General features: G+C 62.7%; 96 protein-coding genes, 5 tRNA genes, 1 other RNA gene, 2 pseudogenes and 1 riboswitch (1 of these 105 cut by a window edge). Of the genes and pseudogenes, 54 read left to right on the forward strand and 50 right to left on the reverse strand.

Translation table 11 applies throughout. The features are described from left to right. The 5 genes from B5E66_RS02365 to B5E66_RS02385 all read left to right on the forward strand — a co-directional run. Positions 1 to 767, forward strand: the 3' portion of a protein-coding gene (locus B5E66_RS02365) for a TRAP transporter large permease (protein WP_087228379.1). It extends 556 nt beyond the left edge of the window; 767 of the gene's 1,323 nt are visible here — the last part of the coding sequence; the start codon falls outside the window, past its left edge; the stop codon is at positions 765 to 767. A 74-nt stretch (positions 768 to 841) separates the two neighbouring features. Next, complete coding sequence (locus B5E66_RS02370) at positions 842 to 1,186, forward strand: cupin domain-containing protein (RefSeq protein ID WP_087228380.1); 345 nt, start codon at positions 842 to 844, stop codon at positions 1,184 to 1,186. Positions 1,187 to 1,464: 278 nt separating this feature from the next. Beyond that, positions 1,465 to 2,490, forward strand: coding sequence for a TRAP transporter substrate-binding protein (locus B5E66_RS02375; RefSeq protein ID WP_087228381.1), 1,026 nt, complete (start codon positions 1,465 to 1,467; stop codon positions 2,488 to 2,490). A gap of 20 nt (positions 2,491 to 2,510) precedes the next feature. Next, positions 2,511 to 2,990, forward strand: coding sequence for a TRAP transporter small permease (locus B5E66_RS02380; RefSeq protein WP_087228382.1), 480 nt, complete (start codon positions 2,511 to 2,513; stop codon positions 2,988 to 2,990). Positions 2,991 to 2,993: 3 nt separating this feature from the next. After that, on the forward strand, positions 2,994 to 4,295 hold the full coding sequence (locus B5E66_RS02385) for a TRAP transporter large permease (protein WP_087228383.1): 1,302 nt from the start codon (positions 2,994 to 2,996) through the stop codon (positions 4,293 to 4,295). A gap of 64 nt (positions 4,296 to 4,359) precedes the next feature. Here the strand turns inward: B5E66_RS02385 and B5E66_RS02390 are convergent, their stop codons facing one another. Then, positions 4,360 to 4,941, reverse strand: a complete 582-nt coding sequence (locus tag B5E66_RS02390; RefSeq protein WP_087228384.1) for a uridine kinase family protein — start codon at positions 4,939 to 4,941, stop codon at positions 4,360 to 4,362. Positions 4,942 to 5,120: 179 nt separating this feature from the next. On the opposite strand from B5E66_RS02390, the pseudogene B5E66_RS02395 reads away from it, so the two are divergent. From B5E66_RS02395 to B5E66_RS02405, 3 genes and pseudogenes are all read left to right on the forward strand, one after another. Further along, positions 5,121 to 5,507, forward strand: a pseudogene (locus B5E66_RS02395) (helix-turn-helix domain-containing protein); the annotation flags it as partial. A gap of 106 nt (positions 5,508 to 5,613) precedes the next feature. Continuing rightward, a pseudogene (locus B5E66_RS02400) lies at positions 5,614 to 6,000 on the forward strand (zf-HC2 domain-containing protein); the annotation flags it as partial. 464 nt (positions 6,001 to 6,464) lie between these two features. Next, on the forward strand, positions 6,465 to 8,501 hold the full coding sequence (locus B5E66_RS02405) for an FAD-binding protein (RefSeq protein ID WP_087228386.1): 2,037 nt from the start codon (positions 6,465 to 6,467) through the stop codon (positions 8,499 to 8,501). A gap of 128 nt (positions 8,502 to 8,629) precedes the next feature. Here the strand turns inward: B5E66_RS02405 and B5E66_RS02410 are convergent, their stop codons facing one another. From B5E66_RS02410 to proC, 3 genes are read right to left on the reverse strand one after another with little or no spacing between them, the layout of a single operon-like run. Further along, positions 8,630 to 9,892, reverse strand: a complete 1,263-nt coding sequence (locus B5E66_RS02410; RefSeq protein ID WP_087228387.1) for a glutamate-5-semialdehyde dehydrogenase — start codon at positions 9,890 to 9,892, stop codon at positions 8,630 to 8,632. Between the two features lie 16 nt (positions 9,893 to 9,908). Next, positions 9,909 to 10,691: a glutamate 5-kinase gene (gene proB, locus B5E66_RS02415; protein WP_087228388.1), complete on the reverse strand. Its 783-nt coding sequence runs from the start codon at positions 10,689 to 10,691 to the stop codon at positions 9,909 to 9,911. A gap of 4 nt (positions 10,692 to 10,695) precedes the next feature. Then, positions 10,696 to 11,496 carry a pyrroline-5-carboxylate reductase gene (gene proC, locus B5E66_RS02420; protein WP_087228389.1) on the reverse strand — a complete coding sequence of 267 codons (801 nt, stop codon included), beginning with the start codon at positions 11,494 to 11,496 and terminating at the stop codon, positions 10,696 to 10,698. 213 nt (positions 11,497 to 11,709) lie between these two features. Between proC and B5E66_RS02425 the strand changes: the two genes are divergently transcribed. From B5E66_RS02425 to B5E66_RS02465, 9 genes are all read left to right on the forward strand, one after another. Beyond that, entirely contained in the window at positions 11,710 to 12,285 is a 576-nt protein-coding gene (locus tag B5E66_RS02425; protein WP_143406920.1) for a hypothetical protein, read from the forward strand. Positions 12,286 to 12,619: 334 nt separating this feature from the next. After that, on the forward strand, positions 12,620 to 13,288 hold the full coding sequence (locus B5E66_RS02430) for a hypothetical protein (RefSeq protein WP_087228391.1): 669 nt from the start codon (positions 12,620 to 12,622) through the stop codon (positions 13,286 to 13,288). Positions 13,289 to 13,862: 574 nt separating this feature from the next. Beyond that, a complete protein-coding gene (locus tag B5E66_RS02435; RefSeq protein ID WP_087228392.1) occupies positions 13,863 to 14,531 on the forward strand; it encodes a hypothetical protein in 669 nt (222 codons plus the stop codon). Positions 14,532 to 15,193: 662 nt separating this feature from the next. After that, positions 15,194 to 16,153, forward strand: a complete 960-nt coding sequence (locus B5E66_RS02440) for a phospho-N-acetylmuramoyl-pentapeptide-transferase (protein ID WP_087228393.1) — start codon at positions 15,194 to 15,196, stop codon at positions 16,151 to 16,153. Positions 16,154 to 16,277: 124 nt separating this feature from the next. Beyond that, on the forward strand, positions 16,278 to 16,604 hold the full coding sequence (locus tag B5E66_RS02445; RefSeq protein WP_087228394.1) for a DUF6442 family protein: 327 nt from the start codon (positions 16,278 to 16,280) through the stop codon (positions 16,602 to 16,604). A gap of 10 nt (positions 16,605 to 16,614) precedes the next feature. Continuing rightward, positions 16,615 to 16,827 (forward strand): helix-turn-helix transcriptional regulator, encoded by a 213-nt coding sequence (locus tag B5E66_RS02450; protein ID WP_087228395.1) that lies wholly within the window; start codon positions 16,615 to 16,617, stop codon positions 16,825 to 16,827. Next, on the forward strand, positions 16,817 to 17,395 hold the full coding sequence (locus B5E66_RS02455; RefSeq protein ID WP_087228396.1) for a 5-formyltetrahydrofolate cyclo-ligase: 579 nt from the start codon (positions 16,817 to 16,819) through the stop codon (positions 17,393 to 17,395). The genes B5E66_RS02450 and B5E66_RS02455 overlap by 11 nt, the downstream gene beginning before the upstream one ends. Continuing rightward, a complete protein-coding gene (locus tag B5E66_RS02460; RefSeq protein ID WP_087228397.1) occupies positions 17,386 to 18,009 on the forward strand; it encodes a cyclodeaminase/cyclohydrolase family protein in 624 nt (207 codons plus the stop codon). The genes B5E66_RS02455 and B5E66_RS02460 overlap by 10 nt, the downstream gene beginning before the upstream one ends. A gap of 2 nt (positions 18,010 to 18,011) precedes the next feature. Beyond that, positions 18,012 to 18,866 carry a bifunctional 5,10-methylenetetrahydrofolate dehydrogenase/5,10-methenyltetrahydrofolate cyclohydrolase gene (locus tag B5E66_RS02465; protein ID WP_087228398.1) on the forward strand — a complete coding sequence of 285 codons (855 nt, stop codon included), beginning with the start codon at positions 18,012 to 18,014 and terminating at the stop codon, positions 18,864 to 18,866. A 438-nt stretch (positions 18,867 to 19,304) separates the two neighbouring features. Here the strand turns inward: B5E66_RS02465 and B5E66_RS02470 are convergent, their stop codons facing one another. Next, on the reverse strand, positions 19,305 to 20,420 hold the full coding sequence (locus B5E66_RS02470) for an ABC transporter ATP-binding protein (RefSeq protein ID WP_087228399.1): 1,116 nt from the start codon (positions 20,418 to 20,420) through the stop codon (positions 19,305 to 19,307). 141 nt (positions 20,421 to 20,561) lie between these two features. Here B5E66_RS02470 and B5E66_RS02475 point away from each other — a divergent pair, with 141 nt between their 5' ends. Both B5E66_RS02475 and B5E66_RS02480 read left to right on the forward strand, forming a co-directional pair. Continuing rightward, on the forward strand, positions 20,562 to 21,395 hold the full coding sequence (locus tag B5E66_RS02475; RefSeq protein WP_087228400.1) for an AraC family transcriptional regulator: 834 nt from the start codon (positions 20,562 to 20,564) through the stop codon (positions 21,393 to 21,395). A 193-nt stretch (positions 21,396 to 21,588) separates the two neighbouring features. Continuing rightward, the gene (locus tag B5E66_RS02480) at positions 21,589 to 22,614 is read left to right on the forward strand and encodes a leucine-rich repeat domain-containing protein (protein ID WP_087228401.1); all 1,026 of its coding nucleotides are present in this window, start codon (positions 21,589 to 21,591) and stop codon (positions 22,612 to 22,614) included. Positions 22,615 to 22,673: 59 nt separating this feature from the next. Here B5E66_RS02480 and B5E66_RS02485 read toward each other — a convergent pair whose 3' ends face one another. From B5E66_RS02485 to B5E66_RS02530, 10 genes are all read right to left on the reverse strand, one after another. Next, a complete protein-coding gene (locus B5E66_RS02485) occupies positions 22,674 to 23,993 on the reverse strand; it encodes a thymidine phosphorylase (RefSeq protein WP_087228402.1) in 1,320 nt (439 codons plus the stop codon). 98 nt (positions 23,994 to 24,091) lie between these two features. Further along, positions 24,092 to 24,553 (reverse strand): GNAT family N-acetyltransferase, encoded by a 462-nt coding sequence (locus B5E66_RS02490; RefSeq protein WP_087228471.1) that lies wholly within the window; start codon positions 24,551 to 24,553, stop codon positions 24,092 to 24,094. 554 nt (positions 24,554 to 25,107) lie between these two features. Beyond that, positions 25,108 to 26,025 carry an ABC transporter permease gene (locus tag B5E66_RS02495; RefSeq protein WP_087228403.1) on the reverse strand — a complete coding sequence of 306 codons (918 nt, stop codon included), beginning with the start codon at positions 26,023 to 26,025 and terminating at the stop codon, positions 25,108 to 25,110. 3 nt (positions 26,026 to 26,028) lie between these two features. Continuing rightward, on the reverse strand, positions 26,029 to 27,180 hold the full coding sequence (locus B5E66_RS02500) for an ABC transporter permease (protein WP_087228472.1): 1,152 nt from the start codon (positions 27,178 to 27,180) through the stop codon (positions 26,029 to 26,031). Between the two features lie 8 nt (positions 27,181 to 27,188). Further along, a complete protein-coding gene (locus B5E66_RS02505; RefSeq protein WP_087228473.1) occupies positions 27,189 to 28,700 on the reverse strand; it encodes an ABC transporter ATP-binding protein in 1,512 nt (503 codons plus the stop codon). Between the two features lie 271 nt (positions 28,701 to 28,971). Next, positions 28,972 to 30,162 (reverse strand): BMP family lipoprotein, encoded by a 1,191-nt coding sequence (locus B5E66_RS02510; protein WP_242958060.1) that lies wholly within the window; start codon positions 30,160 to 30,162, stop codon positions 28,972 to 28,974. A 235-nt stretch (positions 30,163 to 30,397) separates the two neighbouring features. Continuing rightward, positions 30,398 to 30,826, reverse strand: coding sequence for a cytidine deaminase (locus tag B5E66_RS02515; RefSeq protein ID WP_087228405.1), 429 nt, complete (start codon positions 30,824 to 30,826; stop codon positions 30,398 to 30,400). A 12-nt stretch (positions 30,827 to 30,838) separates the two neighbouring features. After that, the gene (gene deoD, locus B5E66_RS02520; RefSeq protein WP_087228406.1) at positions 30,839 to 31,558 is read right to left on the reverse strand and encodes a purine-nucleoside phosphorylase; all 720 of its coding nucleotides are present in this window, start codon (positions 31,556 to 31,558) and stop codon (positions 30,839 to 30,841) included. Positions 31,559 to 31,612: 54 nt separating this feature from the next. Then, a complete protein-coding gene (locus tag B5E66_RS02525) occupies positions 31,613 to 33,475 on the reverse strand; it encodes a peptidoglycan DD-metalloendopeptidase family protein (RefSeq protein ID WP_087228407.1) in 1,863 nt (620 codons plus the stop codon). Positions 33,476 to 33,663: 188 nt separating this feature from the next. Then, complete coding sequence (locus B5E66_RS02530) at positions 33,664 to 34,572, reverse strand: RluA family pseudouridine synthase (RefSeq protein WP_087228408.1); 909 nt, start codon at positions 34,570 to 34,572, stop codon at positions 33,664 to 33,666. 103 nt (positions 34,573 to 34,675) lie between these two features. Here B5E66_RS02530 and rnpB point away from each other — a divergent pair. The 28 genes from rnpB (at position 34,676) to glmS (ending at position 64,653) form a co-directional block, all read left to right on the forward strand. Then, positions 34,676 to 35,017: RNase P RNA component class A (gene rnpB, locus B5E66_RS02535), an RNA gene on the forward strand. Between the two features lie 265 nt (positions 35,018 to 35,282). Then, entirely contained in the window at positions 35,283 to 37,205 is a 1,923-nt protein-coding gene (locus B5E66_RS02540; RefSeq protein WP_087228409.1) for an NAD(+) synthase, read from the forward strand. Further along, positions 37,198 to 37,572, forward strand: a complete 375-nt coding sequence (locus B5E66_RS02545; protein ID WP_087228410.1) for a NusG domain II-containing protein — start codon at positions 37,198 to 37,200, stop codon at positions 37,570 to 37,572. The genes B5E66_RS02540 and B5E66_RS02545 overlap by 8 nt, the downstream gene beginning before the upstream one ends. A gap of 16 nt (positions 37,573 to 37,588) precedes the next feature. After that, complete coding sequence (locus B5E66_RS02550; protein ID WP_087228411.1) at positions 37,589 to 38,962, forward strand: LCP family protein; 1,374 nt, start codon at positions 37,589 to 37,591, stop codon at positions 38,960 to 38,962. 206 nt (positions 38,963 to 39,168) lie between these two features. Further along, positions 39,169 to 40,851, forward strand: a complete 1,683-nt coding sequence (locus B5E66_RS02555) for a phospho-sugar mutase (protein WP_087228412.1) — start codon at positions 39,169 to 39,171, stop codon at positions 40,849 to 40,851. Between the two features lie 199 nt (positions 40,852 to 41,050). After that, positions 41,051 to 42,232 (forward strand): 2-C-methyl-D-erythritol 2,4-cyclodiphosphate synthase, encoded by a 1,182-nt coding sequence (gene ispF, locus B5E66_RS02560; protein WP_087228413.1) that lies wholly within the window; start codon positions 41,051 to 41,053, stop codon positions 42,230 to 42,232. Between the two features lie 6 nt (positions 42,233 to 42,238). Beyond that, entirely contained in the window at positions 42,239 to 43,132 is an 894-nt protein-coding gene (gene cdaA, locus B5E66_RS02565; protein ID WP_087228414.1) for a diadenylate cyclase CdaA, read from the forward strand. Beyond that, a complete protein-coding gene (locus B5E66_RS02570) occupies positions 43,129 to 44,433 on the forward strand; it encodes a CdaR family protein (RefSeq protein ID WP_087228415.1) in 1,305 nt (434 codons plus the stop codon). Before cdaA ends, B5E66_RS02570 begins: the two co-directional genes overlap by 4 nt. Before the next feature lie 41 nt (positions 44,434 to 44,474). After that, positions 44,475 to 46,070: an NAD(P)/FAD-dependent oxidoreductase gene (locus tag B5E66_RS02575; protein WP_087228416.1), complete on the forward strand. Its 1,596-nt coding sequence runs from the start codon at positions 44,475 to 44,477 to the stop codon at positions 46,068 to 46,070. A gap of 11 nt (positions 46,071 to 46,081) precedes the next feature. Beyond that, the gene (locus B5E66_RS02580) at positions 46,082 to 47,506 is read left to right on the forward strand and encodes a 5-bromo-4-chloroindolyl phosphate hydrolysis family protein (RefSeq protein WP_087228417.1); all 1,425 of its coding nucleotides are present in this window, start codon (positions 46,082 to 46,084) and stop codon (positions 47,504 to 47,506) included. Beyond that, positions 47,503 to 49,647: a single-stranded-DNA-specific exonuclease RecJ gene (gene recJ, locus B5E66_RS02585; RefSeq protein WP_087228418.1), complete on the forward strand. Its 2,145-nt coding sequence runs from the start codon at positions 47,503 to 47,505 to the stop codon at positions 49,645 to 49,647. The genes B5E66_RS02580 and recJ overlap by 4 nt, the downstream gene beginning before the upstream one ends. A 1-nt stretch (position 49,648) precedes the next feature. Then, positions 49,649 to 51,964, forward strand: coding sequence for a RelA/SpoT family protein (locus B5E66_RS02590; protein ID WP_087228419.1), 2,316 nt, complete (start codon positions 49,649 to 49,651; stop codon positions 51,962 to 51,964). A gap of 17 nt (positions 51,965 to 51,981) precedes the next feature. Next, positions 51,982 to 52,443 carry a D-aminoacyl-tRNA deacylase gene (gene dtd, locus B5E66_RS02595; protein ID WP_087228420.1) on the forward strand — a complete coding sequence of 154 codons (462 nt, stop codon included), beginning with the start codon at positions 51,982 to 51,984 and terminating at the stop codon, positions 52,441 to 52,443. 1 nt (position 52,444) lies between these two features. After that, positions 52,445 to 53,056 carry an MBL fold metallo-hydrolase gene (locus tag B5E66_RS02600; protein ID WP_087228421.1) on the forward strand — a complete coding sequence of 204 codons (612 nt, stop codon included), beginning with the start codon at positions 52,445 to 52,447 and terminating at the stop codon, positions 53,054 to 53,056. 4 nt (positions 53,057 to 53,060) lie between these two features. Beyond that, a complete protein-coding gene (gene hemZ / locus B5E66_RS02605; protein WP_087228422.1) occupies positions 53,061 to 54,503 on the forward strand; it encodes a coproporphyrinogen dehydrogenase HemZ in 1,443 nt (480 codons plus the stop codon). Beyond that, a complete protein-coding gene (locus B5E66_RS02610; RefSeq protein WP_087228423.1) occupies positions 54,481 to 55,434 on the forward strand; it encodes a uridine kinase family protein in 954 nt (317 codons plus the stop codon). The genes hemZ and B5E66_RS02610 overlap by 23 nt, the downstream gene beginning before the upstream one ends. A 148-nt stretch (positions 55,435 to 55,582) precedes the next feature. Then, a complete protein-coding gene (locus B5E66_RS02615) occupies positions 55,583 to 56,077 on the forward strand; it encodes a zinc ribbon domain-containing protein (protein WP_242958061.1) in 495 nt (164 codons plus the stop codon). Between the two features lie 174 nt (positions 56,078 to 56,251). Beyond that, entirely contained in the window at positions 56,252 to 56,980 is a 729-nt protein-coding gene (locus B5E66_RS02620; RefSeq protein WP_087228424.1) for a MazG family protein, read from the forward strand. A 19-nt stretch (positions 56,981 to 56,999) separates the two neighbouring features. Beyond that, positions 57,000 to 57,269 carry an HU family DNA-binding protein gene (locus B5E66_RS02625; RefSeq protein WP_087228425.1) on the forward strand — a complete coding sequence of 90 codons (270 nt, stop codon included), beginning with the start codon at positions 57,000 to 57,002 and terminating at the stop codon, positions 57,267 to 57,269. Between the two features lie 82 nt (positions 57,270 to 57,351). Continuing rightward, a complete protein-coding gene (locus B5E66_RS02630) occupies positions 57,352 to 57,603 on the forward strand; it encodes an RNA-binding S4 domain-containing protein (RefSeq protein ID WP_087228426.1) in 252 nt (83 codons plus the stop codon). 42 nt (positions 57,604 to 57,645) lie between these two features. Then, positions 57,646 to 57,936, forward strand: a complete 291-nt coding sequence (locus tag B5E66_RS02635) for a YabP/YqfC family sporulation protein (RefSeq protein WP_242955943.1) — start codon at positions 57,646 to 57,648, stop codon at positions 57,934 to 57,936. Continuing rightward, the gene (locus B5E66_RS02640) at positions 57,936 to 58,385 is read left to right on the forward strand and encodes a hypothetical protein (RefSeq protein ID WP_087228428.1); all 450 of its coding nucleotides are present in this window, start codon (positions 57,936 to 57,938) and stop codon (positions 58,383 to 58,385) included. Before B5E66_RS02635 ends, B5E66_RS02640 begins: the two co-directional genes overlap by 1 nt. 46 nt (positions 58,386 to 58,431) lie before the next feature. Then, positions 58,432 to 58,728: a septum formation initiator family protein gene (locus B5E66_RS02645; protein ID WP_087228429.1), complete on the forward strand. Its 297-nt coding sequence runs from the start codon at positions 58,432 to 58,434 to the stop codon at positions 58,726 to 58,728. Positions 58,729 to 58,807: 79 nt separating this feature from the next. Then, positions 58,808 to 59,314, forward strand: a complete 507-nt coding sequence (locus B5E66_RS02650; RefSeq protein WP_087228430.1) for a S1 RNA-binding domain-containing protein — start codon at positions 58,808 to 58,810, stop codon at positions 59,312 to 59,314. Positions 59,315 to 59,410: 96 nt separating this feature from the next. Further along, entirely contained in the window at positions 59,411 to 60,616 is a 1,206-nt protein-coding gene (locus B5E66_RS02655; RefSeq protein WP_087228431.1) for a THUMP domain-containing class I SAM-dependent RNA methyltransferase, read from the forward strand. Positions 60,617 to 61,087: 471 nt separating this feature from the next. Beyond that, on the forward strand, positions 61,088 to 61,966 hold the full coding sequence (locus B5E66_RS02660) for a DUF5685 family protein (RefSeq protein WP_242958062.1): 879 nt from the start codon (positions 61,088 to 61,090) through the stop codon (positions 61,964 to 61,966). Further along, positions 61,963 to 62,517, forward strand: a complete 555-nt coding sequence (locus B5E66_RS02665) for a hypothetical protein (RefSeq protein WP_087228432.1) — start codon at positions 61,963 to 61,965, stop codon at positions 62,515 to 62,517. Before B5E66_RS02660 ends, B5E66_RS02665 begins: the two co-directional genes overlap by 4 nt. Before the next feature lie 306 nt (positions 62,518 to 62,823). Continuing rightward, positions 62,824 to 64,653, forward strand: coding sequence for a glutamine--fructose-6-phosphate transaminase (isomerizing) (gene glmS / locus B5E66_RS02670; RefSeq protein ID WP_087228433.1), 1,830 nt, complete (start codon positions 62,824 to 62,826; stop codon positions 64,651 to 64,653). Between the two features lie 99 nt (positions 64,654 to 64,752). On the opposite strand, the gene B5E66_RS02675 is transcribed toward glmS, so the two are convergent. The 7 genes from B5E66_RS02675 to B5E66_RS02705 form a co-directional block, all read right to left on the reverse strand. Then, positions 64,753 to 66,225, reverse strand: coding sequence for an Ig-like domain-containing protein (locus tag B5E66_RS02675; RefSeq protein WP_087228434.1), 1,473 nt, complete (start codon positions 66,223 to 66,225; stop codon positions 64,753 to 64,755). A 106-nt stretch (positions 66,226 to 66,331) separates the two neighbouring features. Next, the gene (locus B5E66_RS02680) at positions 66,332 to 67,450 is read right to left on the reverse strand and encodes an HlyD family secretion protein (protein WP_087228435.1); all 1,119 of its coding nucleotides are present in this window, start codon (positions 67,448 to 67,450) and stop codon (positions 66,332 to 66,334) included. Positions 67,451 to 67,453: 3 nt separating this feature from the next. Next, complete coding sequence (locus B5E66_RS02685) at positions 67,454 to 67,909, reverse strand: hypothetical protein (RefSeq protein WP_087228436.1); 456 nt, start codon at positions 67,907 to 67,909, stop codon at positions 67,454 to 67,456. Between the two features lie 370 nt (positions 67,910 to 68,279). After that, positions 68,280 to 68,603, reverse strand: coding sequence for a hypothetical protein (locus tag B5E66_RS02690; protein ID WP_143406921.1), 324 nt, complete (start codon positions 68,601 to 68,603; stop codon positions 68,280 to 68,282). A gap of 110 nt (positions 68,604 to 68,713) precedes the next feature. Next, complete coding sequence (locus B5E66_RS02695) at positions 68,714 to 69,106, reverse strand: hypothetical protein (protein WP_087228438.1); 393 nt, start codon at positions 69,104 to 69,106, stop codon at positions 68,714 to 68,716. Positions 69,107 to 69,215: 109 nt separating this feature from the next. After that, the gene (locus B5E66_RS02700) at positions 69,216 to 71,549 is read right to left on the reverse strand and encodes a peptidase domain-containing ABC transporter (protein ID WP_087228439.1); all 2,334 of its coding nucleotides are present in this window, start codon (positions 71,547 to 71,549) and stop codon (positions 69,216 to 69,218) included. 494 nt (positions 71,550 to 72,043) lie between these two features. Beyond that, positions 72,044 to 72,120: transfer RNA gene (locus tag B5E66_RS02705), tRNA-Asn, on the reverse strand. A 157-nt stretch (positions 72,121 to 72,277) separates the two neighbouring features. Here B5E66_RS02705 and B5E66_RS02710 point away from each other — a divergent pair. The 3 genes from B5E66_RS02710 to sigG all read left to right on the forward strand — a co-directional run bounded on the left by B5E66_RS02710 (position 72,278) and on the right by sigG (position 74,729). Beyond that, the gene (locus tag B5E66_RS02710; RefSeq protein ID WP_242958063.1) at positions 72,278 to 73,135 is read left to right on the forward strand and encodes a sigma-E processing peptidase SpoIIGA; all 858 of its coding nucleotides are present in this window, start codon (positions 72,278 to 72,280) and stop codon (positions 73,133 to 73,135) included. Between the two features lie 24 nt (positions 73,136 to 73,159). Then, positions 73,160 to 73,873 (forward strand): sigma-70 family RNA polymerase sigma factor, encoded by a 714-nt coding sequence (locus B5E66_RS02715; protein ID WP_087228441.1) that lies wholly within the window; start codon positions 73,160 to 73,162, stop codon positions 73,871 to 73,873. 82 nt (positions 73,874 to 73,955) lie between these two features. Beyond that, positions 73,956 to 74,729 carry an RNA polymerase sporulation sigma factor SigG gene (gene sigG / locus B5E66_RS02720; RefSeq protein ID WP_087228442.1) on the forward strand — a complete coding sequence of 258 codons (774 nt, stop codon included), beginning with the start codon at positions 73,956 to 73,958 and terminating at the stop codon, positions 74,727 to 74,729. Between the two features lie 201 nt (positions 74,730 to 74,930). Here sigG and B5E66_RS02725 read toward each other — a convergent pair whose 3' ends face one another. Both B5E66_RS02725 and B5E66_RS02730 read right to left on the reverse strand, forming a co-directional pair. Then, positions 74,931 to 75,203 carry a sporulation transcriptional regulator SpoIIID gene (locus B5E66_RS02725; RefSeq protein ID WP_087228443.1) on the reverse strand — a complete coding sequence of 91 codons (273 nt, stop codon included), beginning with the start codon at positions 75,201 to 75,203 and terminating at the stop codon, positions 74,931 to 74,933. 198 nt (positions 75,204 to 75,401) lie between these two features. Further along, complete coding sequence (locus B5E66_RS02730) at positions 75,402 to 77,342, reverse strand: FAD-binding protein (protein WP_242958064.1); 1,941 nt, start codon at positions 77,340 to 77,342, stop codon at positions 75,402 to 75,404. A gap of 220 nt (positions 77,343 to 77,562) precedes the next feature. On the opposite strand from B5E66_RS02730, the gene B5E66_RS02735 reads away from it, so the two are divergent. Beyond that, positions 77,563 to 78,444, forward strand: a complete 882-nt coding sequence (locus tag B5E66_RS02735) for a LysR family transcriptional regulator (protein WP_158098311.1) — start codon at positions 77,563 to 77,565, stop codon at positions 78,442 to 78,444. A gap of 108 nt (positions 78,445 to 78,552) precedes the next feature. Here the strand turns inward: B5E66_RS02735 and B5E66_RS02740 are convergent, their stop codons facing one another. The 15 genes from B5E66_RS02740 to B5E66_RS02810 all read right to left on the reverse strand — a co-directional run bounded on the left by B5E66_RS02740 (position 78,553) and on the right by B5E66_RS02810 (position 97,663). Further along, positions 78,553 to 79,701, reverse strand: a complete 1,149-nt coding sequence (locus B5E66_RS02740) for an iron-containing alcohol dehydrogenase (RefSeq protein ID WP_087228446.1) — start codon at positions 79,699 to 79,701, stop codon at positions 78,553 to 78,555. A 12-nt stretch (positions 79,702 to 79,713) separates the two neighbouring features. Continuing rightward, the gene (hpfG, locus tag B5E66_RS02745; protein WP_087228447.1) at positions 79,714 to 82,233 is read right to left on the reverse strand and encodes a (2S)-3-sulfopropanediol dehydratase; all 2,520 of its coding nucleotides are present in this window, start codon (positions 82,231 to 82,233) and stop codon (positions 79,714 to 79,716) included. A gap of 24 nt (positions 82,234 to 82,257) precedes the next feature. After that, the gene (gene hpfH / locus B5E66_RS02750) at positions 82,258 to 83,211 is read right to left on the reverse strand and encodes a (2S)-3-sulfopropanediol dehydratase activating enzyme (RefSeq protein WP_087228448.1); all 954 of its coding nucleotides are present in this window, start codon (positions 83,209 to 83,211) and stop codon (positions 82,258 to 82,260) included. A gap of 3 nt (positions 83,212 to 83,214) precedes the next feature. Beyond that, on the reverse strand, positions 83,215 to 83,583 hold the full coding sequence (locus tag B5E66_RS02755) for a DUF1667 domain-containing protein (protein ID WP_087228449.1): 369 nt from the start codon (positions 83,581 to 83,583) through the stop codon (positions 83,215 to 83,217). 3 nt (positions 83,584 to 83,586) lie between these two features. Further along, the gene (locus tag B5E66_RS02760) at positions 83,587 to 84,849 is read right to left on the reverse strand and encodes an NAD(P)/FAD-dependent oxidoreductase (protein ID WP_087228450.1); all 1,263 of its coding nucleotides are present in this window, start codon (positions 84,847 to 84,849) and stop codon (positions 83,587 to 83,589) included. A 12-nt stretch (positions 84,850 to 84,861) separates the two neighbouring features. Further along, complete coding sequence (locus B5E66_RS02765) at positions 84,862 to 86,295, reverse strand: NAD(P)/FAD-dependent oxidoreductase (protein ID WP_087228451.1); 1,434 nt, start codon at positions 86,293 to 86,295, stop codon at positions 84,862 to 84,864. Positions 86,296 to 86,337: 42 nt separating this feature from the next. Next, positions 86,338 to 87,834 (reverse strand): glycerol kinase GlpK, encoded by a 1,497-nt coding sequence (gene glpK, locus B5E66_RS02770; RefSeq protein WP_087228452.1) that lies wholly within the window; start codon positions 87,832 to 87,834, stop codon positions 86,338 to 86,340. 133 nt (positions 87,835 to 87,967) lie between these two features. Continuing rightward, positions 87,968 to 89,173 (reverse strand): ROK family transcriptional regulator, encoded by a 1,206-nt coding sequence (locus B5E66_RS02775; protein WP_087228453.1) that lies wholly within the window; start codon positions 89,171 to 89,173, stop codon positions 87,968 to 87,970. Positions 89,174 to 89,341: 168 nt separating this feature from the next. Beyond that, positions 89,342 to 90,682 carry a fucose isomerase gene (locus B5E66_RS02780; protein ID WP_087228454.1) on the reverse strand — a complete coding sequence of 447 codons (1,341 nt, stop codon included), beginning with the start codon at positions 90,680 to 90,682 and terminating at the stop codon, positions 89,342 to 89,344. Between the two features lie 29 nt (positions 90,683 to 90,711). Then, positions 90,712 to 91,458 (reverse strand): sulfite exporter TauE/SafE family protein, encoded by a 747-nt coding sequence (locus B5E66_RS02785; RefSeq protein ID WP_087228455.1) that lies wholly within the window; start codon positions 91,456 to 91,458, stop codon positions 90,712 to 90,714. Between the two features lie 3 nt (positions 91,459 to 91,461). Then, positions 91,462 to 93,471, reverse strand: coding sequence for an alpha-glucosidase (locus B5E66_RS02790; RefSeq protein WP_255396622.1), 2,010 nt, complete (start codon positions 93,469 to 93,471; stop codon positions 91,462 to 91,464). Between the two features lie 43 nt (positions 93,472 to 93,514). Beyond that, a complete protein-coding gene (locus B5E66_RS02795; protein ID WP_087228457.1) occupies positions 93,515 to 94,183 on the reverse strand; it encodes a DUF4867 family protein in 669 nt (222 codons plus the stop codon). 12 nt (positions 94,184 to 94,195) lie between these two features. Then, on the reverse strand, positions 94,196 to 95,053 hold the full coding sequence (locus B5E66_RS02800; protein ID WP_087228458.1) for an NAD(P)-dependent oxidoreductase: 858 nt from the start codon (positions 95,051 to 95,053) through the stop codon (positions 94,196 to 94,198). Between the two features lie 36 nt (positions 95,054 to 95,089). Further along, entirely contained in the window at positions 95,090 to 95,776 is a 687-nt protein-coding gene (locus B5E66_RS02805) for a transaldolase family protein (RefSeq protein WP_087228459.1), read from the reverse strand. A 450-nt stretch (positions 95,777 to 96,226) separates the two neighbouring features. Next, positions 96,227 to 97,663, reverse strand: a complete 1,437-nt coding sequence (locus B5E66_RS02810) for an MFS transporter (protein WP_087228460.1) — start codon at positions 97,661 to 97,663, stop codon at positions 96,227 to 96,229. A 589-nt stretch (positions 97,664 to 98,252) separates the two neighbouring features. On the opposite strand from B5E66_RS02810, the gene B5E66_RS02815 reads away from it, so the two are divergent. Then, positions 98,253 to 98,651: a PepSY domain-containing protein gene (locus B5E66_RS02815; protein WP_087228461.1), complete on the forward strand. Its 399-nt coding sequence runs from the start codon at positions 98,253 to 98,255 to the stop codon at positions 98,649 to 98,651. 370 nt (positions 98,652 to 99,021) lie between these two features. On the opposite strand, the gene B5E66_RS02820 is transcribed toward B5E66_RS02815, so the two are convergent. The 5 genes from B5E66_RS02820 to B5E66_RS12735 all read right to left on the reverse strand — a co-directional run bounded on the left by B5E66_RS02820 (position 99,022) and on the right by B5E66_RS12735 (position 104,494). Then, positions 99,022 to 100,410, reverse strand: coding sequence for a Sapep family Mn(2+)-dependent dipeptidase (locus tag B5E66_RS02820; RefSeq protein WP_087228462.1), 1,389 nt, complete (start codon positions 100,408 to 100,410; stop codon positions 99,022 to 99,024). A gap of 125 nt (positions 100,411 to 100,535) precedes the next feature. Next, on the reverse strand, positions 100,536 to 101,951 hold the full coding sequence (locus tag B5E66_RS02825; protein WP_087228463.1) for an MATE family efflux transporter: 1,416 nt from the start codon (positions 101,949 to 101,951) through the stop codon (positions 100,536 to 100,538). A 23-nt stretch (positions 101,952 to 101,974) separates the two neighbouring features. Then, entirely contained in the window at positions 101,975 to 102,727 is a 753-nt protein-coding gene (locus B5E66_RS02830; protein ID WP_087228464.1) for an exodeoxyribonuclease III, read from the reverse strand. 25 nt (positions 102,728 to 102,752) lie between these two features. Beyond that, complete coding sequence (locus tag B5E66_RS02835) at positions 102,753 to 104,132, reverse strand: MATE family efflux transporter (protein ID WP_087228465.1); 1,380 nt, start codon at positions 104,130 to 104,132, stop codon at positions 102,753 to 102,755. 11 nt (positions 104,133 to 104,143) lie between these two features. Further along, positions 104,144 to 104,494: a hypothetical protein gene (locus B5E66_RS12735; RefSeq protein WP_143406922.1), complete on the reverse strand. Its 351-nt coding sequence runs from the start codon at positions 104,492 to 104,494 to the stop codon at positions 104,144 to 104,146. A 253-nt stretch (positions 104,495 to 104,747) separates the two neighbouring features. Continuing rightward, a riboswitch (THF riboswitch) is annotated at positions 104,748 to 104,848 on the forward strand. A 146-nt stretch (positions 104,849 to 104,994) separates the two neighbouring features. Here B5E66_RS12735 and B5E66_RS02840 point away from each other — a divergent pair. After that, positions 104,995 to 105,540 carry a folate family ECF transporter S component gene (locus B5E66_RS02840; RefSeq protein ID WP_242958065.1) on the forward strand — a complete coding sequence of 182 codons (546 nt, stop codon included), beginning with the start codon at positions 104,995 to 104,997 and terminating at the stop codon, positions 105,538 to 105,540. Next, a complete protein-coding gene (locus tag B5E66_RS02845) occupies positions 105,537 to 106,814 on the forward strand; it encodes a bifunctional folylpolyglutamate synthase/dihydrofolate synthase (RefSeq protein ID WP_087228466.1) in 1,278 nt (425 codons plus the stop codon). Before B5E66_RS02840 ends, B5E66_RS02845 begins: the two co-directional genes overlap by 4 nt. A 51-nt stretch (positions 106,815 to 106,865) precedes the next feature. Here the strand turns inward: B5E66_RS02845 and B5E66_RS02850 are convergent, their stop codons facing one another. The 6 genes from B5E66_RS02850 to B5E66_RS02875 form a co-directional block, all read right to left on the reverse strand. Further along, positions 106,866 to 107,594 carry an acyl-[acyl-carrier-protein] thioesterase gene (locus tag B5E66_RS02850; protein WP_087228467.1) on the reverse strand — a complete coding sequence of 243 codons (729 nt, stop codon included), beginning with the start codon at positions 107,592 to 107,594 and terminating at the stop codon, positions 106,866 to 106,868. A gap of 16 nt (positions 107,595 to 107,610) precedes the next feature. Continuing rightward, the gene (gene recG, locus B5E66_RS02855) at positions 107,611 to 109,674 is read right to left on the reverse strand and encodes an ATP-dependent DNA helicase RecG (protein ID WP_087228468.1); all 2,064 of its coding nucleotides are present in this window, start codon (positions 109,672 to 109,674) and stop codon (positions 107,611 to 107,613) included. A 172-nt stretch (positions 109,675 to 109,846) separates the two neighbouring features. Beyond that, positions 109,847 to 109,921, reverse strand: a tRNA-Cys gene (locus tag B5E66_RS02860). A 27-nt stretch (positions 109,922 to 109,948) separates the two neighbouring features. Continuing rightward, positions 109,949 to 110,024: transfer RNA gene (locus B5E66_RS02865), tRNA-Gly, on the reverse strand. A gap of 62 nt (positions 110,025 to 110,086) precedes the next feature. Further along, a tRNA-Asp gene (locus B5E66_RS02870) sits at positions 110,087 to 110,163 on the reverse strand. A 29-nt stretch (positions 110,164 to 110,192) separates the two neighbouring features. Continuing rightward, positions 110,193 to 110,268, reverse strand: a tRNA-Gly gene (locus B5E66_RS02875). Between the last annotated feature and the right edge of the window lie 43 nt (positions 110,269 to 110,311).

The raw sequence follows: 110,311 nt of genomic DNA on the forward strand, positions 1-110,311 counted from the left end.
TGGCGGTCAGCCTGATGGTGGGCGTGTACATCCTGTCCGTGAAAAACAACTATCCCCGCGGCGACAAGTTCAGCATCAAGAACCTGATCCGTCAGCTGGGCCAGTCCATCTGGGCCGCAGGCGCCATCATCATCGTGGTGGTGGGCGTGGCCGCCGGCTGGTTCACCGCGACCGAGTCGGCCGCCATCGCCGTCTTCTACTCCCTGTTCGTGGCACTGTTCGTCTACAAGGGCCTGGACCTGAAGGGCGTCTGGAAAGAGCTGGACAGCGCGGTCCACACCCTGTCCATCGTCCTGATCCTGATCGCCACCTCCAACGTGTTCGGCTACTGCATGACCGCCCTGCACGTGCCGGATCTGGCGGCCAACGCCATCACCAGCGTCACCGATAACCCCATCCTGCTGGCGCTGCTGATCAACCTGATCCTGCTGTTCCTGGGCTGCATCATGGATATGGCCCCCATCATCCTGATCGCCACCCCCATCCTGCTGCCCATCGCCACCTCCATCGGCATCGATCCCATCCAGTTCGGTATCATCGTCATGCTGAACTGCGGTATCGGCCTGCTGACCCCTCCGGTCGGCTCGGTGCTATTCATCGGCGCTGCCGTTGCCAAGCGTCCCATGGGTTCCGTGGTCAAGGCTACCATGCCGTTCTATCTGTGCATGGTGCTGGCCCTGCTGCTCATCACCTTCATCCCGGATATCAGCCTGTTCATCCCCAAGATGTTCGGCTATGTCCCCCAGGTCACACCGGCATGGTTCTGACGTCATAACCCGCAGTCACACGACGCGGACGGGCAGGTCCCGTCCGCGTTTTTTAGTTCAGGAGGCATGATACAATGAAACCGACCGAGAAAAAACAGCGCTGGGTCCCCCACCAGGAGGTCCAGCCCCAGAGCGGCGGCCCCGGCGTGACCCGGCGGGTGCTGGCCTACAACGACGGGCTGATGTGTGTGGAGAACACCTTTGAAAAGGGCGCGGTGGGCGCGCTGCACAGCCACCCCCATACCCAGATCACCTATGTGGTGTCGGGGGTGTTCCGCTTCACCATCGACGGCGAGACCCACACCGTCCGGGCAGGGGACACCATGCTCAAAGAAGACGGCGTGGTCCATGGATGCACCTGCCTGGAGGCCGGGGTGCTTCTGGATATCTTCACCCCCATGCGGGAGGATTTTGTGTAAAGTCCGGCCTGTTTAAAAGGTTTGCGCGGCGCGCCGAACGGCGTGCCGCGTTTTGCGTTCTTGGGCAGACGGTTGCAGAAGCGAAAAAACAACGCACGATTTGCACAAAGGAAGGGCCGAAATAACAAAAAATTCATCGGATGTACAAAAATTGTACATGATTTTGGTGAAGGTTTGCCTCTGGTTTTTGCGATATAAATGTGATATGTTACTTTTATAACATATGCGGCGGAAGGCAGGGCCGCCCGCATCCGGAAAATAAGGAGGAGAGAATGCTTATGAAGAAAATATCCCGCCGTTCGTTCCTGGCGGCAATGGCCGTGCTGGCAGCGGGCGGGCTGGCCGGCTGCGGCGCTGCGGACAACGGCTTGCAGATCATCCGCATCGGCCACAACCAGTCCACCAACCACCCCACCCACACCGGCCTGACGGCTTTTGAGACGTACATCGAGGAGCAGCTGGGGGACAAGTACGATGTCCAGATCTTCCCCAGCGAGCTGCTGGGCTCCCAGAATGAGATGGTGCAGCTGACCCAGACCGGCGCCATCACCTTCTGTGTGGCGTCCAACTCCCTGCTGGAGACGTTCTCTGAGAACTACACCCTGTTCAACCTGCCCTATCTGTTCTCCAGCGCCGAGGCCTACCATGCCTCGATGGACGACCCCGCCATCGTGGGCCCCATCTTTGAGTCCACCAAGCAGGCCGGTTTTGAGGCGGTCACCTGGCTGGACGCCGGCACCCGCAATTTCTATACGGTCAAGACCCCCATCAACACCCCCGCCGACCTGCGCGGCCTCAAGATCCGTGTGCAGCAGTCTCCCACCAATGTGCGGATGATGGAGCTGCTGGGCGGCTCGGCCACCCCCATGGGCTTCGGCGATGTGTATACCGCCCTCCAGGCCCAGATGCTGGACGGCGCCGAGAACAATGAGCTGGCCCTGACCGACAACGGCCACGGCGACGTGTGCAAATACTACTCCTATACCATGCACCAGATGATCCCCGATATCCTGATCGGCAATCTGGGCTTTATGGATGGGCTGAGCGAGGAAGAGCGGGCCATCTTTGACGAGGGCTTCCAGATCCTGAACCAGACCCAGCGGGAAGCCTGGGGCACGGCGGTGGAGGAGGCCAAGGACTATGCCCAGAACGTCCAGGGCGTCAACTTCATCTATCCCGATATCGCCCCCTTCCAGGAGGCAGTGGCCCCCATGCACGAGGAGATGCTGGAGGATTACCCCGACCTGGCCCCCATCTATGAGCTGATCCAGGCGCACAATGCCGAGTATGCAGCCCAAGCGTGAGAAAGGAAGTGTGCAACGTTATGCAGTCCATCCGTAAGGTGCTTAACCATATCATGAACGTGCTGGCCGGTGTCAGCCTGATCGCCATGACGGCGCTGACGGTGTGGCAGGTCTTTACCCGGTACGTCCTCAACAACCCCTCCACCTGGTCGGAGGAGCTGGTGGGCTATCTGTTTGCCTGGGCCAGCCTGTTCGGGGCCTCCCTCATCACCGGCGAGCGGGGGCACATGAACATCCCCGTGGTGGTGGAGATGATGCCCGCCGCCGCCCAGAAATTCTTTGCCATCTTTGGCGAGCTGATCGCCATGGCCTTCTCGGCCATCATCCTGGTGTATGGCGGCTATGAGATCACCCAGCTGGCCATGGGCCAGATGACCTCCTCCCTGGGGGTGGCCGTGGGCGTGTTCTATGTCACCATGCCTGTGTGCGGCATCATCAATATCCTGTACACCGCGTTGAATATCTACGATATCTGCAAAGAAAAGAAGGAGGCAGCGTAAGTTATGGCCATGCAATCTCTCGGGATGATCATTGTCATCCTTGCGGTCCTGCTGGTGGTGGGGGTGCCTATTTCCTATTCCATCGGCATTGCCTCACTGTTCACCATCCTGCAGACCGTTCCCCTGGACATCTCGGTGGTCACCGGCGCCCAGCGCATCTTCGTGGGCATGAGCAAGTTCAGCCTGACCGCCATACCGTTCTTCATCCTGGCAGGCAACCTGATGAACCAGGGCGGCATCGCCAAGCGCCTGGTCAACTTCGTCATGGCCATCCTGGGCAAGCTGCCCGGCGCCCTGCTGGTCACCAACGTGGGCGCCAACGCCCTGTTCGGCGCCATCTCCGGCTCGGCCTCCGCTGCGGCGGCCGCCGTCGGCTCGATGGTGCGGGAAGGCGAGGAGGAGCAGGGCTATGACGAGGCCCTGTGCGCTGCCACCAATGGCGCGTCGGCTCCCTCCGGCCTGCTGATCCCTCCCTCCAACGCATTGATCACCTACTCGCTGGCAGCGGGCGGCACCTCGGTGGCGGCCCTGTTTATGGCGGGTTACCTGCCCGGCATCATCTGGGCTGTCTGCTGCATGGCGGTGGCCATCCTCATCGCCAGGAAAAAGGGCTATAAGGGTACCCCGGGCAAGTTCAGCTGGGCCAATCTGGGCAAAGCCACCCTGCAGGCCCTTCCTTCCCTGTCCCTGATCATTGTGGTCATCGGCGGCATCATCGCCGGCGTGTTCAGCGCCACCGAGGGCTCGGCCATCGCTGTGGTCTATGCTCTGATATTGGGCATCTGCTACCGCAACATCACCTGGAAGAGCTTCTGGAACATCGTGGTGGACAGCGCAAAAATGAGCGGCATGGTGGTCTTTTTGATCGGCGTGTCCAACATCCTGGGCTGGGTCATGGCCTTTTTGCAGATCCCCCAGGCGGTGTCCGCTGTGCTGCTGGGCATCACCGACAACCCCGTCATCATCCTGCTGATCATGAACATCATCCTGCTGATCGCAGGCACCTTCATGGACGTCACCCCCGCGATCCTGATCTTCACCCCGCTGTTTTTGCCCATCGTCCAGACCTTTGGCATGGACCCCATCCACTTCGGTCTGGTGCTGGTGTATAATCTGTGCATCGGCAACATCACCCCGCCGGTGGGCAACACCCTGTTTGTGGCCATCAAGGTGGGCCGCACCACCCTGGCCAAGACCATGCCCTATATGCTGGCCTACTACGCAGCCATTCTGGTGGGCCTGCTGCTGGTCACTTACATCCCGGCCATCAGTATGATCCTGCCTCAGCTGGCTGGCCTGGCCTGACCTGTCCCGAACATAGAAAGAGCGGCGCGCCGTTTGGCGCGCCGCTTGCTTTTTGCAGATACGGTCAGGTGTGCACCACCACTTCGCACCGCTGCTGGATCGGAAAAGCCTCAAAATACCGTTCCTCCAGGGGGATCCAGCGGGTGCGGAAATTCTCAAGGTTGGCGCCGGTCCGCCGGGCCAGCCGTTCCAGCCGGGTGTCCAGGGAAGCGGTGACAAAAATATGCAGGCCGTACCGGTCCCACAGGTCGGGGTGGCAGCTGTACGAACCCTCCACCAGAACCACCGGCCGGCAGGGCGCAGTCACCGGCTGCCGCATCTGGAAGGTATGGCAGTCAAAGGGGCGGTAGACGGCATCCCGGCCGGCCAGCAGGGGGGAGAGGACCTCGGACAGAAACCGCTCCCGGTCCACATTGCCCCCGGGCTGGGCCAGACGCTGGGGGGTGCGCTGCTGGGGCTGCAAAAAGAAGTCGTCCATGTGCACAAGGGTGCAGGGCAGCCGCTGGGCCAGCTGTCCGGCCAGGGTGGTTTTGCCGCTGGCGCACCGGCCGTCGATGGCCAAAAAGGCCCTGCCGTCCCGTTCCAGCAGCGCCGAAGTCTGGCGGAGAATGGCCTCCAGGGCACAGTCCAGATCGTTATATTCCATATCTGATTTCCTTTCTGTGATAGGGCGAAATGACCCTCCTACCTTATTATATAGGGCGGTATCAAAACTGCAAGGGGATCGGTCGCTTTTGCAGCAGAAGATGGCGAAAAAGAAATTGATTTTCACCCCGCCATCGTGTATCTTTATAGCAGATACACCCTAAGGAAGGAGCGCATCCCATGAGCGCAACCATTATGAAGCAGTACAATCCCGGCTTGACCGACCCGCAGTTAAAACAGCTTGTCGCCGCCCATATTGACGATGACAGCTTTTGCCGCTATGTGATACAGCAGGACATAAACAAGATAGCCTTTGACCTGCGGGAAGCGCATAAGAACGATTTTTTCAGCGTTCCGGAGGACAACCCGCTGGAAGATTTCTTGCAGACCGCCGAGGAAACCGCCAGAGAGGACAGCGACCCGGAGCAAGCGGCTTTGGCGTTTATCTGTAAGCGGCTTAAACTGAATTACAAGAAGCTGTCCGAGGAAGAAAGGAAGGGGCTGAAAAAGATTGCACAGAAGTCGGACTTGCTGAAAAATCCAAAGCCCCAGCGGGGTAGAAAGTAAGGGAGCGACAAAATCCTACTTGACAAAGGAGTACGATGATATGAAAAAAGCGATAGGTTTGATAGCCTTGCTGATTTTAATAATGGGGCTGGTCGGCTGTAACGGAGAAACGGTTAATATTGACTTTCCCTTTGAGGTTGGAGATGTTGAGAATATTGAAATGTACCACTATGCGGGAGTACCTGTATCAGCGGAAAAGAAAGTAGTCGTTGCAGAAAGTGATATAACGGGCTTGTATGATATGTTTGAGGACTTATCGTTGAAAGACAAACAAGTTGAGGAAACCACAGGGGCAGATGTGACCAGCTTTCGATTTAACCTTTCAGATGGAACAAACTACGAACTGATTTATGTCAGTAATGGAGTCAAGAGCGGAAAGCTGAAATCCTCCACGGGCAATTTTGAATATTTTACAAGTTCAGATATTGGCTCTTATTGGTCTAATATTGACCTTGAAGCAGTTCCAGTTGAAGAAAGCGAATTGCCGAAGTAGCCCGACTAATTCCCATTTATCGGGAAGATGGCAAGGCCAGCCGAGCCAGTCAACGGTTAAGATGAACGGTGCATTTTATGCGCCGCCGTTGACAGTCCCGCCTGTCTTTGCTGATGGGCAATCAAGGCGGGAAAGCCCTAAAATGGCTTCCCGCCCATTTTAATTTTTACATCTTTAAACACTCCAAAATCAGAAAGAGAGCGGCCAAGCACTTTGAGGGATTGGCCGCCTTGTCCACCCATCCAGCGGGGCGGCAGGCTGTTGCAGCCGTGAAACGGTTCCCGCGGCGGGACCGATGGACAAACCGGGAGACATATGGTATTCTTATATACAAGAGGGCCCGGATCTTGGCAGGCTGCCGCAAGCCGGAGACGGGCTTTTTTCGAGCGCCCGGTCTTTGCGCATGGGGCGGGCGCTGCAAGAAGGAAATTGTTTGGCATTGAGAGAAAGGAAAAGGATCGAAAATGAAAAAGATTTCCCGCAAAGGTTTCCTGAAGATCGCCGCTGCGGCCGCCATGAGCGGCGTCACCGCCGGTGCGCTGGCTGCCTGTGAGTCGGCCAGCTCGGCTGTGTCGGGGGCGGCTTCGGGGGCAGGATCGGCGGCGTCGGGCGCTGCCTACATCCCCGGCACCTATGAGGGCACGGCCCAGGGCATCTCCTCCACCGTCAAGGTCACCATGACCTTCTCGGAGACCGCCGTCACCGATGTGGTGGTGGATACTTCGGGCGAGACGGCTTCCTACGGCGCAGCCGCTGCCGAGGAGCTGCAGAAGCAGCTGCTGGAGGCCGGCTCCGCCGAGATCGACGGGGTGTCCGGCTCCACCATCACCTCGGATGCGGTCATGAAGGCGGCCCAGAGCTGCTATGCCCAGGCCCGGGGCGAGGCTGTGGTCACCTCGGTGCAGCTGCCCACCGGCGACGAGAACGACTGGCTGGGCACCGAGCCCGACATCGACGAGGCCGCCATCACCGACACCTGGGATACCGATATCCTGATCGTGGGCGCGGGCAACGGCGGCATGATGGCTGCGGCCTACGCCGCCAAAAACGGCCTGAACTTCCGGGTCATCGAGCAGAACGCCGGCGTGCAGGACACCCGCCACTGGGTGGGCGCCGTGGACGGCTTCGGCGCGCAGGAAAACGGCGTGGTCACCGACAAGAAGAAGCTGCTGAGCGAGATCTCCCGCTATGCTTCGGGCAAGTGCGACCAGCGTGTGGTCAAGGTCTGGCTGGATGAGTCGGCCGAGGCCATCGGCTTCATCCGGGAGGTCATGGAGGACGAGTTCGGCGTCCCGATGGTCTACACCCACGGCGAGGAGGCCCGCTGGCCCGCCGAGAACGCCGAGGAGAACACCGATTACATCTACCCCGAGATCGAGTACACCTACGACCGCAGCACCGGCGCGGAGCGCAACAAGCTGTTCCAGGAGTACATCGAGAACCTGGGCTATTCCATCGACTTCAACACCGCCCTGGCCAAGCTGGAAAAGGACGATACCGGCCGCATCACCGGCGTCATCGCCCAGAGCAACGACGACGGCCACTTCATCCGGATCAATGCGGCCCAGGGCGTGCTGCTGGCCTGCGGCGGCTACCCCGGCAACCCCTACATGATGGAGCAGCTGGACCCCCTGGGCACCAGCGTCACCACCGCCTGCTCCTACTCTCCCGCAGACCGGGGCTATGGCATCCGCGCCGCCATCTGGGCGGGCGCCAACTTTGACAAGGAAGCCGCCCCCATGCTGTTTGACCGCGGCGTGGTGCCTCCGGGACAGGACGCCGGCTATGTGGACAGCCCCAGCGCCTTCGGCGGCAAGGCGTTCCCCGGCCCCATCCGCCAGTACAACCCCGGCACCCAGCCCTTCCTGAAGGTCAACCGCCACGGCCAGCGCTTTGCAAACGAGAGCTGCCCCTACAACGACATCGTCTATGCCGCTGCCCATCAGCCGGGTCGGGTCTACGCCCAGATCCACGATGACAACTGGTATGAGGACGTGCAGCGCTTCCACACCATCGGCTGCTCGGCCCAGACCCGTGCGGGCGGCCCCGACTATGTGCTGCCCAAGATGGAGGAGGCCGAGGCCGCAGGCTGCTTCTTCCGGGCGGATACCCTGGACGAGCTGGCCGACAAGCTGGGCTTCACCGGGACCGACAAGGAAAACTTCCTGGCCACGGTGGAGCGCTACAACGAGCTGTACGACGCCCAGGAGGATGTGGATTTCGGCAAGCCGGCCTACCGCCTGAGCGCCATCCGCCAGCCGCCCTTCTACGGCTGCTGGCTGGGCGCCTCCCTGCTGACCACCGAACAGGGCATCCCCATCAACGAAAAGGGCCAGGCTCTGGACACCAACAACGAGCCGATGCCCGGCCTGTATGTCACCGGCGATATGGCGGGCAGCTTCTTTGCCAACAACTATCCCTGCCTGATGGCCGGCGTGGCCATGGGCCGCACCGTCACCTTCGCCATGAAGGCCGTCAAGCAGATGGCCGGCCTGGAGTAAGGCGCGGCCGCCCCGGCACAGGGGCAGCCGGCCGCAGAAGATAAAACGTCCTGTCCGGCCGGCATACGCAGATGGACAGGACAGGGAAAAGAGCCGTGGAGCGCAAAGCCCCACGGCTCTTTTGTGCGTCAGCGGATCTGGCCGTCCCCGCGGACGATGTATTTGTAGGTGCACAGCTCGGCCAGGCCCATGGGGCCCCGGGCATGGAGCTTCTGGGTGGAGATGCCCATTTCGCAGCCCAGCCCGAACTCGCCCCCGTCGGTGAAGCGGGTGGAACAGTTGACGTACACCGCCGCGCTGTCCACCGCCGCACAGAACCGGTCGATGTGGGCCTGGGTCTGGCTGAGGATGGCGTCGCTGTGGCCGGTGGAATGCGCAGCGATGTGGGCGATGGCCTGCTGCACATCGTCCACCACCCCCACCGCCAGGATGTAATCCAGAAACTCGGTGTCAAAGTCCCGGGGCCCGGCGGGGGTGCCGGGGATGAGGGCGGCGGCCCGCTCGTCCAGACGCAGTTCCACCGGGTGCAGGCCGCGGGCGGCGCGGTCGGGGCCCAGGCACTGGGCCAGCCGGGGCAGGAAAGCCGCCGCAATGTCCTTGTGGACCAGGCAGACTTCCTCGGCGTTGCACACGCTGGGACGGCTGGCCTTGGCGTTCTCGATGATGCGCAGGGCCTTGTCCTGGTCGGCGGTGTCGTCCACATAGATGTGGCAGATGCCGGTACCGGTCTGGATGCAGGGGACCTTGGCGTTTTCCACGCAGGCCCGGATCAGGCCGGCGCCGCCCCGGGGGATCAGCAGGTCCACATAGCCCACGGCGGTCATCAGCTGGTTGGCCGAGGCGTGGGTGGTGTCCTCGATCAGGTTGACGGCGGTCACCGGCAGGCCGGCGCCGGCCACGCCCCGGCGCAGGGCCTCCACAATGGCCCGGCTGGAGCGCCAGGCTTCCTTGCCGCAGCGCAGAACGCAGACGTTGCCGCTTTTCAGGGCCAGGGCGGCGGCGTCGCTGGTGACGTTGGGGCGGCTCTCGTAGATGATGGCGATGACGCCCATGGGTACGGCGGTCTTTTCGATCACAAGGCCGTTGGGCCGCTCGATCCGGCGCAGCACTGCGCCCACCGGGTCGGGCAGGGCGGCCACCTCCCGGATGCCCTGGGCCATCCCTGCCAGCCGCGCCTCATTCAGGGCCAGACGGTCCAGCATCACGTCCGAGATATGCCCCCGGGCGGCCTCCAGGTCCTGGGCGTTGGCGGCCAGGATGACCTGCTGGCCGGCGGGGTCCTCCAGAGCGGCGGCCATGCCCAGCAGGGCGCTGTTGCGCTGGCTGGCGGTGGCCAGGGCCAGGGCGCCTTTGGCGTCCCGGGCGGCGGTAAGGATCTCCTGTGTGGTCATGGTGCAAGCCTCCTTTTCATCCGTGGCGCCGGGGCTTGGCCGCAAAGCGGGTGCCTGCGGGCTGGCCCTCGGCGATTTGATACAGCAGTTCGGGGTGGGCGCCGTTGGCGATCACCATTTCCACCCCGTCGGCGGTGACCATCTGGGCCGCCCGCAGTTTGGTCGCCATGCCGCCGGTGCCCAGAGCCGACCCCGCGCCGTCGGACAGGCGCAGGATATCGGGGGTGACGTCCTCCACCAGGGGGATCAGCCTGGCGTCGGGATGGGTGCGGGGGTTGGCGGTGTACAGCCCGTCGATGTCGCTGAGCAGCACCAGCAGGTCGGCCCGGGCACAGCAGGCCACGATAGCCGCCAGGGTGTCGTTGTCCCCGATAGAGGCGATCTCCATGGTGGAGACGGTGTCGTTTTCGTTGATGATGGGCAGGGCCCCCAGCTCCAGCAGACGGTACAGGGTGTTCTCAAAATTCTGGCGGCGCTCGGTGTGCTCTACGTCCACCCCGGTGAGCAGGATCTGCGCCACGGTGTGGTTGTAATCGGCAAAGAGGCGGTCGTAGGTGTACATCAGCTCGCACTGGCCCACGGCGGCGCAGGCCTGTTTGCCGGCCATATCGGCGGGGCGGGCGGACAGGGACAGCTTGCCCACCCCCATGCCGATGGCCCCCGAGGACACCAGCACCATCTCGTGGCCCGCGTTTTTCAGGTCGCTGAGCACCTTCACCAGTTCTTCGGCCCGGCGGATGTTCAGCCGCCCGGTGGGATAGGTGAGGGTGGAGGTGCCCACCTTGACAACGATGCGCATACCCTCAGCCCTCCCGGAGCTTGCAGGTCTTTTCGTAGGCGGCGATGACCGCGTCGGTCACAGCCCCCCGGAAGCCCCGCTCCTCCAACACGCGGACGCCCTGGATGGTGGTGCCTCCGGGGCTGCACACGGCGTCTTTCAGGGCGCCGGGATGCCGGCCGGTGTCCAGCAGCATCTTGGCGCTGCCCAGCAGCATCTGGGCCGCATACTCGGTGGCCTTGGCCCGGGGCAGCCCGCAGGCTACGCCGCCGTCGGCCAGGGCCTCGATGAACTGGTACGCCCAGGCGGGGCCGCAGCCCGACACGCAGCTGGCCGCGTCGATCAGGCTTTCGGGGATGCTGTCCACCCGGCCCGCGCCCGACAGGATGCGGACGCACTCGGCCTCCTCCTCGGGGGTGAGGCCGGCGGCGCAATAGGGGATCATCCCCTCGCCGGTGGAGGAGGGGATATTGGGGTTGATGCGGAACACCGGGTAATCCCCGCCGGCCATCTGGCGGATCTGGGCCATGCTCAGGCCCGCCGCCATGGTGCACAGGATAAAGCGGTCCTTCCGGGCGGCCAGCAGCGGCTGCAAGGGCGCCAGCATCGATGCCATCATCTGCGGCTTGACCGCCAGCATCACCAGATCGCAGAGGGCGGCGTTCTCATTCGAGCCGGTGCGGCAGCCCAGCTCGGCCGCCAGCGCCTCGGCCTTGGCAGGGGTGCGGTTGGCCAGCACCATATCCTGCGGGGACACCGTGCGGCACAGAGCCCGCGCCATGGCGCCGCCCATATTGCCGCAGCCAATAAATCCAACTGTTTTCATCCGGATTGCCTCCTTATTGATCCATAAACTCAGGATACCACCATATTACCCGGATTGGCCGGCAAAATCAAGCCCCAGAAGCCATCACAAGAGGGTGGGATGCAGGTTGACAAAACCTGCCTGGACGGTGTACAATAGACATGAAAATGGGTTCGTGCGCAGCATGGGCCTGGAAAGGGGGTATCATCAGTGCGCAAAAGAGGATATTGGCTTGTGATGCTTGCAGCAGGGCTGCTGCTTTTGCTTCTGAGCGGCTGCTCGCCGCAGCAGGTGCAGGCGAAGCAGCAGCAGGCCAGAACGCGGGAAATGTCCAGTACTGCTCAGCTGATCGCCTCGATTACCCCGGAGGTGGAAGTCAACACCGGAGACAGCGAGATCAGCAGCGGCACCGCAGCGGCGGCCAACAGTCTGATCTGGGGCAGCAAGCCAAACCTGGGACCCAACAGTGAGGACCTGGGCAAGCTGGCCGAGGAGCTGCGCCAGGTCTCGGACACCGAGCGTTACCGCCCCACCAGCGCACCCACCGTGCCGGGTGTCACCCGGATGGGCCGGCTGTACATCTACACCGGCGACTGTTCCGAGGACTTTGTGGCCCGGTGCGTGTCGGAACAGATCGCGCAGATGGATTCGGAGCTCAGCGCCAAGTCCCGCCAGGTGGTCATCGACAGCTACTACACCTATACATACACCTATTCGGTCAGCGTCCGCCAGGCATACAGCGGCGACGATATGGTGTGGCTGGTGGGCGTCGGGGTGGATCAGACCGCCAAGGAAGAGCACAAGACGTGACCGAAACAAAAATTTTACAAGTAAAATGCGCAGGATTTTGCGGTTTTTTCTGCAAAAAGGGACCAAATTTCGCACTCCGGCGGGCCTTTTACTTTGGAAACAAAAGTCAAAACCAAACAAAGCGCACCTGCCGAAAGGCAAGGGCGCTTGTTTTTATGAAATGTAAATTTTTTGAGAATATGGCCTGCCGAAAAATGGTGTGATTGACAAATCGCGGAAGTTGTACTATTATATCCATAGACGGGGTAGGGGACGTCCTTATCCCGCAAAGGTCCAAGACTCGAAACAGGTAACCCCAAGGCAAATTTACTTCTAAAGGAGGTAATAGGTCCAAATGAAACTCAAGCGTATCCTTGCGTTGGCACTGTCTGGAGTTATGGCGGTTGGTGTTCTGACTGCTTGTAACTTTGGCGGTGGCAGCAGTGGCGGGAACAAAGTCTCGGATAGCACAAATGCTGTCCGTTCGGCTTTGAATTCGCAGCTCGATACACTGGGACAGGACACTGTTGACTTTACAGGCAATGGTGGGCTGGCCAGTGCAACACGGACTGTGGCCCGCGGTGTGACGGAGAATGATTTTACCGGGCTCAATTTTAGCGGTACGACAAATGGTGCTGTTGTACCGGAGAATAGTGCTCTGGCCGACTTCATGAGCCGTTACATCAACTATGACCACTGGACTGGCGGCTTTACTTCCTACACTCCGACCGGTAATTTCACTGGTGACAAGACTTTTGTTACCTTGATGCTGTTCGATGGCGCGATGAGTGCCACGGGCGTCGGCCAGGCTGTAGCCAATAATGTTGCCGTTTGGAATCTGAAGAATGTTTCTTCGAAGGACTATACCTTTGAAGGACATGTCGCTGCATATCAGGTAACTATTCCTGCAACTACAGCGGGTAGCAGCTCCTCGTCTTCGGGTAGCGATACCTCTGTATGGGTTGTTGGTCTGATGCTTGAGCAGACTCAGGTCCAGAGTACCAGCTCTAGTACTGCACCGTAACCCTCATTGACCCTAGTTCCTTTTCGTGAGGAGAAAGCCCCTGACGGTGCGACGTTGGGGGCTTTTTGGTGTCAGGGATAGGGAGAAAAAGCGACTTGGTTTCATAGCCTAACAAAAACCCGCCGCACGGGGAAGCCTGTGCGGCGGGTTTTTGCTTTGGCCGCGCCGCACCCCCTCAGCGGCGCGCAAAGGGGTGCTGGTTTGCTTTTTGGCCGGACCGGGTAAACTTTTGCCCGCGGCCCGCGGAAGGCGATCTGGGCCGCTCTGCGGGCGCGTTTGGCGTTTTCCACACAAGACGCCCCGCCCGGTGGAAAGCCGGCAAGGTCCCGTCCGGTGCGCCCGCAAAGGGCATTCTAGACCTTATTACACAGAATCTTCACAAACGTCCAAAGTTTATCTGCGGTGGTACGTTTTATTTTTCTAAAATTTTTCTTTTTCCTCACGATTTGCCTGTTCTGCCTTGACAAAGGAAATGCTGTTGTGATAAACTATGCACAAGGAACGGGGATGGTGACCTGTTCCCCAAAAATGTTTTGGTGCGAGTTACAAACAACAACAAGGAGGAAATTTCCAAATGAAACTGAATAAGGTTATGGCTCTGGCTCTGTCCGGCCTGATGGCCGTCAGCATGCTGGCTGGCTGCGCTGGTGATCCCTCGAATGGTGACGGGGGCAACACTGAGGTTACGCCTCCTGCTAGCGATGCTGTTAGCATCATGAATGAGGCTCAGAGCCTGGTTAAGTTCGAGGCCAACACTGATTTTGATGCAGCTCTTGCAGCAGCAGCTAAGAAGGGCGCTCATAAAGAAGTTAAGGGGCTGAGCTTCAAAGTTAAAGCTGTTACCAATACTGATAAGGATCCCATTTATAGTGAATTGGATGACAAGCTCACTGTAAATGATCATTTGGATTCTAACGACTGGTTCTTCGAGGATACCACAAATTCGAAAGCAGGTATGTCCTATACCAAGACTGCTCTGTATAAAGTGAATGCTGATGGTTTGACTGAGAAGGCGGCTCTCGAGCAGATTGCTGCTATTATGAAGAAAGACGAGGCTAACTATCCTGAACTTGTCTGGATTGGTAATCCGACTCCTAATACAAACCATGAGGCTTCTTACACTGGCCGTGTAAGTGTTGTTACTGTCAACACTGCTGATAGTGGTGAGACTGCAACTGCTTACTACATTGCAATTTCTGTTACCCAGAGTGTTGCACGTGATGGCTTGAATGTTGCTGACTAATCTAGCTATCTAAGCTAAAATTTTTGTACGTAACCGTTTTATTCACAAATTTGATCGTATGATGTAGCACTGCGCGGGGCAGTGGGTGGCAGGCCATTCTTCATCATCTACTGTACATCCGCAAACCTGCGCATATACTAAGCGCTTAGTATAGCACCAAAGGTTTATTACAATTATTTGTAGTTTGCCGCACCAAAAAAGAACCAGCTGGGTGCAAACCCAGTTTCCGGGGCGGGCCGAAAGGCCCGTCCTTTTTTTCTGCGTGTCGCAAAAGCGACACGCTCCAGGGGGAACCCATTTCTGCCCGCAGTCGCGGGACAGAAATTCCTTCCCCCTGGTATCCCCCTGGGGACAAAATTCAGCGCTGAACCGCGCACTCGCCGCAAAGCGGCTCGCACACTCTCAGCGCTGAATTTCCCTGTATGTGTCCCGCCCATCCGCACATGTCGGCTGGGCGGGACTTTTTTGGCCGTGCGGCCCCTAAAATAGTTGCCCCGAACCCGCCGCCGGCGCGCCGCATAGAATGATTCAGATGCCCGGCCCCGCCAGCTTGCGATTGATTTTTTTGGCCGGAAATGGTACACTTCCTCTATGTACGAAAGGATTGGTAAAAGCAGGGGGGCGGCTTCCGGGCGCGTCTCCCCAGAAATGAGGAAGCAATCATGGTTTCAATTTTGTTGTCGATCATAGGCCAGCGCGGGGTGGATGCGCTGGCGTTCCTGCTGGCGTTCGTGCTTACGGGGCTGCTTACCGGCCTGTTCCGCAGCCGCCTGCCCCAAGACCATGGCCGGGCCTACGCGGTGGACGGCGCCCTGTCCAAGGGCAAAGCCCGGGGCGCGGGCCTGATCTTCGTGCTGTGCATCGTGCTGGTTTCCCTGGCCTTTGTGCCGTTCCATCTGGAATACTGCATCTATATGGTGCTGCTCATTGCGTCCATGCTGTCGGGCTACCTGGACGACGCCTCCGACACCGCCTGGAACGAATACAAAAAGGGCCTGATCGATTTCATCATCGCAGCGGTGGCCGGCGTCACCTATCTGAATTTCAACGGCTGCGGCGTGCAGCTGCTGGGCTGGTATTTCCAGATCCCGTACCCCTTGTACCTGCTGCTCATCATCATTCTGATCTGGGCCAGCATCAATGTGGTCAACTGCACCGACGGTGTGGACGGCCTGTCGGCCAGCGTGGCGGTGGTCAGCATGGGCACCTTTGCGCTGCTGTACGGCCAGTACATGGGAGCTTATGTCACCGCCACGGCGGTGTTTGTGGGCGCGCTGCTGGCTTATCTGTGGGGCAATGCCAAGCCCTCCAGCGTCCTGATGGGGGATGCGGGCAGCCGCGCCATGGGCTTTTTCCTGGCCCTGCTGGCGCTGAAATCGGGGCATCCCTTCGCGTTCCTGCTGGCTGCGCTGGTGTTCATCGCGGACGGCAGCCTGGGGATCCTGAAGATCAGCTTCAAGCGCTTTCTGCACATCAGCATCCTGAAAAACACCCTGACCCCCCTCCACGACCACGCCCGCAAGCGTCTGGGCTGGAGCGACGAGCAGGTGGTGATCCGCTGGGTGGTGATGCAATGCGTGGCATCGGCGATCCTGGCGGCTCTGGCCGGCTTTGGTGCCTGACCGGTACGGCTCCCGTCTCCTTTGGGGGACGGGGGCTTTTTTGCGCCTCTGTGTTGACAAGTATACTTGTCCATGCTATACTGAAACTGTAAATAAAACTTGTCAGCCCCGGGAGGTGCGCACCATGAAAAAAGAGGATATCCTGCAAAAAGCCCGCAGCGAGGGCAACGGCGAATATGAGGAGCGGGTCCAGGGCCGCATCATGACCCGCAGCGCCCTGGCGGTGGTGGCGCTGTGCGCCTTCTTCTGGCTGGCGAGGGTGTTCCAGGCCGACCGGCTGGGCCTGGCTGAGGTGGGCGCCTGGGAGCTGCCCGCCATCGCCACCGGTTACGCCGCGTTTGTCCACCTGTGGATGTATGCGCGGTTGAAGACCCGGGCCAATCTGGTGGGCGGCCTGTGCTGTCTGGTGGGATTTCTGGCTTTTACCGTGCGGTTTTTGGTCGGGTTGTGAGGAGGTTACCATGAAGGAAGAGCTTGTGCTCAAAAACCGCCTGAAAGAGACGCGCATGGCGGCGGGGCTGTCCCAGGCACAGCTTGCGGCGATGGTGGGCGTGTCCCGCAACACCATCAGCTCGATCGAGACGGGGCAGTTCAACCCCACCGCCAAGCTGGCCCTCATCCTCTGCATTGCGCTGGACAAAAAATTCGAGGAGCTGTTCTACTTTGACGACTGAAGAAAACCTCGCCTGCGCCAAGGCCGCCCAGCGGCGGCAGGGCATCGCGGCGCGGCGGGCGCTCTCGCCCGAAGCCCGGCAGGCGGCCGATGCGGCCATCTGCGCCCGGGCGGCAGCCCTGCCCCAGTGGCAGAAGGCGGGCCGGGTGCTGGCCTACGCTGCCTTTGGCGGGGAACCGGACCTGTCCGCCCTGCTGGCGGGCTGCGGCAAGCAGGTGGCCTACCCCATCTGCGGGGAGGAATGCTCCATGCGGGCGGCTTGTCCCGCCCCGGTGGACGGCTGGACGCGGGGCGCCTATGGCATCCGGACGCCGGTGGAGGCCCGGGCCCGGATCCTGCCGCCCGAGGCCCTGGACCTGGTGCTGGTGCCCTGCACTGCCTTTGACGCGGACTGCCGCCGCGTGGGGATGGGCAAAGGCTATTATGACCGGTATCTGCCGCGGTGTACCGGCGCGGCCTGGTTTGGCGTCGCCTATGAGGCGCAGAAGGTGGACGCCGCCGCGGCCGGGCCGCTGGACGTGCGGCTGGATGGTGTGATCACAGAAAGGGGGATCTATTTATGGAAATGATGCAGAAAAGCTGTGGGCTGTTTGTGGACGAGCTTGCCTCCAAGGCGGCGGTGCCGGGGGGCGGGGGCGCGTCGGCTCTGGTAGGGGCTGTCGGGATCGCCTTAGGCAATATGGTGGGCTGCCTGACCCTGGGCAAAGCCAAATATGCGGCGGTGGAGCCGGATATTTTGGCCCTGAACGAAAAAGCCAGCGCCCTGCGGGCCCGCCTGAAAAGCCTGGTGGAGGCGGACGCGGTGGCTTTTGCACCCCTGGCCAAGGCGTATTCCATCCCCAAAGATGACCCGGCCCGGGCCGCCGTCATGGAGAGCGCTCTGGACGCCGCGGCCGCCGTCCCGCTGGAGATCATGGCCTGCTGCTGCCGGGCCGTTGCCCTGCTGGAGGAGTATGCGGCCAAGGGCAGCGTGCTGGCGCTGTCGGACGCGGGCTGCGGGGCCCTGTTCTGCGCGGCCGCCTTGCAGGCCGCCGGCCTGAACGTGACCGTCAATACCCGTCTGATGGCCGACCGGGCCAAGGCCGCCCGCCTGGACGCCCAGGTGGAGGAGATGCTGCGGGAATACCCGGCCCGCGCCAACGCTGTGTATGAGCGGGTCAGGGCCCGCCTGGGAGGGAAATGAAAATGGCAATGCTGCTGAAAGGCGCGCAGGCTGCTGCCGCCATGAACGAAAAGACCGCCGCCCGTGTCGCCCGGCTGGAAGCGGCCGGGGTCCGGCCCACCCTGGCCGTGGTGCGGGTGGGGGAGCGCCCCGATGACCTCTCCTATGAAAAAGGCGTGATGAACCGCTGTTCAAAGCTGGGCATCCAAGTGCAGCTCGATGCGCTGCCCGCCGATGCGGCTCAGGAGGAGCTGCTGGCCGTGCTGGACCGGATCAACCGGGACGCGGCAGTCCATGGCTGCCTGCTGTTCCGGCCTCTGCCGCCCCAGATGGAGGATGGCGCCATCCGTGCGGCCCTGGCCCCCGAAAAGGACGTGGACGGCATCACCGATGCGTCGCTGGCGGGTGTGTTTACCGGCAGCGGGGTGGGGTATCCGCCCTGCACCGCACAGGCCTGTGTAGAGATCCTGGAGCACTACGGCATCCCGCTGGAGGGCAGGCGGGTGACGGTGGTGGGCCGCAGTCTGGTGGTGGGCAAGCCCGCGGCCATGCTGCTGGACCGCAAAAACGCCACCGTGACCATCTGCAATTCCCGCACGCAGGGTCTGGAGCAGCTGTGCCGTCAGGCCGATGTGCTGGTGGTGGCCATGGGCCGGCGCGGGGCCATTGGTTCCGGCTGCTTTGCCCCGGGGCAGGCGGTGGTGGATGTGGGCATCCACACCGACGAGACCGGCAAACTCTGCGGCGACGTCCGTTTTGACGAGGCTGAGCCGGTGGTGGCTGCCATCACCCCGGTGCCGGGCGGTGTGGGCGCCATGACTACTTCGGTGCTGGCCGCCCATGTAGTGGAGGCCGCTGTCCGGGCTGCTGGCCTGTAAAGCACACATTTTCGCATAAAAATGCAAAGCCCCCGGCCTATCAAAAAAGTCCCGTCCAGCCGACATGTGCGGATGGACGGGACACATACAGGGAAATTGAGCGCTGAGAGTGTGCGAGGCCGCAAGGCCGAGTGCGCGGTTCAGCGCTCAATTTTGTCCCCAGGGGGATACCAGGGGGAAGGAATTTCTGACGCGCGGCTGCGCGCAGAAATGGGTTCCCCCTGGAGCGTGGCGCTTTTGCGACACGCTAACCCCTCGGTCAGTGACCGGGGGCGCGTCCAAACCACAAAGAGCCGCTGGCATAACCAGCGGCTCTCTGTGTTAGGAGAAGCTTACGTCTCTATGATGAGGGGATCTATGACGGTGAGCCCTCCCGGCGTACCAGAGAAATTGGGGGGCAAGCTCGCAGCACGCCGGACAGGCCCATAGGTCAACACATTAGTTGAGGACAGTCAGCTCGGTGTCGATGTCGAAGACATGGACCTTGTGGGGATCGAAGGCAACGCGGACGGTATCGCCATGACGAGCCTTGGAGGTGGGAGAAACGCGGGCGGTCATCTTGTTGCCCTTGTAATCCAGGTACAGGTAGATCTCGGCGCCCATCATTTCGGAAACCTCGACCTGAGCGTCCAGCTGGCAGTCGGGGTGCTTTGCCATGAACTCGGGCTCGTCGTCGATGTCCTCGGGACGGATGCCCATCTTGACCTTCTTGCCGACATAAGCGTCCAGCTTGCCGTCAGCGGTCTTTTCCTTGGGCAGGGGGATCATGTCGCCGCCCAGATCGATGGCGTACTGGTCGCCCTTCTTGGCCACGGTGCCGTCCAGGAAGTTCATCTGGGGGCTGCCGATGAAGCCTGCAACGAACATATTGCAGGGATAATCGTACAGGTTCTGCGGGGTATCGACCTGCTGGATGATGCCATCCTTCATGACGACGATGCGGTCGCCCATGGTCATGGCCTCGGTCTGGTCGTGGGTAACGTAGATGAAGGTGGTAGCCAGCTTCTTGTGCAGCTTGATGATCTCAGTGCGCATGCTGGTACGCAGCTTGGCGTCCAGGTTGGACAGAGGCTCGTCCAGCAGGAAGACGGCCGGGTTACGGACCATGGCGCGGCCCAGGGCAACACGCTGACGCTGGCCGCCCGACAGAGCCTTGGGCTTGCGGTCCAGCAGGTGCTCGATCTCCAGGATCTTGGCAGCCTCATGCACGCGCTTGTCGATCTCGTCCTTGGGAGTCTTGCGCAGCTCCAGGCCGAAAGCGATGTTCTTGTAAACGGTCATGTGGGGGTACAGAGCGTAGCTCTGGAAGACCATGGCGATATCACGATCTTTGGGGGGGACGTCGTTGATCAGACGGCCGCCGATGTACATCTCGCCCTTGGAGATCTCCTCCAGACCGGCGATCATGCGCAGGGTGGTGGACTTACCGCAGCCGGAGGGGCCGACGAAGATGATGAACTCTTTGTCCTTGATCTCCAGGTTGAAGTCGGTAACGGACGGAGCGGTAGCGCCCGGATAGATCTTGTAAATGTGCTGGCAGCTAATCGAAGCCATGTGTGTGCCTCCTACTATGTGTTGTGTGGTGTATGTGCGGGGATTTTGCTGACCCTTGACGGGTCCCTCACTTGCTGGTACTATAATAGCAGATATTTTTGTGTTATGGAATAGCATTTTATTGATTAGAGGTGTCGGATATTGATTTATAATTGGGAGGCCACCGCCGCGCTGGCGTCGGTGCGGGACGAGCAGACCGCTCAGCCTTTCACGCTGACGGGAGAGGGGCTGTGGGTGTGCCTGCTTTCCAGCGGCAGCTGTACCGCCGCACTGGGGGACGCCCCGGGCGCCCTGCCATCCCTGCCGCCCAAGGAAGTGGAGGCCGGCGGGCTGATCCTCAGCCGCAGCCCCCTGCAGCTGACCCCCGCGGGGGAGAGCCATATCCTGTGCCTGCTGCTCACCGGTTCGGCTCCGGCCCAGCTGCTGGCGGGGCTGCCCATCCAGCCGTTCCCTGCGCGGGGCGAGAGCTGCCCCGGCGCCGCCGAGCTGATGGACCGTCTGGCCGGCGGGGAGTTCAACGGCGGCCGGGCCCGCAGTCAGATGGTGTTTGCCCTGCTGTGCGAACTGGCCAACGCCGACAGCGCCGCCCCGCCCCTGCCGCCCCTGGCCGCCGCAGCCATTGAAGATATCCGGGCCAACTACGCCGGCCTGTATGGCGTGGAGGAGCTGAGCGAGCGTCTGGGGGTGTCCAAAAGCCACCTAATCCGTGTGTTTACGGCGGCGGTGGGGGTGCCCCCGGGGCGCTATTTGACCAGCGTGCGGATCGAGGCGGCCATGAAGCTGCTGCTCCACCGGGAGTACAGCTTGGATGTGGTGGCCAGCCTGTGCGGCTTCTCGGGGGCCAACTACCTGTGCCGGGTATTCAAAAAGGAGACGGGCCAGACCCCCGCCCAGTGGCGCGCCGCGGCCGCCCGCACCGCCATGGCGGACCTGTCTGCCGACGAGCGTACCCGGGAGCAGGCGATGTATATATAAACCCCGCCTGCAGCTTGCAGGCGGGGCGATGTGCGGTGTTTGGAAATCTATACCCAAATAAACCTTCGATTTGCCACTTTATGCAATTTTAGTATACCGTAAATAAGGCTGTCAATCAAGCATTTTTCCGCAAAAGGGACGATTTGACCGCAAACCGGAAAGGTATACTTTTTTGTGCAAAGGAGGTCAAGTCATGCGTATCAGACGGCCCATCGCTCTTATCCTGTCGGCGGCGCTGGCCGCCGGCGCTCTCACCGGGTGCAGCTGGGAGGAATTTTTGGAGTGGCTCAACAGCTCCTCCAGCAGTTCTTCTTCCAGCTCCTCCAGCCAGGCCAGCAGGCCCAATCACGACGACAACGACAGCAGCGCCCCTTCCTCCAGCAGCTCTCCCTCCAGCCAGCCGGACAGCTCCTCCAGCCAGGTCGTTACGGACGATCCCAGCACATGGCCGCATGGTGATAATGGACAGTTGGTCGCACCGGATACATTAGAGGAGTTGCCAAGTAGTATTAAGAACTATATTACGGGTGACATTACCGGCATCGACCTGAGTGCCACCGAAATAACCACCATTGGCGACGATGCGTTTAATAGTTGCAATACCCTGACAGAAATTATCCTGCCCGAGACATTGACGACTATTAAAGCCGGTGCGTTTCAGAGCTGCTCTAATCTCACCTCGATCAACCTGAAGGATACCAAGGTAACAACCATTGAAAACAATGCATTTACCGGCTGCACCAGTCTGGCAACCGTCAACCTGCCCAGTACCGTGACAAAGATTGCCAATAGTGCATTTTGGGGCTGCACCAACCTCACCTCGATCAACCTGGAGGATACCGGGATAGAGACCATTGGAGTCAATACATTTAACGAATGCACCAGTCTGGCAAACGTCATCCTGCCCGACACGGTGGAAAAGATTGAAACGGCCGCATTCCAGAGCTGCACCGGCCTGACCGATCTATTTTTTACGAGTGCGACTGTTCCTGAAATTGTAGAAAAAAGTGATACTTTTCCCGTTGCCGCTGGCGCATTTCTGGGCGTCGATGCGGCCAAGCTTACCATTTATTACCCCAGCACATGGAATGATACTAAGATTCAAGAGCTCAAGGATGCAATACTAGCCAGCGGCATGAAAGGAACCCCAAACTATTCAGCTGGCTCTCCCCCCGCGACCTTATCGCTGCTGGACGCCGCGCGGCTCTTTGGGCTGTGACCCACCCTCAGAACAATACCCCCGCCTCTGCAATGAGGCGGGGGCGTTTTTGTGCCTTTTTACAGTCGCTGCACGCCGTCCTGGGTGACGATGGCGTAGATCAGGGGCAGCTCCGCGGGCTGGTCGGGACCGATGCGCAGCCCGGACCGGTAGCAGGCTTCGGCGGCGGCAAAGCGGCTGGCCTGGCCGCAGAAGGTGGCCAGGCTCTCGCCCCTGCGCACATAGTCCCCGCGCTTTTTGTGCAGGATGATGCCGGCTGCATAGTCGATGGGGTCGCCCTTCTTCTCCCGGCCGGCCCCCAGCAGAACGCTGGCGGTGCCGATCTTTTCGGCGTCGTTCTCCACAATGTAGCCCTCGGCGTCGGCCAGAAGCTCATAGCGGGCGGCGGGCTGGGCGAACAGGCTGTAATCCTCCAGGACCCGCACGTCGCCTCTCTGGGCGGCAAACATCTCCCTGCACTTGGCAAAGGCGCTGCCGTCCTGGATGGCCTGCTGGGCCATGGCGCGGCAGGCGCTGGGACTGCCCTTGCCCGCCAGCACCAGCATATAGCTTGCCAGCTGCAAACATACCTCGGTCAGGTCGGCGGGGCCGCGGCCTTTCAGCACCTCCATGCTCTCGATCACTTCCAGGCTGTTGCCGATGTTGTGGCCCAGGGGGGTGTCCATGTCGGTGATCATGGCGGCCACCTGGCGTCCGTGGTGGGCCCCGATGGACACCATCAGCCGGGCCAGCTGGATGCTCTCCTCCATCGTTTTCATAAAGGCGCCGGTGCCGGTGGTGACGTCCAGCAAAATGGCGTCCGAGCCCGAGGCCAGCTTTTTGGACATGATGCTGGAGGCGATGAGGGGGATGCAGCTGACGGTGGCGGTGACGTCCCGCAGGGCGTACATCTTTTTGTCCGCCACCGCGATGTTTTCACTTTGGCCGATCACCGAAATGCCGATGCGGTTCACCTGTGCGAAAAATTCTTCCTGGCTGAGGGCGGTGCGGGTGCCGGGCACGCTCTCCATCTTATCGATGGTGCCGCCGGTGTGGCCCAGGCCGCGGCCGCTCATCTTGGCGATCTTGACCCCGCAGGCGGCTGCGATGGGCGCGATGACCAGGGTGGTCTTGTCGCCCACCCCGCCGGTGGAATGCTTGTCCACCTTGATGCCCTGGATGGGGGACAGGTCCACCATCTCGCCGCTGTGGGCCATGATGTCGGTCAGGATGGCGGTCTCCTGGTCGGTCATCCCCCGCAGATAGACTGCCATCATCCAGGCGGCCATCTGGTAATCGGGCACCTGGCCCGCTACATAGCCGTTGATGAGGGTCTCCAGCTCGGCGCGGGTGTGGGTGCCGCCGTCCCGCTTTTTGGCGATGAGATCGTAGATACGCATATGGGTTCACTCCTGTCTGTGCGGTAGGTTTGGATGGTTCCAGTATAGTATGACTTTTGCCGAAAGGCAAGGCCCCGGCCCGAAAGTTGGCAGAAACTTCACAAATCTGCGCTTTTTTCCATTGCATAGTTGGCCAGGCGCACCCCCCGGCGCTCCACCTGCTGTGCCCGCAGCACCCGGTAGCCGCGCCTTGCAAAGAAGGGCCGCGCCGTCACGGATGCGTGGGTGGTGACCGGGCCGGCCGCCGCCTGTTCCAGCGCGCCGCAAAGGGCGGTGGCAACGCCCCGGCCCTGGAAGTCCTTATGGACGTACAGCCGGTCCAGGTAGCCGCAGGCGGTGTCGATGTCCCCAAAGCCGGCCAGCTTCCCGTCCAGCTCGGCTACAAGGGTCAGGTGCGCCCGGAAGCTCTCGTCCCAGGCGGCGAGGTCGGGGCCGCAGGCGGGGGCCCAGGCGTCCAGCTGGGCGGGGGAGTAGTGGGCCGCGTTGACAGTGTGGACCGTCTCGTAAAACAGGTGGGCGAGGGCGGGACAGTCCTCGGGCCGGTAGGGCCGAAGGGTCACGGCCAGCGCGTTCAGATAGTTGTCCGCCTCGGCGCGGCTATGGAAAGTGATGATCTTTCGGCGCCCCCGGTAGCGTTCCAGCAGGGCGGTGACGATGGGGAGCTGATCCCGGCCAAAGTCCAGGATGTATTGCAGGAACTCCGCGTTCAGCTCCGTTTCGACCCAGGGCATATCGGGGCGGAGCGAGTTGCGGCGGTTTTCCACCCCTGCCAGGCAGGCTTCCAGCGGATAGTCCAGGAAAAAGACCGTATCGCAGGCTTCCAGCCGGACCTGCAGGGTGCGGCTGTAGTCGCCGTCGATGATCCAGGCCGGCCGGGCCAGCCATTCGGCCAGGGTCCGATCGAATTCCTCCCGGGTGATGTGGGTGCGGTCGGGCCTGTGCCACAGCCGGTCCAGGTAGTACAGGGGCAGGCCGGTAAGGGACTGCAGGCGGCGGGCAAAGGTGCTCTTGCCCGCCCCCGAACAGCCAATGATCAGAATTTTCTGCATGGGTGACCTCCTTGGGAACAAAAACGGCGGCAAGCCGTATGCCTGCCGCCGCCTGTCGGGTACGATCAACGGGAACCCTTGTCGTAGGGGATGCCCTCGGCCTTGGGCGCCATGCTGTTCTTGGACGTGAAAGCCAGAATGATCATGGACGCGATAAAGGGCATCATGTTGTAGATGTTGCTGGACCAGCCCAGGTTCGCCAGGAAGGTGGAGTCCGCGATGTTGGCCAGGCTTTTGAAGACGGCAAAGAACATGGCCGCCCCAAAGATGTGGAAAGGCTTCCACTGACCAAAGATCATGACGGCCAGGGCCAAAAAGCCGGCGCCTGCCACGCCCACCTCAAAGTTCCAGGTCTGGACGGGGGGCACGATATAGGCCATGCCGCCGATGGCGCCCAGCGCGCCCGAGATCAGCACGCCGGCGTAGCGCATCTTGTAGACGTTGATGCCCACCGAGTCGGCCGCCTGGGGATGCTCGCCGCAGGAGCGCAGCCGCAGGCCAAAGCGGGTCTTGTACATAACGATATAGCTGATGATCAGCAGGGCGATGCCCAGCGGCACAAAGACGCTCATTTCCAGCCCGCCGATGGAAAACAGGAAGGGGCGGTTGGAGTAGTTCAGCTTGGCGCTGCCGCTCTCGCTGAAGTATTTGGCAAGCACCACCGCCACCGCTGTGGCCAGCAGGTTGAGGGCGGTGCCGCCGATGGTCTGGTCGGCCTTGAGGTTGATGGAGGCAAAAGCCAGCAGCAGGGAATAGACCATGCCCGCCACGGCCGCGGCCAGGATCGAGATGACCACGATCATCCAGGCCGGGGTGCTGGCCGGCAGCAGGGTCAGGGTCAGGACGCCCGCCACGCCGCCGATGACCATGATGCCCTCCAGGGCGATGTTGATGATGCCCGAGTGCTCGCTGAACATACCGCCCAGGGCCACCAGCATCAGGACGATGCCATAAAGCAGGGTGTATTTGATCAGTAACAGCATAGCTTAGCCCTCCTTTTTGCTCTCGGCCGCGGCCTTTTCGGCGCGCTTGCCGCCGGCCAGCAGCTTGGCGATCCTGCCCCGGAACAGCATCGAGAAGGCGCACAGGTAGATGATGATGCCGCTGATCAGGTCGGCCACCTCAGTGGGGTAGTACCGGGTGGACAGGAACGAGCCGCCCACCGTGATGTGGGAGATGAACAGCGCCGAAAAGATGGTGCCGATGGGGTTGGAGCTGGCCAGCAGGGCCACCGAGATGCCGTTGAAGCCCATGGCCGGCAGGGTGGTGGAGTTCAGGGGGTTCCACTCCGACACGCCGGACAGGTAGTACAGGCCGGCGCCGAAGCCGGCCAGGGCGCCTGCGATGACCATGGACAGGACCAGGTTCTTTTTCTCGTTGATGCCGGCGTAGCGGGCCGCGTTCTTGTTCAGGCCCACCGCTTTCAGCTCGTAGCCAAAGGTGGTCTTGTCCAGGACGACCCAGATCACGATGGCCACCACGATGGCCAGGAAGATGGCGATGGTGGTGCTGTTGGTCTGGAACATATCGTTCAGGCCAAAGTCAGGGATGATGGTGCCTTCGGCGCCTTCCAGGCGGCGCAGGTTCCAGGTGCGGGTGTTGCGGGAATCGTACATGACGCCGGTGCCGTTGCCATAGATGATCTCGTTGACCAGGTACAGGCCGATCCAGTTGAACATGATGGAGGTGATGACCTCATTGATGTTCAGGTAGGCCTTGAACAGGCCGGGGATGGCGCCCCACAGCCCGCCCAGGATGGCGGAAGCCACCAGGCCCACATACCAGGGCAGATGCAGCACGATGGCGCAGTACAGCGCGCCGTAGGCGCCCAGGGTGTACTGCCCGGCGGCGCCGATGTTGAACAGGCCGGTCTTGAAGGCAAAGGCCACCGAAAGGCCGGTCATCACCAGGGGGGCGGCGTTGGCCAGGGTGCGGCCCACGCCGTAGGGGGCGTCATAGAAGCCGCCCTTCAAGATGCGGACGAAGCCGTCGGCCCAGGCGTGCTCGGCGTTGATGGCCAGCAGCACCAGGTAGCCGCACACCAGGCCGATCAGGATGCACAGCAGCGCCGCCAGCACGCTGACAAAGGCTGACCGGCCCTTGCCGCTGTGGGAAAGCATCTTTTTCTTGGAATCCATAAAGCCGATCATTCTCCTTTCCCTTGCTTGCGGGCGCCGGCCATATAGAGGCCCAGCTCCTGAACGGTGGTGGTCTTGGGATCGAATTCGCCCACGACCTCACCCTCGTACATGACCAGGATGCGGTCGGATAGGTTCATCACTTCGTCCAGCTCCAGGCTGACCAGCAGCACGGCCTTGCCGGCATCCCGCTGGGCCACGATCTGGCGGTGGATATACTCGATGGCGCCCACGTCCAGGCCGCGGGTGGGCTGCACAGCCACCAGCAGCTTGGGGTCGCGGTCGATCTCACGGGCGATGATGGCCTTCTGCTGGTTGCCGCCCGACATACTGCGGACGATGGTGGAGCTGCCCTGGCCGCTGCGCACGTCGTACTGCTCGATCAGCCGGTCCGAGTATTCCCGGACCTTGTCCTTGCGGATGAAGCCGTGGCTTTGGAAGTCGGGCTGCCAGTACCGCTGCAGGACCATGTTGTTCTCCAGGGTGTAGTCCAGCACCAGGCCATGCTTGTGGCGGTCCTCCGGGATGTGGCTCATGCCCTCCTTGGAGCGCTCGCGGATGGAGGCGTGGGTGATGTCCTTGCCGCAGAAAGAGATGGAGCCGCTGCTCACCTTTTCCAGGCCGGTCAGGCCATAGACGAACTCGGTCTGGCCGTTGCCTTCGATGCCGGCCAGGCAGACGATCTCGCCCGCCCGCACCTGGAAGGACACGTCCTTGACGGCGTTCTTCTTGTGGGTGGAGCTGGGGATGGTGACGCCCTTCACGTCCAGGATCACCTCGCCGGGTTTGGCGGGGGCCTTCTCGATCTCCAGCTGGACATCGCGGCCCACCATCATGCGGGAGAGCTCTTCCTTGGTGGTGTGGGCGATGTCGGTGACGCCGACGTATTTGCCCTTGCGCAGGACGGTGCAGCGGTCTGCGACGGCCATGATCTCGTTGAGCTTGTGGGTGATGAACAGGATGCTCTTGCCCTCTTTCTTGAAGCCCCGCATGATCTCCATCAGCTCGTCGATCTCCTGGGGGGTCAGCACGGCGGTGGGCTCGTCAAAGATCAGGATCTCGTTGTCGCGGTACAGCATCTTGAGGATCTCCACACGCTGCTGCATACCCACCGAGATATCGCTGACCAGGGCGTCCGGGTCCACCCGCAGGCCGTACTTCTCACTGAGGGCCATGACCTTTTTGCGGGCTTCCGCTTTCTGCAAAAAGCCCAGTTTGTTGGGCTCCACACCCAGGATGATATTGTCCAGCACGGTGAAGCATTCCACCAGCTTGAAGTGCTGATGGACCATGCCGATCCCCAGCGCATTGGCATCGTTGGGGTTGCGGATCTGGACTTCCTTTCCGTTTTTGAGGATCTTGCCCTGCTCCGGCTGGTACAGGCCGAACAGCACGCTCATCAGCGTGCTCTTGCCGGCGCCGTTCTCACCCAGAAGCGCGTGGACCTCACCTCTGCGCAGTTGGAGGGTAATATCATCGTTTGCCTTGATCCCAGGGAATTCCTTGGTAATGTGGAGCATCTCGATCACATAATCCTCGGCCAATCTGCTCACTCTCCTTTCAGACGGTGGTGACGCATTCTTCTAACTCTACCCATTATAACGTATTTTGGTGATACTTTGCAAGGAAAAAAGGTCTAAAAATCCGGCATTTTGCAAAAAAGAAAAGGAATGTGCAGCGAATGCGCCCTGTGTGGGACGCACCATCGAAAAAATGTATTTTTACACAAAAAAGCAGGGTGCCTTTTGGGCACCCTGCCGGACGATATGGGATAATGCAGCAGACCGCAGTTTACTGGACGTAGGTGACAGTGACCAGGTCGCTGGTGGTGGGCTTGACGCTGTCCTCGCTGGAGTTGTCCACGACGATCTCGCCGGAAGCGATCTTCTCCTTGACCGCCTCGTACTCCTCCACGGTGAAGGTGCGGAAGTTCCAGCTGCCCTCAGCGGTGGGCAGGCCGACGTAGTCGCCCTCCTGCAGGCCGAAGTTGCCGTTGGTCGCAGCGATGTTGGCCCACTCGCCGCCGTCGATGTCGCCCAGGGCGGACTCAACGGCCACAGTCAGCTGCTTCATGGCAGAGGTGATGAAGGGGTTGTAGCTGTAAGTGCCGTCGGCCACGCCGTTGGCGCCGATGTAGTTCTGGTCCACGTCCACGCCGATGATGTAGCCGTTGGACTTGATGGCAGCCTCCAGAGCGGAGGTGTAGATGCCGCCGCCGCAGGCAAAGACCACTTCGGTGCCGCTGGTGTACCAGCCCTCCATACGGGAGGTGATGTTGGCGTCGCCGTAGAACTGGCCGCCGTAGAAGTAGTTGACCTCGACCGCATTGCCGGTCTCCTGGGCAGCTGCGTCGATGCCCTGGATGTAGCCGTAGCCGTAGCGGATGACGGCGGGAACAGCCATGCCGCCCAGGAAGCCCAGCTTGGTGAAGCCGTCCTTGGCGATGGCGTAGCCTGCCAGATAGCCTGCCTGCTCCTCCTTGAAGGTGATGCAGTAGCAGTTGGAGGGGATGGCGTCGGTGCCGATGTCGGCCTGGGTCACGTCGATGGCGATGAAGCGGATGTCGGGGTACTGCTCGGCAGCCCAGGCCAGGGAAGCGCCGTACAGGTAGCCCACGCAGACCACGGTGTCAGCGCCGTCGTTGACAGCCTGGCGGATCATGGTCTCGCGGTCCTCATCGGAAGCGTCTGCCTCGGGGATGTAGTACTGGCAGTTGTCGCCCATGTAGTTCTGGACGGCGGTCCAGCAGGCCTGGTTGAAGCTCTCGTCATCGATGGTGCCGGTGTCGCAGCACAGGGCCACATACGAGACGGCAGCGCCCTCGGCAGCCTCGGAAGCGGCGCTGGAAGCGCTGGAGGCAACGGAAGAAGCGGTGCTGGTGGCGGTGCTGCTGGAAGAGCTGCCGCCGCAGGCGGACAGAACAGAAACGGCAGCGGCTGCGCCAGCCACGGCCATGAACTTACGACGGGAAATCATATTCATAAGAATTCTCTCCTTTTTCACAGTTGTCTGCAACCATTCACGGACAGATCGGGGACGCGGACACATAGGTCCGCATTCTCTACCCTTTCAGTATAGCTGCAAATTGTGTACGGCGCAAGCGGGATAACATTACAAATTCTTTACAATATTTCCGTTAAATTGTCAAAAACCGACACAAGGCATCCACCTTGCGCCGGTTTTTTGGGCGGTTTTATCCTGCGCGGGGCAGGCTGTGTCACTCGATGTTGGCGGCGCCGAAGCCCAGCGGCAGCAGCTCGCCCAGGCTCATCTCGATGTAATCCTCGGGCGTTTTGGCCATGATGACGTTGAGGCCGGGCCCGCAGAACTCATACAGGGCCTGGCGGCATACGCCGCAGGGGGCGGTGACCAGCTTGTTCACCTCGCCCATCTTGGCGCCCACCACCGCAATGTCGGTGAAGCGGGTGACCCCCTGGCTGACAGCCGTAAAGAGGGCGGTGCGCTCGGCGCAGCTGGTGGGGGTGAAGGCGGCGTTCTCGATGTTGCAGCCGGTGAACACCTGGCCGTCGATGCTGCGCAGGGCCGCCCCCACCGCAAAGCGGCTGTACGGGGCCACGGCCCGGGTGCGGGCATCCAGGGCGGCGCGGATCAGGGCCTGCTTTTCCGCCTGCGAAAGGTCAGACATGGGGCGTCCTCCTCAGTAGTCGGCGCCCAGGGCAACCTTCATCATGTCGGTAAAGCTCTTCTGGCGCTGTTCGGCGGTGGTGATCTCGGGGGAGACGAAGCTGTCCGAGATGGTCAGCAGGCAGGCGGCGTGCTTGCCCAGCACCTGGGCGTTGGCAAACAGAGCGAAGCTCTCCATCTCCACGCAGACGCAGCCCTGCTCGTCCCGCAGCTTTTCCCAGTAGGTGGGCTTGGCGTCGGAGGGCTGGCGGTAGAACACGTCGGAGGAGTGGATGTTGCCCTCGATCAGGGGGATGCCCAGCTTCTGGGCCGAGGCGCGCAGCTTCTCGTTCAGTTCGCGGCTGGGGAAGGTGATGTGGCCCTCAAAGCCGCTCTGGGTCCTGGCGTAGCTGGACTCGCTGACGGCGCCGGCGGCCAGCACCACGTCGAACAGCTTGGCCTTGTCGGTGTAGCTGCCGGCCGAGCCGATGCGCACGATGTTTTCCACGCCGTAGAACTTGAACAGCTCGTAGGAATAGATGCCGATGGAGGGCATCCCCATGCCGCTGCCCATCACGCTGATGGGCCGGCCCTCATAGGTGCCGGTGAAGCCCAGCATCCCGCGGACGGCGGTCACCTGCCGGACATCCTGCAAAAAGGTGTCTGCGATGAACTGGGCCCGCAGGGGATCCCCGGGCATCAGGACGGTTTTGGCGAAATCGCCCGGCTGGGCGGCAATGTGCGGGGTGGACATGGTAAAAACCTCCTTCTGATGTGGATGCAAAAGGGCAGCGGGCGGCTGCCCGGGTCACCGGTTGAAGTAGTTCTGGGGGGGCAGGTAACGGCCGTTCTGGCGGATCTCGAAGTGGCAGTGGTTGCCGCTGGAGCGTCCGGTGGAGCCCACATAGCCGATCAGCTGACCCTGGCTGACGGCTTGTCCGGCGCTGACGGTCAGGGACAGGCAGTGGGCGTACAGGGTGCTGTAACCGTTGCCGTGGTTGATGATGAGGGAGTTGCCGTAGCCGCTGCCCGCGCCCGCCCGTTCATAGCCGGCCTTGGACACCACGCCGCTGGCCGACGCATAGATGGGGGTGCCGGCGGGGGCGCAGATGTCTACGCCCTTGTGGCTGCTGGAATACCAGCGGGAGCAGTAAGTATACTGGGGCACCGGCCAGATGAAGGTGCCGTTGCCCACCTGGGCCACGCTGCCGCTGGGCAGCCTGGTGCCCACCACGATCTCCCGGTCCACCGGCTCCTTGGTGATCTCGCTGCTCAGGATGGTCTGGTTGAGCAGGTTGCCGTCGGTGTCGTAGAGGTTCTGGGCGGTGATGGTACGCACGCCGTTCTCGCCCTCCTGGACGGTGCGGGTGGTGCCGAAGGCATACTCGCTGGACTGGGTCTGTTTGGTGGAGAAGGGGATCTCCTCGGTCCAGCTGACGGTGCGGGTGATCTGCACCTCCAGCATGGCCTCCTCCCGGGTGACGATCAGCTCGTCCCCGGGGAAGATGGCCGCATCGGGGGTGATGTTGTTCAGCTCGCACAGCTCGGCGGTGGTCAGGTTGTTCTTGGTGGCGATCAGGCTGATGCTGTCGCCGGCCACGACGGTGTACACCCGCTCCGCCTGGCGCACGCCGGACAAAAGGGACACGATATCGGCATAATCCTTGAAACTGTCGGTGAAGTAGAGGCCGTCCTCCAGGGTGACCTCCCGGCTGAAGCTGACCGAAACATTGGGGTCGCCGGGGTCCTCGTAGGGCTCCAGCAGGCCGCTCAGGTAGAGCTGCAGCTGGTCGCCGTCGGCGCATACCGCCGTCAATTCCCCGTCCAGATAGAGGGCGGTGCCCTCGGAGATCTCGTCGCTGACCGCCGACAGGATGGCGTCGGCCATTTCGCTCTCGTTCAGCACGTCGCTGGAGATGGCCAGCCGGTAGGTGGGCTGGATGGACAGCTCGGTCTCCCCGGTGGTGCCCGCATAGCTGACGCGCTGCAGCACATCTTCCCGGGCCGAGTCGAACACGTCCTCGTTGGCCACGCACCCCACCGTCATGCCGTTGACCTCCACGGCCAGGGTATAGGGGTTGCCCATCATGGTCTGGACCACCGCCAGCAGGATGGCCAGCGCGCCCAGGGGCATCAGGTAGACCGCCATCCGGGGCAGCAGCCCCATATAGCGCACCACGCCCCGGCCTAAGTACTGCAGGTCGGCCACGATGCCGGCCCAGAAGCCCCTTTCCCGGCGCACCTGGCCGCCGTGGACCCAGATGTTCCGCACGCCGCGGCAGAATACGTACAGGGGACCGAAGAATTCCCGCAGCACCACCCGCGCCTCGGGGAAGGCGATGTCTGCGATGCTGTGCCATGCCCCCAGAAAGGCGGCTGCCAGCCAGAGGGCTGCCGACCGGACGGCGCGCCCGGCGCGGATCAGGGCGTATTCGCTCGAAAAGCCAAGGGAGTACAGCCAGTCGCCCACCTGTCCGACCAGGGGCAGGGTGCACACAAGGGCGCCCAGGCTGTCCATATGACGGCGGGTACGGCGCTGGAACCGGTGCCGGCGCAGCAGGCTGCTGCACTGGACGTGGGCCCAGGCGGCCCGCATCCGGCCTTTTATTGTCAGGGGAGGCGGGGCGGGGGAAAGCTCGTCCTGCGGCTCCTGGATCTTCTCGTCAATCAAAAGCGTGGTTCTCCTTCCGATAGAGTGTGGGTAGGTCTATCCAAAAAGCAGAGATGCTTGCAGGCATAAAAGAACGGCCCGGCCAGACCAGCGGCTGCCAGGCCCTTTGCATTCTCTTTAAATTATACACTCCCTGGGCCATGAGGCAAGGTTTTGCACAGAATTTGGATGAACCTTTCACCGACTTTTCACGAAAATAACGCAATCATGTCGGCGGGCAGGGGGCTTTCCACCGTCACCGGGACCAGCCGGAGAGGGGTGTCGAACCAGAAGCCGTCCGCGGCGGCCCGGCCTGCGGGGACCTGGAACTGCTGGCGCGCGCAGTGCAGCGCCTGCCGGCCGATCCGGTCCCGGTGCCCGCCGTAGAGGTCGTCCCCGGCCAGGGGGCAGCCGATGGAGGCAAAGTGCACCCGGATCTGGTGGGTGCGCCCGGTGACCGGCACGCAGGCCGCCAGACTGAGGCCGTCCTGCGCCTTTATAATGGTATACTCGGTGCGGCTGGGCTTGCCCTCCGGGGTGACGCACCGGCCGATGATGCTGTCGGGCCGGCGGCCGATGGGGGCGTCGATGACGCCGGGGCCCAAAGGCAGCTCCCTCTCCACCACCGCGTAGTAGAGCTTTTCCACGTGCTGGGCCAGCAGGGGGGCGGCGTAGGGGTGCTGGGCCGCCAGCACCAGGCCGCTGGTGTCCTTGTCGATGCGGTTGACCGGGCGGAAAACGGTGCTGGCGCCGGAAGCCTGCCGCCAGGCCGCGTAGCCGTTGGCCAGGGTGCCCCCGGGATAGTTGAGGGTGGGGTGGACCGCAATGCCCGCCGGCTTGTCCAGCACCAGGGCAAAAAAGTCCTGATAGGCCACCCGGAAGGGGATGCCCTGCTGGGGCAGACAGCCCTCCCCTTCGGGGGGCAGGTCAAAGGAGACCACCTGACCGGGCATGACCCGGCGGTCGGCCAGGATGGGGGCGCCGTCGGCGAAAAAGCCCCCGCCCTGGAACTTGACCGCCCGCATCAGGTCGGTGGAAAGCCGGCAGCTGCGCAAAAAGCTGCGCAGCACGACGCCCTCTGGCCCCGCCTGGGCCGGCACCGGGAAATACAGCCGCACGGCATGGCCCCCTTTCATCGGATCGTAGTAACCAAATAAGTATACCAGAAAAGAGCCGCGCTTGCAAATTGTTTGCGGTTATGGTATCATGGACTGCGGAAAACGAGTGGAACATACGGCGGCGGGGCGGCCTGGTCCGTCCTGAGGAAAGTCCGGGCTTCACAGAGCACGGTAACTGCTAACGGCAGCCGGGGGTGACCCCAGGGAAAGTGCAACAGAAAGGAAACCGCTGCGCCCACGGCGCGGTAAGGATGAAAGGGCGAGGTAAGAGCTCACCAGCGGATGGGTGACCATCCGGCTTTGTAAACCCTACCGGAAGCAACGCCTATATGGGACATACAAACGCTGCTCGCGTGTCCTGAAGGCGGCACGAGCCCGTCAGCAATGGCGGGCCTAGACAGATCGTCGTTTAATACAGAACCCGGCTTACGGTCTATCTCGTTTTCCTCTTTTTGCAAAAACGCCGGCCGCGGCTTTGCCGGCCGGTATCTGTCCCGTCTGTGCGCGTATGCCGCCCGGCCGGGGCTTTTTTGTGTCCCGACCCGGGGGTAAATGTGCGGTTTTTACAAATTGTTTCTTTTCGTTTTGGGCACTCTGTGGTATACTGAAAAAGCTCTGACCGGCTCTGTATGCCCGCCCCATCGACAAAAAACGGGCCGGAGCCCGGGTTTAACCACTTTTTTGCTGAAATTGGACAGGATGTGTCTTGTATGAAGGATGGCTTTCTGAAAGCGGCCGCCCTGTCGCCCGCGCTGCGGGTGGCGGACTGTGCCTATAACGCCGGGCAGATGGTCTCGGCCCTCAACGACTGCGCCGCCCGGGGCGTCAAGCTGGCCGTGTTCCCCGAGCTGGCCCTGACCGGCTACACCTGCGGGGACCTGTTTTTCCAGCAGGCTTTGCAGCAGGCTGCCCTGGACGGCCTTGCGCAGATGCTGGCCGCCAGCGCCCCGCTGGATCTGGTGGGCCTGGTGGGTCTGCCGCTGCAGGTGGACGGCAAGCTGTACAACTGTGCCGCCGTATTCTGCCGGGGACGGCTGCTGGGCGTGGTGCCCAAGACCTTCCTGCCCAACTACGGCGAGTTCTACGAAAAACGGCACTTCACCCCCGGGCCCGGGGGCGCGCGTACCATCCGCCTGTGCGGGCAGGAGACCCTGTTCGGCACCGGGCTGCTGTTCAGCTGCCGGGAGATGCCCTCCTTCGTGCTGGGGGTGGAGCTGTGCGAGGACCTGTGGAGCGCCCTGCCGCCTTCCACCTTCCATGCCCTGGCGGGGGCCACGGTGATCGCCAACCTGTCGGCCAGCGATGAGACGGTGGGCAAGGCGGAGTACCGCCGGGCCCTGGTGGAAAACCAGTCGGCCCGTCTGCTGTGCGGCTATCTGTACGCCTCGGCCGGCCATGGGGAGAGCACCCAGGACATGGTCTTTTCGGGCCACGACCTCATTGCGGAGAACGGCGCTTTGCTGGCCGAGGCCAAACCCTTTGCAGGGGGCAACGCCGAGACCGAGCTGGACTGCGCCCGGATGCAGGCCGAGCGGGCCCGCAACACCAGCTTTGTGCCCCGGGAGGAGGGATACCGGAGGGTGGAGTTCAGCCTGGAACTGACCGTCACTCCGCTGACCCGCCGGGTGGACCCGGCTCCCTTTGTGCCGGGGGACCCCCGCCGCCGCGCCCAGCGGTGCGAGCTGATCCTGCGGATGCAGGCGGACGGCCTGGCCAAGCGCCTGGAGCACACCCACGCCAAAACGGCGGTGATCGGCATTTCGGGCGGGCTGGACAGCTGTCTGGCCCTGCTGGTGACAGCGCGGGCCATGGCCCAGCTGGGCCGCCCCGCTTCGGATGTGCTGGCGGTGACCATGCCCTGCTTCGGCACCACCCGGCGCACCCGCAGCAATGCCGAGATCCTCTGCCAGGAGCTGGGGGTCACCTTCCGGGAAGTGAACATCACCAACACGGTCCGCAGCCATTTTGCGGACATCGGCCACGATGGCCAGACCCCCGACGTCACCTTTGAGAACAGCCAGGCCCGGGTGCGCACCCTGGAGCTGATGGACATTGCCAACCTCCAGGGGGGCTTTGTGGTGGGCACCGGCGACCTGTCCGAGCTGGCGCTGGGCTGGGCCACCTACAACGGGGACCACATGAGCATGTACGGGGTCAATGCCGGTGTGCCCAAGACCCTGGTGCGCCATCTGGTGCGCTACGAGGCCGACACCGCCCCAAGGGACGCTTTGCGCCGGGTGCTGCTGGATATTTTGGATACCCCCGTCTCGCCTGAGCTGCTGCCCGCCAAGGACGGGGAGATCGCCCAGCGCACCGAGGAGCTGGTAGGCCCCTACGAGCTGCACGATTTTTACCTGTACTATGTGCTGCGGTTCGGCTTCGGGCCCCGCAAGATCTTCCGCCTGGCACAGGCCGCTTTTGCGGGCCGGCCCGAATACCCCGACGAGGTGCTGTACCGGTGGCTGCGCAGCTTCTACTGGCGGTTCTTTGCCCAGCAGTTCAAGCGCAGCTGCCTGCCCGACGGCCCCAAGGTGGGCAGCGTCACCCTGTCCCCCCGCGGAGACTGGCGTATGCCCAGCGACGCGGCGGCGGCAGCCTGGCTGGCAGAACTGGAGACCCTGAACGATGCGTGAGAAACGACCTGAAAGCCGCCGGAAATGGCTGGCCAACGTCCTGTTTGCGGCGGTGATCCTGGCGGCGGCGGGGGTGCTGGTGCTGCTGCGCGGCGCCGGCCGGGACGCTGAGGCCCCCCTGAAGGCCCAGCTGATCTACGGCGACCAGAACACCGTGCTGGACCTGCCCCTGGACGTCGACCGGACCTATGATGTGGATACCGGTTACCTGACCGTCCACATCCAGGTGGAGGACGGGGCGGTCCGCTTTGTGGATTCCCCCTGTCCCGACCATGTGTGCGAGAGCTTTGGCTGGCTGCGCATCGAGGACCAGACCGCCACCTGTCTGCCCGCCCGGGCCGTGCTGACCATCGCGCCCGACCAGTAACAGAGGAGATTGTCCTATGGATTTTGACTTTGAACCGGAGGAGCAGGCCCCGGCAGGGCATAAGCCCCAGCGGCCCCGGAAGATCCGGCGCAGCGACGATGCGCCGCCTGCCGGACCGGTGCCGGTGGACGGGGCGGATTTTTTCCGGCCCAGCCATCAGGAACCGCCCCCTCCCCCTGCGCCGCCCCGCCATGAGGAGCCGGGGCGGCCCCAACATCCCATCCAACGAGGCTTGTTTATGCTGATCCTGCTTGTGCAGGCGGCTCTGAGCGCAGCGGCTGTCATCCAGCTGTACCGCACCCGGATGCTGCCCAACTATTACCTGGCCATCCTGGGGGCGCTGCTGGCCCTGGTGTGGCTGTTGTTCTTCAAATGCCAGCGGTATAAGGTGCGGGGCGCCTTGACCCGGCTGCTGTCCCTTGCGCTCAGCGCCGCCATGGCGGTGGGCTGCGTCTGGGCCCAGCAGGGCCTGGACGCCCTGGACAAGGTGACGATGGGGGACGAGGAGACCGACTACGAGGCCCAGGCCATCACCACCCAGCCCTTTGTGGTCTACCTCAGCGGGGTGGACAACCGGGGCGAGCTGACCGAGGATGCCCGCAGCGATGTGAACATCCTGGCGGTGGTCAACCCGGTGACCAAACGGGTGGCCCTGGTCAACACCCCCCGGGACTACTACGTGGACCTGGCCGGCACCGACAGCAAGGACAAGCTGACCCATGCCGGCCTGTATGGGGTGGAGACTTCCATGCAGACGCTGGGTGACCTCTACGGCATCCAGGTGGACGAGTATGTCCGGATCAACTTTGCGGGCTTCATCGACATCGTGGACGCTTTGGGCGGCATCGACGTCTACTCCGATACGGCCTTCACCTCGGTGGGCAGCCCCGGCTACTATGACCCCACCGACTTTGTGGAAGGGTGGAACCACCTGGACGGCGCGGCCGCCCTGGCCTTTGCCCGGGAACGGCACGCCTTTGCCACCGGCGATATCCAGCGGGGCATCAACCAGATGAAGGTGATCGACGCCATGCTGGAGAAGATCAAGAGCCCCGCCCTGCTGACCAATTACAGCCGGCTGCTGGAGGCGGTGTCCGACAACTTTGTCACCAGCCTGTCCTCGGGACAGATCGCGGCGCTGGTGCGGATGCAGCTGTCGGACTTCGCCGCCTGGGACATCGAGAACTGCAGCGTCACCGGCACCAGTTCTTCCAGTACCCACTGCTATTCGGCCCAGGGCCAGAAACTGTATGTCATGATGCCCGACGAGGCGTCGGTGGCCGCGGCCCAGGCGGTGATCCAGTCGGTGCTCAGCGGGGAGCCGGCCCCCGCCCCGGAGGACGCCGGCGCCTCCAGCGCCGGGAGCGGGTCCTCCCAGCCGGCCGCCTGACTTCTGAAAACCATGCGGATACCCAGGGCAGCGCCTGAAGCGCTGCCCTGTTTTTGTGCCTTTTGCCGGTTTTAAGCCCCTAATCTTGTTGCATATTATAGAATTGACAGACCTGTCCCCAGAGCATAAACTATAAATAGAGTTTTGTAATATCCAAGGGGGGAATCTGCCCTCCCGCATATGAAAGCAAAGGTAAGGTGTTCACAATGTATCTGGATGAATACAAGCGCTGGATGGCGGCCGATCTGGAGGACGCCGATCTCAAGCCCGAGCTGGCAAAGATCGAGGGGAACGATGCGGAGATCAAGGACCGCTTTGCTGTTGCACTGAAGTTCGGCACCGCCGGCCTGCGGGGCGTGCTGGGTGCCGGCACCAACCGGATGAATATTTATGTGGTGCGTCAGGCCACCCAGGGCCTGGCCAACTGGGTCAAGACCCAGGGCGGCACCCAGACCGTGGCCATCAGTTACGACAGCCGCATCAAGAGCGACGTCTTTGCCAAGACGGCTGCCGGCGTCCTGGCGGCCAACGGCATCCAGGTGCGGATCTACGACGCCCTGATGCCCGTGCCGGCTCTGAGCTTCGCCACCCGGTACTATAACTGCAATGCGGGCATCATGGTGACCGCTTCCCACAACCCCGCCAAGTACAACGGCTACAAGGCCTACGGTCCCGACGGCTGCCAGATGACCGATGACGCCGCCGCCATCGTCTACGACGAGATCCAGAAGACCGACGTGCTCACCGGCGCCAAGTACATCTCCTTTGCCCAGGGCGTGGAGCAGGGTCTGATCCGCTTTGTGGGGGATGACTGCAAGCAGGCCCTCTACGAGGCCATCGAGGCCCGCCAGGTGCGTCCCGGCCTGTGCAAGACCGCCGGCCTCAAGCTGGTGTACAGCCCGCTGAACGGTTCCGGCCTGGTGCCCGTCACCCATGTGCTGAACGACATCGGCATCACCGATATCACCATCGTGCCCGAGCAGGAGTACCCCAACGGTTACTTCACCACCTGCTCCTACCCCAACCCCGAGATCTTCGAGGCCCTCAAGCTGGGCCTGGAGCTGGCCGAGAAGTCGGACGCAGACCTGATGCTGGCCACCGACCCCGACGCCGACCGCGTGGGCATCGCCATGAAGTGCCCCGACGGCAGCTATGAGCTGGTGACCGGCAACGAGATGGGCGCTCTGCTGCTGGATTATATCTGCGCGGGCCGCATCGAGAAGGGCACCATGCCCAAGAACCCGGTGGCGGTCAAGTCCATCGTCTCCACCCCCCTGGCGGACGCCATTGCCGCCCACTACGGCGTGGAGATGCGCAGCGTGCTGACCGGCTTCAAGTGGATCGGCGACCAGATCGCCGGCCTGGAGGCCGCCGGTGAAGTGGACCGCTTCATCTTTGGCTTTGAGGAGAGCTACGGCTATCTGGCCGGCCCCTATGTGCGGGACAAGGATGCGGTCATCGGCTCGATGCTGATCTGTGAGATGGCTGCCTACTACCGCAGCATCGGTTCTTCCATCAAGCAGCGCCTGGAGGAGATCTACGCCCAGTACGGCCGTTACCTGAACAAGGTGGACAGCTACGAATTCCCCGGCCTGACCGGCATGGACAAGATGGCCGGCATCATGAAGAGCCTGCGGGAGAATCCCCCGACAGACTTTGCAGGCCACAAGGTGGTCAAGGTGACCGACTACGAGAAGCCCGAGGAGACCGGCCTGCCCGCAGCCAACGTGCTGATCTACACCCTGGAAGGCGGCGCCACCGTGGTGGTGCGTCCCTCCGGCACCGAGCCCAAGATCAAGACCTATTTCACCACGCTGGGCAAGGATCTGGCCGAAGCCCAGGCCCAGAAGGACGCCCTGGCGGCAGCCCTGAAACCCCTGCTGGCCTGAGAGAAACGAGCCAACAAATGACCCCAAACTGAATTTGTTGCAGCGCCCCCGCAGCCGCGGGGGCGTTTTTCTTGTGTGGATGCGGTGAAATGGTTGCAGTTTACAGGGCGATGCGCTATAATAATAATCGGATTTTTGTAAGATATGCTGGGCCTTTGCCGCTTTGGGGCGGGGCAGGCGCAAAGATAGGAACAAGCAGATGAAAAAGAGAGCATCGGCAGTCATACTGGCGGCAGGCACATCCAGCCGGATGGGCTTTGATAAACTGGCCTTTGACCTGGGCGGGGAGACCGTGCTGGGCCGCAGCATCCGGGCCTTTGATACATGTCCCAAGATCGGGGAGATCATCCTGGTGACCGGGGAGGACTGTGCCCTGGCCCAAAAGGAAGCGGCCCGCTGCCGCAAGCCGGTCCATCTGGTGACGGGAGGCGCCACCCGCGCAGAGAGCGCCCGCAGGGGAGTGGCTGCGGCGTCGGGGCAGATGGTGGCCATCCACGACGGGGCCCGGCCGTTTGTCAGCCATGCCGTCATCCAGGAGGCCCTTGCCGGGGCGGAGGAGTGGGGCGCGGCGATTCCGGCCGTGCCGGTCAAGGATACGGTCAAACTCGGCGCCGCGGGGGATGGCCGGTCCGTCCCGCCCCAGTGCCTGGTCCACTATACCCCCAACCGCAGCACCCTGTACGCGGTGCAGACCCCCCAGTGCTTTGACCGTGACACGTATCTGCGGGTGTCGCAGCAGCTGGAGGAAGAGGAGGCCAGCCAGGTCACCGACGACGCCAGCCTGTTTGAGCTGGCGGGGCTGCCGGTGCTGCTGACCCAGGGGGACTACGCCAACTACAAGATCACCACCCGGGAGGACCTGCCCGCTTCGGCCCGCCCCAGACAAGGAGGAAACACCATGCGCATCGGTCACGGTTATGACGTCCACCGCCTGGTGGAGGGCCGGCCCCTGATTTTGGGCGGGGTGACGGTCCCGTTTGAGAAGGGCCTGCTGGGCCATTCGGACGCCGACGTGCTGACCCACGCGGTGATGGACGCGGTGCTGGGCGCCGCGGCCCTGGGGGACATCGGCCGGCACTTCCCCGACACCGATCCCGCCTATGCGGGGGCGGACAGCCTGGCGCTGGCCCGGCAGGTCCGCCGCATCCTGGCTCAGGCGGGCTGGCAGGTGGTCAACATCGACGCCACCATCCTCTGCCAGCGGCCCAAACTGGCCCCCTATATCCTCACCATGGGCCAGAACCTGGCCGACGCCTTTGGCCTGCCCGCAGGGGCGGTCAGCGTCAAGGCCACCACGGAGGAGCATCTGGGCTTTACGGGGGAGGGACTGGGCATTGCCGCTCACGCCGTCGCCCTGATCCAGCCCTATGGACAGGAGTGATATCCCATGAACTGGAGTTCCATCATAGCCAATTTTCAGACCTTCAATCTGGCAGACCTGCTGGATGTGCTGGTGGTGACCTTTGTGATCTACCAGATCTTCGGCATCGTCAGCCGCACCCGGGCGGGACAGGTGGCCCGGGGCGCGCTGGTGGTGGCCCTGATCTATTTGATCGCCACCACCGCCCATATGCGCACCGTCACCTGGATCATGAACTCGCTGCTGCAAGTGGGCCTGCTGACCCTGGTGGTCATCTTCCAGCCTGAGATCCGCCGGGCCCTGGAGCGGATGGGCCAGACCGACAAATGGTTTTTGAAGCTGTTCCGCGTGCGCCATGTGGACCCTGCCACGCGGGGCAGCTGGCGCAGCGCCATCATTGCCATCTGCGACGCGGCCGAGCGCTTTTCGGAGACCAAGACCGGCGCGCTGATCGTGCTGGAACGGCGCACCGACCTGTCCGAGATCGAGCGCACCGGCACTCCGGTGGACTGTGAGGTCAATCCCGAGGTGCTGGGCACCATCTTCTATGAGGGCACCCCCCTGCATGACGGCGCGGCCATCATCGAGGACGGCCGCATCAAGGCGGCGGGGTGCGTGCTGCCCTTGTCCAACAACCTGGACCTGGGCAAGGATATGGGCACCCGGCACCGGGCCTGCCTGGGCATTGCGGAAAATTCGGACGCCATCGCCATCGTGGTCAGCGAGGAGACCGGCATCATCTCGATGGCCAAAAACGGCGTGCTGATCCGCCACTTTGACCGTCAGACCCTGTACACCCGCCTGGTGGATGAGATGATCCCCAAGGAAGCCGCCTCGGACAAGGGACGCAGCTTCGATACCTTCAAGGGCCAGGTGCTGTCCCTGATGGATTGGCGGAAAAAGGAGGGTGAAGGCAAATGAATCCCATCAAGAAAAAGACCTCCCGGCTGGAGAGCCTGCTCCAGAACCGCTCGATCCTGGAGGACCGCCGCGTGCGGCTGGTCCTGTCGGCTCTGCTGGCAGTGGCGCTGTGGGTGGTCATCACCACGGTGGTCCAGCCCGGCACCGCCATCACCCTCAGCGGGGTGCCGGTGGACTACGATTACGACGCCAGCGTCTACACATCCCGGGGCCTGAGCATCGTCCAGGCCCCCAGCAAGACGGTGAACCTGACCGTCTCGGGGGACGGCTATACCATCGGCCAGCTGCGGGCCGAGGACTTTGTGGTCTATCCCGACTGCTCGTCGGTGCGCTCCAGCGGCACCAAGACCCTGCAGCTGCGGGTCCGCTGCATCAACAGCGCGGTGGCGGGGAATATTTCGGTCTCGATCGCCAATACCGATAGTACGGTGGACATCGTTTTTGACGTTGTGGAGGAAAAGACCCTCCCGGTCCAGGTGAACACCCGCTATCTGACCATCGAGGATGGCTACATCCTGTACAGCACCGCGGCCTCCAATGAGACGGTCACCCTGACCGGCCCCTCCAGCGAACTGGCCGATGTGGCTTCCTGCACCGCGGAGGTCAGTTACAACGACCCGCTGAACGACAGCGTGACGGTGGATACCCACCTGCGCTTCTACAACGAGAGCGGCCATGAGCTCACCTTTGACTATGTCACCCTGGACCATGATACGGTGGAAGTCACCCTGACTGTATACAAAACGGCACAGCTGCCTGTCAATGTACGATTTGTAAACACACCTCCCAACTTTGATGACTCGGTGCTGATCTACAGCCTGAGCCAGACCGAGCTGCGGGTGGCCGGCCCGGCGGATGTGGTGGACAACCTCTCGGAGCTGGCAGTGGGCACCATCGACCTGTCCACCTTTGCGCTGGACAAGGTGTATGAAATGCCCATCACCCTGCCTTCGGGCCTGGTGTCTTTGGACAATGTGGACACGGTGACGGTCAGCTTCAACTGCAGCGCCATGGCCACCAAGACCCTGAACATCCCGGCCGAGAACATCGAGGTGATCAACCTGCCCTCCACCTACCAGCTGACGGTGGAGAGCGACCGGCTGATGAACGTGACCCTCTGCGGCCCCGCCTCGGTGCTGGAGAGCCTGACCGCCGACCAGGTGGTGGCCCAGATCGACGCCGATGACTTCGCTGTGTCCCTGGGTCAGCAGAACATTGCGTGCAGCATCTATGTGCCCGCGGACGGGCGGATCTTTGTGCTGGGCAGCTACACGGTCCCCTGCCGGATCGAGAGCAACTGACGCCCCGTCCATCCATCACGACAGAAACGGAAAAAGAAAGAATGATCCTGGTCAGAGATATCCGTCTGCCCCTCTCCGCCGGGGAGGAGCAGGCTTTCGGGCAGGCTCTGCGCATCCTGCGCCTGCCCCTGGGCAAGGTCCGGCAGATGGGGGTGTCCCGCCTGTCGGTGGACGCCCGCCACGGCCGGCCCAAGCTGGTCTATACCATTGCGGTAACGCTGAAAAATGAGGGTGAGGAACCTGCTTTTGCGGGGGCCTCGCCCTGCGTTGCTCTACGTCAGGAGCCGCAGTTCTGCATCACGCCGGGCATCCGGCCCCTGGAAGGGCGCCCTGTGGTGTGCGGCCTGGGCCCTGCGGGCCTGTTCGCAGCCCTGACTCTGGCCCAGCAGGGGTTTGCCCCCATCGTGCTGGAGCGCGGCCCCGCCCTGGAGGACCGGGTGCGGGCGGTGGAACACTTTTCCGCCACGGGAGAGCTGGACGAAAACGCCAACATCCAGTTTGGCGAGGGAGGCGCGGGCACCTTCTCGGACGGCAAGCTCACCACCCGGATCGGAGACTCCCTGTGCGGCTATGTGACCCGGGTGTTTTTGGCCCACGGGGCTCCGCCCGAGATCGCCTGGCAGCAAAAGCCCCATGTGGGCACCGACCTGCTGCGGGGCGTGATCACCTCCATCCGGAAAGAGATCGAGGCGCTGGGGGGCCAGGTGCGGTTCAACACCGCTCTCACCGGCCTCAAGGTGCAAAACGGCGCCCTGGCCGGCGTCAGCACCACCGCAGGGGACATCCCCTGCAAGGCTCTGGTGCTGGCGGTGGGTCATTCGGCGCGGGATACCTTCGAGGCCCTGATGGACGGGGGGCTGGCTTTCAGCTGCAAGCCCTTCAGCGTGGGATTCCGGGCCGAGCACCTGCAAAGCGAGATCGAAAAGAGCCTGTATCACGAAGCCGCCGGCCATCCGGCCCTGCCCCGGGGGGAGTATCAGCTCTCCCAGCAGGTGGATGGGCGGGGGGTGTATACCTTCTGTATGTGTCCGGGAGGCCAGGTGGTGGCAGCGGCCAGCGAAGCGGGCCGGGTGGTCACCAACGGCATGAGCTACCACGCCCGGGATGGCAGAAACGCCAACGCCGCCGTGGTGGTAGGGGTGGGTTCCGAGGACTTCGGGGGCGACCCGCGGCGGGCCATCGCCTTCCAGCGGGAGCTGGAGGCCCGGGCGTTCCGGGCCGGGCGGGCCGGCGGGCTTTATGCGGCGCCGGCTGAAAATGTGACCAGCTTCCTGGAGGGAGAGGGCCGGCTCAGGATCGGCCGGGTGGAACCCACCTACGACCGCGGCGTGGTGCCTGCCGATCTGGGCAGCCTGCTGCCGGCCGGGCTGGCCGGAGCGCTGCGGGCCGGGCTGCGGGCCTTCGACCGCAAGCTGGCGGGATACGCTTCTCCCGAGGCCATCCTCACCGGCCTTGAGACCCGGACTTCCAGCCCGGTGCGGCTGGCCCGGGGAGAGACCTACGAGTGTACCCAGCTGCCCGGCCTTTACCCCTGCGGCGAGGGGGCGGGCTACGCGGGCGGCATCATGAGCGCCGCCGTGGATGGTCTGCGGGTGGCAGCAGCGATAGCAAGCCGGTATTGCCCGGCGGGAGATTGAGGGGAAAAGGCATGGACGAACAGGATAAGAAGGACAAGCAGAATCAGAAAAGGGACACGGCTGCCGTCCAGGAGGAACTGGAGCAGCAGCTGCGGGACCTGGGAGTGGGCGTGAACGAGCTGAAGGACGCCGTCAACGACGCCTTTCGCCACGGCTTTGAGGGCCGGGGAGACGAACTGGGCCGCCATGTGAACCATGTGGCCAGCGATGTCACCGCCGTGCTGAACAGCGTGGTGGGGGAGGTGGCCGGCGCCTTTCAGGATGCCATGGACCTGGAGAGCGGAGCCGACAAGGAAGAACGGGCCGAACGCCGCCGCCAGCGGGAACACCGCCGGTGGCAGCAGCGGGAAGCCCGCCGCGCCGCCCGCCGGGACAACCCGGAGAGTCAGGCCTACGACTATGCCCAGGACTGGCAGACCGGCCCCGGCAAGATCAGCTGGGGGCGCTACCGCTCGGACGGAAAGCGCGGGCAGAGCCCCGACCCCGGGGACAACTACGACCGCGCCATCCGCTGGAGCGCCAGAAAGCGCTGCGGCATCGGCCTGGCGCTGTCCATCACCTTCGGCATTCTGGCTTTCAGCTTTTTTGTGGGAGCGATCGCCTGCTTCATCAGCACCGAAGCGCTGGTGGTGAGCAGCATCCCCGTGGCGGAGGCGGCCCTGGCCTGGACCGGCATCGGCCTGATGGTGGGCGGCGGCCTGTGCACCGGCGGGGCCCTGTACGGGTGCGAACAGCTGGAAGCCTCCAGGCTGCTCAACCGCTGCGCCGACGCCTTTGCGGGGCTGGATGTGTCGGAGGGGGTGGACCTGGACGACCTGGCCGGCCTGCTGCAAATGAAAAAGAAAAAGCTGCGCAAGCAGCTGCGGGAACTGATCAACCGGGGCTGGCTGACCGGCTGGATGGATGAGCGCAGCAACCTGCTGTTTTTGAGCGCCGCCGACTACCGTGCAGCCCACAACATTGCGGCTCCCCAGCCCGCGCCGGAGCAGCCCAAGCCCCAGGAGGAAGAGGAGGCAAAGCCCCTCCATCTGGAGACGGCCCGGCGGTTTGCCCAGGTGCTGGCCAAGGAGCGCCGGCTGATGACCGACCCCACCGCGGCCGACGAACTGGAAAAGATGCAAAAGACCACCGAGGCCATCTGCGCCTGGCTGGAGAGCCACCCCGAGAGCGCGCCCCGGGCCCGGCGGTTTGCGGAATATTATATCCCCACCACCCTCAAGCTGCTGCACACCTACAACGATGTGCAGGGCCAGAAGGGGGACAACGCCGAGGCCATCCGGCGGGATATCGGCGGCATCCTGCACACCCTGAATACCGCCTATGAGAACCTGTACGACAACCTGCTCAGCGATGCGGCCCTGGATGTGTCCAGCGAGATCGCGGCCCTGGAAGGGATGCTGGCCAGCGATGGCCTGACCGGGGAGGGGCTGCTATGACGGGCCGTCCGTGGGAACTGCGCCCGCTGGACCGGGAAGCGGTGGCCGGACTGCAGGAGGCCATTGCCGAGGAGCGCACCGACCAGCTGGAGATGGAGGCCGCCTATGAGGGGAACGAGTGGGACGACGCCAAGCACGACGCCGTCCTGAACGCCCAGCTGAAAGAAGCCTCCCTGCTGGCGGGGCTGCTGGCGGCCCGGGGCCTGACCCAGCCGGAGGAGGCTTTGTCCTTTCTGGCGGGGGAGGATACCCTCAGCGACCCCATGCTGATGCAGGATATGGACAAGGCCTGCGCCCGCATCCGCCAGGCTCTGGATACCGGCGAGACCATCGTGGTGTATGGGGACTACGACGTGGACGGCGTCACCGCCACCTCTCTGCTGTACGAACAACTGAAAGGGCTGGGCGGGACGGTCAAATGTATGCTGCCCAGCCGGGAAGGGGACGGCTACGGCCTGTCCAAGCGGGCCATCGACCGCATCCACAATAAGGGCTATACCCTGATCGTCACGGTGGACAACGGCATCTCGGCGGTGGAGGAGGCGTCCTATGCGGCCTCTCTGGGCATCGACGTGGTGATCACCGACCACCATGTGCCCCCCAGCGTGCTGCCCCAGGCGGTGGCCGTGGTGGATCCCAAGCGCCGGGATGACGAAAGCCCCTTCAAGGACCTGTGCGGCGCAGGAGTGGCCTTCAAGCTGTGCGCCGCTTTGGAGAACTGTATGCCCGAGGAGCTGCTGGAGTTTTGCAGCGACCTGGCCGCCATCGGCACGGTGGCCGATGTGATGCCCCTCACAGGGGAGAACCGCACCATCGTCAAGGCGGGACTGCAAAGCCTGCAGCACACCCAGCGGCCCGGCCTGTGCGCCCTGCTGGAGGAAACGGGGCTGGCGGGCAAGACGGTGAGCGCCGACAACGTCAGCTTTGGCATTGCGCCCCGGCTGAACGCGGCGGGCCGGATGGACAGCGCCGTCACGGCCCTGCAGCTGGTGCTCTGCCAGGACCCCGCCCGCGCCGCCGGCCTGGCCCGCCAGCTGAATGAGGTCAACGCCCAGCGTCAGGAGACCGAACAGAAGATCGAGCACGCGGTGGAGGAGATGCTGGCCGCCGACCCGGCCCGCACCGAGGACCGCATCATGCTGCTGTGGGGCCAGGGCTGGCACCAGGGAGTCATCGGCATCGTGGCGTCCCGGCTGGTGGAAAAATACGGCCGGCCGGTGATGGTGGTGTCGGTGGCCGAAAACGGCGAGGCCAAGGGCAGCGGGCGCAGTGTGCCCGGCTTTGACCTGCACGCCTGCATCACCGCCTGCGCCGACCTGCTGATCCGCTTTGGGGGCCACCCCATGGCGGCGGGGCTTCTGGTGCGGGAGGAAAACCTGCCCGAACTGCGCCGCCGGATGAACGAGTGGGCCGCCCGGGAATGCCCGGTGATCCATGTGCCGCCCCTGATCTGCGATCTGTCCCTCCGGCTTGGCCGGGTGACGGTGGAGGAGGTGCGGGCGGTGGAGCGGATGGCCCCCTTTGGGGCCGACAACCCCGCCCCGGTGTTCCTTTTGGAGAATGCGGTGGTGGAGGGCGTCTACCCCGTGTCCGACGGCAAGCACAGCCGGCTGCGGCTGAACCAGGGGGGCGCAGGGCTGTATGCGGTCTGGTTCGGGATGTCCCCCGAGCGGGTGCCCTACCAGCCGGGGGATGCAGTGGACGCAGCCCTCAGCCTGTCGGTGTACGAAGGGGCCCGCGGGGCCCAGCTGTCCGGGCGGATCATCGACCTGCACCCGGCGGGCCTGGGTCCGGACGCGGCCCGGCAGGCGGCGTTGGTGGAAGCGCTGCGCCGCGGCGCGTCCCTGACGGCGGAGGAGCGGCAGCTGGTCCGCCCCACCCGTGAGGAGACGGCCGCCGTCTATCGTGAGCTGAAGACCCGGCGCTGGCACGCCGAGGATCTGCAGCCTCTGTATGCAAAAATGGGCACCGCCAACACAGGCAAGACCCTGGTGGCCCTCACCGCGCTGATGCAGGTGGGCCTTGTGGAAGTGGTCCACCGGGGGGACGTGCCCTTTCTGGAGCTGGTGCGGGTCAAGGAGAAGAAGAACCTGGCCGACGCGCCCATCCTGAGATGTCTGGAGGATTTGGAGGAGAAGTAATATGCCAGAGGGAAAGAAAACAGCAGTTCCTGCCCCTGCGCAGGATTCCTATACCGCCAAGAGCCATTTGCAGCATCAGGTGCGGGAGATCGGCACGGTGGCGGCCACAGCCCGCCCCGCCGAGGCGGTGGACTATATGGTCCCCTCCGAGGCCCGGCCCGAGATCATCACCTATGACAAGCTGATGGAGGCCATCCAGGCCAGCGGCCGGCCCTACAACATGGAGATGATCGAAAAGGCCTATCACACCGCCGACCAGGCCCATCAGAACGTCCGCCGCCGCAGCGGGGAACCCTATATCTGCCATCCTTTGGCGGTGGCCCGGCTGGTGCTGGATCTGGGCATGGACAGCGAGAGCATCGCCGCCGCCCTGCTGCACGATGTGGTGGAAGATACCCCCATCACGGTGGACGAGATCAAGTCGTCCTTCGGGGCCGATGTGGCCCTTCTGGTGGACGGCGTCACCAAGCTGACCAAGATCCAGTTCTCCAGCATCGAGGAGCAGCAGGCCGAGAACCTGCGCAAAATGCTGTTGGCCATGAGCCAGGATGTGCGGGTCATGATCATCAAACTGTGCGACCGGCTGCACAATATGCGGACCGGGGACGCCTGGCCCGAACAGAAGCGCCGGGACAAGGCCCGGGAGACGATGGAGGTGTATGCCCCCATCGCCAACCGCCTGGGCATCCTGAACATCAAGGAGGAACTGGAGGACCGCAGCCTGCACTACCTGGACCCCGTGGGCTATGAGGAGATCAGCAAGCTGCTGAGCGAGAGAGCGGGGGAGGAGTTTTTGGCCGGGGTGTCCAGCCTGATCGAAAAGCGGCTGGAGGAAAGCGGCATCAAGGGCGCCGCCATGAAGCGCCGGGTCAAGAGCATCTATGGCATCTACCGCAAAATGTTCATCCAGAACAAGTCCTTTGACGAGATCTATGACATCTATGCGGTGCGGATCATCCTGGACACCATCACCGAGTGTTACAGTGCCCTGGGGCTGATCCACGATATGTACCATCCGCTGCCCAACCGGTTCAAGGACTATATCTCCACCCCCAAGCCCAACGGCTACCAGAGCCTGCACACCACCGTCATCGGGCATGAGGGCATCCCCTTTGAGGTGCAGATCCGTACCCGCCAGATGGATGAGCAGGCGGAATACGGCGTGGCGGCCCACTGGAAGTACAAGGAGGGCATCGGCGGCCATGACAAGCTGGACGAACGCCTGGCCTGGGTGCGCCAGCTGCTGGAAAACCAGCGGGTGTCGGAGGATTCGGGCAATTTGCTGCACGACCTCAAGAGCGACCTGCTGCCCGAGGAAGTGTTCGCCTTCACCCCCAAGGGGGATGTGATCAATCTGCCGGCGGGGGCTACCTGCATCGACTTTGCCTACGCCATCCATTCGGCGGTGGGCAACCGGATGGTGGGCTGCAAGGTGAACAACCGGATGGTCCCCATCGACCATGTGGTGGCCACCGGCGAGATCATCGAGGTGATCCTGGGCCCGGCCGACAAGGGCCCCAGCCGGGATTGGCTGAAGATCGTCAAGACCAGCGAGGCCAAGAGCAAGATCCGCAACTGGTTCAAAAAGATGCGCCGGGACGAGAATATCTCGGAGGGCCGGGACGCTTTGGCCAAGGAACTGCGCCGGGAGGGCATCCTGATCCCGGACGACAAGCTGGACGAGTTCGTGGGGGGCTGCTGCCGCCGGATGCGCCAGAACAGCGCCGAGGACCTGTACGCAGCCATCGGCTATGGGGGCATCACCATCGCCAACTGCATCCCCAAGTTCAAAGAGGAATACCAGAAGCTGCGGGCGGCCGAGAACCCGCCGGTGGAACTGCCCAAGGTGGACCTGCGCAAGGTGCATTCCACCGACGGGGTGGTGGTGGAGGGCTTTGACAATACCCCCATCAAATTTGCCAAGTGCTGCAACCCCCTGCCCGGGGACCCCATCGTCGGCTTCCTCACCCGGGGCTTCGGGGTGTCCATCCACAAGGCCAACTGCGTCAACGCGGTGGCCAGCCAGAAGGACCCCGCCAACGCCCCCCGCTGGGTCAAGGCCTACTGGGCCGACAGCGTCAAGGACAGCTATAAGGCGGGACTGGAGATCGTGGCGCTGGACCGCAACGACCTGCTGAAGGACGTGCTGAACGCGCTGTCGGATATGCGGGTGCCCATCTACACCATGAACGCCCGCCAGACAGACAACTATGGCGTCGTCAACCTGACCATCGGCATCAACAACACCGATCATCTGGACCGGGTGGTGGCCAGGCTGGCCAAGATCAAGGACGTGCTGAAGGTGACCAGAGGCTGACAGAAAAAGGAGACAAGATGAGAGCAGTGATTCAGGCCGTATCCTCCGCCAGCGTGCGGGTGAACGGCGGAGACCCCCGGGCCATCGGCCCCGGGCTGGTGATCCTGTTTGGGGTCAAGGACACCGACACCCTGGATATGGTGCCCCGCTTTGCAGAAAAATGCGCCGGCCTGCGCATCTTCCACGATGCGGACGGCAAGCTCAACCGCAGCGCCAGGGACAACGGCTATTCGGCCCTGGTGGTGTCCCAGTTCACCCTGTACGGGGACACCAAGAAGGGGATGCGCCCCAGCTTCATCCGGGCGGCCAAGCCCCCGCTGTCGGTGCAGGCTTACGAGCTGTTTGTGGCCGAGATGGAAAAGCAGGGCCTGAAAGAGGTCAAGCACGGGGAGTTTGGGGCGGATATGCAGGTGGCCCTTGTGAACGAGGGCCCCTGCACCATTGTAATGGATACCGACGAGTGGAAGAAGGGAGACTGAGATGAAGGCATACCATGTTGTGGGGCAGGCCCCCATGTATACCAATACCTTCCTGCTGATCTCGGAGGCGGGCCACGGGGTGGTCATCGACCCGGCGGCGGCCGCAGCCGATTACGGCCAGCTGCTGCGCAAGGAGGGAGCCTCCCTCACCCATATCTTTTGCACCCACGGCCACTTTGACCATGTGGGCAGCGCCGCCGAACTCAAAGAGGAGTGGAACGCAAAGCTCTGGTGCGAGGCCGCCGACCTGGAAGGCGGGCAGTTCTACCCCCTGACCCAGGCCGACAGCGGCTACCAGGAGGGGGGCGTCATCCAGGTGGATGAGATGTCCTTCACGGTGTGGCATACCCCGGGGCACACCCCCGGCAGCGTCTGCCTGCTGTGCGGGGAATACCTGTTCACCGGGGACACCCTGTTTGCGGGCAGTGTGGGCCGCACCGACCTGCCCGGCGGCAGTACCCGCCAGCTGTCGGATTCGCTGCGCAAGCTCGCGGGGCTGCCCATCCCGCCCACGGCTCAGGTCCTGCCCGGCCACGGGGACCTGTCCACCTTTGGGGAAGAGCTGAAGAACAACTGGTATATCCGCAAGAGCGTATCCAGACAGGATTGGTAAACGTATGAAGATCTATATCACAGGGCTGCCCTCGGGCTACGATGTGGAGCATCTGGTCCGGCTGTTCTATCCGATGGCGCCCCTTACCCTGACCCCGCCTGCCGACGGGGAGGACTGCGTCTGGGCCAGCAAAGGGGAAGACGGCCTCTCGGTGCTGGTGCGGGAACAGGGCCGGAGCCGGACTGCCTCTGCCCCTCTGCCCCGGGACGATAGCCCCGAGTTTGCCCTGGCCAGCCTGGCCTATGGGCTGCTGCGCAGCTGGACCGGCCTGCGGCCCCCCTGGGGCAAAATGACCGGGGTACGGCCGGTGCGGCTGATCCATGACAAGCGGGCCGCCGGCTGGACCGCAGAGCAGATCGACCGGTATTTTCTGGAGCGGTTCGACTGTTCCCCCGAAAAATACCAGATGGCCCGGGCCATTGCCGACTTGCAGGGACCCATCCTGCGCCGGGGCGCCGAACCCCGGGCGTACAGCCTCTACATCGGCATCCCCTTCTGCCCTTCCCGGTGCAGCTATTGCAGCTTTGTCAGCTGCAACCTGGACCGGGACCGCAAGCTGGTGCAGCCCTATGTGGACTGCCTGTGCCGGGAACTGGAGGCCATCCGGGCCCAGGCGGACCAGGCCGGATTGCATTTGCAGACCATCTACATCGGCGGAGGCACCCCCACCAGCCTGTCGGCCGGGCAGCTGCGCCAGCTGATGGGCGCCGTGCGGGATCTCTTTCCCCTGGAAGGGCTGGCGGAATACACGGTGGAGGCGGGCCGCCCCGACTGCACCGACGCCGAAAAGCTGGCGGTCATCAAGGAGTACGGGGCCACCCGCATCTCCATCAATCCCCAGACCTTCTCGGACCAGGTGCTGGCCAACATCGGCCGCCGCCACACCGCCCGGGATATCCTGGACTGCTACGCGGCCGCCCGGGCGGCGGGGCACACCGACATCAATATGGACCTGATCGCCGGCCTGCCCGGGGACACGGTGGAGGGCTTTGCGCACAGCCTGCGCACCGCCATCGACCTGGACCCCGAAAACATCACGGTGCACACTTTGACCCTCAAACGGGCTTCCCGCATCGTGATGGAGGACCAGGAGGACAACCGCTACGCCGATGTGGCCGCCATGCTGGAGCGCTGCGGCCTGCTGGCCCAGGCGGGCTATCGGCCCTACTATCTCTACCGGCAGAAGAACACCCTGCAGAACCTGGAGAACGTGGGCTGGTGCAAGCCGGGCCGGGAGGGCTATTACAACATTTATATCATGGAGGAAGTGCAGACCATCCTTTCGGCCGGCGCGGGGGGCAGCACCAAGCTGGTGGATGCCGGCGGCCACAGGATGCAGCGCATCTTCAATTTCAAGTACCCCAATGAATACATCCAGCGCTTTGACCAGGTGTTGGAGCGCAAAAAAGGAGTGTCTGCGTTTTATGATCACGATTTGGGTACCTAAGCGCCTGGTGGAGATCGACCTGCTGAATGTGGCGGCCCGCAGCGGCCCCCAGCTGGTGCAGGTATGCGAGGACAGCTATGCCCGGCGGCTGCAGTATGCCGCCCAGAAAGTGCGCCAGTCGGGGGCCAAGATCATCATGCTGACAGGTCCCTCGGCCAGCGGCAAGACCACCACCGCCCACAAGCTGGCGGCCGCCCTGACCGAGATGGGCACGCCGGCCCAGGTCATCAGCCTGGACAACTTCTTCCGCGGGTCCCAGTATTACCCCCGGATGCCGGACGGCACCCTGGACTACGAGCACCCCGACACTTTGGATATGCCCCTGATCCGCCAGTGCCTGCAGGAGCTGAGCCAGACCGACAAGACGGTGCTGCCCATCTATGACTTTGTGCGGGAAGAGCGGTCGGAGGAGACCGAGGCCATCGACCTGGCGGGAGGCGTCTGCATCGTGGAGGGCATCCACGCCCTCAATCCCATGCTGACCAGCCTGGTGCCCTCGGGCCATGTCTACCGCATCTATGCGGGCCTGCGGGAGGAATACTGCCAGGAGGGCCGCCGCCTGATCAACACCCAGAACATCCGGCTGTGCCGCCGGGTACTGCGGGACGCCGCCGCCCGGGGCCGCAGCCCCGAGCAGACCCTGGCCATGTGGGACCGGGTGCTGGACGGCGAGACCCGATATATCAAGGGCTTCAAAAATACGGCCGACTTTTTGCTGGATACCGCTTTCAGCTACGAGCTGGGGATCATCGCGGGGCTGCTGCCCGAGGTGGGCCGCAGGATGTCCCCCGACAGCCGCTACACCGAAATGTGGGACGAGGCGGCCCGCCGCTTTGAGCATGTGCAGCCTCTGGACCGTCAGCTCATCCCCCCGGGAGCCATGCTGCGGGAGTTCTACGCCGGCGTGGGCGGAGATGGGAGCAAGGTGTAAAAATTTTTGGCTGGAAGGCCCATCAATCTGTAAAAGCTGCGGCCGGATTGTTGCATCATGCTGCAAAGTGCGGTATACTGGATCTATACCGGACCCGCTGCCCGGCGGGCAGAGGGCGCCGGAAACGATGGAGAAGCGAGGTGTCTCAATGATGGATGCAGAGAAATGGAAGGATACCATCCTGGCCAAGAGCCGTGAATACATGGAGATCGGCGTCAGCGTGGCCAGCGACCTGACCGAAAAGGGCAAGACCCAGGCCAGGATCCTGTCCAACCAGGCCAAGATCAGCCGGGCGCAGCGGCAGCTGGGCGCGCTGGTGTACAGCCTGGCCAAGGGCAACGAGGAAAACCAGCCCCTGGTCGATAAGTATATCGATATGATCGACTCGATCGAGCAGGAGAACCGTCAGCTGAAAGCAAAGCTGACCCCCACCGAGGCCGACGAGGTGGAGCACGTGGTCCAGACCGAGGCCGACCTGGCGGACGTCATGGCAGACCCCGCCGGGGAGGAACAGCCCGCCGATGAGCCGGCTGACGTGCAGGACGGCCAGGAGGCCGGACCCGCCAAAAAGTTCTGTCCCCAGTGCGGCGCCGAGGTGGCGCCCGACGCGCTGTTCTGCAACAAGTGCGGCGCGCAGCTGTAACAGGGCACAGGCAAGGGACCACGGGCGCTCCCGCACAGGGGGCGCCTTTTGCATCCCATCCGGCCCGGCGGTGAAAATTGGGGAAAATCGGCGCAAACACTTGAAAATCCGCGCTGTATAAGGTACAATGATTTGGGATTTGCGCCGCGCTGCGGCGGGAAGGAGGGCGCCTGGATGACCGACTGGCCCGAGAAGGAACACTATACGGCAGAGGATCTGGTGCAGATCATCCGCATCCTGCGGGACCCGGAGCAGGGGTGCCCCTGGGATAAGGTGCAGACCCATCGGTCCATCCGCAAAAATTTCCTGGAGGAGACCTGCGAGGTGCTGGAAGCCATCGACGCGGATGACCCCGGGATGCTGCGGGAAGAACTGGGGGATGTGCTGATGCAGGTGGCCTTCCACGCGGTGCTGGAGGAAGAACAGGGCCGCAGTGACTTTTCGGACATCTGCCGGGAAGTGTGCCAAAAGCTCGTGTTCCGCCACCCGCATGTGTTTGCTTCCTCCGCGGCGCAGAATGCCGGAATAAACGGCTGGGACGCGCTCAAAAATAAGGAAAAGGGCCGCCGTACCCTGGCCGACGAGCTGGACACGGTGCCGGCCACCCTGCCGGCGCTGATGCGCGCGCAGAAGATGCAAAAGCGGGCGGCAGCCCACGGCTGCGGCCCCGCAGGCCAGCAGGAAGCCCTGGACGCATTGGCCGGGGCCTGGGAGCGCTGGCAGGATGCCGCCCGTGCCCCCGCCGCAGAGGAGCAGCGGGCCCAGGCAGCGGGACAGCTGCTGTTTGCCGCGGTGGATTCCATCCGGCTGGCGGGCCTGGACGCCGAGGAGGCATTGACATTCACATCCAAAGCGTTCTGCCGCACCCTCGAGCAGGGGCAGGGCGCCGAGAAAGACAAATGAATCATTGGGAGGTACCATTATGACCAAGGCTGATCTGACCGCACAGGTTGCGGCAAATACCGACATGACCAAAAAGGACGCCGACAAGGCGGTCAACGCTGTCTTCGAGGCCCTCAGCCGGGCCCTGGCGAACGGCGAGAAGGTCACCATCTCGGGCTTTGGCACGTTTGAGGTCCGGGAGCGCGCCGAGCGGCAGGGCATCAACCCCCGCACCCAGGAGCCCATCACCATCGCTGCATCCCGCAGCATCGTTTTCAAGCAGGGCAAGGCGCTGAAGGATTCGCTGTGAGCCTGTTCTGACCATCACCGCTGCCGGAAGGGTCCGCCCTGTGCGGATGTGCCGGCAGCTTTTTTGTGCAAAGGAGCAATGTATGCGTCTGGATAAATACCTCAAGGTCTCCCGCCTCATCAAGCGGCGGACGGTGGCAAACGAAGTGGCCGACGCCGGCCGCATCCTGATCAACGGAAAAGTGGCCAAGGCCAGCGCCGCCGTGGCCCCCGGGGATGTGATCGAGATCACCTTCGGCAACCGGCCGGTCAAGGTACGGGTGCTGTCGGATGCCGAGCCCCGCACCAAGGACGTGGCCCGGGAGATGTACGAGATCGTTTCGGAAGGGGAATAAACCCGCCGCCCCGCCGCATACAACATAGCGGAGGGGATCACTATGTCGATGGAAAAACAGGCCGCCCGCCCCGCGGAAGCCGAGCCCCACACCCTGATCCTGGAGCAGCGGTCCAGCCTGACGGTGACGGGGGTGCGCCGGGTGATCCGGTGCGACCCGGACAGCGCGGCCCTAGAGACAGGGGACTGCGTGCTGAACCTTTCGGGGGCGCAGCTCAGCGTCACCGCTCTGGACCTAGACCGGGGCGAGGCCAGGCTTTCGGGGCGGATCGATGCGCTGGAATACACCGAGGCCCGGACCCCAGGCGGCTTTCTGCGCCGCCTGACCCGCTGATGGCCCCGGTCCTGGCCCCCTGGCAGGCCGGGTGGGATCTGGCCTGCTGCCTGTACCTGGGCGGCCTGGTGGGGGCTCTGCGCGCGGTGGCCCCCGGCCGGGGCAGGGGGGCTTTTCTGCCCGATATGGCCCTGGTGGGGATGCTGCTGCTGTTTTTGCAGAGCTATGCCGCCGGTTACAGCCAGGCGGGCAGCCTGCGCTGGTACATGGTGGCCGGAGGGGCTGCGGGAGTCCTGGCCGCCCAAAGCCTGCTGGGGCCTCTGGCTGCAAGGGTTTGGCGTGTGGTGCTGTGGCCCTGGCGGGCTGCGGTGAAGCGGACGCGGCCGGCGCTGCGGGCAGCCCGGGCCGCTCTGGCGGCCCGCCGCAAAACGAAACCGGCCCGCGCAGCAAAAAATCCCAAAAAGAGCTTGCAAAATACCGCGCACCTGTTGTATAATTCAAACGTATAACGAATCGGTTGTACGCGGTTTTATCCATGGAACGGAGGCGGGCGAAATGGCGCGGACCCGTAAAAAGTCAAAGACCCTGTGGTGGGGCGTCACCAGGCTGTTTTTTGTGCTGCTGCTGCTGAGCATGCTGGCGGCTTACATTTCCAATCAGGTGACCATCAGCTCCAAACAGGCCGAGCTGGACGCACTGAACGATCAGATCGCCCAGCAGCAGGCCGAGAACGAGGAGCTGGAGCGGATCCTCAGCGGCGACCCCGACGAGGTGGCCGAGTGGATCGCCCGGGACTCTTACGGCTATGCGGCGCCCAACGAGCGGATCATCGTGGATATATCGGGCAACTGAGGCGACTGTTTGCGGCGGGCCGCTTTTGCGGGTTGCGGGCGGCCCGGAAGATTCCAGGGCAGAAGAAAGGGTATGAGCTTTGATAGAGGTTGGTAATATTTTCGAAGGCCGGGTCACCGGCATCAAGCCGTTTGGCGCTTTTGTGGCCCTTCCGGAAGGACGGGTGGGCATGGTGCACATTTCGGAGGTGTCCAACTCCTTTGTGCAGGATATCGCCGCAGTGCTGCATGAAGGGGAGACCGTCAAGGTCAAGGTGATCAACGTTTCCCCCGAGGGCAAGATCGCCCTGTCCATCAAGCAGCTGCTGCCTGCGCCCGAGCGCCCCGCCCGGGAAGGCGGCCGCGGCGGCCGGCCGGCAGGGTCCAAAGAAGGCCGGGGCGGTGGCCGCGGCCCCCGGCGTCCCAAAGAGGACGGACCCCGGGTATGGCAGCCCAAGCCGCCGGCCAGGAGCGATAACCTCTCCTTTGAGGATATGATGAGCCGCTTCAAGAGCCAGAGCGAGGCCAAGCTGGCCGACCTGGACCATGAGTCGGGCGGACGCCGGGGCGGGTATGCCTCCCGCGGGCGCCGGGGCGGCGGCCGCTGAGCGCCTTTTTGCCAGAACCGAACCAGGAAACACCGGGCCTGCCCCACAGTCAGGGGGCGGGCCTGTTTTGCTGTGATAAAAAGAAAGGATATGAGTATGCCTGCAACCTTTGAATTGATCGCACCCTGCTTTTTCGGCTGCGAATCCACCGCCGGCTTCGAGCTGCGGCGGCTGGGCGCGGAGGACCTGCGGGTCACCGACGGGCGGCTGACCTTCCGGGGCGGCGCCGACCTGATCGCCGCAGCCAACCTCAATCTGCGCACGGTGGAACGGGTGCTGCTGCTGCTGGCCAGCTATCGGGCCGATACCTTTGACGAGCTGTTTGACGGGGTGTACGCCATCCCCTGGGAGGAGCTGCTGCCTGCCGACGCGGCCTTCCCGGTGAAGGGCTCCTCTTTGAACAGCAAGCTGTCCAGCGTGCCCGCCTGCCAGAGCATCATCAAAAAGGCCATCGTCAAGCGGCTGATGCGGGGCCACCGCACCTCGGTGCTGCCCGAGACAGGCAGCGAATACCGGGTGCAGTTTCTGCTGCGGAAGGACCAGTGTGAGATCATGCTGGATACCAGCGGCGAGGGCCTGCACAAGCGCGGTTACCGCCGCAACGCCATGGAGGCCCCGCTGCGGGAAACACTGGCCGCCACCATCGCCGACCTGGGCCGGGTGCGCCGGGACAGCCTGGTGGAGGACCCCTTCTGCGGCAGCGGCACGCTGGTGATCGAAGCGGCCCAGAAGGCGCTGAACATTGCGCCGGGCCTGCACCGCCGGTTTGCGGCAGAGCATTACAGCTTTGTGCCCGCCCAGGTGTGGGCACGGCAGCGGCAGAAAGCCCTGGAGGAGATCAAGCAGGACGCGGCCTTTGAGGGGTACGGTTACGACATCGACCCCGCCGCCATCCAGCTGGCCCAGGCCAATGCCCGTCTGGCCGGCGTGGACAAGCGCTGCCGCTTTGAGGTGGCGGATGTGGCCGGGTTTGCCCCCCGGCCCCAGGCCATCGTGCTGACCAACCCGCCCTATGGGGAGCGGATGAGCACCATCGACGGGGCGGCCCGCCTGGCCAGGACCTTTGGCCGCCAGATGGAAGCGAACCCCTGCGCCGGGGTGTATGTCATCACGGCGGATATGGAGTTCGAGGCCCACTATGGCCGCCGCGCCACCAAGCGCCGCAAGATGTACAACGGCATGATCCCTTGCCAGGTCTATATGTATTACGATGCACCCGCAGCCAAAACGGCCCGTCCCATGCCCAAAGAGGGCTTTGACGGCCGCCGGGCCCGCCCCAAAGGGCAGGAACAGGACCGCTGAGGGTACAGATGGGGGCGCTGCGGGCCGCAGACGCCCCCTTTTCTCACCGCAGGGCGGGCTTTCCGGGTGCGGGCCGTGCCGCTTTTTGGGAGAAAAGGGCCTTCCAGATACCTGTTTGAGAGAAATGATATTGAAAAACGCCTAACAATGAGCCAAGAAACTGATATGCAAGAGAATGACGTCCATACATCAAAAAGCGGGTCGTTTCAGCAGGCGGACGGAATCTTTTCAGGGACAAATGGAAAGAGTTTTCAAATAGGAATTGCATCTGAAGGCAAAATCGATTATACTAGGAACGATAAGCGGCTGCTGCGGCCCGCAGGACGCCGGCCCGGCGCCCGGCGGCCTGTTTTTTGGGAGCTGCAGGGGCACAGCAGACAGACGGGGCAAAGCCCGCCCGGGAAAGAAAGGCGCGGCAGAAGCTTCAAATGCGCCCCGGGCGGGCATATAGTATAATGGAGGCGGTGGGCCATGATAACAGGTAGACTCCACCCATATCTGCCGGAGCTTTCCATCCGGGATTATAATACCTATCTGCGCTATTCGCGCGGCGTGAGCTATCAGCTGTATCTGGATTACGGCCTGTTTTCCTATGGGATACTGCCCCACAAAGGGAGCGGCGCGCTGGCGCTGCTGGCCGACAGCCTGGCGGGCCGGCAGGCCACCTGCCGCACCGTGCGGATGCCTGGCAGCCTGGCCCGGGTGCCGGTGATGTGCCAGACCCGAGGCATCGCTCTGGCGGCCCAGATCGAGGTGCTGATGAGCTGGCACCGGCTGCAGGACCGCCGCAATGAGGAACTGCCCTTCCGTCAGCGGGTGCAGCGGATGGCCCAGAAGGTGATGCTGATCCGGGCTTACCGCAAAGCGGCGCTGGAAGAACCCGCCCTGGAGCGGATCTTCTGCCAGCAGAAAGCCCAGGCGGCCGCCCAGCAGCAGCTGCGGGGCCAGAACTATGCGGTGGCGTCGGAGCCCATGAGCAACGTATATGGCGCGCTGTTCTCGGTGCTGGCCCCCGACGACCCGGTCCAGCGCAAGAATATGCGGTACATCGGCAGCTGCATCGGCAAGGCGTTCTACCTGCTGGATAAGGCGGACCGCCACGACCAGGACCGGAAAGAGGACCGCTACAACGTTTTTCTGGCCAACGGGCTGAGCAGGGAGGCTGCCCAGGAGAATGCCCGCCGCCAGGCCATTGCCTCCATCAACGACCTGTCCCGCGTCTATACTTTAATGGATATCAAACTGAACCGCACCCTGCTGGACAACATCATGATCCTGGGGCTGCGGGACGTGGTAGACCCCCTGGAGCACGGGGCGTGGGACCTGAAATGGGAGCTGCCTTCCTCATGAAACAGAACAAGAATCCAAGCTGGGCGGTGGCTCTGTGCGGGATGGCGGTGGCCTTCTCGGTGGTGCTGATGCTCCTGGGCGCCATCCTGCCGGTGGCTATGTTCATCGCCCCCGCCCTCGGGGGCATTTTGATCGCTGTGGTCCAGGCGGAGTGCGGCGCACGCCCGGCCTGGACGGCCTACGCAGCCGCCAGCGTGCTGGGGGTGCTGCTGGTGCCCGACAAGGAGACGGCCCTGTTCTTTGTGGCTCTGCTGGGCTATTACCCCCTGGTCAAGCCGTGGTTCGACCGGCTGCGGCCCGCCGTGCTGCGGGTGGGGGCCAAACTGCTGCTGTGCAATGGGGCGGTGGCGGTGCTGTATGGGGTGCTGCTGCTGTTGTTCCCCGTGGCGGAGTCGGAGGCGCTGGAGACCGCCGCCCTGGTGCTGGGCGCGGTGACCCTGCTGATCGGCAATGTGGCCTTTTTGCTGCTGGACCGGGCCCTGGCCAACCTGATGCGCGTGTATAAGCTGCTGTGGCAGCCCCGGCTGCACCGGATGCTGGGCCGCCGCTGAGCAGTTCCAAAGATGAGATCGAAAGGTGGGATGCCCGCTATATCGTTGACGCCAAGCGCCGGGCCACACGGGTGACAGCCGTGAGGGTGACGAGGAGAAGGATCATCGAAAGATTCGGCGGATGTTCTTCCGGCTGATGGCTCACCAGCCGATAGAGAAGGGCAAAAAACGGCAGTAATACCGCAACAGATCCCTTTAAAAGGAAGCCATGCTGTAAAAAGAAGTTCACCGGGCGGCCGTCTGTGCCGCCCCGCGAGGCTGAGCGGCCCTGCAAGAAGGCGCTGCCGGCATGGAGGTATTTTGCTTATGTGTGGAATCGTAGGCTATGTGGGCGCCCGCTGCGCCCAGGATGTGCTGCTGGACGGTCTGACCAAACTGGAGTATCGCGGATACGACTCGGCAGGGGTGGCCCTGGCCGCAGGGGACTCCATCCGGGTCATCAAGACCAAAGGGAGGCTGACCGCCCTCAGGGCCTGCCTGGAGCAGGCCACCGCCCAGGGGTTGCCGGTCTGCCATTGCGGCATCGGGCATACCCGGTGGGCCACCCACGGGGAGCCCAGCGACGTGAACAGCCATCCCCACTCCACCCCCTATGTGAGCATCGTCCACAACGGCATCATTGAGAATTATGGGGCCCTGAAAGAGATGCTGCAGGCCAGGGGATACACCTTTGTCAGCGAGACCGATACCGAGGTGCTGGTCAAGCTGATCGACAGCTGCTACGAAGGGGAGCCCCTCAAGGCGCTGTCCCAGGCTTTGGCCCGGGTGCGGGGCAGCTATGCCCTGGCGGTGCTGTTCAAGGACTGGCCCGACACCCTGTTTGCGGTCCGCCGGGAAAGTCCCCTCATCGTGGGCTATGGGGAGGGGGAGAACTTCCTGGCATCGGATATCCCGGCCATCCTCAAGTATACCCGCAGTTACAGCGTGCTGGAGGAAGGGGACATGGCGGTGTGCCGGGCGGACGGCGTGGCCATCTATGACGAGTTCGGCCAGCCCGTCCAGCGGGAAAAGCTGACCGCCGATTGGGACATCGAGGCCGCAGAGAAGGGCGGCTATCCCCATTTTATGCTCAAGGAGATCCATGAGCAGCCCGCCGCCATCGCCGCCACCGTCAGCCCCCGGGTGGAGGCAGGGATGCCCGACCTGCGCATCCCGGACCTCAGCGACCAAAAGCTGGCCTCCATCCGGCGGGTGCACCTGGTGGGCTGCGGCACCGCCATGCACGCCGGCATGGTGGGGAAGGCCGCCATCGAAAAGCTGGCCCGCCTGCCCGCCGAGGTGGACATCGCCAGCGAGTTCCGCTACCGGGACCCCATCCTGAGCCCGGACGACCTGGTGATCATCATCAGTCAGTCGGGGGAGACCAGTGACACCCTGGCCGCCCTCAAGCTGGCCAGGAGCCGCGGGGTCCCGGTGCTGGCCATCGTCAATGTGGTGGGCAGCTCGATCGCCCGGGCGGCGGACTATGTGCTGTACACCTACGCCGGTCCCGAGATCGCGGTGGCGTCCACCAAGGCGTATATGGTGCAGATGTGCGTGCTGTATCTGTTTGCCCTGCGTCTGGCCTATGCCCGTGGCCGGCTGACCGAGGAACAGACCCGCAGCTACACCGCAAAATTGCAGCAGGCGCCCCAGATGGTGCGGGCCCGCCTGAATGACTGCGAGTATATCAAGTATCTGGCAAGCCTGTTTGTAAACACCCAGAGCTGCTTTTTCATTGGGCGGGGGTTCGACTACGCCCTGTCCCTGGAGGGCAGCCTGAAACTGAAAGAGATCAGCTATGTCCACTCGGACGCCTACGCCGCCGGCGAGCTCAAGCACGGCACCATCAGCCTGGTGACCGACGGCGTGCCGGTCATCGCCCTGGCCACCCAGCGCAGCGTCTACGAAAAGACCCTCTCCAACGCCAAGGAGACCAAGAGCCGCGGGGCAAGGGTGATCCTGTTCACCACAAAGGATGCGGCCGTGCCCGAGGGCATCGCCGACCATGTTGTCCGGCTGGAGGAGTATGAGGATGTCTTCATGCCCCTGCAGCTGATCGTCCCCTTGCAGCTGTTCGCCTACTATATGGCGGTGCTGCGGGGCTGCGACGTGGATAAACCCCGCAACCTGGCCAAGAGCGTGACGGTGGAATAAGCGTCCCGCAAAACGACAGCACAAAGGCCCGCCTCCTGTCAGGGAGACGGGCCTTTATGCGCAAAAGGGAAGGTAAGATTCTTTATTGGATGGCCTGCATCACCAGAACCAGTACCGTTTCTTTACCACGATGTACACCACCACGATGGCGACAAGCGCGGCCCCTGCGGCCAGCAGGGCGTAAACATTCATATGGATGAAGGTGAGGGTATCGTTGGTCAGCAGATAGCGGCCGGCGGTGTCGGTGGTGACCACCTCGCCGCTGTAACTGTTGAGGTACTGCCACTGACCGGTAGCCTCGTTGTAGAGGTACAGCCGGCTGTATCCGGCGTTGTCCCCGGTCAGGGTCAGGTCAACGGTGCAGGGCATGGCCCCGCCCTGGTTCAGGGTGAACTCCACCCCGTTCTCGGTGGCGCTGGGGGTGAAGGTGACCGCCGTATCGATGACGTTCTGGGTGTTGCGGATATCGCTGCCCGCCACCGTCAGGATGTAGCCCTCGCCGGTGACGCTCATGGTCTTGCCGGTGCGGCGCAGGGCGTTGAGCATCTCGGAGGTGATCACCGGGACGTCGGCCTGATGCAGGTTGACAAGCTCTCCCTGGGCGTCATTGATCTGCTGGAGGATGGGGTCACCGGAAGCGTCCGGCTCGGGGGAAGAGCTGCCGGAGCCGCCCTGGGAACTGCTGCCTGAGCTGCTGCCCGAAGCGGAGCCCCGGTTGACGATGACCGTCACCATGCTGGAGGAATCCCCGTTGGAGACGATGATGGAGGTGGAGCCGGTGCCCACCGCCGTGACGGTGCCGCCGCCGCTGACGGTGGCTACACCGGTATCACTGGAGCGGAAAGTAAGGGCCTGGGGCGCCGTGGAAGGGGAGACGCTGCCCCGGATCTGGGCGGTCTCGCCGGGCTTGAGCACCAGGTAATTGGTGTTGAGGTGGATGCCGTCGGTGGGGATATAGACGGTGACGTCCACCGTGCGCACGATATCCCCGCAGGTGACGGTGATGGTGGCGCTGCCCTTGCCCACGGCGGTAACGCGGCCAAAGTTGTTGACGGTGGCCACCGCCTCATTGGAGGAAGTGAAACTGACGGTGGCGCTGGCCGCCGCCGAACTGGGGCTGACCGACACCGAGATGTTGGCCACCTCGCCCACGGCCAGCTCGTTGGAGGAAAGGGCCGCGTCGATATCGGCCACGACGGTGGCCGGGTCGGGGACCACGGTGATGTCATAGTAGATGGTCACATCCCCGGCGGTGGCGGATACCCGGGTGGTGCCCACCGACAGCGCGCCGATCAGGCCGCTCTGGTCCACCTGGACGATGCTGATATCCTCCGAGGCCAGCACGACGGTCTTGTCGCTGGCGTCCTCGGGGAGAACGACGGGCTTGAGCTGCTGGGTGGAACCCACCACCATCTGTGCGTCGTATTCACCAGGCTCGATGCTCTCGACCGCTACCCGGCGAAAGGGCCACTGGATGGAAGGCAGGTTGATGGCGCCGGCAGGCAGGACCGCGCCGACTGTCAGGGCGGCCAGCAGCAAACCTGCCGCCAGCCGTTTTGTAAAAAGCTTCATATTCTAACCTCGCTGTATAGAAACGGAACAGCTGGAGTTTCAAAACCCGTCCCGGCCAGCAGACATCCGTCACGCGGCCGGGACACATACAGGAAAAAGCGGGGGGTCAGCGCGTCAGGACGCCCAGAGCCTCCAGGGCGTACTGGAAGTAGGTCACCTCGTCGTACTGCACCCGGGCGGTGACGCTCATGCCGTTGGCAAGGTCCACCTGGTCGCCGCTCTTGCTGACCAGATAGGTGCTGTCGGGCCGGACGGTCACGCGGTAGAACGCATTGCCGTTGCTGGAGCTGGTCACGTCGCTGTCAATGGCGGTGACGGTGCCGGTCAGGGTGCCGTAGGCGGTCTGCGCCAGGCCGGTGATGGCGATGGTGCAGGGGTCGCCCACATCCAGCAGAGGACGGTCGCTGAGGGAGGCATAGGCCACGATCTCATAATCCGAGTTCTCGCTGGCGACGGTAGCCAGAACCGACCCGGCCGACAGCACCATGCCCACGCTGTAAGGGTTATCCATATGGATGACGCCCGAGGTGGGGGCATAGATGTAGTAGTCGTTGGCGCCGGTCTGCAGGGCGTCCAGCTGGCTTTGCAGGTTTTCGATGTTGGCCTGCACGCTGCTGACGTTCTGGGCGGCCGACTGGAGCGCCGAGTAATAGATCTGCTCCAGCTCGCTCTGGTTCTGCTCCATCATGGACTGGATCTGGGCTTCGCTGTAACCCGCCGCCCGATAGGCCGAGGAATCAAAGGTGTGCTGGGCCACCTGGCTCTGGTAGCTCTCGTACTGGTAATAGTAGGTCTGGTCGGCGGGGTCCGACTCGCTGAAATAGTTGGTGTTGTCCTGGATGGACTGGATCAGCTTATTGTACTGGGACAGCTGGGTCTGGTAGATGGCGAGCTGGTTTTCCAGCTGGCTCTTTTGCAGGTCCAGGTCGGTGCTCTTGATGTGGGCGATCAGGTCGCCTTCCTCCACATAGCTGCCCTCCGAGATGGTCAGTTCGGTGATCTGGCCCGAATAGCTGGACATGATATAGGTCTTGTTGGCAGACTGCACCGTGCCGGTCAGCTGGCTGATGTAGATACGGGGGGTGACGGTGCTCCAGACCACAAGACCGATCATCAGCGCCGCCACGATGAGCAGCAGAGCATACCCGTAGGGGGGCAGCTTCTTTTCCATCATGATGCGGCGGTCCTGCAGATCGTACAGGTTTGTGACGTGCACGTTGGTCATGGCTTATTCCTTCTCCATAAAGACGTCTACGGTGCCCTCATCGTCGTCCTGGTTGACAAAGATGGTGTAGACGCTGTTTGCGAGCTTGATATCGTGCTCGAACGCATAGATGTTCAGTTTCTGGCTGGCCAGATCGTTGCGATTCATGGGGCCGACGTAGTGGGCGTACAGGCAGTCCTTGACGCGCAGCACGGCGTCCATGTGGTACTGCGGATCAAGCCGGGTGATCATCTGGTTGGCCTGACGCAGCAGGTACATCTGGGGCTCGGGCTTGGGGCCTTTGGTCACCACGATGTGCTGCACCAGAGGGCCGATGGGCTGGGCGTCGTGGCTGCGGACGAAGTTCTCCATCTGGGTCACGATCAGATTGATATTGGCAAATTCCTCGGGCATGATGCGCCGGGACAGCACGTTGGTGAGTTTGAGGGTCTTGCTTTCTGCAACTAAAATTTCCTTCATCGTTTCCACCTGTTTTCTAAAAATTTTGCCCTGCACTTGCTGGCCGCAAATGGCCGCAGGCCGCGCGGGGCGCAGCAGGCAAAAGCAGACCGTGGATGAGGAGCATACATTGTGGGGCTCCGTATCGCTTTGGACGCATTCAGGGGGAAGTCAAACCTGAATGCATAGACCCCATCCACAGCCTGCTTTTGCCTGTTGCATCCGGGCGGATGGCAACAGACATTGCGCAGGAATATGCTAAAAAATAAGGTGCGCCAGGAGGTACTTGCCTCCTGGCACACCATAACGAGGCATTTTAACTGCCCCAACCCCGTGGGGCGGGGTCAGTTTAAAACACACTTGCAATCGAGATTAGAGCTGAAAAACCAGCTTAGGCAGCAGCAGGCACAACCTTACCGTCAACGCCCAAGATCTTGTCAGCAGGCAGGACCTTGGCATCGTTGGTGCCCAGAGTGTAGATCGCAGCCAGACCACCAATAGCCTGGAGCAGGCCGTTGACACCGGTGTACTTGCTCAGCTGACCGTTGATGGCGTCAACAATGCCGCCAACAGCGTAGTTGGTGCCGAAAGCAGTACCCAGAATGGTGCCAATGAAGTTGCCCAGGAAGGTGTTGCCAACGATCTTGATCATGTTGACACTGAAAGTGCGCCAGTTCTCGCTGGTCATGACAGCGGGCAGAACGTTAGCGATCACGCCGCCGCCGGTGACATAAGTCAGCTCATCCTCTGCAATTACTGCGTAATTTGCAGGAAAGGTCATGATGAACCACCTTTCTTAAGATAGAATGAATGCTGACTTAAATGTTAGGCCCAAGCCTTACCAGAAACGGTCATGACCTTGTCGTTGTGCAGGGTCTTGGCATCGTTGGTGCCCAGGGTGTAGATAGCAGCCAGACCGCCAACCCAGCTCAGAACGGTGTTCAGGCCGTTGTCCAGGGTGTCAAAGCCCTTCCAGTAGCTGCCTTCCAGAGCGGTGCCCCAGTTGTCGAAGCTGAAGTTGCCGCCGAACAGAACGCCGACAGTGCTGCTCAGGAAGCTAGCCATAGCAGAGTTGCCGATGATCTTGATCAGGTTGGTGTTGAAGGTCTTCCAGTTGTCGCTGTTCATGACGGGGGCGAAGCAGTCGATCAGAGCGCCGCCGTTGACGTAGGTCAGTTCGTTCTCTGCGATAACAGAGTAGTTTGCAGGCATCATCATAATGAATTACTCCCTTCAAATGATTGAAACGAAAAATGTGTCGGTCGCCACACGGTTGCGCAACCGTCTGGAAACCATTTATGTAACCGGGTGCGCACCCGGTTGCACCTTAGTAAGTCATCGAGTCATCATCGTCCTCGTCCGAGGCGGCGACGGTCTCGACAACGGGTTTGGGCTCTTCCCGCTTGCGGAAGATACCCTGCTGCAGGTTCCACAGAGCGTAATACTTGCCCTGTTTGGCCATCAGCTCATCGTGGGTGCCTTGCTCCACGATGCGGCCTTCTTCCATGACCAGGATCTGGTCACAGCCCCGCACGGTGGACAGGCGATGGGCGACGATCAGCATCGAGCGGTCTGCCAGCTGGTTGTAGATCATGTCAAAAATGGCATTCTCAGTGGCAAAGTCCAGATTCGATGTGGATTCGTCCAGAATATAGAGGTTGGAGTCTTTCAGGAAGGCCCGAGCCAGCGCGATGCGCTGCTTTTCACCGCCCGACAGGCCGTTGCCGGCTTCTTCCAGGTAGGTGTAATATTGCAGCGGCAGCTTGCGGATGAACTCATGGGCGTCCGCCTTTTTGGCAGCCTCTTTGACCTCATCGATGGTCGCGTCAGGGCGCGAGATACGGATGTTGTCAAAGATGGTCTTGCTGAAAAGCTCGATGTTCTGCGGCACATAGGAAATGGCGCGGCGGACCGAATCATTGGTGTATTCGTCCAGACCGACGCCGCCCACCCGGATCTCACCCGATTCCGGCTCGTAATACTTGAGCAGGAGCTTGGTGATGGTGGACTTGCCGCTGCCCGAGGAACCGACCAGCGCCACCTTTTTCCCCGCAGGGATGGTGAAGGAGATGTGGTCCAGGGCAGGGGTACGGTTGCCATAACGGAAGGTGACATCCCGGAACTCGATATCGCCTTCGACCTGTTCCAGTTCGCTGCGTTCCCGATTCTCCTCCCCGGCCTGCTCGGCGGGGTAATCCATGATCTCGGTCAGACGCTTCATGGAGATGGAGGCCTCCTGGATCTGCAGCTGCAGATTGACCAGGTTGCTGACGGGATTGGTAAAGTAACCGGACAGGGTGCTGAAGGCCATAAAAGAACCCAGGGTGATCTCCCCATTCAGGACCTGTGTGATGCCCACATAGGTGGTCAACATACTGAACCCGGTGGAGATCAGAGAGGTGATGAGGGTCTGTGTTGTGGACAGCTTGCTGGAGCGGATGCTGATCTTGAGGCTCTTGATGTACTCGCGCTCAAGCCGTTCCAGCTCGTTGGCCTCGCCCGCATTGCACTTGATGGTCTCGATGCCCCGCAGCCCTTCGATCATCTGGCTGTTCAGGATGGAGGCTTGCTGCATCGACTCCTCGTTGATCTTCTTGTACGGACGCTTATACACCAGCACCAGAAGGATGCTGACCAGCGTCATGAACAAGGCGATGGAAAAGAGGCTGGCATTCATCCGGAACAGGATGATGCCGGTGATGACCGCCATCGAGATATCCATGATCAGACTCAGCGCAACGCTGGTGAAGATGGACTTGATGGTGTTGGCATCGGAGTAGCGGGTGGTGATATCGCCCGTCTTGCGTGTGGCAAAGAACTTCATGGGCAGCTCGTAGATGTGCCCGAAGTAGCCCAGCATCATGGGGATATCTATTTTGATGGACAGATGGACCAGGATCCACTGCCGCACGAAGGTGACAAAAGCGGAGGTGACACTGACCACCGTAAATACAAGGATCAGCGTGACCAGCAGATTTTGCAGCCCGTAGGGCAGCACCTCATCCATCAATATCTTATTGAACAGGGAGGATGCGATGCCCAATATGGTCAGGATGACCGAGCTGAGGATGGCATAGGCAAACAGCTTTTTCTGCGGCAGCAGCAAATTGACGTACCGCTTGAAGATGCTGCCCTGCTCCACCTTGCCGGACTGGAAATCGGACGTGGGGTTGAGCAGCAGAAGCACGCCGGTAAAGTTCTTGTAGAACTCGTCAAGGGTCATCTTGCGCAGCTCGGTGCCCGGGTCGCCCACGACGACGTATTCCTTGTCCTTGTACTTCTTGCCGGTCTTGTCGGCCTCTTCCTTGTCGGCGGCCACCTTCAGCATATGCTTGCGGCGGGCGCCTTCGTCCGGGATGGTAGTCTTTTTGAATACGACCACAAAGTGGGTCAAGCCCTGGTCGGTGATCTCCTGCGCGATGCAGGGAAGGGAAAAGTCACTTAAAAAGTTTTCGCGGTCCACGCGGACAGCGGCGGTGGTAAAGCCAAGCTCATTGGCGGCCTTCTGCAGGCCGAGAAGATTGGTGCCCTTCAGGTCGGTGCCCATCATATCGCGCAGCCGCGTGATGGTGATCTCTTTTTTGTAATGGAGGCACACCATTGCGAGGCAGGCAGCCGCGCAGTCAGTGGTGTCGTGCTGCCGCACATAAGTATAACGCATAGATGGTTCCTTTACAAGAGCGCTCGCTGGCCTGTGGGCCATGGGCTCTCCACGGTGTATTTTGCATTTATCCGCACCAGACTATGCACACATTCTATCATATTCTGCCCAAATTCACAAGAGGAAAATTGCCCCTTGCGCTGCAAATGCAGTGCGAAATAGATAAAAATGCGGCCCGGTCGGGCGAAATAAAAGGAAAAATCCCATATAGCAGCACGCAGTCCTCTGCTTTGCCCTGCCCTGCGGAGAAACAGGACAAAGCAGAGGTCAGCTGCTATCAAAAGAAGGGAGCGCCTACCCTTTGATCAAGGTGCTGCGGCTTTAAGAGCTTCTGGCTCTTAAAGCTCAAGTGTAGTTTACCACAATGCGACAGTTTCTTCAAGGGGCAGGGGGCAAATTTCAAAGAAAAAACGGCGGTTTTCAAACCAAAAAGAGAGCCGGATTCTGTGCTGGATGCACAAAAAAGGCACAAACCGAACCGGCTTGTACCCCATTGGCGCCTCTTGCCTGACTCGAACAGGCGACACCCTGATTAACAGTCAGGTGCTCTAACCGACTGAGCTAAAGAGGCATATGCTGTTTGGTCCATGCGCATTGGACGGATGTTATTATACTCTAATGAAAAAGGATTTGCAAGGGGTTTTTGAAATTTTTTTGCCGCATGGGGGCGGAAGGCGTGGTTCGCGCCCTTTCATCCCCGGCGCGCGGTAGGCTGGTGGTCAGGGGCGATGGGCTTGAAAGTGCTGTACATAGACCAGCTTCTGCTGGTGAATTTTGCGGCTGCCGCGGCATTCCTGCTGGCGGCGGGGCTGCTGGCCGGGGTGCGCTGCACCGGGCCGCGGCTGGTGCTGGGATCGGCCTTTGGGGCGGCGTGCTGCCTGGTGCTGCTGGCGCCGGCCCTGCCCTGGCCGGCCGCCCTGCTCTATAAGGGGGCCACCGGGGCGGCGTGTGCCGCCCTGACCTTCGGCTGGCCGGGCGCCAGGGTGTTTTTGCGGCTGTGCGGGTGGTTTTTGACCCTCAATCTGCTGCTCACCGGGGCCGCTGCGGCCCTGCCGGGGGGCCATGCGGCCAACCTCACCGCCTATCTGGACATCACGCCGGGCCGGCTGCTGCTGGCGGTGGCGGGGGTCTATCTGGGGGTGCGGGCTTTGCTGCGCTTTTTGGGCAAGCCGGGCCAGGCGGCGGTCCCCGCCCAGCTGGAACTGCTGGGGGTCAGGATGGATGTTCTGGCCTTCTACGACAGCGGTTTCACGCTGGCCGACCCGGTATCGGGGCGTGCGGTGGTGCTGGTGCGCTACGACGCGGTGCGCTCCGCGCTGCCCGCCGGCTGCCAAAAGAGCCTGGACGGAGCCCTGGGCCGCACCGATGCCCTGCCCGATCCTGGCCTGGGGCTGCGGTATCTGGTCTGCGGCACCATCGCGGGGCGCACTCTGCTGCCCGCTGTGCCCGGGGCCGTCCTGACGCGGCGGGCCGGGGGCCGCACCTGGCGGGAGGAAGGGCTGCTGGCCGCCTTCTGCACCGGGGGCGCCGGGGAGGGCTGGACGCTGCTGCTGGGGAGCGGGCTGGCCGGACGAATGGGCCTGTAACAGGAAAAAGGGGGTATTTGTCGGATGCTGCGCTGGATCAGGGAATTTGTTGTTTTTTGCAGGGGGCTGCTGGACCGGGCCGCGGCCTTTGGCTCGGTCCACTATCTCACCGGGGGGCCCAGCCTGCCGGTGCCGCTGCTGCCCGAGGAGGAAAAGGTCCTGCTGGACCGGATGGCCGCCGGGGACCGGGACGCCCGGGACGCGCTGATCACCCACAATCTGCGGCTGGTGGTGTACCTGTCCCGGAAGTTCGAGTCCAGCGGGGTGCCCCCCGAGGACCTGGTGTCCATCGGCACCATCGGGCTGATCAAGGCGGTCAACACCTTCACCCCGGGCCGGAACATCAAGCTGGCCACCTACGCCAGCCGCTGCATTGGCAACGAGATCCTGATGTACCTGCGCAAGACCTCCAACCGCCGCCAGGAGGCCAGCATCGACGAGCCGCTCAATGTGGACAGCGACGGCAACGAGCTGCTTTTGTCCGACGTGCTGGGCACCGACGAGAACCAGGTGGGCCAGCGCCTGGAACAGGACGCCGAGCGGGCGGTGCTGCGGCAGTCTGTGGCGCGGCTGTCCGACCGGGAACGGCAGATCATGGAGCTGCGCTTCGGCCTGGTGGACGGAGTGGAGCGCACCCAGAAGGAGGCGGCCGACGCCATCGGCATCAGCCAGAGCTATATCTCCCGGCTGGAAAAGCGGATCATCCGGGATCTGCGCCGCCAGCTGGAACAGTATTGAACGACCCTGCCGTGATTTCCCATGCATGAACCTCGGGCCCCCCGGCCATACTTCCCGCAGGAAGCAGACCGGGAGGTGCAGGATGTATCACAAAGTGGAACTGTGCGGCGTGGACACTGCCGCGCTGCCGGTGCTGGATGAAGAAGAAAAGCGGACCCTGCTCACCGCCGCCCGGGCAGGGGACAAGGAAGCCCGCCGCCGGATGATCGAGGGCAACCTGCGGCTGGTGCTGGCGGTGGTGCAGCGGTTTGCCCAGCGGGGCGAGAACCTGGATGACCTGTTCCAGGTGGGCTGCATCGGTCTCATCAAGGCCATCGACCACTTCGACCCCGCCCAGGAGGTGCGGTTTTCCACCTACGGCGTGCCCATGATCCTGGGGGAGATACGGCGGTTCCTGCGGGACAACAATACGCTGCGGGTCAGCCGTTCCCTGCGGGATACCGCCTGCCGCGCCATGCAGGCCCGGGAACAGCTGGAAAAGCAGCTGGACCGGGAACCCACCCTGAACGAGATCAGCGCCGCCCTGGGTCTGTCCCGCCGGGAAGTCACCGCCGCCCTGGAATCCGTGGTGGAACCGGTCAGCCTGGAAGAACCCCTTTACAGCGACGGCGGGGACGCGGTGTACCTGATGGACCAGGTGAAGGCCCCCGATGGGGAGGACAGCTGGATCAGCGGGCTGGAGTTCCGACAGACGGTCCACAGCCTGTCTGTCCGGGAACGCAGGATCATGGAGCTGCGCTATCTGATGGGCAAAACCCAGATGGAGGTGGCCCGGGAGATCGGCATCAGCCAGGCCCAGGTCAGCCGCCTGGAAAAAAGCGCCCTGGATCAGTTCCGCCAGGGACAGAGCAGCTGAAGGCCTGTCCGCCGCCGATCCGATCCCATATCATGGACCAAACTGCACCCGGCCGGGAGGCTCTGCCGCCCCAGCCGGGGCTTTTTTATTTGTAAAGGGCAAAAAACGCATAACGAATGGTAATACTGCCGACAAAAATTACAAGATTGCAGGACAGGCGGCGAAAACTGCCGCCCGGCGGGTAAGCTGGGCGGCAGCGGTTCAGTGTGCAGGATGGGCCGTGTGGTGCAGACGGCTGTATTTTTCCCGGGTGGCCGCGCCGCCCCGCAGGTGACGCTCAGCCTTGTTGCGGGCCAATATGGCCTGTACCTGCCGGAACAGGGTGGGACTGATCCCCCTCAGCCGCCAGGACACGTCCTTGTGTACCGTGGATTTGCTGCACCCGAAAGCAGCGGCAGCCGCCCGCACGGTGGCGCCGTGCTGTACGATGTATTCCCCCAGCAGGACCGCCCGCTGGACCGGATCACCTTTCATACCTTTCCCTCCCCCTCTCCTTTTTATAAGGTATGCGGAGAGGGAAAACGGTATGCGGACCGCACAGGGGGAGGTGGGGGCGTCCGACAGGATAATCAGCCGGAACGTTCTGTGTGCTTCCGCTTCCATCGACGCAAAAGGCCCCCGGAGGCTCTCCGGGGGCGCAGCATGGATAAAATCGACCGGCAGGTGGCTCGATCACAGAGCGGCCAGGGTCTTGGCGATGTTATAGCCAAAGGTCACACAGCGGCTGTGGCTCAGGCAGTTCTCGTTGTGGGGGTAGGTGCCGGAGAACATACTGCCGGACACGTTGCCGATGGCGTACAGGCCGGGGATGGGCTGGGCGTTGGTGTCCAGCACTTCGCTGGACGGCGTGATCTGGAGGCCGCCGGCGGTGCACAGGCAGGACGCCATCTCCTTGGTGGCATAGAAGGGGGCCGTGTCGATGCGGTGCATCATCCGGCCGGGGAAGTGGAAGTCGCTGTCCTCGCCGGCATCGCACATCTCGTTCCAGTGCTCGATGGAGGCGACAAAGGCGTCCACCGGCACGCCCATCTTTTCGGCCAGTTCTTCCAGGGTATCGGCGGTCAGGGCGTTTTCGCTGGTGGCGGCGCCGGCCCAGACTTCCTTGGGACCGTAGCAGCTGGACGAGGGGGTCCAGATGCTGTCCACGATCTCATTGATGTTGGCGTCCACGATGTAATAGCAGTAAGCGCCGGGCTGCGCCTGGATGGCGTTGGCCAGATGGTTGTAAGCCTCGTACTCCGCGGTGAAGCGGACGCCCCGCTTATTGACCCGCAGGTAGGGCATCAGCTGCTGGGGATCCAGCATCAGAGGATGGGGGTATTCATCTTCCATTGCGCCGATGGCCTTGGCCATTTCGTGGCCGTCGCCGGTGTTGGTCTTGGTGCCGTTCATCCAGTCGCCCAGGGCCAGGTCACGGGGACGGCAGCAGGCGGCCAGCTTGGCCGGGTTGAATTCGTAGCCGCCGGTGGCCAGCACGACGCCCTTGGCGGTCAGGTATTTGACATAGCCGCTCTCGCCCTTGGCAATGGCGCCGATGACCTTGTCGCCCTCGGTCACCAGCTGGACCACGGGGGTATTGAACAGGACGGTGGCGCCTGCCGCAGTGATCTTCTCCTGCAGCTTGGCCGCGATCTCGTCGGTGGCCAGAGGGATATTGATGGAGGTGTTCCAGCTGCGGCTCAGGCTCAGCACATCGTAAGCGTCGGTAAAATCCGGGAAATCCCCCGCATTGAAGGTCAGGCGGTACTGCTCGATGGGGATCTCCAGCTCATCCAGGAACCAGTCCACTGCCTCGTCGCAGGTATCGATCCACTTCTGGTAGACGCTCTGCTCGCCGCGGTAGGCGCAGTTGACCATGGCGTCATCCAGCCACTCTCGGGTATCGAACTGCACGCCGTACATCTGGTGCACTTTGTCGTGGAAGGCGCCCATCGTGGCGCTGCGCCAGGTGGGGGAAGCGCCCTTTTCCAGAGCGACCACGTCCAGACCCTGCTCTGCGCAGGCCAGGGCGGCCGCCATGCCCGCAGGCCCCTGGCCGCAGACCAGCACGTCGATGTTCACGGTCTCTGCAATGTCGCTGTCCGCAATGGGATCGGCCACAAAGGCGATCTCGCCCTGGCCGGCTGCAGGGACGCCCTCCAGGTTTTCCTCACAGGAGGGGAAGCCGTTTACCACTTCCTGGGCCGGGGCGGTCTGAGCGGGCTGCTCGGAGGCGACCCCCATGGCCTGGCTGATGCAGTCGGCGGCGGCCTGCTTGACGGCGTCGGAGGTGAAGGTGGCCCCGGCGACGGTATCGATCTCGGCGCTCTGGGCGTCCAGCAGGGCCTGCTGGAAATCGGCGGCAGAGTCGCGGGCCAGGTCGATGGTCTCGTTGGAGGTGTCCACCGTGACCTCTGTGATGGAAGTCTCGGTGAAGGTCATGGTGACGGTCACTTCCGCCATGCCGGTCGCCTTGGCGGTGTAGGTGCCGGGCGTGTAAACGGCTGCGCCCGAAGGCGAGGAAGCGGCCGTCGAACTGGCGCTTTCACAGGCGCTGATGGCGCCGGCGGTGACACCGCTCATGGCCGCAGCCGCTGCGATTTTCAAAAAGCCTTTGCGGGAAACTTTTTTCATCTTGCAATCGTCCTTTCTGTTTCTCTTTCCGGCGGCTCCCATTGCGTCTTTGCGGCAAAGGGAGTATACTGATACCATCAGTATATCCTGATTGATAAGCTTTTGACAAGCACTTTTTTCTTTCATGGTTACAATTTGCGGTTGTAGCCATCTGCGGCTTTCTTTTCTTGTCCCCGCTGCCCGTTTTTTGCTGCCGATGCCGGCTACAGGAGGCCTTTTCATGGACCACAAGCAGCTCAGATTTTTCCGGAAGATCTGTGAAGAAAAAAGCATCAACCGTGCCGCGCAAAAACTTTTCATCAGCCAGCAGGCCCTGAGCAAATCCATTGCGAAGCTGGAGAAAGAGGTAGGGGTCCCTCTATTGGTGCGCACGCCCGAGGGGGTGCGGCTGACCGTTGCGGGCCAGCTGCTGGAACAGCGCGCCGGGCTGTATCTGGAGGAGCACGACGATATCCTGCGCCAGCTGCGCGCCACGCAGGAAGGACCCCACCTGCGGATCGGCTACTTTATGGGGCTGCTGCAGGAACTGCCGCCCCGGTTTTTCGGCCGCTTCATGGACGCCCACCCGGAGGTGAAGTTCCACTTTCACAGCTATACGGATACCGAACGCAGCCGTGCCTACCAGAACGACAACTGCGATCTGGTGATCAGCACCGCCCCTTTGGGGCAGGGGTTTGTGGAGCTGGCCTGCCTGAAAAACCCCATCGGCATCATCTTTTCCCGCTCCCATATCCTGCACGGCATCCCCGCGCCCTGCCTTTCGGACCTGAAAGACCTGCCCTTGATCACGCTGAACACCGAAAACCGCGCCCAGACCCAGCTTCTGGAGCTTCTGCAGGCTCATGGCCTCGTGGTGGATACGGTGCTTGGCGATGCGGACGGCGACCTTCTGGAGGAACTGCTCCAGCGTGGGTTCGTCTCCTTTTACGCGGGCAAGCGCAGCGCTTTGCCCGCCTGGATGGAATTCCGCTTTCTGACGGACCTGGATCTTGTTTGGGAGTTCTATATCTACGGCCGCCGGGGCCGCCGCCTCCTGCCGGTGGAAAAAGAACTGATCCGCTCCATCCTTGCGGCAGTGAGACCGGAAGAAGAACAGAGATGAAAAGCTTTGAGGCAAAGCCGGGACGGCCCGGTCGCACCCTTTTGCATACCCGAGCAAAAAGCCCCGCAGCGAAAATCGCTGCGAGGCTTTTTGTGTATGGATGGGGGATCACATGGTCTGCTCGTACAGACGGATGATGTCCTTCACGCTGGTCTGACGGGGATTGGCGGGGATGTTGCCGCTCTTCATGGCGTCTTCGGCCATGGCGGGGATCTTGTCGGCGGTGACGCCCACCTGGCTGAGGGTGTCGGGGATGCCCAGATCCCGGTTCAGGCGGCGCAGCTCCTCCACCAGCATATCAGGGGTGAAGTGCTCGATGGGGCCTGTCTCCCGGCGGATGCAGCGGTAGATGACCTGGTAGCGGCCATGGTCCGCCAGGGCATTGTAGGCCATGACGTTGGGCAGCAGGATCGAGTTGGCCACGCCGTGGGGCACATTGAAATAGCCGCTGACCGGGTGGCTCATGGCGTGGACGTTGCCCAGGCGGGCCCAGGCAAAGGAGATGCCTGCAAAGGTGGAGCCCAGCATCATGGCGCAGGCTGCCTCCTCGTCCTGACGGTTGGCCACAAAGCGGCGCAGATTGCCGCCGATCAGCTCCATGGCTTTCTCAGCCATGGCGTCCGAGAAGGGGGTGGCGTTGCGGGAGATATAGGCTTCCACCGCATGGATCAGGGCATCCACGCCGCAGGAGGCGGCGATCGAGGCGGGTGCGGTCATGATGAGGGTGGGGTCCAGCAGGGCGTACTTGGGCAGGATCTCATAGCTGAACACCGACAGCTTGTAATTGCGGGCGGTGTCGGTGATGACGGCCGAGGCGGTGACCTCGCTGCCGGTGCCGGCCGTAGTGGGAATGGCGATCATGGGAACGATGGGGCCGGGCACCTTGAAATTGCCTTCATAGTCGGTGATGGAGCCGCCGTAATTGGCCAGCACGCCGACTGCCTTGCCCACATCCATCGAGCTGCCGCCGCCCAGGGCAACAATGCTGGAGGCGCCGCAGCTCCGGTAGAGGGCGGCTGCCTCATTGACCACCTCGACGGTGGGGTTGGGCACCACATCCAGATAGGAAGTGCAGCTGATGCCGGCTGCCTCGATGATGTCCTGCACCTTTTTGACAACGCCGATCTTTTCCAGCCCGCGGTCAGATACAAGGAGCACGTGGTCCGAGCTGCTGGCCCGGAGCACCTCGGGCAGCTGGCTCAGACAGCCCATGCCGAAGCGGATGTCCTGGGGGACGGTGAAATGAAAGCTGTTCATGGATCTATCTCCTTAAAAATGCAGTTCTGTGCGCTGGATCAGGTCTTTCTGCAGGGGCTTGCCCAGCTCTACGAAGTAGGCGCTGTAACCGGCCACACGCACCAGCATATCCTTGTAGTCTTCCGGTTTCTTTTGGGCCGCCCGCATGGTGTCGGCGCTCATGATGTTGAACTGGACGTGCATGGGCCCTTTGTGCATATACTCCTCGATGAAGTGCACCAGGTTGTCCCGGCCCTCGATGCCGGCCACGGCGTCTTCGGGAAAACGCAGGTTCATCAGGGTGCCGTTGGTGGCCAGGCTGTGGTCTACCTTGGCCAGGGAGTTGACGATGGCGGTGGGGCCGTTGATGTCGTGGGAGCCTGCGTCGGTATGGACGGGACCCATGTTGTCCGAGATGGCCTCGCCCTTTTTGCGGCCGTCCACCGAGGCGTTGGTGTTCAGGCCCATGGCCACATTGGCATTGACCGAGTAGACGCCAGGGCTGAAGGTGGCCCCGCGGGGGGACTTGCGGCCGGCGATGTGCTTGCAGTAGGTCTCGAACATGAATTTGAACAGCTCGTCGGCGTAATCGTCATCGTTGCCGTAGTGATGCACCTTGGAGCTGTTGACCAGGGCATACAGCTTTTCGTAGCCCGCCCAGTTTGCCTTGACGGCAGCCAGCAGCTGGGCGCCGGTGCAGCGCTTTTCGTCAAAGACCAGCTGTTTGATGGCGGAAAGGGAATCGGCGCAGGTGGCCATGCCGCTGGCCTGGGGTCCGATGCCATTGTATTTGGCGCCGCCTTCGGTCAGGTCGAGGCCCGACTCCATGCAGTCCTCAAACAGGGCCGAGACATAGGGCAGCGGCTTGAGGGCGCGGTGGGCGTTCTCGATCACGCACAGGCTGGAGCACATCTGGTTGGTCCAGTATTCGAACTGGCTGTCCACGCTCCTGCACACCTCGTCAAAGCTGGCATAGGTGTCCAGGCTGCCGGTGTCGGGACCCAGGTGCCGGCCCAGGGCGCCGCAGCGGGACCAGCGGGGGCAATGAGACCCGCAGTCGATGCAGCGGCCGCCGTTGAGCACCATCTCCATCATCTTGGGGGTATTCACGTAGGCGGCGTCGTGCCAGCCGTACTCCCTGCCCGGCAGGCTGATCTCCACACAGCCGACCACACAGTAGTCCCGGGCCTCCTCCAGGGACATCCCCTTGCGCATCATCCCCTGGATGGCGGGAGCGTCGTTGAACAGCTTGGGATGCCCGTAACCGGCGCGGATGCATTCCACCGCCTTGACGCGCAGCTCCTCGGGGGTGTTCTCGTGCATACGCACACAGACCCAGGGGTTCATCATGCGGGTGTGGGCCGAAGCTTCCAGCATCAGCATGGTCAGGTCGTTGGTAGCGTCGTTGCCTTCCCGGTCCACGCCGCCGATGGTCAGGCTCTCGCCGCCAAAGCCGCGGCCATTGCGCAGGGCCATGCTGCCCGCATCCTTCAGTTTGGTGGGGTTGTTCAGCTTGACGTACTCCACCTCCAGCAGCTCCAGGGCAAACGATTTGTCCAGGCCGCCGCGGTCCCGGTCTGCCTTATAATAGGGGTAGAGCCACTGGTCCATGCGGCCGTAGGAGATGGAATGGCCGTTGGATTCCACACAGATCAGCATGGTGGCAAAGTTGAACAGCTGCAGCGCCTGCCAGAAAGTCTGGGGCGTGCCGCTGGAGATGGCCCGGCAGTTCTCTGCGATGGCTTCCAGCTCGGCTTTGCGCTTGGGATCGGTTTCGGCGCCGGCCATCTGTACGGCCAGGTCGGCATAGCGCAGGATATAGCGGGTGACGGCCTGCAGCATGATGCACATACCCTGGTAGAACTCGCGCTTTGTGCAGAATGCGGGGTCGTGCATATCCAGACCCGCCAGCTTTTCCTGGGCGCGCTGGAGCAGGCCGCCAAAGCCCAGCCGCATCAGGCGGGCATAATCGACGGCCAGGTGGCCGGTGCCGGCGTAGTGGTAGAGGTTGGTCTGGAAAATCTTTTTGCCTGCCTCCGAACCCTTGAGCTGATCGTCGTCCAGACGGGCGTTGATGTAATCATCCAGGGTCCTGCCCTGCCACCAGCTGCACAGGTCCAGGATCTCCTGGCGTTCGGCGTCGCTGCGGATGTAGAACTGGTCGTGCTCCCGCTCCTCAAAGGGGTGGTGCCGGATCTCGTCCAGGATCCAGTTGACCGAGAACTCGGGATAGATGGGAGCCGACTTGATGGGTGAAGCGATGTCGCCCACGATCAGGTCATCCTCATAAATATAGATGCCGCAGTGCAGCAGGACATTTTCAAATGCATAGGCAACCTTGAGCTTTTCAGGGGCGTTTGGGTGGGCCTGGTAGCTTTCGGTGACCAGGCGCAGACGCTGGGTATCGATGTCATAGCCCCGGTCCAGGAAGGTCTGGCGCAGCCTGTTGACCCGGGGAAAAGGGGACCAGTCCTCATGGTGGACCTGGTAGCCCACGCAGTAATTTTTGTCAAACGGCTCGGTGCCGCTGGCGGTGGTGTGGATATTGCCCATCAAAATACCTCCTCTGTGGTTGTTTCACTCTTTTTCCCGGGTACCCACCAGGCAGTTGATGCCCCGGCTGTTGAAATACGCTGCGATCTGTGCCACCTGTTTCTGGAAGGCCCGGCGGTTCAGCCGCAGGTCGGACATCTGGTAGGGCATCCCGAGAGAGCGGTATTTTTCCTCTCCCAGGCGCATAAAGCTGAGCAGCTGCAAAGTGCGCACCCGCCCGCCCATCCGAGTCAGGATAAAGTCGGCCGAAGCCTCTATGTTGGCGCGGCTGTCGTTGACGCCGGGGATCACCGGGATGCGCAGGATCAGTTCGCGGTCCAGCTGGGCCAGCCGCTGCAAATTTTGCAGGATCAGGCCGTTGTCCACGCCGGTGTACTCCCGGTGCAGCGCGCTGTCCATCATTTTGAGGTCGGAGATGATCAGATCGGTGAATGGAAGGACCTTTTCGATCTGCTCCCAGCCAAAGCAGAGGGTGGATTCGCAGCAGGTGTGGAACCCCTCGGCCCGGCAGGCGGCAAACAGGGCGGCCACAAAGTCGCTCTGCACCAGGGGATCGCCGCCGGATACGGTCACGCCGCCTCCCGACCGTTCGTAATAGCCCCTGTCCCGCCGGATGACCTCCATGCATTCCTCCACCGTCATGGCGCGCCCCCACAGTTTGAGGGCATCGGAAGGGCAGGCATCCAGGCATTGCAGGCAGTCGGTGCAGCGGGTGCGGTCGATGCCGGCCAACTTGCCCACCGTGAAATGAAAGATGTCCCCCTGGGGGCAGGCTTCCACGCAGCTGCCGCAGGCCCGGCGGCCGATGCATTTAGTGCGGTAAACGCCCACCTGGGGCTGGCGCAGCAGCCCTTCCGGGTTGCTGCACCACCGGCAGCGCAGAGGACAGCCCTTGAGGAACAACTCGGTGCGCAGGCCGGGCCCGTCGTGGATGGTGTACCGCTGTACGTTGAAAACGATGCCGATTTCGCTGCTCATACCTCAGTTTCTCACACCCACGTTTTTGGTGGCGATGACGTCCACCCCTGTGCCGGCCACGTTTTCAGCCAGCACCTGGCCGATGCAGACCGGCGCGCGGACGGTGACGTCCTTGAGGGCGCGGGCCACGTCGAAGATCTTGCCCTTGGGCACGTCGGTGCGGGTCTTGCAGGAGACCATGGGGAGGGTGCCGCCTGTCACACGCACCGTGCTGGTCACGATGCGGGTGGGGTTGGTGACCTCCTTGCGGCCATAGGCGTCGCCCCGGGGACAGGTGTTGCCCTTCACCTGGAGGACGGCGCCCCCTTCCATCTCCACCGTCAGGGGGCAGCCCATCGGGCAGCCGATGCAGATCAGTTCTTTCTTTTCCATCGTTTATGCCTCCTCCAAGGTCACGGTGATGCAGCCGGCGGCGGGATTTTGCCGCAGCAGCTCGCCCTTGAGCTGGACGGTCTCCATCTCGCCGGGGGCCAGGACCGGCCGGCGGCGGGTGAAAATACAGGTGTCGCCCAGATAGACGGCGATCTTTTTGTTTTTGTACACGGCCCCCACCCGGAAGCGGAGGGTCAGCTTATCGCCCACGCAGGCGGGGCGGACGGCGGTGGGCACGGTGTAGCGGACGCCGTTCTCCCCCCGGACGGGCAGCACGACGGCCTGCTGCTCCCGGCCGTCGTTTTGGATGTAGGCGGCGGCCTGGGCGCCGGCGGCGCCGGCCTCCTCCGAGACGTAGTCTACCAGGTCGTGGACGTGCAGTACGTTGCCTGCCGCAAAGACGCCGGGGATGCTGGTCTCCAGGCTCTCATTGACGACGGGGCCGCCCGTCACCGGGTTGAGCTGGACCCCGGCGGCGCGGCTCAGCTCGTTCTCGGGCAGAAGGCCGCAGGACAGCAGCAGGGTGTCGCAGTCGTAGTGCTCCTCGGTGCCGGGGATGGGCTTGCCGTTTTCCACCTGGGCCAGGGTGATGCCCTCCACCCGCTCTTTGCCCTGGATGTCCACCACGGTATGGCTCAGCTTGAGGGGGATGCCGTAGTCGTCCAGGCACTGGACGATGTTGCGCTTCAGGCCGCCGGAGTAGGGCATCAGCTCGGCCACCACCTGCACCTGCGCCCCTTCCAGGGTCATCCGGCGGGCCATGATCAGGCCGATGTCGCCCGAGCCCAGGATGACCACCTTGCGGCCGGGCAGATAGCCCTCCATATTGACCAGGCGCTGGGCGGTGCCGGCGGTGAAGATGCCGGCGGGCCGGTAGCCGGGGATGTTCAAGGCGCCCCGGGGCCGCTCACGGCAGCCCATCGCCAGGACGACCGCCTTGGGATGGAGCTGGAACAGCCCGTCCTCGCGGTTCATGGCGGTGACGGTCTTGTCGGCCGCCAGGTCCAGCACCATGGTGTTGAGTTTGTAGGGGATCTCCAGCTCTTTGGCCATCGCGATAAAGCGGGCGGCGTATTCGGGACCGGTGAGTTCTTCCTTGAAGGTGTGCAGCCCAAAGCCGTTGTGGATGCACTGGTTGAGGATGCCGCCCAGCTCGTTGTCCCGCTCCAGGATCAGCAGGTCCTCCACGCCGTGCCTGCGGGCCTCCACAGCGGCCGCCAACCCGGCGGGGCCGCCGCCGATGATAACAAGATCTACGTTTTTCATGGTATTTCCCCCTTACAGCGCGTCCTTGTTGGTGCCGACGATGATCTTTGAGCTGCCGCCGGACTTGGTGATCTCACAAAGCGGCAGTCCCAGCTCCCGTGCAAGGATCTCCATGACGCGGGGGCTGCAGAAGCCGGCCTGGCAGCGGCCCATGCCGGCGCGGGTGCGCCGCTTGACGCCGTCCAGGCTGCGGGCGCCGGGCACCCGGTGGATGGCGTCGATGATCTCCCCCTCGGTGATGCTCTCACAGCGGCAGATGATCTGGCCGTAAGCGGGCTGGCGGCGGATCAGGTCGGCGCGCTCTTCCAGGGAAAGGGTCTTGGGATCGAGGATGCCCTTGCGGGTGGGGTCGAAGTCGGTCTTTTTCTCCAGGTGCAGGCTGCCGGCCGCAATGTCTGCCACCATGGCGCCGATGGCCGGCGCACTGGACAGGCCGGGGGACTCGATGGCGGCGCAGTCCACAAAGCCGGGGGCGATCTCGCCGATGAAGAAATCGTGCCGGGGCTCGTGGGCGCGCAGGCCCGCAAAGCTGGTGATGGTCTGGCGCATGGGCAGATCCTTGACCGCCAGGCCGGCCTTGGCGCGGATCTCGTCCAGGCCCGCAGCCGTGGTGGCGGTGGCCTCTTTGTCCTCCACGTCGATGGCGGTGGGGCCGATCAGCAGGTTGCCGTGGACGGTGGGGGTGACCAGGACCCCCTTGCCGTACTTGCCGGGCAGCTGGAAAACGGTGTGGCGGACATGGTCCCCGGCGGCATGGTCCAGCAGGAAGTAGTCGCCCCGGCGGGCGATGATCTGCATGGGCTGGGCCGGCGCGGCCATGTTGTGCAGCACGTCGGCATAGACGCCGGCGGCATTGACCACCAGCCGCGCGTCGCAGCTGCCGCGGTCGGTCTCGACACGCCAGCCGCCCTGGATGGGATAGACCTTTTGGACGGCGGTGTCGAACTGGAACCGGACGCCGTTTTTGGCGGCGTTCTCGGCGAAAGCGTAGGTCATCCCGAAGGGACAGACGATGGCGCCGGTGGGGGCCCACAGGGCGGCGATGGCGTCGTCCGAGATGTTGGGCTCCATGGCTTTCAGCTCGTCCCGCCGGATGATCCGCAGCCCTTCGACGCCGTTGGCGGTACCGTTCTCATACAGCTGCTGCAGTTTGGGCAGGTCCTCCTCCTGCAAACAGACCACCAGGCTGCCGCAGGGGTCATAGGCAAAGTCCAGTTCCCTGGCCAGGGCGGGCATCCGCTTGCTGCCCTCCACATTCAGCCTGGCCATCAGGGTGCCGTGGGCCGCGTCAAAGCCGGCATGGACAATGGCGCTGTTGGCTTTGCTGGTGCCGCAGCAGACGTCCTCTTCTTTTTCCAGCACCAGGATATCGGCCTTGTAACGGGCGAGTTCCCGCGCACTGGCGCAGCCGGACACGCCGGCGCCGATGATGATTACATCTGTCATAGATCCATCTCTCTCTTTCTTGTTACATGGGGGCGGCTGCGCTCATTCCTCGTCGAGGGCCCAGTGATAGGCGCAGCGGACGGCTTTGTTCCAGCCGCGCAGCCGTTTGGCCCGTTCTTCTTCGGTGATGGAAGGCCGGTAGGTGCAGTCCACCGACCAGTTGCGGGCCACTTCCCCGGTGGATTTCCAGTAGCCCACGGCCAGGCCCGCCAGATAGGCGGCGCCCAGGGCGGTGGTCTCGAGGCACTTGGGCCGCTTGACCGGCACATTGCTGATGTCGGCCATGGTCTGCAGCAGGTAGTTGTTGGCGGAAGCGCCGCCGTCCACCCGCAGGCTGCGCATCTGGATGCCGGAATCCGCCTCCATGGCGCGCAGCACGTCGTTGACCTGGTAGCACAGGCTGTCCAGGGTGGCCCGGATGATGTGGTATTTGTTGCACCCGCGGGTCAGGCCCACGATGGCGCCCCGGGCGTACTGGTCCCAGTGGGGCGCGCCCAGGCCGGTAAAGGCGGGCACCACATAGCAGCCGTTGGTGTCCTTGACCTTGTTGGCCATGTACTCGGAGTCCTTGGCCTCCTCCAGCAGCCGCAGTTCATCCCGCAGCCACTGGATGGCGGCCCCGGCCACAAAGATGGAACCTTCCAGCGCATAGTTGACCCGGCCGTCCAGACCCCAGGCGATGGTGGTCACCAGGCCGTTGCGGGAAAATACCGGCTTCTCCCCGGTGTTCATCAGCATGAAGCCGCCGGTGCCAAAGGTATTTTTGGCCTCGCCGGGGGCAAAGCAGGTCTGTCCGAACAAAGCCGCCTGCTGGTCTCCGGCCGCCCCCGCGATCTTGATCTCGCCGCCGAAATGCATGGGGTCGGCGTACTCATAAAAGCAGCTGGAGGGCATGGGCTGGGGCAGCATACACCGGGGGATGTCCAGCTCCTGGAGGATCTCGTCATCCCAGTCCAGCGTGTGGATGTTGAACAGCATGGTACGGCTGGCGTTGGAATAGTCGGTGACGTGGACCTTGCCGCAGGTCAATTTCCAGATCAGCCAGGTCTCCACCGTCCCGAACAGCAGCTGTCCCGCTTCGGCCTTCTGCCGCGCGTTTGGCACATGGTCCAGGATCCATTTCAGCTTGGTGGCCGAAAAATAAGCGTCGATCACAAGGCCGGTCTTTTGACGGAACTTCTCGGTCAGGCCGCGGGCCTTCAGCTCGTCGCAGTAGGCGCTGGTGCGCCGGCACTGCCAGACGATGGCGTGGCAGACCGGTTCGCCGGTGTCGCGGTCCCATACGATGGTGGTCTCCCGCTGGTTGGTGATGCCGATGGCTGCAATGTCCTCGGCGCTGGCCCCGATCTGGTTCATGGCCGACAGGGCTACGCCCAGCTGGGTGGTCCAGATCTCGTTGGCGTCGTGCTCCACCCACCCGGGCCGGGGGAAATACTGGGTGAATTCCTTCTGTGCAACGCTGCACATCTCTCCCGCCTGATTGAACAGGATGCAGCGGTTGGATGTGGTGCCTGCATCCAGTGCCATGATGTAGGACATCGATGTAGCCTCCTTTATCTTTCGCCTGGGACAGGTGGCCCTGCCCGAAAAAAATGCAGAACGAAAAGCCAGGGGGAGAAAGCTCCGCCGAAAGCGTGGTTCGTTCTGCACTGATCCAATGGGATATTTTGCCTTATTCCTGATAGAACAACTCGCTCGCGACGATGGCCAGCGGGCCGATGTGGTCGATCTGGTTGGCCAGTTCGGACCGCACCACGTATTCCTCGTTGTATGCCGGGTCATAGCGTTTGCACGCGGCACGGAAATGCTCGAAGAAGTGGGGCACGTCGAACATATTGCCGTAGACGATCAGACGGTCGGGCGCCAGCATGGTCAGGATGGCGCCGGTGACGTTGGCAAGGGTCTCGATCTCCTCGTCCAGCACGCTCCACATACCGGGATCGTCCAGCTCGGCCAGGCCGGGCAGGTCATGGACGGTGATCCGCTGGGGGTCGCCTTCCACAGCCTGCCACAGGATGGGGGTAGCGTCGGGGCTGCACGCCTGCTGCAGCCGCTTGACCAATGGATGGCTGGAGACCCGCGTCTCCAGGCACCCATGGCGGCCGCAGTGACACAGCGCGCCGTTGGCGTCCACCCGCACATGGCCGATCTCGGCATTTTTGAAGCATTTGCTCTGGTAGATACGGCTGTCGGTGATGATGGCCGAACCGACCCCGGGTCCCCACTTGAGAAAAACGAGGTTGCTGTGCTGCTTGCCCATCCCGTACAGGAGTTCGGCCTGGGCAAAGGCTTTGACGTTGTTCTCAAGGAGGACGGGGCATTCCAGATGGCGGGCCAGGCAGTCCACCACCTGCACAGGCTGATCCCAGATGCGGTATGCGTGCAGGCTGACCCCTGCCTGGTAGTCCACCGGGCCGGGCACCGATATGCCCGCCCCCAGCAGCTGATCCCGGCGGATGCCCGCCTCCCACATCAGGACCTTGCCGGTGTCGGCAATTTCTTTCAGGAACTGGGCCGGCGCCGCGCTTGTGTCGGTCCTGAGTTGCCGGATCGTGCAGTGCTCTCCGTGCAAATCGCAGATCGAAAGGCTGGTCACCGGAGTTTCGATGCAGATAGATAACACATAGCGGTATTGGTAGTTGATGTCCAGCAGGACCTTGCGTCTGCCGACGCGGTTGCTCTCCTGGATCTCACCTACTTCGTAGAGCATCCCCTCGGCCAGCAGGTCAGAGCACAGGGTGGTGACACTGGCTGGCGTAAGGCCCAGATGAGCCGCGATGTCCTTGCGGGACATCGGCCCCGCGTCGTTGAGCAGCTTCAAGATCGAGCTTTGGTTTCTGCTCTTTACATTTTCCATGTTGATGCCGGTATATCCCATGACTGTTTGACCTCTTCCAGTGTGCTCCCGCTTGCTTGGGAAGCGGGATTTTCGCTTTATATGTGAATTAGTTTAAGTACAATAATTAATTGACATATAAAGTATACTAAAGCCTGATGGAATTGGCAAGAACAGCTGGTAAAAAAATTACTTTGGTAGGAAGCAGGATCAGAATTTACAGACCTCAACGCCCAGCATATGGCCCAGTTTTTCCAGCTCGCCGGCCACGGCGCCGTAGGCCACTACGAAGTGGGGCTCCCAGCCGCCCTTGACGCTGTCGCAGACGATGCTCCTGGCGTCATGGCTGGTCCTGACCACGATGGACGTGCCGTTGAACTGTTTGGGCTTGTCCAGGGCGGCGCCCTCCGCGATGAAGAAGCGGAAGCTGCCGTCCGGCTTGCGCCCCACGCGGAAGATGGTCACGTGCTCGGCGGCTTCACAACCGAAATCCATGACGGGGCCGATCTTGCGGTTGGGATGGACGCCCACCTGAGCGCCGGTATCGCGGCGGGCCAGGCTGCAGGCCGCCATGCCGCAGTGCCAGTAGGTGATGGTGTTCTCTTTCTCATCCATCGAGACGGGGTCGCCAAAGAAGCAGGCAGAGCCGGTCAGGCGGCTGCCGATGAACATGGACAGGGCGCCATAGGCGTCCGACTCGCAGCTGGCAGAGATGCCGTTGGCATTCAGCAGAGACAGCACGCTGCATACCGGGGTGCCGAAGGCGGTGAAGAAATCGGGCCAGCAGCGGGAGCAAATGGCGCCGATCTGGTTGTCGCCCACATAGGTCTTGTAGGCCTTGTACAGGCGGGCGAAATCCATCACATTCTTTTCGGGCATGGTGTCCAGACCAACGATGGTGCGGCGGGCTTCTTCCAGCTCGGCGGCGACCTCCTCGCTGGTGTAGGCTTTGGCCTTGTCGATCAGCTCCCGGGCTTCGATGGAGTCGAGGGTCACCCCAAAGGTGTGCATCATCTCGGCGTCCAGCGCGCGCCCAAAGCCGAAGCCCTGGGGTGTGTGCCCGATGGAGAGCATCTTCAGGCGGCGCAGGTCGGACTTGACCTGGGCTGCACAGATGGCGGCGCGCACTTCGGCGACAACGTCCGCCTCGCCGGGAGCGCCGAAAACATATTCGAACTGGCCCGGGCCGCGGAACGCGGTGATGGCATTGCCTGCCGAATAGGCCCCGGTCAGGCTGTTCAGGCGCAGGCGGGTGCCGTCGATGACGGGTTCGCGCAGGGTCCACAGCAGGATGGGACAGTCAAAGCGCTTGAGCACCTCGCCGGCGTACGCTGCGTTGGCAAAGGTGATATTCTGCAGGATGATCAGATCCGGGTGGATGGTATCCAGGTAGGCGCACAGGTCATCCACCGTCAGCAGCATCTTATCGGGGAAAACACAGCTGCCGCACAGCTCTTTGAGCATGGCGACCGAACGGTCAAACTGCTCCTGGGCGCTTTCCAGATGGAAGGTGCCGACTCCGATGGGAACATAGGCGACTTGAAAAGCCACGATGATTCACTCCTTTGATGGTCCGGCCTTTATTTGACCAGAAGGGAAAGGCCGGAGATGAATAACAGAATATAGGTCAGCTTCATAAACAGAAGCTGGCTCATCCGGGCATAGAGCCTGCTGCCGATGAACATGCCTGCAAACAGGAAGGGCAGTGAGCAGAGGCCGGTGCGGATGGTGCCGGGTGTCCACAGCCCCGCCTGGATGTCCTCGATCAGGATGATGGTGTTCAAAAAGATCCATACCGTCGAGATGGTGGCACGGAAGGAGACTTTATCCCGGATGCGGCGGGTCAGGTAACTGATGAGGAGAGGCCCGCCGCTGACAAACAGGCCGTGGATGACGCCGGCCAGGGCCAGCAGCCCGTAGGATGCCGGGTCGGCAGCCTTTTGGGCCGGAGCCGGCTCCGACTGGCTTGGTTTGCAGGTCAGTTTGTAAAAGCCCTGCACCGACAGCACCAGCACAAAGACGCCCAGCAGCTTGTACATGAGCTGTTCCTGGCTGGCAAACAGGCCCCGGATAAAGACGGCGGCAAAGATGCCCACCGCCATGATGAGGACGATGCGGGCCAGCTCTTTCCAATCGACCTTTTTGTAGTTGCCTGCAAAAACATAGACGCCGGAAAAGATGGCCAGCACGTTGAGGATGGGCTTGGCGATGTCATAGCCCACCAGCATCAGGCTGGGAGGCATGGCCAGGATGGTGCCGGCAAAGCCCGTGATGCCCTGGATGATGTTGGTCAGCAGGATGACGGTGAAAAAGAGGATCTGGTTCATGTTTTAGTTCCCGTATTTGGCACGGATCCCTTCAAACAGCTCGCTCCAGGCAGAATCCTTCCGGTAGAACACAGGAGGATCGCCCAGGGGTGCGGGGACGGTATGGCGGCCGTGGCCGTACTCGGCGCCGGTCCACAGATGGACCCAGCCGTCGCTGGGCAGGTACACTTCCCAGTCGGCCTTGTCGGCCTGCCAGACAGGGGCCACCAGCAGCTCGGAGCCGTACAGGTACTCAAACTGCTCGGTATAGCTCTCGGCGTCCTCCTCGTAGTGGAGGAACAGAGGCCGCTGCACAGGGGTGCCCTTGGCTGCGTTCTCGGCCACCAGCGCCTTGGTGTAGGGGGCCAGCATGGTGTATACATCCACCAGGCGTGCCAGGTGCTCCATGCAGTCCTCGTCGTCGTAATACTGGAAGTTGGTGTCGGGACGGTTGCCCTCATGGGTGCGCATCACCGGCATGAATGCAGCCATCTCGGCCCAGCGCAGAAAGACTTCCTTGGTGCGGCAGTTGTCAAACAGGGAGGTATAGCCGCCGATGTCACAGTGATTGAGGCCGCAGCCGGTCATGCCGGCGCTGAGGGCGGCACAGATCACGGTGCACAGGCCGTCGTGGCGGGTAAAGTCCACGCTCTGGTCGCCGGCCCACAGCAGGGTGCAGTATTTCTGGCTGCCGATGCCGCCGGCCCGCATGAAGTAGACTACCTGGCCCAGCTTGCCGCTTTCCTTGACGGCGTCGTAGTTGCACTGCGCCCAGCGCACCGGCCAGCGGTTGTGCTCGATCATGGGGCTGACGCCGTTGGCCAGCACCAGATCGTCGGTGGGCAGGTACTCGCCGAAGTCGGCCATCCAGCCGTCGATGCCGATGTCGATGGAATACTTTTTGATGACCTCGTCTTTGAACCACTGGTATGCCTTGGGATCTGTGAAATCCACCACGCCGCAGTAGAACTCACCGAAGTCCACCAGGTAATCCGAACCGTCGCTCTTTTTGGCAAAGACGCCCAGGCGCTTGCCTTCTTCATACAGGGCGCCGTCGTTGACCAGATAGGGGTTGATGTAGCCCAGGAACTTGATCCCGCGCTTATGCAGCTCCTCGATGTGCCGGGGCAGATCGGGATACATCTCCTTGTGGAAATGCCAGTCCCACTGCAGCCGCTTGCCAAAGCTGGTCACCCGCTTGCCGCACCAGTCCTGGCACCAGACGCCGGCCACCTTGATGCCCTTGGCCAGGCTCTTGTCCACGATGCCGAAGCTGCGCTCGTTGCCGCCCTGGGCGCCGATGATGAGGCCGTTGTAGATCCAGTCGGGCAGCTCAGGCTGGCGGCCCAGGAAGGCGGTCAGCTTTTCCAGCAGGCCGATGAAGGTGGGCGCCGCTTCCAGGCGGATGAAGTCGGGCACACACCAGGTCTGCAGTTCGTGGTAGCTGTCATGGCGGAAGTCGAAGTCGCTGTAAGCGGTGCTCTGCATATGCAGGTAGTAGTGGCGGCTGCTGACATAGGTGGGCTGGGGATAGTTGGTGTGGTAATAGTCGCCGCCGGCGCCGCCGTTCTCCACGTCGCTGCGCCAGGTGACATAGGTGGTTTTGTCCCGGCCCACGCCCGGCTCACTGGTCCACAGGGGGAAGTGGCGGCCGCGAAGGTCAAAATAGCTCATCTGCTCGCCGCAGCCGTAGACGTGCTCGGCCGCGTCCGCCTGGACCCGCAGCCAGAAGCGGTTGATGCTGCCGTCGCGGCAGACAGGGGTGAGGGTGACTGCGCCGTCCTGTTCCGTCACCTGGATGGTCAGCACCCCTTCCAGGTCCAGCTCGGCGCCGGCCTCCGTCTTTCTGGCGGCGGTCAGAGTCAGGGGGCGGCGTTCCACCACATAGTCATCGATCTTGAAGTTGCCGCGGTACATTTGGACATTCTCCTCGCCGCAGCCTACATAGACCATGGGAGTCTTTGCATCCGTGTGCAGCAGCAGGTCAGTCCCGTTTTTCAGGATGAACTCCTGTTCTCTTACGATGATTTCCAAAGCAGACACCTCCATATGGGGGGACCCACGTCGGTGGGTCGGATCAGTAATGCAGCTCTTTATTTTCTCCCAGCAGTCCGGCGTGGGCGCCCTGACGGATCAGGGGCTCCCGTTCGGGATGAGCGATCACCCACTTGTTGCGCTGCAGCAGGAGCCGGCTTTCGGGGTCGTCGTTGGGGGTGCGGCTGTCCAGGGGGGTGTTGGTGCCCCGGGGCAGGATCACGATCCCCTTGAAGCCCTCGTCGCAGACCCGGCAGGGGGACAGGTGCAGGGTGGTCTGGTACATCTCGAAGGCAGTGCCTCTGGGTACATAGAATACTTTGGCGTTTTCAAAGCGATAGGTGCCGCCTGCCTCGATCTGCCACACATGGCCCAGGATCAGCATGAAATCGGTGACCGCTACGTTGATCTCACTGCCCTTGTGGTACTCAAAGCCGTTCCAGGTGGTGTTGCGGCCATTGCAGTAGCCCACCTCGATGGGCATATCGCCGTAGAAGGTCGCCTGTACCTGGGCGGCTGACGGCATGGACTCCATCTCCGGCACGCTGGCAACATAGATGTTGCCGCTTTCGGGGATGCGGGTCTCCTTCTCCATATACTCGATCATACCGCTGAAGTCGTACCCCTGGATCACCCGGCCATAGGGGGCAAAGGCAGGGTCGTTCACGTTCAGCACAGGCACATCGTTGACTTGGTTCAGACGTTCCAGCATGGGGAGCCTCCCTCAGTGACCGCGCACGATCTTGAAGGTGGCGCGCCAGTCCTCCGAGCCCATACCGCTGTCCATGCCTTTTTCATAGACCTTCTGGACGTTGGCCTGGCCGGGCATCGCAAAGCCGCACTCTTTCGCCAGGTTCATGCAGATGCCCACATCCTTGGCGGCGTTGGCCATCGAGAAGGCGGTGGAATAATCCTCGTCCTGCAGCTTCTGCCACTGGCCGTCCAGATAGAAATTCTGGGCGCCGCCGTAGGAGATAGCGGTGGCGTAGTCGGCCACCGAGATGCCCTGGAGCTGTGCCAGGGACAAGGTCTCGTTGACGCCGTTCTGGATCTGGGTGGCCAGGGCGTTGTGGCAGATCTTCATCACCAGGCCTTTGCCGTTGCCGCCCATCCGGATGATGTTCTCACCCATATAGGCCAGGATGGGGCGCATGGCCTCACAGGTGGCCTCGTCGCCGCCCATGTAGATGCCCAGGGTGCCGGCGATGGCGGCCGGCTTGCTTTTGACCACGGGAGCGTCCATGAACTGTGCGCCTGTGGCCTTGACCATCTCGCTGATCTGCACCGAGACGCTGGGGTCGATGGTGGACATATCGATGCAGGTCTTGCCGGGGCCGAGCACAGGCAGGATCTCTTTATAGACGCTCATGGAATGCTCCGACTTGGGCACCATCGAGATGATGACGTCCGACTTCTGGGCCAGCTCCACCGAGTTCTGGCAGGCGACGGCGCCCTTGGATGCCAGCAGCTTCACCTTGGCAGGCAGGAAGTCGAAGCAGTAGACCGTGTCGTCATGCTTTTTGACGATATTCTCGCACATGGACTCGCCCATGATGCCCAGGCCGATAAAACCGATTTTCATAGCGCATTCTCCTTTTTGTCCTGTTGCAGCGGGCTGTCACTCGGTAACAGTGTTGTCCCAGGCGTTGCAGAAGGTGCCGATGCCCTGGGTGGTGTAGGCGTGCTTCATGCAGTCCTGATAGACGGCCAGGCCGGTGGTGACGATGTCGGCGCCGGCGACGGCACAATCAGCGATCTGCTTGGGGGTGCGGATGGCAGCGCAGATGATCTGGGTGTTGCCGTAGTAGCCGTAATTCTTGTAGATGGTCACGATATCCTGGATGTACTGGCGGCAGTCCTCGCCGTTGGCTTCCTTCCAGCCGATGAAGGGGGAGACGAACAGGGAGCCGTTCTTGGCGGGCAGGATGGCCTGCGCGGGGCTGAACACCAGAGTCACGTTGGTGCGGATGCCCTCTTTTTCCAGCATACGGGCGGCGGGGACGCCGGCCTCGGTGCAGGGGATCTTGATGACGAAGTTGGGGCTGATGGCGGCCACCTTGTGGGCTGCGTCGATCATCGCCTGCGTGTCATCCAGATGGGGGTTGATCTCCACCGAGACGGGGAACTTCTCATAGCCTTCCAGGCCCTCTGCCTTGATCCAGTTGGCGATGTCGGTGATGGCGGTCAGGAAAGGTTTGCCGCTGAGCATGATATGACGGGGATTGGTGGTGACGCCGTCGATGCCGAAGGTCTTGTATGCCAGCTGGATCTCATCCAGCTTGGCACTATCCAGAAAGTATTTCATAACAACTCTCCTTGTCCATTGATTCAAAGATTTGATTATTCAACAGCTGCGGCGTGGCAATCGCGTCTGCTGCGGGGAATCGACGCCTTTTAAGGCGCCCCTTCTATACATTATAATAGAACGGATGCAGTCGATTGTCAATAATTAAATTGTCTAATTAATTAAAACGGATTTTGTGCATATTGTCGTTATGATGCGCAGGAGCATTTGTTTTGGATGGTTTTGACAAAAACGGGGCGGGTGGATACGGGAGCGGCGGAGGCTGGCTGTGAAAAAATTTGGCGCAGAGCCATGCGCTCGGCCTGGAGGCCTTGCACACGTTCTGCGCCAAATTTTCCTGTCGGTGCCCCGGCCGGACGCCATATGCATACGGCCGGGATCTTTGACAGTCTGCTTTGAACACAAGGGATCTGGTAATAGAGGAACTGATAGAAGGTTTCAGGGTAAATCTCAGTCGTCGTGGCTGCTCTGGATGTTGGCCTCAAAGCTGGTGCTGCGGCCCAGCTTCTTTTCGACCTCTTCCATTTTCTTATTGTCCAGCGTGTAGATCAGGCCCATGGAGACAAAGATCAGGATAGCGCCGATGAGGGGATAGGCGGCGGCCAGGTTCTTCACATTGACGCCGACGTTGGCGGCCTGGCTGGCGACGTCCAGAGTCTCGTTGTAGCCTGTCCAAGTCAGGGCGACGCCCAGCAAAGCGCTGCCGACGCCGCTGCCGATCTTGCGGAACAGGGTAACGCAGGAGTAGACGGAGCCTTCCTCGCGGCGGCCGGTGGAAGCTTCCATGTAATCGATGCAGTCAGAGATGAGGGCCCAGACCAGGGTGACGAAGGAGCCCTGCAGCATACCGATCAGGAACTGGCAGATGACCCAGCTGATGGGGCTGGACATGGGGGTGACGATCATGAAAACGGTGATGCCGATGATGGCGATGAAGGGGATCGAGCACAGCGCCTTGCGGTCAAACTTCTTCAGCAGGGGCCGGATGAGGATCATCATGGCGATCTGGGCCACATAGTTCATCAGCATGGCCACGCTGATCCAGTTGGTGTCATTGTAGTACAGCATGAACACATACTGGTTGGTGGAGTTGTTGGACTGCATGAACATCAGCAGTGCGACGCTGGCAATGATCAGGCCGACCATGGGACGGCTCTGCATGCAGTTGAGGAAGGTGCGGAAGAAGTGGGGCTGCTCCTGTTTTTTCTCGGCGGGCTCCTCCACATGGATGATACGCTCGGTGCACAGTTTGATGGTGGCCTGCAGACAGACCCAGGTCATCAGGCCCATGACCACGGCGGTCCACAGGAAGCGGCTCTGGATGGGGTCGCCGGTGACCTGGTTGTAGAGGAACAGGGGCAGGATGACGCCGGCGGGCACGTTGCCCAGCAGGCTGCCGGCTGCACGCCACTTGGACAGGTCGGCGCGCTCCAGCTCATTGGTGGTCATGACCGAAGACATGGTGCCGTAGGGGACGTTGACGATGGTGTAGCACATATCCCACATGACGTAAGAGACAACGCAGGCCAGCAGGCGGATGGCATAAGATGCGTTGTGCAGAGGCATGAACATCAGCATGGTGACGCCTGCCAGCAGGAAACTGCCAAAGAAGATCCAGGGTTTGAACTTATCCTTGCCGTTTTTGGGGCGCAGCTTATCGGTCAGGGAGCCTACCAGGGGATCGTTGACGCCGTCCCAAATTTTGGTTAAAAGGATTAACAAACCATAGTGGGCCGGGTTGATGCCAAGGCAGGTGACATAGTACACCATGAAGAACGAGCTCTGCATCACGAAGGAAAGGTTGCAGCCAAAGTCGCCCAAGGCATAGCCGATCTTATCCTTCCAACCGAATTTTGGGACGTTTTCACGCATGATTATCTGGGCCATAATGATTCTCCTTTTGCTTTTCGGGCCGGCGCTCCGTACCGCAGGGGCGCCCGGCTGATGATACGATCTGTGCGTGAGGGGCTCATCCACCGTCCAAACTGCATTGCCACGCCGCGAACCAGTTGCGAGCCTGTATTAGTTAATTGAATTTATTAACTTGATTAAAGTATACTTCTCTTGCAATCCTTTGTCAATAGATTCGAATAAGTTTTATCCCTACTAGATACCAAAAATAGTGGATTGTTTTTGTGATATATGACAAAAACGGCTTGCGCTGCGTGTCTTATTGTCTAAATTTAAAGATTATTAAAGAAAAAATTTAGATAGAACACTGGTGCATATACCGTAGGTGGTATATGTGCTTTCGATCCTTGGGGCGCTGGGCAAAGGGAGCGCCCGGTCCACCTGATGGAAATACAAAGGGGCCTGTCCTCTGCTCGCCGCAGACAACAGGCCGTTTCTACTTTTGGGAGAGAATGATTTTTTCCAAAAAATTTTTCCCGTGACCCCGGTTTCAGCCCCCCGCCGCCGTATTCTATAAACAAAGCAGCAAACACACCCACACAAACGATCAAAGGAGACAACTACTATGAAGAAGATGAACCGCAAGCAGATCCTGACCCTCACCGCCGCCCTGGCTCTGACCGCCCTGACCGCATGCAACTCTCTGCCTGCTTCGGCTGCCTCCGTGGACTATGACACCGCTGTCAAGATCGCCGCCGATCACCTGGGCTGCGATGTGAGCGACCTGAAAGTCATCGAGCGGGACTACGACGACGGCAAGTACGAGCTGGATATCCTGGTGGGCGACGTCAAGTACGAGTACGAGATCGGTGCTTCCTCCGGCAAGGTGCTGAAGGCCGAGCGGGAGCGCCGCGACTGGGACGATCGTTACGACGACGACTGGGACGATCGTTACGACGACGACTGGGACGATCGGTACGACGATGACTGGGATGACCGCTACGACGACGATTGGGACGACTGATCGCAGCTGACAAAGAGAAAAAGCCCCGGGCTGTGGGTTCCTTTCAAAGGAGCCTTCAAGCCCGGGGCTTTTCCGGTGGGGTGTTCAGTTTGTGGGCGGCTGGGCCAGCCAGTCCAGCAGGGCGGCTTTGGCGGCCTCGGCCGGTGCAGGTCGCTCAAGTATGTGCAGCCTGCCCGCAGGGCCAGGTAGTCCAAAAGATGTACTTCCACTTGCATCATCATGCACAGGAGAGGCTTGTCTCCACATAGACTTTTCCGCCCGACTCCACCAATGCGCCCATCAGGGAAAGGGTCTTGCCATGCATACTTTTTCGAACATAAGGAGGCGGGACCCTTTGGGGTCCCGCCTCTTTTCCACTCTATAAGATTCCTCAGAAATCGATCTCCTCCAGACGCAGCAGGGCCAGCACATAGATCTTGACCGACTGCAGCAGGGCGTCCACCGGGGCGGACTCATTGGCACCGTGCATGGGGCCGCCAAAGCTGGGCAGGACCATGTCGCGGCTCTCGGGACCGAAACTGACCGCATAGGGGAAGTGGCGGGCATAGGTGCCGCCGCCCATGGTGAAGGGCTTCTCGTTTTTGCCGGTCACCTCGTTGTAGGTGTCGATGCAGGCCCGGATGGCAGGGGTGTCCGCCTCGATATAGAAGGGGTCGGCGGCGTCCACGTCCTCCAGGGAGGCGCCGGTTCCGATGGCGGCCCGGATGGCGGCTGCAAGGACGTCTCCGTTGGTGGAGGTGGGGTAGCGGCTGTCCATGGTCTGCACCATGCGGCCCTCCTGCATATACATCCGCCCGCCAATGATGGTCAGGGGACCGAAGGGACCGTCGGAGGTGGCAATGCCCAGGCCCTCGCCGGCGGTGGAGCTGTGCAGCTTGTGCAAAACCTCCAGATAGCTGCGCTCGGCCTCGTTGCACAGGCCGTTGGCCAGCAGATAATCCGCCACCAGGCCGATGGCGTTCACGGTGCCCTCGGGGCTGGCTGCGTGGCCCGACTTGCCCCAGCCGCGCACGCGGACGCAGCCGTTCTCGGGTTCCAGGGTGATGTTGGGGGCGTTTTTCAGCCCCGCCATGTCGGCCTGCACCAGGGCGCTGGCCCGGTCGGGGACGGCGTTGTTGGCCACGCCGCCCTCAAAGGCCAGGATCTTGCCATGGCACACCGGGCTGACCAGCTTGCCGTGGAAGTGGCCCTTCTCGCCGTTGCAGACGGGGAACTCGGCGTCGGGGGTGAAGCAGAATACCGGGGCCGGGTTGTGGGCCAGATAGTATTCCACGTCCTCCATCCCGGTCTCCTCGTTGGTGCCGGCCAGGGCGCGGATGGGGTAGCGCAGCGGCACCCCCAGCTCCTTGAGGCACTTGAGGGTGTACAGGGTGGCGACCATGGGGCCCTTGTCATCCAGCACGCCCCGGCCCAGGATCCATCCGTCCTGCCGGCGCATGGCAAAGGGGTCCCCGGACCAGCCTTCGCCGGCCGGCACCACGTCCACATGGCAGATGGTGGCCAGATACTTGCCGGCTTCCCGGCCGGGCAGCTCGGCATAACCGATGTAGCCTTCGCAGTTGTGGGTGTCCAGGCCCAGCCGGCCGGCCAGCTCCAGGGTCTTGTCCAGGGCAGCCCGGGCACCCGGGCCGAAGGGCGCGCCCTCGGCGGGAGCGGCCTCCACACTGTTGATGGCGACCAAAGCCCCGATGTCCTTGAGCATCTGTTCCTTGTTGGCCTCCAGGAAGGCATCTATCTTCTGGTCCAGTATCTGATCCATAGTATCATTTTCCTTTCCTTCAAAGTCTGTCAAAACGCAGCAAGGCGGGGCCGCCGTCTGGGACGGCCGCCCCGCCTTAGCATACCCATTCTAACACATTTTGCAGCCCAATGCTAGGTGCAATCTTACTGCGCCGTCCGGGGACTGTCCTTCAGCTTTTTCCACTCGATGACAAAGAACAGGATGGTGCAGGTGGAAGCCGACACGATGTCGCTGATGGGTTCGGCCAGATACAGGCCCAGCAGCTGGCTCAGGCCCAGAGCGCCGAACACCCGCGGGATGACCAGCGACAGGGGCAAAAGCAGGATCACCTTGCGCAGCAGGGCGATGAACATGCTGATCTTTGCCTCGCCCAGGCCCAGGAAGGTCTGCTGGCAGGCCAGCTGCGCGCCCATGAAGAAGTAGCCAAGCATGTAGATGCGCAGCGGCGCGGTGCCCAGGGCGATCAGCTCGGCGTCGCTGGAGAACAGGCCCAGGAACAGCTGGGGCGCGATCTCGACGGCGCCCACCACCACCGTAGTGACCCCCATCGAGACGGCCAGCATGATCTTGAAGGCCTGCCGCACCCGGGCCAGCTTCTGGGCGCCGAAGTTGAAGCCCACCACCGGCTGTGCGCCCTGACAGAAGCCCTGCACCGGCAGGTTGGCGATCTGGGCCACCGAGAACAGGATGCTCATGATGGCCACGGCGCTGTCGCCGCCGTAGGTGGCCGCGCCGGTGTTGAAGGCCAGCTGGATGACGCACTCGGTGGCGGTCATCAGGAAGGGCGAGACGCCCAGGGACAGCACAAGGGCCAGGGTCTTGCCGTCGGGGGCGAGGTTTGCCTTGCGGATCCGCAGGACGCTGCGCTTGCCGGTGAAAAAGGCCAGCACCCACACGGCGCTGATGGCCTGGCTGAGGATGGTGGCGATGGCCGCGCCCTGCACCCCCATGTTGAACCCGAAGATGAACACGGGGTCCAGGATGATGTTGCTGATGGCGCCGATGCAGGTGGTGGCCATGCTGGTCTTGGCAAAGCCCTGGTTGGTGATAAAGGGGGTCATGCCCAGGGTGAACTGCACGAAGAGGGTACCCAGCAGGTAGATGCGCAGGTAGGACATGGCATAGGGCAGGGTGTTCTCACTGGCGCCGAAGGCCATCAGGATGGGCTCGCCAAAGATGGTGAACACCACGCTGAGCAGGACCGACAGGACCACCAGCAGGGTGATGCAGTTGCCCAGGATCTTTTCGGCGGTCTTGTAGTCTCCGCGGCCCATGGCCACCGAGGCCCGGGGCGCGCCGCCCATGCCGATCAGGTTGGAGAATGCGGTGATCAGCACGATGATGGGGTAGGTGACGCCCAGGCCGGCCAGAGCCAGACTGCCCGTGCCGGGGATGTGGCCCACATAGATGCGGTCCACGATGTTGTACAGCATATTCACCAGCTGTGCCAGGGCGGTGGGCAGGGCCAGACTGAAGATCAGCGGCACCAGCGGCGCCGTGCCCAGCCTTTGGTCCACCGACGCGGCAGCTTTGGCCGCCGCGGATTGATGTTCTTCCATAATCGATACGCTCCCTTCTTCTTTTACAGGTCGATCACAAGTTCCACGGGGCAGTGGTCGGAGCCCAGGATCTCATTGTGGATCCCGGCCGCCTGCACCCGGTCTGCGATCCGCCGGGAAACTAAAAAATAATCGATGCGCCAGCCGGCGTTCCGCGCCCGCGCACGGAAGCGGTAGCTCCACCAGCTGTACTTGACCTCGTCGGGGTGCAGCATCCGGAAGCTGTCCGCAAAGCCCGCATCCAGCAGCCGGGTCATGGCCTCCCGCTCCTCGTCGGTGAAGCCGGCGCTGCGGCGGTTGGAGGCGGGGTTCTTGATGTCGATCTCCTGGTGGGCCACGTTCAGGTCCCCGCACAGGATCACTGGCTTTTGGACGTCCAGGTCCAGCAGGTACTGCCGGAACATCGCCTCCCACTCCATCCGGTAATCCAGCCGTTTCAGCTCCTCCTGGCTGTTGGGGGTGTAGCAGTTGACCAGATAGAACCCGGGATATTCGAGGGTGATCACCCGGCCCTCCTGGTCGTGCTCGGGCCGGCCCACCCCCATGGTCACCTGCAGCGGCTTGACACGGCAGTAGCAGGCCGTGCCCGAATACCCCTTGCGCTGGGCCGAACAGAAATACTCCTCGTACCCCTCGGGGTGGAAATCGGCCTGGCCGGGCTGCATCTTGGTCTCCTGCAAACAGAACACGTCTGCATCCAGGGCGGCAAAGCTCTCGGCAAAGCCGTGGGACAGGCAGGCCCGCAGGCCGTTGACATTCCAGCTGACTAGCTTCATAGCGGCAGTTTTCCTTCCTTGCATCTCATTCGGTGTATTTGGTCTTCCACACCCCGCTGGTGAACCGCCACACAAAGCAGATGGAGCGGCAGACCCAGTCCACCACCATGGCGATCCAGACGCCCACGGCGCCGTAGCCCATCTGGACGCCCAGCAGGTAGCTGAAACCGATCCGCCACACCGCCATGCTCAGCACCGATACGGTCATGGTGAACTTGACGTCGTTGCTGGCCCGCAGGGCGTTGGGCAGCACGAACGCGATGGGCCACAGCAGGATGCCGCAGCCGCAGTGGATGCGCACCAGCAGGATGGCCAGATCCATGGTCTCGCCCGACAGCGCATAGATGCCCACCAGAGGCCCTACCAGCAGCAGAATGGCCCCATTGAACAGGCCCATGGTGATATACGTCCACTTGAGCAGCTTTTTGGCGTAGGCGGTGGCCTGTTCTTCCTCCCGGGCGCCGATGCACCGGCCCACCACCGTGATCATGGCCAGGCTGATGGCCTGCCCCGGGATGCAGCCCATGCCGTCCAGGTTGTTGGCCACCGCGTTGGCGGCGATCTGCACCGTGCCGAACAGGGAGATCATGCTCACCACCAGGATGCGCCCCGCCTGGAACAGGCTGTTCTCAAAGGCGGAGGGGATGCCGATGCCCAGAATGCGCCGGGCCAGCGCCCCGTCCAGCCGGAAGGTGATGCGGGCCTGGACGGTGTTGGTCTTGCGGCCGCAGGCGGCCAGGATCAGCACGGCGGCCAGCGCACGGCTGATGACGGTGGGCCAGGCCACGCCCTCCACATACATGCCCAGACCGAAGATGCACACCGCGTTGCCGATGATGTTGACGATGTTCATCAGCAGGCTGACCTGCATCGAGATCTTGGAGTTGCCCATGCTGCGGAAGATGGCCGCCCCGGCGTTGTACAGCGCCAGGAAGGGATAGCTGAGGGCGGTCACCTGCAAATAGCGCACCCCGGCGTCCAGCACGTCCGCTTCGATGGTGCCGTAGAACAGCCGCAGCATGGGCCGGGCCAGCGCAAAGCAGAACAGCCCCAGACCCAGGCCCAGCAGCAGGCTGAGCAGGATCAGCTGGCCGGCGCTCTTGTCGGTCTCCTTTTTGCGCAGCGCCCCCAGGTACTGGCTGACCACCACCGCGCCTCCGGTGGCCAGCGCCGCCAGCAGGTTGATGACAAGGTTGTTGATCATGTCCACCAGGCTGACGCCCGAGATGGCCGCCTCGCCGCAGCGCGACACCATCATGGTGTCCGCCATGCCCACGGTGGTGGCCAGCAGCTGCTCCACCAGCAGCGGGCCGATCAGCCGCAGCAGCTCGTGATTGGTAAAGATCGGCCCATGGGGGCCGTTTTTCAAAATACTGGGGCTGCGCGCCCCTGCCGCATATTCCATTGGACTCTCTCTCATCTCTGCCGCCCGCCCGGGACCGGGCAGGCAAAATTCTGGTATACTTTATAATGATAGCATACCCCCACTGGATTGTAAAGCGCGACGCGGCCTGCGGGCGATCGTTCCAGGCTGGACAAGTTCGGCATTTGTTGCAGGAAACGGCCGGTATATTTGTGCGCTTTCACGAAAATACGTTTTGACGCTGTTTCAACCCGTTTTTTCTTCAAAAAGCTCTTGCAATCCGGCGCAAAAAGTGGTATGTTGTATCCCAGCGGAACAGGGCTTGGATACATCTTTGCCCGGATGCCGGGGCTGCCTGCACAGTCCCAAAGGCGCTCCGCGCAGATCATTGCTATTTTCTTCATTTACCTTCTTATCATTTACCCTGCCTGCCCGCAAGGGCGAAAGCGGCGGCCCAACCTGCACGGGCCGTCGTTTTTTGTTGGGGGCCGCTCGTCGCTTTCCACAAAAACGGGAAAAATATTTTGGGAAAGCTGTCGGGTTCTCTGCTTGCAGGGCGGAGCAAATGGGAGTATAATACAACCCAGACAGGCATCCGCCTGCCACCCGCCCCGGCAGGGCGGGCGCCGGTTTGCAGCCGGCGCAGACGTAAAGATCAACAGAGTAAGGCTGTGCGCGTTAAGTGCCGCATCAACGGGGAGTTGTGCTGCGGACGAAGGCGAAGTTTTCCCGCGGTGCACAGCCTGCATCCCGCTGCTGCATGGACTTGGGCGCGGGCCGCAGGGATGTCCCGCGGCCCGGGTGTGAAGGCTGCCGGATTTCACGGCCCTCCTTTGTGCGGTTTTCGCATGGGGGAGGGCTGTTTTTTTGTGCCCTCCCCGCCGGATTCAGAATGAGGAGGCGTATGATGATGAATCCCAACCGTTCCCACTCCCTTCGCACCCTGACCTTCTGCGCTCTGCTGGTGGCCATGAGCATCGTGTTCAGCCGGGTGCTCAGCATCTCCACCGGTTTTCTGCGCTTCAACCTGGGCAGCCTGCCCGTGGTGCTGGCCGCGGTCCTGTTCGGGCCGGGGGCCGGCTTTGCGGTGGGCGCCCTGGCCGACGCCATCGGCGGGGTGCTGGCAGGCTATGCCATCAACCCCCTCATCACCCTGGGCGCCGGGGCGGTGGGCTTCTTTGCCGGATGGGGCTGGCGGCATCTGCCCGCCCGCCGCGAGAACGTCCGCCTGGCCGGCGGTATCCTGCTGGGCCATATGGTGGGCTCGATGATGCTCAACTCGCTGGCCCTGCGGCTGTTCTACGGCTATGCCTGGGCGGTGCTGGCCGCCCGCATCCCCAACGCGCTGATCCTGGCAGGGGCCGAGTTCGTACTGGTGCGCATCCTGCTGGAAAACCACGCCCTGATGACCGCGGCCCGGGGCAGCCACACCGGGAGGCGTTCGCAATGACCTATCAACAGGCTTTGGACTACATCCATGCGGTGCACTGGCAGGGCCACCGTCCCGGCCTGGAGCGCATCCGCACCCTCTGCGGCCTGCTGGGCGATCCTCAGAAAGACCTGCGCTTTGTGCACGTGGCGGGCACCAACGGCAAGGGCAGCACCGCCGCCATGCTGGACAGCTGCCTGCGTCAGGCAGGCTATAAGGTGGGGCTGTTCACCTCGCCCTATATCCTCCGGTTCAATGAGCGGATCCAGGTGGACGGCGCGCCCATCCCCGACCAGGACCTGGTGGATCTGGTGGAGCAGGTGCAGCCGGCCGCCGCGGCCATGGCCGCCGTGCCCACCGAGTTCGAACTGATCACCGCCCTGGGCCTGCTCTATTTTGCCCGGACCCGGTGCGACATCGTGGTGCTGGAGGTGGGGCTGGGGGGCGCGCTGGATTCCACCAACGTCATCGACCCGCCCGAATGCGCCGTCATCACCGCCCTGGGGATGGACCACGTCAGGGAGCTGGGCCCCACCCTGGCCGACATCGCGGCGGCCAAGGCGGGCATCATCAAGCCGGGCAGCCCGGTGGTCAGCTATGGGGGCCAGCCCGAGGCCGACCGGGTGATCGCGGCCGCAGCCGCCGCCCGGGGCGCGCCCCTGACGGTGGTGGACTTCTCCCGGCTGCACCCGGTCAGCGCCAGCCTGGAGGGCCAGACCTTTGATTTTGACGGTCTGGATGGCCTTTCCCTGCCCCTGCTGGGCAGCTACCAGCCCAACAATGCCGCCGTGGCCATCACGGCCCTGCGGGCGCTGCGGGCCCGCGGCTGGGATATCCCCGACAGCGCCATCCGGCAGGGGCTGGCCCGGGTGCGCTGGCCCGGCCGGTTCGAGCTGCTGCGGCACGACCCGCCCTTTATCCTGGACGGCAGCCACAACGCCCACGGCATGAGAGCCACAGCGGACAGCCTGCGCCGGCAGTTCCCGGGACAGAAGTTCGTCTTTATCACCAGCATCATGGCGGACAAGGATTCGGATGAAATGCTGCGTCTGCTGCTGCCCCTGGCCAGGTCCTTTGTGACGGTGACCGCTCCCAGCCCCCGGGCCATCCCGGCCCAGGAGCTGGCCGGACGCATCTGCGCTTTGGGCGGGCAGGCCCGGGCGGCCGGCTCCATCCCGCAGGCGGTGGCCCTGGCTGACGCTCTGGCCGCAGGGGGGCCGGTGGCCGCCCTGGGCACCCTGTATTTCTCAGGGGAGGTGCGCCGGGCCGTCTGCCCCGGCAGCGGAACCAAATAAAAAAAGCGGAGCCCTTCGCGGGGTTCCGCTTTTTTTGTTCGGGGGAGGCGTTCACAGCGGGGCCAGCTGTTCGTTGATGGCCACCACGGCGCACACCTCATCCTGGCGGACAAAGGAGGCCGCCCAGCCGCCGTCCTTGGGGGCGGAACAGAGCGTCAGCTCGTCCCCCAGCTGCAAAGGGCTGCGGTAGGAGATGCGGAAACTGTGCACCCCGCCGCTGCGCACCTGCTGGGGGGCGGCGTCCAGGGCCAGGGAGAGATAGGCGGTGTTGTGCATATGGCCGTTGTAGTCCATGTCGCTGCGGCGCAGCTGGACGGGCTGCCGGTCGGTGTAGCCGGCAGGGGGACGCAGCCGGGGCAGCCGGTCGCTGAAAGCGGTGGTCTGCTCGGGCTGGTAGGCGGCCAGACGCTCGGGGGTGGGCAGGCAGGGCTTGCCGGTGCTGCGCTGGACCAGAGCCAGCTTGGCCTGGCCCCGGGCCAGGACCTCCCCCTCCCGGGTGCGCAGCAGCATCTCACGGGTGGCCAGCCGGGGGTTGACGCACAGCCAGGTGCTGGCCTGGAAGGACTCGTCGTAGGCGGGGGCGCGCAGCACGGCGGCCCGCCAGTTGGTGATGACCCAGGACATACCGTTCTGCAGGCTGTCCGCCATGGGGGAGTAGCCCACCGTGTTGGCGTGGCGGACCGCCGTATTTTCAAAGATGGAGAGGAGGGCCGGCGGGGTCAGCAGGCCGTTCTGGTCGAAATCCTCGACCCGGGTGGTGACAGGGATGGTGAAGATCATGGACTTGGCTCCTTTATCAGTTCATGGGTCCGGCGCGGTCGAACATGCGGGCCACCTGGTCCGCCAGAAGCCGGTGCTGGGGCTGGTCCAGCAGGGGGTCGGCGGACAGGATGGCGGCGGCTTCGCTCTGGGCGGCGTGGAGGGGGCGGGTGTCGGCGGCGAGGTCGGCGATCTGCAGCGTGGGCAGGCCGTGCTGGCGGCTGCCGAAAAAGTCGCCGGGGCCGCGGGTCTCCAGGTCGTACTGGGCCACCGCAAAGCCGTCGGTGGTGGAACAGAGGAACCGCAGCCGATTCTGGACGGCGGGGGCGGTGTTGTCGCTGACCAGGAAGCACCAGCTCTCGGCTGCGCCCCGGCCCACCCGGCCCCGCAGCTGGTGCAAAGCGGACAGGCCGTAGCGCTCGGCGTTCTCGATCACCATGACGGTGGCGTTGGGCACATCCACCCCCACCTCGATGACGGTGGTGGAGACCAGGGCGTCCAGCCGCCCGGCCCGGAAGTCCTCCATGACGGCGGCCTTCTCTTTGGGTTTCAGCTTGCCGTGCATCAGGCCCACCCGGCGGTCGGGCAGCAGGGCCTTGGCGGTCTGCTCATAATAGGTCTTGACCGGGGCCAGCCCTCCGTCGGGGCCTTCCTCGATGGCGGGGCAGACGATGTACACCTGACGCCCGGCGCCGATCTCCCGGTCCAGAAAACCGTACAGGTCCCGGCGGCGTGCCCCGCCCATCACCCGGGTCTTGACCGGGGTGCGGCCGGGGGGCAGCTCGTCCAGGATGGAGATATCCAGATCACCGTAGATCAAAAGCCCCAGGGTGCGGGGAATGGGGGTGGCGCTCATGACCAGCAGGTGAGGGGAGGCGCCTTTCTCGGCCAGGGCGCCCCGCTGGCGCACCCCGAAGCGGTGCTGCTCGTCGATGACGGCCAGGCCCAGCCGGGCAAATTCCACTCCCTCGGACAGGATGGCATGGGTGCCCACCACCAGGTCTGCCTCTCCGGCGCGGATGGCCGCCAGGGTGGTGCGGCGGGCGGCGGCTTTCAGTCCGCCGGTCAGCAGGGCCACCCGTATGCCGAAGGGGGCCAGCAGCCGGTTGAGGGTCTCGGCGTGCTGCTGGGCCAGCAGTTCGGTGGGGGCCAGCAGCGCCCCCTGATACCCTGCGCCCACGGCGGCCCAGAGGGCGGCCGCGGCCACCAGGGTCTTGCCGCTGCCCACGTCCCCCTGCAGCAGGCGGTTCATCGAGCGGGGCCCGGCCATGTCCTCCAGGATCTGGTCCACCGCACGGCGCTGGGCCCCGGTGGGCGCAAAGGGCAGGCTGGCCCAGAAGGGAGCGGGGTCGGCCCGGCGCATGGGCGCGCCGGTGGAGGCGGAACCCCGGTTTTTCAGCAGGCCCATCCCCAGCTGCAGCACCAGCAGTTCCTCAAAGATCAGGCGGCGGCGCGCCTCCTGGGCGGCCTGGGGGGTGGCAGGGGTATGGATGTCCCGTACGGCCTGGGCCTTGGAGGGCAGGCGGTATTTTTGCAGCAGGGCAGGGGGCAGAGGGTCCCCCAGCAGCTCGGCGTGGGGCAGCAGCTGGGCCACGCACCGGCCGATGGCGCCGCTGTTCAGCCCGTCGGTCTGGGGATAGACCGGGATGAGCGGCACGGCCGATACCTGTGCGGCGGTGCGGACCTGGGGGTTGACCATCTGGCGGCGCAGCAGCCCGCCGGCCACCACCCCCTGAAAATAGTATTCCTGGCCGATCTCCAGCTTCTGGATGGTGTAGGGATTATTGAACCAGGTCAGCTCGAGGGTGGCTACGTCGTCCCCGGCCGTGGCCTTTTCCACCCGGCGTCCCCCTGCGGCGTAGCGTCCCCCCTGCTTTGCCAGCAGCTGGGCCCGGACCACGCACTCCACCCCGACCGGGGCTTCGGCCGGGGGGTAGGGGTGGGTGAAATCCAGATAGCGCCGCGGATAGTGCTGCAAAAGGTCGGCCAGGGTGCGGATGCCCAGCTTTTCGAACCGCTGGGCCAGCTTGGGCCCCACTCCCTTGAGGTATTGTACGGGGGTGTCCGGGGTCAGGGTGGTTCGGTTTTCGGTTTCTGGCACAGGCACGCCTCCTTTCGCGGTCTATTGTAGCACTGAACGGCCCAATGGGCAAGAAAGGGGGACGATCCGACACAAAAAGCCGCCTGCTTGGCCGGCGGCGCGAAAGTTCCCCCTGGAGCATGCCGGTTTCCGGCACGCAAAAAAGGCCCCCGTGCAGAGCACGAGGGCTTTTTGGAGGTGGCGACCAGATTTGAACTGGTGAATGAAGGTTTTGCAGACCTTTGCCTTACCACTTGGCCACGCCACCGTATGAAGGGCGGTGAACGCCCCTGTTTGGAGCGGCCGACGAGGCTCGAACTCGCTACCTCCACCTTGGCAAGGTGGCGCTCTACCAGATGAGCTACGGCCGCATAGCGACGCATTTGTCCCTGCGTCCATCCTGCGTAGGATGCCCCGTGACGGGGTAGGATGTTGGCGACCCGGATCGGGCTCGAACCGACGACCCCCAGCGTGACAGGCTGGTGCTCTAACCAACTGAGCTACCGGGCCAAAATAAGGAGTGACGCTTGCCACTCCCATGGAGCGGCCGACGAGGCTCGAACTCGCTACCTCCACCTTGGCAAGGTGGCGCTCTACCAGATGAGCTACGGCCGCATATGGTGCCTCCGATCGGAATCGAACCAATGACACGGGGATT

This window comes from Faecalibacterium sp. An121 (genome assembly GCF_002160915.1).
GTDB lineage: Bacteria > Bacillota > Clostridia > Oscillospirales > Ruminococcaceae > Faecalibacterium > Faecalibacterium avium.

Excerpts from the sequence above, each read along its gene's own strand:
- B5E66_RS02370 (WP_087228380.1), top strand. The coding sequence starts at position 842 with ATGAAACCGACCGAGAAAAAACAGCGCTGGGTCCCCCACCAGGAGGTC.
- B5E66_RS02375 (WP_087228381.1), top strand. The coding sequence starts at position 1,465 with ATGAAGAAAATATCCCGCCGTTCGTTCCTGGCGGCAATGGCCGTGCTG.
- B5E66_RS02380 (WP_087228382.1), top strand. The coding sequence starts at position 2,511 with ATGCAGTCCATCCGTAAGGTGCTTAACCATATCATGAACGTGCTGGCC.
- B5E66_RS02385 (WP_087228383.1), top strand. The coding sequence starts at position 2,994 with ATGGCCATGCAATCTCTCGGGATGATCATTGTCATCCTTGCGGTCCTG.
- B5E66_RS02390 (WP_087228384.1), bottom strand. The coding sequence starts at position 4,941 with ATGGAATATAACGATCTGGACTGTGCCCTGGAGGCCATTCTCCGCCAG.
- B5E66_RS02405 (WP_087228386.1), top strand. The coding sequence starts at position 6,465 with ATGAAAAAGATTTCCCGCAAAGGTTTCCTGAAGATCGCCGCTGCGGCC.
- B5E66_RS02410 (WP_087228387.1), bottom strand. The coding sequence starts at position 9,892 with ATGACCACACAGGAGATCCTTACCGCCGCCCGGGACGCCAAAGGCGCC.
- proB (WP_087228388.1), bottom strand. The coding sequence starts at position 10,691 with ATGCGCATCGTTGTCAAGGTGGGCACCTCCACCCTCACCTATCCCACC.
- proC (WP_087228389.1), bottom strand. The coding sequence starts at position 11,496 with ATGAAAACAGTTGGATTTATTGGCTGCGGCAATATGGGCGGCGCCATG.
- B5E66_RS02430 (WP_087228391.1), top strand. The coding sequence starts at position 12,620 with ATGAAACTCAAGCGTATCCTTGCGTTGGCACTGTCTGGAGTTATGGCG.
- B5E66_RS02435 (WP_087228392.1), top strand. The coding sequence starts at position 13,863 with ATGAAACTGAATAAGGTTATGGCTCTGGCTCTGTCCGGCCTGATGGCC.
- B5E66_RS02440 (WP_087228393.1), top strand. The coding sequence starts at position 15,194 with ATGGTTTCAATTTTGTTGTCGATCATAGGCCAGCGCGGGGTGGATGCG.
- B5E66_RS02445 (WP_087228394.1), top strand. The coding sequence starts at position 16,278 with ATGAAAAAAGAGGATATCCTGCAAAAAGCCCGCAGCGAGGGCAACGGC.
- B5E66_RS02450 (WP_087228395.1), top strand. The coding sequence starts at position 16,615 with ATGAAGGAAGAGCTTGTGCTCAAAAACCGCCTGAAAGAGACGCGCATG.
- B5E66_RS02460 (WP_087228397.1), top strand. The coding sequence starts at position 17,386 with ATGGAAATGATGCAGAAAAGCTGTGGGCTGTTTGTGGACGAGCTTGCC.
- B5E66_RS02465 (WP_087228398.1), top strand. The coding sequence starts at position 18,012 with ATGGCAATGCTGCTGAAAGGCGCGCAGGCTGCTGCCGCCATGAACGAA.
- B5E66_RS02470 (WP_087228399.1), bottom strand. The coding sequence starts at position 20,420 with ATGGCTTCGATTAGCTGCCAGCACATTTACAAGATCTATCCGGGCGCT.
- B5E66_RS02480 (WP_087228401.1), top strand. The coding sequence starts at position 21,589 with ATGCGTATCAGACGGCCCATCGCTCTTATCCTGTCGGCGGCGCTGGCC.
- B5E66_RS02485 (WP_087228402.1), bottom strand. The coding sequence starts at position 23,993 with ATGCGTATCTACGATCTCATCGCCAAAAAGCGGGACGGCGGCACCCAC.
- B5E66_RS02495 (WP_087228403.1), bottom strand. The coding sequence starts at position 26,025 with ATGCTGTTACTGATCAAATACACCCTGCTTTATGGCATCGTCCTGATG.
- B5E66_RS02500 (WP_087228472.1), bottom strand. The coding sequence starts at position 27,180 with ATGGATTCCAAGAAAAAGATGCTTTCCCACAGCGGCAAGGGCCGGTCA.
- B5E66_RS02505 (WP_087228473.1), bottom strand. The coding sequence starts at position 28,700 with ATGCTCCACATTACCAAGGAATTCCCTGGGATCAAGGCAAACGATGAT.
- B5E66_RS02510 (WP_242958060.1), bottom strand. The coding sequence starts at position 30,162 with ATGAATATGATTTCCCGTCGTAAGTTCATGGCCGTGGCTGGCGCAGCC.
- B5E66_RS02515 (WP_087228405.1), bottom strand. The coding sequence starts at position 30,826 with ATGTCTGACCTTTCGCAGGCGGAAAAGCAGGCCCTGATCCGCGCCGCC.
- deoD (WP_087228406.1), bottom strand. The coding sequence starts at position 31,558 with ATGTCCACCCCGCACATTGCCGCCCAGCCGGGCGATTTCGCCAAAACC.
- B5E66_RS02540 (WP_087228409.1), top strand. The coding sequence starts at position 35,283 with ATGAAGGATGGCTTTCTGAAAGCGGCCGCCCTGTCGCCCGCGCTGCGG.
- B5E66_RS02545 (WP_087228410.1), top strand. The coding sequence starts at position 37,198 with ATGCGTGAGAAACGACCTGAAAGCCGCCGGAAATGGCTGGCCAACGTC.
- B5E66_RS02550 (WP_087228411.1), top strand. The coding sequence starts at position 37,589 with ATGGATTTTGACTTTGAACCGGAGGAGCAGGCCCCGGCAGGGCATAAG.
- B5E66_RS02555 (WP_087228412.1), top strand. The coding sequence starts at position 39,169 with ATGTATCTGGATGAATACAAGCGCTGGATGGCGGCCGATCTGGAGGAC.
- ispF (WP_087228413.1), top strand. The coding sequence starts at position 41,051 with ATGAAAAAGAGAGCATCGGCAGTCATACTGGCGGCAGGCACATCCAGC.
- cdaA (WP_087228414.1), top strand. The coding sequence starts at position 42,239 with ATGAACTGGAGTTCCATCATAGCCAATTTTCAGACCTTCAATCTGGCA.
- B5E66_RS02570 (WP_087228415.1), top strand. The coding sequence starts at position 43,129 with ATGAATCCCATCAAGAAAAAGACCTCCCGGCTGGAGAGCCTGCTCCAG.
- B5E66_RS02575 (WP_087228416.1), top strand. The coding sequence starts at position 44,475 with ATGATCCTGGTCAGAGATATCCGTCTGCCCCTCTCCGCCGGGGAGGAG.
- B5E66_RS02580 (WP_087228417.1), top strand. The coding sequence starts at position 46,082 with ATGGACGAACAGGATAAGAAGGACAAGCAGAATCAGAAAAGGGACACG.
- recJ (WP_087228418.1), top strand. The coding sequence starts at position 47,503 with ATGACGGGCCGTCCGTGGGAACTGCGCCCGCTGGACCGGGAAGCGGTG.
- B5E66_RS02590 (WP_087228419.1), top strand. The coding sequence starts at position 49,649 with ATGCCAGAGGGAAAGAAAACAGCAGTTCCTGCCCCTGCGCAGGATTCC.
- dtd (WP_087228420.1), top strand. The coding sequence starts at position 51,982 with ATGAGAGCAGTGATTCAGGCCGTATCCTCCGCCAGCGTGCGGGTGAAC.
- B5E66_RS02600 (WP_087228421.1), top strand. The coding sequence starts at position 52,445 with ATGAAGGCATACCATGTTGTGGGGCAGGCCCCCATGTATACCAATACC.
- hemZ (WP_087228422.1), top strand. The coding sequence starts at position 53,061 with ATGAAGATCTATATCACAGGGCTGCCCTCGGGCTACGATGTGGAGCAT.
- B5E66_RS02610 (WP_087228423.1), top strand. The coding sequence starts at position 54,481 with ATGATCACGATTTGGGTACCTAAGCGCCTGGTGGAGATCGACCTGCTG.
- B5E66_RS02615 (WP_242958061.1), top strand. The coding sequence starts at position 55,583 with ATGATGGATGCAGAGAAATGGAAGGATACCATCCTGGCCAAGAGCCGT.
- B5E66_RS02620 (WP_087228424.1), top strand. The coding sequence starts at position 56,252 with ATGACCGACTGGCCCGAGAAGGAACACTATACGGCAGAGGATCTGGTG.
- B5E66_RS02625 (WP_087228425.1), top strand. The coding sequence starts at position 57,000 with ATGACCAAGGCTGATCTGACCGCACAGGTTGCGGCAAATACCGACATG.
- B5E66_RS02630 (WP_087228426.1), top strand. The coding sequence starts at position 57,352 with ATGCGTCTGGATAAATACCTCAAGGTCTCCCGCCTCATCAAGCGGCGG.
- B5E66_RS02635 (WP_242955943.1), top strand. The coding sequence starts at position 57,646 with ATGTCGATGGAAAAACAGGCCGCCCGCCCCGCGGAAGCCGAGCCCCAC.
- B5E66_RS02640 (WP_087228428.1), top strand. The coding sequence starts at position 57,936 with ATGGCCCCGGTCCTGGCCCCCTGGCAGGCCGGGTGGGATCTGGCCTGC.
- B5E66_RS02645 (WP_087228429.1), top strand. The coding sequence starts at position 58,432 with ATGGCGCGGACCCGTAAAAAGTCAAAGACCCTGTGGTGGGGCGTCACC.
- B5E66_RS02655 (WP_087228431.1), top strand. The coding sequence starts at position 59,411 with ATGCCTGCAACCTTTGAATTGATCGCACCCTGCTTTTTCGGCTGCGAA.
- B5E66_RS02660 (WP_242958062.1), top strand. The coding sequence starts at position 61,088 with ATGATAACAGGTAGACTCCACCCATATCTGCCGGAGCTTTCCATCCGG.
- B5E66_RS02665 (WP_087228432.1), top strand. The coding sequence starts at position 61,963 with ATGAAACAGAACAAGAATCCAAGCTGGGCGGTGGCTCTGTGCGGGATG.
- glmS (WP_087228433.1), top strand. The coding sequence starts at position 62,824 with ATGTGTGGAATCGTAGGCTATGTGGGCGCCCGCTGCGCCCAGGATGTG.
- B5E66_RS02675 (WP_087228434.1), bottom strand. The coding sequence starts at position 66,225 with ATGAAGCTTTTTACAAAACGGCTGGCGGCAGGTTTGCTGCTGGCCGCC.
- B5E66_RS02680 (WP_087228435.1), bottom strand. The coding sequence starts at position 67,450 with ATGACCAACGTGCACGTCACAAACCTGTACGATCTGCAGGACCGCCGC.
- B5E66_RS02685 (WP_087228436.1), bottom strand. The coding sequence starts at position 67,909 with ATGAAGGAAATTTTAGTTGCAGAAAGCAAGACCCTCAAACTCACCAAC.
- B5E66_RS02695 (WP_087228438.1), bottom strand. The coding sequence starts at position 69,106 with ATGATGATGCCTGCAAACTACTCTGTTATCGCAGAGAACGAACTGACC.
- B5E66_RS02700 (WP_087228439.1), bottom strand. The coding sequence starts at position 71,549 with ATGCGTTATACTTATGTGCGGCAGCACGACACCACTGACTGCGCGGCT.
- B5E66_RS02710 (WP_242958063.1), top strand. The coding sequence starts at position 72,278 with ATGGGCTTGAAAGTGCTGTACATAGACCAGCTTCTGCTGGTGAATTTT.
- B5E66_RS02715 (WP_087228441.1), top strand. The coding sequence starts at position 73,160 with ATGCTGCGCTGGATCAGGGAATTTGTTGTTTTTTGCAGGGGGCTGCTG.
- sigG (WP_087228442.1), top strand. The coding sequence starts at position 73,956 with ATGTATCACAAAGTGGAACTGTGCGGCGTGGACACTGCCGCGCTGCCG.
- B5E66_RS02725 (WP_087228443.1), bottom strand. The coding sequence starts at position 75,203 with ATGAAAGGTGATCCGGTCCAGCGGGCGGTCCTGCTGGGGGAATACATC.
- B5E66_RS02730 (WP_242958064.1), bottom strand. The coding sequence starts at position 77,342 with ATGAAAAAAGTTTCCCGCAAAGGCTTTTTGAAAATCGCAGCGGCTGCG.
- B5E66_RS02735 (WP_158098311.1), top strand. The coding sequence starts at position 77,563 with ATGGACCACAAGCAGCTCAGATTTTTCCGGAAGATCTGTGAAGAAAAA.
- B5E66_RS02740 (WP_087228446.1), bottom strand. The coding sequence starts at position 79,701 with ATGAACAGCTTTCATTTCACCGTCCCCCAGGACATCCGCTTCGGCATG.
- hpfG (WP_087228447.1), bottom strand. The coding sequence starts at position 82,233 with ATGGGCAATATCCACACCACCGCCAGCGGCACCGAGCCGTTTGACAAA.
- hpfH (WP_087228448.1), bottom strand. The coding sequence starts at position 83,211 with ATGAGCAGCGAAATCGGCATCGTTTTCAACGTACAGCGGTACACCATC.
- B5E66_RS02755 (WP_087228449.1), bottom strand. The coding sequence starts at position 83,583 with ATGGAAAAGAAAGAACTGATCTGCATCGGCTGCCCGATGGGCTGCCCC.
- B5E66_RS02760 (WP_087228450.1), bottom strand. The coding sequence starts at position 84,849 with ATGAAAAACGTAGATCTTGTTATCATCGGCGGCGGCCCCGCCGGGTTG.
- B5E66_RS02765 (WP_087228451.1), bottom strand. The coding sequence starts at position 86,295 with ATGACAGATGTAATCATCATCGGCGCCGGCGTGTCCGGCTGCGCCAGT.
- glpK (WP_087228452.1), bottom strand. The coding sequence starts at position 87,834 with ATGTCCTACATCATGGCACTGGATGCAGGCACCACATCCAACCGCTGC.
- B5E66_RS02775 (WP_087228453.1), bottom strand. The coding sequence starts at position 89,173 with ATGGGATATACCGGCATCAACATGGAAAATGTAAAGAGCAGAAACCAA.
- B5E66_RS02785 (WP_087228455.1), bottom strand. The coding sequence starts at position 91,458 with ATGAACCAGATCCTCTTTTTCACCGTCATCCTGCTGACCAACATCATC.
- B5E66_RS02795 (WP_087228457.1), bottom strand. The coding sequence starts at position 94,183 with ATGCTGGAACGTCTGAACCAAGTCAACGATGTGCCTGTGCTGAACGTG.
- B5E66_RS02800 (WP_087228458.1), bottom strand. The coding sequence starts at position 95,053 with ATGAAAATCGGTTTTATCGGCCTGGGCATCATGGGCGAGTCCATGTGC.
- B5E66_RS02805 (WP_087228459.1), bottom strand. The coding sequence starts at position 95,776 with ATGAAATACTTTCTGGATAGTGCCAAGCTGGATGAGATCCAGCTGGCA.
- B5E66_RS02810 (WP_087228460.1), bottom strand. The coding sequence starts at position 97,663 with ATGGCCCAGATAATCATGCGTGAAAACGTCCCAAAATTCGGTTGGAAG.
- B5E66_RS02815 (WP_087228461.1), top strand. The coding sequence starts at position 98,253 with ATGAAGAAGATGAACCGCAAGCAGATCCTGACCCTCACCGCCGCCCTG.
- B5E66_RS02820 (WP_087228462.1), bottom strand. The coding sequence starts at position 100,410 with ATGGATCAGATACTGGACCAGAAGATAGATGCCTTCCTGGAGGCCAAC.
- B5E66_RS02825 (WP_087228463.1), bottom strand. The coding sequence starts at position 101,951 with ATGGAAGAACATCAATCCGCGGCGGCCAAAGCTGCCGCGTCGGTGGAC.
- B5E66_RS02830 (WP_087228464.1), bottom strand. The coding sequence starts at position 102,727 with ATGAAGCTAGTCAGCTGGAATGTCAACGGCCTGCGGGCCTGCCTGTCC.
- B5E66_RS02835 (WP_087228465.1), bottom strand. The coding sequence starts at position 104,132 with ATGGAATATGCGGCAGGGGCGCGCAGCCCCAGTATTTTGAAAAACGGC.
- B5E66_RS12735 (WP_143406922.1), bottom strand. The coding sequence starts at position 104,494 with ATGAAGAAAATAGCAATGATCTGCGCGGAGCGCCTTTGGGACTGTGCA.
- B5E66_RS02840 (WP_242958065.1), top strand. The coding sequence starts at position 104,995 with ATGATGATGAATCCCAACCGTTCCCACTCCCTTCGCACCCTGACCTTC.
- B5E66_RS02845 (WP_087228466.1), top strand. The coding sequence starts at position 105,537 with ATGACCTATCAACAGGCTTTGGACTACATCCATGCGGTGCACTGGCAG.
- B5E66_RS02850 (WP_087228467.1), bottom strand. The coding sequence starts at position 107,594 with ATGATCTTCACCATCCCTGTCACCACCCGGGTCGAGGATTTCGACCAG.